Below are 115,343 nucleotides of genomic sequence, written 5' to 3'. Positions count from 1 at the left end.
ATGGAACATGCCGATGGCGTTGGAACCGCCGCCCACGCAGGCCACCACGGCGTCCGGCAGCCTGCCGTTTTTTTCCAGCATCTGGGCGCGGGTTTCCCGGCCGATGACGCTCTGCAGCTTGCGCACCAGGGTGGGGAAGGGATGCGGCCCGGCGGCGGTGCCGAAACAGTAATGGGTGGTCCGCTGGCTGGCGATCCAGGCCCGCAGCGCCTCGTTGATGGCGTCCTTGAGGGTGCGGGTGCCGCTCTGCACGGCATGCACCTCGGCGCCCAGCAGCTTCATCCGCCGGACGTTGGCGGACTGGCGCTCCACATCCTCGCCGCCCATGTAAATGATGCAGTCCATGCCCAGACGCGCGGCGGCCGCCGCTGTGGCCACGCCGTGCTGGCCCGCGCCGGTTTCCGCCACCAGGGCCGTTTTGCCCATATGTTTGGCCAGCAGGGCCTGGCCCAGCGTGTTGTTGACCTTGTGCGCGCCGGTGTGCAGCAGGTCTTCGCGCTTGAGCCAGAGGTTGAAGCCCAGCTCTTCCGAAAGCGTGGGGCAATGGGTCAGCGGCGTGGCCCGCCCGGCGTAGTTGCGCAGCAGATCGTCCAGTTCCGCCTGAAATCCGGGCGTGGGCATGATTTCGCGCATGGCCGCTTCCACTTCCAGCAGCGGCGGCATGAGCAGCTCGGGCACGAAGCAGCCCCCGAATTCACCGAAATAACTGTCTTTCATCTTACTTCCCCGTTGCCTTTGGTTGTGCCGCGGCTGTCACGGCCGCCGCCATTTTTTGCGAATTTTTCCGTCCCGGCGCGTCTTCAATGCCGGAGTTGAAATCCACGCCGTCAGGCGCGCACTGGGCCAGCGCCCGCCGCACATTGTCCGTATTCAGGCCCCCGGCCAGCAGCCAGGGGTGCGGCGCCCTGAGCCCGTACAGATCCTGCCATTCCAGACGCTTGCCGCTGCCGCCGCCGGCCAAGCCCGCGTCCAGCAGATACCAGGCGCAGGCCTCAGCATGCTTTTGCAGTTCGCTGTGCAACTGCGCCCGGTGCATGTAGCGGTCCGGCCAGATGACCCGGATGACCCGTTCCGCGCCCACGGCCCGCGCACAGGCCACGCTCTGTCCGCCGTGCAGCTGGGCCAGATCAAGGCGTGCCTCGCGCATGACGCGCAGGATTTCATCGGCGCTCTGCTCCACAAAAACGCCCACCCGCTGCATGGAGCCGCTTTCCAGGCGCGCGGCCTGTTCCGGGGCGAGACAGCGCGGGCTCTTGGGGTGAAAAATAAAGCCGCAGAAACGCGCGCCCAGGCGCGCGGCCTCGTCCACATCCGCCTGACGGGTCAGACCGCAGATTTTAATCAGCATGATTATTCTCTCCCTTAAGGACGTTGCTGTCCACCCCGTCCAATACACGGCGAACCGAGTCATTGCCCAACAGGGCCGCCAGAGCCGCGCCGGGCCGGACGTGCTCCATCAGGGCCGTACCCACCAGGGCCGCCCTGTAGCCCGCCGACGCGGCCAGGACCAGATGCTCGGGTTCGCTGATGCCGCTGGCCGCCACCCAGATTTCGTGGTTTTCCGGCGGGCAGGCCTCGGCCAGAGCCAGACAGGCCGCGCGGTCCACGGCAAAGGTCTGCAAATCCCTGGCGTTGACCTGGATGATGCGCGCCCCGCTCTCCCGGGCCAGACGCAAATCCGCCGCATCGAAAACTTCCACCACCGCGTGCATGCCGAAGGACTCGGCCTCCTCCCGCAGCCGCCGCAGCACGGTGGCCTCGGGCGTGAGCCGCACGATCAGCAGCAGGGCCGAGGCCGGTGTGGCCGCCGTGGCCCGCACCTGCAGGGGATCAAAAATGAAATCCTTGCGCAGCAGGGGCAAAGGCGTTGCGGGATAGAGGCCGGGGGCGGCGGCGCGGCTCAGAAAATCCGGTCTGCCGTGGAAATACGTTTCCTCCGTGAGGATGGACAGGGCGCTCGCTCCGGCCGCCGCATACTGGCGGACCACCTCTTCCACGTCCAGATCTTCGCGGATGACGCCGCGTGAGGGCGAGGCCCGCTTGTATTCCGCCACCACGGCCAGGGGCGCGCGCCTTGCGGGTGTACGCAGGGCCGCCGCGAAATCCGGGCGGGGAGCCGTCAGGAGCGCAGGAAGGCTCCCCCGCTCCGCCGCCAGCCGCAAGGCCGCCACTTCGGCCTGTTTGGCCTGGTGAAAACGCTCAAGCCGCATGCAGCACCTTCCTGCCCAGACCGGCGCTGACCGCCTCGCGGGCGCGAGCCATACACAGGGCCATATTCATGTTTTCCTCCAGCAGATAGACGGACAGGCCCACATTGAGCGCCACCATGTCCAGCATGGGGCGTGAGCCGTTGCCTTCCAGCAGTTCCTTGAGCACGTCCACGGCCTCATCCTTGCTGTGCACGGCCAGATCCTCGGGCGTGCAGGGCCGGATGCCGAAATCCGCCGGATTCAGGGGCAGGGGTTTGACCGTGCCGTTGTGCAGCAGGGCGATTTCCGCCGGACCTATGGGCGTCAGTTCATCGTAGCCGCCCGCGCCGCAGACCACGGCGGCCCGGTAGAGCGGCGACTGCAAGAGGGTTTCCGCCACCAGCGGCACCAGCTCGGGCCGGGCCACGCCCATGAGCAGATGGCTGGGCCGGGCCGGGTTGATCATGGGGCCCAGAATATTGAAGAGCGTGCGCACGCCCAGTTCCTTGCGCAGCGGGCCGATGTTCTTGAAGGCCGGATGGAAGTGCGGCGCGAAAAGAAAGGCGAAGTTGCGCCGCCGCACCATCTCGGCCACCGAGGCCGGATTCTTGTCCAGAGCGATGCCCAAGGCCTCCAGGGCGTCGGCGCTGCCGCACTTGGAGGACACGGCCCGGTTGCCGTGCTTGACCACCTTGTAGCCCATGCCCGCCAGCACCAGCGACGTAGCCGTTGAGCAGTTGAAAGAATTACGGCCGTCGCCGCCCGTGCCCACCACGTCGATGCTGGTGCCGGAAACGCCGTCCACACGCACGGCGCGGGCCAGAGCCGCGCGCGTGGCGTGTGCCAGTTCCAGGGCGCTTTCGCCCTTCATGCGCAGGCCCATGAGAAAGCTGCCCGCCTGGGCCGGGGTCATCTTGCCGTCCATGAGCGAGGCGAAACCGGCGGCGGCCATTTCCGCCGTAAGGTCTTCCTTGCGGGCCAGACGCTCCAGAATGGCGGTCAGGCTGGCGGCCTCGTTATCCTTGCTCATGACGGCCTGCGGGAAATTGCCCAGCAGGCGCAGCCCCTCGGGCGTGAGCACGGATTCGGGATGAAACTGCACGCCCACCCAGGGCCGGTCATTGTAGCGCAGGGCCATGACCTCGCCTTCCGGAGCGCGGGCGGTCACAGTAAAGCGGGGATTGGCCGCATCCTCGTCGGCGCGTACCACCAGGGAATGGTAGCGCCCCACCTTCATGGGATTGGGCAGGCCGCTGAACAGGCCCGTGCCGTCATGCACGATTTCCGACTGTTTGCCGTGCATGATGCAGGGCCCCACTTCCACTCTCGCCCCGGCGTGCAGCCCCAGAAGCTGATGCCCCAGGCAGACGCCCAGCACGGGGACGCGCGGGTCAAGGCGGTTCAGGAATTCCGGACAGAGCCCGGCATTGGCCGGATGGCCGGGACCGGGCGAGATGCAGACCATGCTCAGGTCCGGGCCTGTCGCCGCCTCCAGCACGGCGGGATCGTCGTTGCGCAGGACGCGCGGCGTATGCCCCAGGGCGTAAAAAGCCTGCACCAGATTATAGGTGAAGGAATCGTAATTATCGATGAGCAGAAACATATTCTTCGTCCTCCGCCCGCAAGACCAAGCGCATGATGGCTGATTTGTTGCACACTTCCTTCCATTCCAGTTCCGGGTCGGAGTCATGGACAATGCCGCCGCCCGCCTGCCAGAAGAGTTTGCCGTCCCGCACCCACATGCTGCGGATGGTGATGCCCGTGTCCAGATTGACGCTCCCCCGGTCCAGCCCCAGCCAGCCGATGCAGCCCGCGTACGGGCCGCGCGCGCGGCCTTCCAGCTCACGGATGATCTCCATGGCCCGCACCTTGGGCGCGCCGGAAACCGTGCCCGCCGGGAAGGCGGCGGCCAGCACGTCCAGGGCGTCCAGACCGTCGGCCAGGCGCGCCGTGACCCGGCTGGTCAGGTGCATGACGTGGGAATAGCGTTCCACTTCCATGTAGCGCTCCAGATTGACGCTGCCCGGCCGTGCCACGCGGCCCAGGTCGTTACGGCCGAGATCAACCAGCATGACGTGCTCGGCCCGCTCCTTGGGGTCGTCGCGCAGTTCGGCGGCCAGGCGGGCGTCTTCCAGATCGTCACAGCCCCGCCGCCGCGTGCCCGCGATGGGCGAAAGCTGCAAACGCCCTTCCTCGCAACGGACCATGACCTCCGGCGAGGAACCGAACAGGGTCAGCTCCGGGAAGCGCATGTAAAACATGTAGGGCGAGGCGTTGAAGCGGCGCATGCGCCGGTAAAGTTCAAAGGGATTGCCCGCAAAGGGCGTGGAGAAACGCACCGACGGCACCACCTGGATGGCCTCGCCCCGGCGCAGCATTTCCTTGATCCGCTCCACGTAGGCCTTGTAACCCGCCTCGCCGGGTTCGGCGACGATATTTTCCGGATCCGCGGCTGCGGTTGCGTTGCCCCCGTTGGCGGCGGGGTCCACCGCTTCATGGGCGCTGCGCAAGGTGCGGTGCTCGCCCAGGCTGATCTGGCAGAGGCGGTTGTAAAGATGGTCGAAAACCAGCACCGTGCCGGGCAGGGCCAGCAGGCAGTCCGCCTCGTCGGGCGGCATGATCGCGGCCAGTTTGGCGTTGAACAGACCGGCCATGCCGAAACCCAGATAACCGTACAGGGCGCGGGTGATGGGCGGCAGGCCGGAGATGTTTTCCGGCGGCGTGATCTCCAGGCGCGCCATGAGTTCGCGCAGCCCTTCCACAAAGGGACGGCCTTCCAGCTCGGCCAGCGGCGCGAAACGCTGATCTTCCACGCGCAGGGCCAGTTTGCCGTCACGGCAGGAGATGAACAGGGCCATGTCGCAGGCCAGAATGCTGTAGCGGCCCCAGCGGCCGTCCACCTCGGCGCTTTCGAGCAAAATGCCGTTGCCCGCACCCACCATGCCCATAAACAGGCTGATGGGCGTGTCCATGTCCGCCGGGAGCCAGCGGGCGGATTGCCGCACTGTCAGCGGCGTTTGCGCAGTACCCTTGTTTTTCATCTTCGTTGTCCTCGTGTGTGGTGGAAACAAAAAAAGCGTCGTCTCACGGGGAGACGGCGCTTACAATAGCTGACCGGAACGAACGGAATCCTATGCCCGCACGTCTCCCCCCCGCATGTTGATGCGCCACCACCAGCCCTGGAAGCTGTCAGCAAAGAAGGTGGTCGGGAAAGCGTGCATTGCAAAATCCTTAGTCTATTTTCAAAATCATTTCTGTTTTCAGCCTTTATACAAAGAGCCGGAGCTTGTCAAGCCTATACAGTTTTCCATCCCATAAAAGATTCCCTCCAGGAATGGAATAGGCCATAGTTGTTCTGCTCCCGTTTCAGGCGGCATGCCCGAAAGTCAACACCGGGCGCATTCGGTGAAGCCGTGAAGCAAACAGACATTTTTTCCCTGCAACCGTGCGATTCCGGCTCCTCGCTGCTCATGGCCGGAGGCAGGTGCACGAATCTCCGTATTCCGGGCCTTGATCTGTTGCGCCAATATGCAACAGGAAATATATACCTTTTGGTAACAGACTATGACTGCCCGTTTGAAGAAGCTGTGAATTTCATTACTATTAATAAGGAATGTTCAAAAATACTCTGCAGAAAATGCCTTGGCGGTATGGGTATTACGCCGGTTCCTCCATCATATTGCCTTTCGAATCTGGTCTGGAGGGACGATTTTCATTTTTATGCCATAATAAACGAAAAGTATCGCTATGATTTTACTATCCGTCGACGTTACTTCCCCTATCTGCTGCCCCAGTTAAAAATCAGATGCAGGGGCTGGATCAATGGAGATTCAAGCAGACGAGGGAAATTTCCGGAGTAGAAGTGCAAATACAACGGCCGCCGGTCCCAAACAGGATCGGCGGCCGTTGTATTCCAGCTGGCATTCCGTCCGCTATTTTCCGAACAGAATTTCCTGATAGTTGGGCAAAGCCCACAGATCGTCGGCCACGCGGGTTTCCAGCAGGTCGGCGTAACGGCGCGTCTCCCGCATCAGGGGCAGCACTTCCTCACAGTAGCGCCGGGCGGCGTCCAGGCCTTCGCCCAGTTGCCCCACATCGGCCAGCACATCCTCCAGCCGGGCCGTGGCCGTCTGCAAACCGCGCAGGTGCGCCGTCACCTCGTCCAAGGTCATGGTTTTATAATCCTTGCCGATGGACTGCATCCGGGCGGCGGTACCGGCCAGTTCGCCCTGGTAGCGCATGCCCGCCGGGAAGATGATGGTGCGGGCCATGCGGATGGCCAGGTTGGCCTCGGTGCGCACGGTCTTGCAGTACTGCTCCAGGTAGATGTCCTGCCGGGCCTTGAGCTCGGCCCGGTTGAGAATGCCCTGGCTTTCGTACAGCGCGATGACCTCGGGCCGGGTGAGTTCCGGCAGGGCTTCGGGCGTATTGCGCAGATCCGGCAGGCCGCGCCGCCGGGCCTCGTTGTGCCAGACCTCCGAGTAGCCGTCGCCGTTGAAGATCACGGCGCTGTGTTCCTCAATGACATGGCTGATGAAGGACTCCACGGCGGCGTTAAAGGCTTTGCCGTCCCTGATTTCCCGTTCCAGCCAGTCGGCGGCGAAGCCCAGGGAGTCGGCCATCATGGCGTTGAGCGCGGTGATGGAACCGGCGGCGGACTGGCTGGAGCCCACGGCGCGGAATTCAAAACGGTTGCCGGTAAAGGCCACGGGGCTAGTGCGGTTGCGGTCGCCGGGGTCCGTGGGCAGGGGCGGCAGGGTGTCCACCCCCAGGTTCAGGGCGCGGCCGCCTTTGCCGCTGGCCGCGTCCTCGGCGCGCCCGGCCCGGAAGGCTTCGAAAACTTCGGTGAGCTGGTCGCCCAGGAAAATGGACATGATGGCGGGCGGGGCCTCGTGCGCGCCCAGGCGGTGATCGTTGCTGGCGCTGGCCACAGTGGCCCGCAGCAGGCCGCCGAACTTGTGCACCGCGCGGATCATGGCCGCGCAGAAAACCAGAAACTTGGCATTGGCGTGCGGCGTCTCGCCGGGGTCAAAGAGCGTGCCCAGTTCCGCGTTGCCCAGGGAATAGTTGACGTGCTTGCCCGAGCCGTTGATGCCGCTGAAGGGCTTTTCGTGCAGGAGGCACTTCAGGCCGTAGCGTTTGGCCACATTGCGCAATGTGGCCATAATGATGTGGTTGTGGTCCACGGCCAGGTTGCTGGGCTCGTAGAGCGGCGCGATCTCGTACTGGCTGGGCGCCGCCTCGTTGTGGCGGGTGCGCACGGGCACGCCCAGTTTGTAGAGTTCACGTTCCACTTCCATCATGCAGGAAAGCACGCGCTGCGGGATGACCCCGAAATACTGGTCGCTGAATTCCTGGCCCTTGGCCGGGCGCGCGCCGAACAGCGAACGTCCGGCGATCTGCAGGTCGGGCCGGGCGAAATTGAAGTTGTGGTCGATGAGAAAGTATTCCTGCTCCAGACCGGCGTAGGAAATCACCGGCAGATCCGTGTGGATGTTGAACAGGGCCAGCACCCGCTGGGCCTCGCGATTCAGGGCCTGGCCGGAGCGCAGCAGCGGCGTTTTCTTGTCCAGGGCCACGCCCGTCCAGGACAGGAACATGGTGGGGATGCACAGAAAGGTGCCGTTGGGGTTTTCCATGATATAGGCCGGGCTGGTCACGTCCCAGGCCGTGTAGCCGCGCGCCTCGAAGGTGGAGCGCAGCCCCCCGGAGGGGAAAGAGGAAGCGTCGGGCTCGCCCCGGATCAGCATGGAGCCGGAAAACTCGGCAATGACCCCGCCCGAGCCGTCGGGCATCAGAAAGCTGTCGTGCTTTTCGGCGGTCTGGCCGGTGAGCGGGTAAAAGACGTGGGTGAAATGGGTGGCCCCTTTTTCAATGGCCCAGTCCTTCATCACCGCAGCCACGGTATCGGCGATGGACGGGTCCATACGTTCGCCGAAGGCAATGGTCTTGTGCAGGGACTTGTAGACATCCTTGGGCAGACGCTCGCGCATGACCCGGTCATTGAAGACATTGCAGCCGAAAATGTCCGTGGGCCTGGTGTCCGCGAAATTGAGCGGAGCCACGTCCGGCTTGTAGGTGGTGATGGCCTGGATGGCGCTGTGACGGGCGGTATTACTGCTCATGCATGCTCCTTCAATCCGCGCGGGATCGTCCGCATTCTCACGGACCCCTCCGCGGCAAGGCGAAAAGGCTATTTTACCTCGACGATCTCGATTTCAAAGGTCAGTTCCTTGCCGGCCAGCGGATGGTTGGCGTCCAGCGTGACTTCATCCGCGCCCACGTCGGTGATGGTCACATCCATCTGGCCCTGCTCGTTGGAGAGTTGCAAGGGCACGCCCACTTCCAGGGGAATATGCGAGGGCACCTGGGCGCGGGCCACGGTGAAGACCAGTTCCGGGTCGGCATCGCCGTAAGCCTGGTCCGGGGGAATGGTCACGGTGACGGTTTCACCGGCTTCATGCCCTTCCACCGCCGACTCGAAGCCGGGGATCAGCATGCCCTTGCCCAAGGTGAACTCCAGGGGGTCGCGCTCTCTGGAGGAATCGAAAACCGTGCCGTCAGCCAGCGTTCCAGTGTAGTGCGCGCGTACCGTATCGCCTTTTTTGATGGGCATGAAAAACTCCGTTAACGCCCGCGCGGCGGGCTTTTTTGTTGAATTGTGGTTGCAGCTTTGCCCGCTCCGGCGCCGGGCCGGAGGAGGAGAAAGCCTGCCGCATAAAGGCGAAACAAAACACGGCGCGAGCCTGATGTCAATGCGCGGCTGACGGGCGCGAAGCTTGCCCGAAACTGCTCGTGGTTAGCGGCGGGAACGCGCCCGATTTTCCGGGGTGGTTTCCGCGCGGGTCGGGTCGCTTGGAACCGCTCTGAAGGATATGCGCAAAGCCCATGCCCGCGATCTTTACATCCGGGCATGCCTAAGGGAGGATCGCGAAGGTTCGCCGGGACGGGGACGGCCCCCATGGCGTATGGGCGTATGGCCCGCAACCGCCTCGCCTGACGTCAGAAAGCCCGAGCCCATCAACAGGACGGAGGCCATGGTCTGCCCCTTTTTTCCGCATTTCACTGTGTAACGGTGCATGCAGTCCCCGGCTCCCCCACAGCGACCGTTTTCCGCCGTGCCGGATGGCTTTGCCCGCCGAACATACCCTGGCTGAAATATAGCCGGTTGTGCAAATTTTATACTGGCCTGGAGCCTGCCTGCATAAAAAATATACATCTTCGTTCCGGGCTTACATTCAAAATTCTATTTAATTATAGTATATTAGCCATATCATCCAAGTTTGGCACGCGCATTGCTATATTAGAAACAACTGCGTCCGGAACATCGGGCAGCAAATAAAAAAATCCGCCGACAGGCGGTCAATATATACGGGAAAAACAGAACAAATTTCCGCGCCGCCCCAGCCCCCATCAGGAGCGGCGCGGACCCACCCCAAAACCTCCTCCGTTGAATAGAACCCTCTAACCATCGGAACATCCTCCTTCTCTGCGGCCGCCGGAAACAACCGGCGGCCGCCCCTCTTTTTCAGAGCAGACTGCACCCGAGATTTTCGCTTTACGGCGGCGCGCACCCGGAGTTGGCTATAGCATACGCTATTACTCGTAGGGACTAAACAAGTTAGGAACGGTTTCTAAATTATTCCCCACTGCCCGCGTCAGGCCCGCTCCGTGCCAGGGTCGAATATGCTTGAATATACTCCCTCAGCCCGGAATTCGTCTTCTCGGGCAGAGAACAAAAATCCTAATTGGGAAACAGCGCCTCATGCATGCCGGATAGGCCGGACGGTTTGTCCAGACCCCACTTTCTGCCGTTCCGCCATACTACCGGGCTTTCTCATGAGGGCCCGGTCCTCTTTCCGCGGCACGTCGGCATGCCTTTTCCGCATTTCATACCGAGACTATGGCCGCCCCGCTTTTCCGCATTTCACTGTTTAACGGCGCACGCAGCCCCCGGCTCCCCCACAGCGTCCCGCTTTCCGGGACGCGGGCGGGGACTTTGCCCGTCGAAGGCCCCTGCGTGAAATATAAGCATCTGTGCAAATTTTATACTGGCCTGGAGCCTGCCTGCATAAAAAATATACATCTTTGTTCCGGGCTTACATTCAAAATTCTATTTAATTATAGTATATTAGCAATATTATTCAAGTTTGGCACGCGCATTGCTATGTTTAGAGGCAACAGCGTCCGGAACACCGGGCAGCAAATAAAAAAAATCCGCCGACAGGCGGTCAATATATACGGGAAAACAGAACAAATTTCCGCGCCGCCCCAGCCCCCATCAGGGCGGCGCGGACCCACCCCCCAAAAACCTCCTCCTTTGATAGAACCATCTAACCATCGGAACATCCCTCTTCTCTGCGGCCGCCGGAAGCAACCGGCGGCCGCCCCTCTTTTTCAGAGCGGCCTGCGCTTGAGATCCCGCGTTGCGGCGGCCGACGCCCAGTCGACGGCACGCGCCCGGGGCGCGCCCAGCTTGACAGCGTCGGCTTTGCCAAGGATAATTAAAAGCTGTTCCCGTAATTAAGGGACATAAGCAATCCAGCCAACGGGCCGCCGCCCGTCATCACGGCGCTTCCATGCAACCATCGGCCTTTGCGCGGCAAAGGCCGCGGCAATCCTATTCAGAGGTGTATATGTCCGATATCCGTTCCGCTTATACCGACAGCCTCAACTTTTACGGCAAGCACAGCCCGCGCGAGCTGGCCGAGACCTACGGCACGCCGCTCTATGTCTATAATGAAAATGTCCTGCGCCGGCGCTGCCGCGACCTGATGGCCCTTTCCAGCCAGCCCGGCTTCGGGGTCAATTATTCGGTGAAAGCCAACGCCAATCCCGTGCTGCTGAAAATCATCCGCGAGGAAGGCCTGGTGGTGGACGCCATGAGCCCCGGCGAACTGTTCATGGACGATCTCGCCGGGTTCAAGCCGCATGAAATCCTGTACATTTCCAACAACAATTCCGACACGGAACTGCAGAACGCGTTGATCCACGGCCTGCTGGTCAGCGTGGATTCCCTTTCCCAACTGGACACCCTGGGCCGCCTCAATCACGGCGGCAAGGTCATGGTGCGCTTCAACCCCGGCATCGGGGCCGGTCACCACGCCAAGGTGGTCACGGCGGGCAAGGAAACCAAGTTCGGCGTCACGCCGGACAAAATGGGCGAGGTCTTCGCTCTGCTGGCCAAGCACGAGCTGACCCTGGCCGGCATCAACCAGCACATCGGTTCACTGTTCATGGAGCCCGACGGCTATCTCAACGCGGCCCAGGTGCTGCTGGATCTGGCCGAAACCCTGTCGGCCGGGGCGCTGGACAAGCTGGAAATCATCGACTTCGGCGGCGGCTTCGGCATTCCCTACCGCAAGTACGAGGGGGAAGCCCGTCTGGACATGAATGAACTGGGCCGCCGCCTGCACGCCATGATCAGCGCCTGGGCCGCCCAAAACGCCTACAAGGGGCGCTTCCTGGTGGAGCCGGGCCGCTATGTGGCCGCCGAATGCGGCGTGCTGCTGGGCCGGGTGCATGCCGTGAAGAACAACGGCGACAAGCGCTATGTGGGTACAAATCTGGGCTTCAACGTGCTGGTGCGCCCGGCCATGTACGATTCCTTCCACGATGTGGAAATCTACCGTGGCCAAAGCGGCGCGGCGGAAGACGAGCCCATGCTCCAGACCATTGTGGGCAATATCTGCGAGAGCGGCGATATTCTCGCCAAAAACCGCCTGCTGCCGGTCATGCGCGAAGGGGATGTATTGGGCATGCTCGACGCCGGAGCCTACGGCTTTACCATGGCCTCCAATTACAATCAGCGCCGCCGCCCCGCCGAAGTGCTGATCCAGAGCGACGGCGCGGCCCGCCTGATCCGCCGCCGTGAAACCCTGGAAGATCTGGCCCGCTGCTTTGACGACCTGCTGTAGCCCGAAATACGCGGCAATGTGGCGTATGGGCGGTTTGCATGCCCACGCCTGACCTGAGCACCTCTCCGCGTGCGGTCTGGCGGCTGACCTGGCCCCAGATGCTCATGATGTACCTTGTGTTCTTTATGGGCTTCATCACGGTCTGGGTCGCCGGGCAGATCAGCGCTGAAGTGCAGGCCGCCCTGGGCATGGTGACCCAGTGCGCCATTTTTCTGATGGTGGTGATCATGGCCGTGTCCAGCGGGGCCACGGCTGCGGTCAGCCAGTCGCTGGGCGCGCTCAAGATGCGCCGCGCCCAGCGCTACGTGGGCACCACCGTGCTGGGCAGCCTGGGCCTGGGCCTGCTGGTGGCCGTAGGCGGCTGGTTTTTCGGCGACGGCATTCTGCGTCTGCTCATGGTGCCGGAAAGCATTTTGCCCATCGCCCGTGAACTCTGGCAGGTCACCATGCTGGCCCTGCCCGCCCAGTATATCTATTCCGCCACCGGGGTCATGTTCCGCGCCACGCGGCAGGTGCTGCCGCCGCTCTGGGTGGCCGCCCTGGTCTGCGTGGTCAACCTGCTGGCCTGTCTGGGGTTCGGCCTGGGCTGGTTCGGTCTGCCCGCTTTCGGCTACATGGGCCTGGTCTGGGCCAATCTGGGCGCGCAATGCCTGGGGGCTGTCTGCAACTGCCTGCTGCTGGCCCATTCCGGTTATCTGCAACGCCGCTCCCTGCCCAGCCCGCGCTGGCTCAAGGCGGGCCTGCCCTATCTGCTGCGGGTGGCCCTGCCTGCGGGCGCGGCCCAAATCGTCTGGCAGTCCGGCTACCTCACCCTGTTCGTGCTGGTGGCCTCGCTGCCCCTGGACAGCGTCAACGCCCTGGCCGGGCTCACCGCCGGACTCAGGGTGGAAGCCCTGCTCTTCCTGCCGGGCATGGCCTTCAACATGACCGTGGCCGTGCTGGTGGGCAACAGCCTCGGCGCGGGCAAACCGCAGGAAGCCAAGCGCGTGGCTCTGAACATGGTGGGGCTGGCCGCCCTGGCCATGAGCCTGGTGGCAGCCCTGCTCTGGCCGTTCCGCCAGGAAATCGCGGAACTGCTCTCCCAGGAGCCGGGTACCCAGGCCCAGATTGTCAGCTATCTGACCTACAATCTGCTTTCCACGCCCTTTTCCATCGCCAGTACGGTCATGGGCGGCATCATGGTGGGAGCCGGGGCCACCCAGTACAATCTGATGGTCTACGGCGGCACCTTCTGGCTGGTGCGCCTGCCTCTGGGCTGGCTGCTCGGGCATATTCTCTGGGGCACGGCCTCGGGCGTCTTCGCGGCCATGCTCTTCTCACAATGTCTGCAAACCTGCATCATGCTCTATGTGGTGCTCTGCCGCGACTGGGCGCGTTTCGCCATGAAGCGCCGGGGGCGGCATCACGCGGAGCGCAAGCCCGCCTGACGGGCCGGGTCCGCCCTGGTCCGCGCTTGCGGCCACGGTCCCGAAAAGGAGAAAACGCTTCATGGACAAGAACTTTACGCCGGTAAGCCTGGACGGCAGCCGCGATTTCTACGACCTCTGGCAGCGCACGCCGCGCCGCTCTCTGGACTATACCCTGCCCAACCTCTGGGGCTGGCAGGATTATTACGGCCTGGAATGGTGTTTTGACGACAACCTCTGCTGGATCCGCCAGACCCGCCCCCGTCTGGTCTGCTGGGCGCCGGTGGGCGACTGGAACGCCGTGGACTGGAGCCGCGTGCTGCCGGATTCCTTCAGCGAAGCCGCGCACGACTTTGTCCGCGTGCCCAAGGAACTGCTGCATGTCTGGCAACGGGCTCTGCCCGGTCTGGTGGACGCCGAGGAAGATCGCGGACAGTGGGAATACCTTTACACACAAGAGGACCTGGCCACCCTGCCCGGCAAACGCTTCCACAAAAAGAAGAATCATTTCAACAGCTATGTCAAAACCTACGGCGAGCCGGACTACCGTTCTCTGGACGACGCCATGGTGGAGGACGTGCTGGCCGTGCAGGACGACTGGTGCCAATGGCACGAATGCGAGGATTCCCCGTCGCTACGGGCGGAAAACGAGGCCATCAACCGAGTGCTTTCGCACTGGGACAGGTTCAGCGGCCTTGACGGCGGTTCGCTCTATGTGGACGGGCAGATGGTGGCCTTCAGCGTGGGTGAAAAGCTGGACGACCTGAGCCTGGGCGTGCACTACGAGAAAGGCCTCAACGGTTTCCGCGGCGTGTACCAGACCATCAACCGCGAATTCGCGCGGCACGCCGGCGAGGGCTTCACGTATATCAACCGTGCGCAGGATCTGGACGAGGAAGGCCTGCGCCAGGCCAAGATGACCTATCTGCCCGCGGACTTTCTGCGCAAATACAAAGCGCGCGTGCGCAAGGCCTGACAAGGCCGGGCGTGTGCCGTCCTCATCCCCTTACGCACAAAGCCCCGCGCCAGATGACGCGGGGCTTTGGAATTCTGGCGTCACCAACGGGATAAAATATATCACATAATATATTGAAATTATTTATATTTTATTCTTTTCTTTCTGTTATACCTATAAAAATACCCAAAAAATTAAAGCTTCTTAAAATTCTTTTTGAGGCGTAGTTGGACAGCTATCTGTTTGTTTCATTTTTTCCGTCAGTTAACGCCTTTACGGCTTTATCAAAATCGCTTTCTTTTTTCCCGGCCTCAAGCTGATGATGATGAAACTTGTCATATTCCTGTTCCGCATGGGCAAGGGCCAGCTCGTGGGAAATGCTCCCGGCGTGCGTGAGGATGTTGCCTTCGTTGAGCGTGAGAAAGGCGTCCAGCTTGGCAATCCAGTCGGTCATGTGCATAGGTTTACGTAAACGAGCCTGTCTTTCGGCAAAGAGCAGATATTGCTCCACCAGATTGTTAAGTGCCAAGAGTTCTTTTTCATTCAGGTAGTTTTTGGCAATCCCCACATCTTGTTTCCGAACCTTTGCTCCACGCCATGTGGTCAGTCCCATATATGGTTTGGCGCTGTCGGCCCGACTGTGGATGAGTTCCGCCGCCGTCATGCCGGTTACAGCCCAATGCAGCTTATTTTGAACTGTTTTGAAAAAAGTAATGCTTTCTTCGGTGGTGGGATCGTAATCAATACTAGTGGCGTAAATGTCTGTGATTTTTTGGTAAAAACGGCGTTCTGAGGTTCGGATATCCTGAATGCGCCGGAGTAGCTCTTCAAAATAGTCAAAAGGCTGATCGGGGTTTTTCAAGCGCTCGTCGTCCAGCACAAAACCTTTGACGATGAACTCCCGAAGTTGCTGCGTGGCCCATATGCGGAAGCGGGTGGCAATATGGCTTTTGACCCGGTAACCCACAGAGATAATCATGTCGAGATTGTAGTATTCCAGCTTACGTTGGACGCTCCGCTCACCCTCCTGGCGAACCTGTAAATATTCCTTACGAGTTGCCTCTGGCTGAAGTTCGCCTTCTTCATAAATATTGTTAATATGGATAGTTATGTTTGGTCTGCTGGTCTGGAACAAGTCAGCCATCATCTGTTGCGTGAGCCAGACGGATTCGTCCTCGAAGCGGACATCGATTTTTACCCGACCGTCTTCGGTTTGGTAAATCAGAAATTGGCTTTGTTGGGAGAGGTGGGGCACGTTTTTGTCCTGTTCTACCATTTGGGCGAAGGCTTCTCACCAAGGCCACAAACGGGTCAAAATAAACTTATACTTTCGTAAAGGCAGATAAGCTGTTCGCCACCATAGAGTGGCATAACCCCTATTCAGCATCCTTAATCAACGCACCTCTGTTTTCCAGCCGCTGACGGAAAAGCATCATTTCTTTGGGGTACGCCGCAAGTGACAGGCGTATCAGATCATTCAGTTCTGTGGGGGGCTCGGTTGTCGTGGTGATGATGTATTGGAAAGGTGCATTATCTTTGCCGCCATTCTCTTTGGTTAGTGCCGCCATCTCGGTAAAAAGGCTATGATAGGGGCCAATATCAAGGTCAGCTTCACGCGGGCTGTCATGCACCAAAAAGCCGGGGTGATAGCCGATTCCCTTTGAAGCTGCCAGCATGGATGCAATATCCATTATAATGAAGCTCAAACTTTCCACAGCTGCTCCAGCAATAGCACTGCCCTGCCGTATTTGCGGCGTGAAATCTTCTGCGGATGTTATAATCGAACCGGAATAATCAGCCTTGAGAATCCGGCGCACAAGTTCATCAAAAAGCTTTTGTAGCCCTTGGTCTTTTTTCGCGGATTGATCCCTGTAAAAATCCAACTGGTTCTTCGCGTGATGAATTTCCGAATCAATTTTTTCCAGGCTTTCCATGATCTCCTGGATTTTTGTACCCCGCATGCCTCCCGCGCCGAGACGTTCAGCATGTTGAAATGCCTGTAAGGCTCGATCCAGCCGATCCATTTCTTTTTCAAGAGCGGAGAGTTCCTTTAGAACCTTTTTGCGCTCATCGTCATAGCTCTTCGCTTGTCGCACGGCCTCATCCAGGGCATCTTGGACGACTGTTTGTTGGTTTATTATAGCCTGAATTTTTTCGCGTTGTTCCGCGTCCATTTCCGCAATAGCCCGTTTCTGACGCTCCGCCGACAAACTGAGGACGGGTTTGAAATTTTTCAAATCTTCCATATGCGCCATAACATAACTACATTGTGTCAAGGGCATCTGATTGGCCAATAAACATTCACAGCCACCATCTACCTGAGCGGCAATCTTCGCCAATTCTTTCTGCTTTTGTTCGTACTCGGTCGGCGACTTTGCTTGTAGCGGCTGCGCTGTGGGCGGAGTCGCCGTACTTAGGGCGTCAAGCTGTCTTTTTCTATCCAGCGCGTTATCAACATAGCGTTGCCAATTGCGGAATTGGCTGTCTGCTTCCTCAAATTGTTTTTCCAGTTTTTCGTACTCTTCGCGGAATTTGAGCTTACGAGTTTCCGCTTGCATGACCGGGCCATCCAGGCGTGGCGCGGAATCTACTCTGGTGTCCGGAAAATCTCCCACGAACTCGGCAAGCCGTCTGCTTGCATCGCGATAAAAATGGTCGGCATCCTGTGACGCGCTATGCTGTTCTTCCTTCAAGTTTGATTGTCGTTTTGCAAGCTCCGACAAGGTGTGACTCCATTCGGATTCTTCCGGGACCAGTAGATCGAGCATTCCACGGACCAGATGTACCGGGAATTCTTTTGGCCTGCGAAACCCCGGCACATCGGAGCCGCTCTCGGCATCCCGCCAGACTTCAAATTTTCTGAGTCGGCACTCCTGATCCCGTGTCATCCATGACAAAAGGTGTTCCCATTTATAAGTAAGTTGCGGATGATGGACCCCAGGAGGCAACAACTTGTCCAGTTCCTGGCGGAACTCAAAATAGCCGGAACCCTTTTGGGGCGCGGCAGCCAATTCTTCAATGGAAGTATCCTGTCCGGCGGCAGATGGAGCTTTTTGTGCGCCCAAGGGGCGAAGAACAGCCCAAGGAGTTCCCTCTATTTCCAGTTCCGCGCCAACCCACGAATACGGAAGGCTTGCCCGAAGGCGCTGTTCCCCACTTTCCGTGGAAAAATGCTGTTCGCCAAGGCAGTAGCGTAGGAGGCGGCAAAAGGTTGTCTTGCCAACGGAATGCCCGGACATAGCCATTGGATTGTTCACCAGAGCCGGATCACGGGAGGACTTGCCCACAATGATATTCAGGCCCCGATGTAGGCCAATTTCGCGTATCACCTCAATGGGGTTTAGCGCCTTGAAAAGGACAATTCGCTTGAACCACAGCTTTGGCCTGGAAGAAGAATCAACTTGCAAGTTCACCTCCTCATCATGCGGCTATGGCTTCTTGGGCTTCCGCAAGCATGGTAAAACAGGCTTGTAGTTTTGGGCTAGCCTTCTGGAAGCGCTCTTGTGCCAAAAGCTGGTCAACGCCTTGATCGTAATTATCTCCTGCTTCCAGAATGAAGGGGATTACGGCTTCTATTCCCTGAATGGGGTACCGAATATCGCCGGAGAAAAAACACTCTGTGTTGGCAGTTATAGAAATTCCCAAGTTATTTTGCCATGACTTCCAAAGATTTTTTACGCGAACCGGGTCATCTTGAGCGAAAGGCCATTGCCCCAATTCCGACTGGGCAAAGGCCTTATTAAAAGCCGAGGCCTTGTCCGCAAGCAAGGTGGCGCAAGCATCGGGAAAGGTAGCCAGCCATGCCCGTTGGAAGGCTTTATCTTGTGCCATACCGGGTTGTGCTTGAAGAATGTAGGGCAGCAACTGACGAATTGCCGCTTCGCGTCCTGGGTGGGGGAATATTTGCGGATGTGATTTTGGTCTGGTGGCGACAACATCTTCCGGTGTAGCCGTTGCGGCTTGCCCCACGAACGAAAGCGCAGGCAGCCCTCGCACAATCTTCATCGTCTCCAGACTCACCGTCACAATGCTTAACAACAAGTCCAGAATGTACCTCGGCTTGCCGTGTTCAGCCGCCCAATCGTTGGGGTCGTTGGTGATGCCACTGGCCTTGTCGGTTTTGATCTGGTAGCGCTCCATAATCCATTCAATGGCGGAACGTCCGTTGACCACATAGTCGTAGGCGTCCAGCGGGATGTTGGAGAGTTTTATCCATGCGTTGTATTCAATGACCGATTTGTCCGTTTTGTCGGGGAAGCGCATCTTCTCCACCCGGAATTTACCGCTTGCCGCGCCTTGCACCTGAACATCCGGGCATGGCGGCTGTTCTTCATAGTTCAGATGCAATTCCGCCAGCGCGCGTCCGGCTTTGCTGAAGGCCCAGAAATCGGTCGGCTTTTCCACCAGCGGCAGGCGCGGCAGCATCTTTTTCAAGTCAGCCGCAAAGGCTTTCTGGTAGTCTGGTGAATGCAGCAGACCGTAGACGTAGTAAAAAATGTCTTCCTTGGTCACCTTGGGGCCATAGCTTTCCCGGCAACGCTCCAAAATGAAATTGGTAATGCCGTCCTTGCGAGTGTATTGCGCGGTATTATCCCCGTCAAACAGCGTTGGCTGATAGACTGAGCGTTTTTCGTAATAGTAGAGCGGGAAGCATTGCGCGCCATCCCCATGAATATGTAAATCTGGAAGTTCATTAACAATAATCGGTGTAAAATCTGTCCAGCGCCCACCTACTCCCGGAAAGCAAATAACAATATTTTTATGTTCATTCGTCGGGAAAATCGACGGCATTTTATAGACCATCTCATTAATTGATGGATGAAAATAGCAGTTGATTTTCATAAATGGTCTATATATTGCCGTATAAATAGAGCTTTGATGAAATGCTTTTTCACGTTCTCTTGCCAGATCATTTTGAAAAGCCCGTGTCATGCTGATGTCTTTTCCAGATATAGACGGCAAAGGACGCTTTTCTTTTTGAGACAGCACAAGGCTGTTATAAAACGCAATAGTATGTTTGACGTTCTCGGTCAGCTTTACCTTTGAAGTGTTGTAGCACCAAGCGTCTCTATTTGTCACAATACCCATTGAAAATTTTGGCACAAAAAAAGTCTGTTTATTTTCCTTGTTATACTTATCTCCCAAAGGAATAAAGCTACCGAACATATCATTCCGCTGATTCAGCCAGTCACCATGTACGTTGGGATGGAGCTGCTGCCAATCCATGTCGGAACTGAGTACGCTGCGTTTTTTTGCGATAATGGCGAGCTTCTCTTCCCGACTTAGGTAGTCGCCAATATCGTGATAGTGAATAAACGCCTTGCCCGTATAGGCAGGATTTTTCACCAGAATAGTGATAGCAACACCGGTCATAATGTTGAAAACATTTTTGCCTTCTCTCTTGGCGGTCTCCCCTATTTTCCCGCGTATTGCGCCACGCAAGTTGAAGACGTAGGCCGCGCTGAATTCCTTTTCCAGACATTTGCGGAAGCCGTCCATAGCATTGGAATCCAACCAATAGCCGTTGGAAATAAAGGCAATGATGCCGCTTTGATGCTTGGGCAATCTGTCTGAGGCCCAGCGAAATGCCTTGATATAGGAATCATAGACGCTTTTACTTTGTGTCGCATTTGAAAATTTGACATAGGTTTGGGCAATGCGTTGTTCTAATTTCGGATAGGACTGATTCGGCGCGTTATCATTGGCGGATTTTTGTCCCACGGAGTACGGCGGGTTGCCGATAATGACCTGAATAGGGACTTTCTGCTGCGCCTGCACACGCTCGGAGTTTTGCGGCAACATTGGGGAATACAGCCAGGTTACGTCATCAGTTTCGCCAAGCTGGAAGGTATCTGTCAGGCAGATGCCGTTGAAAGGTTCATAGGCCGTGTTGTCTCCCATCGTGTCATGGTAGACATTTTCAATGTTGATAGACGCGATGTAATAAGCCAACAGCACAATTTCATTGGCGTGCAGTTCCTGACGGTATTTGCGCGGTAGGGCGTCCCGTTCAATAAGCCCGCTCTGCACCATACGGGCGATGAACGTTCCCGTACCGGTGAAAGGGTCCAGGATATGCACATTCTCATCAGAAAGGGAGCGTCCAAAATTGGCTTCCAGCACATCGGCCACGGAATGGTTGATGAAATCCACAAGTTCCACGGGCGTATAGACGATGCCCAGTCTTTCCACCGTCAGCGGAAAGGCCGTGCGGAAAAATTTGTCATACAGCTCAACCATGATGCGCTGCCGTCCCTCGGCATTGTCGATCCCGGAAACGCGCAGCTTTACGGACTCATAGAAGCGCGACAGCACCACCGTGTCTTTCTCAAGGGCCTGTTCTTCCAGCAGGTCAACCATACCCTGCAACGCTTGGGAAACGGGGTTGTTCCGCACGAACGAGTAATTTTCAAACAGGGCTTCAAAAACCGGCTTGGTGATCATGTGCTGCGCCAGCATTTCCACCACTTCACCGGGCGTGACGGAGGGATTGATATTCTTGCGCAGGCCGGACAGAAACTCGTCAAAAGCGGCCTTGTGCGGTCCGGGCACGGCAATCAGGCGGCTGATGCGCTCAATGTAGCCCTGAGCAATTTTGGCCACATCCGCCGCCCATTGCTCCCAATAGCGCTTATTGCCGACTTTTTGCACCATGCGGGCGTAAATGACGTTTTGCAGTTCCTGTATCTGGGGCAGCGGAAGCTGAACCGGCTTCGCCTTGCCGTCCCCCCGCGCCTCTGTGCTATCTGCATCCTCTCCAGAGCCATCGGCAATGCCGCCGACCAGTACAGAGCCGCCGCCCGCAGGCTTGTGGCGGTTGAGATCAATTTTGTTGACGGTGGCGCTGAACCGGTCGTCATGCGCCCGCAAGGCGTTCAGTACCGTCCAGACCACGGCGAAGCGTTTGTTGTCGTCCAGCGCTTCCTCTGGGGAAACATTGGAGGGAATCAACACAGGAATGATGATATAGCCGAATTTTTTCCCCGGTGCGATGCGCATGACGCGGCCCACGGACTGGACCACGTCGATCTGCGAATTGCGGGCCGAAAGAAACATAACCGCGTCCAGTGAAGGCACGTCCACACCTTCGGACAGACAGCGCACATTGGTCAGAATGCGGCATTCGTTGCCATCGGCGGAAGCGGCATTGAGCCACGCCAGTTTTTCGTCGCGTGTGGTGGCGGTCATGGATCCGTCAACGTGCTGTGCGGCAACGCCCACCATTTCCGCCCGTTCTTCCTGCGTCAGACTGTCGTAATAGGTGTCCTTGAACCCATTGAAAACCGCAGTGATTTTTTTGGAAACCTTGATGCTCTGGCAAAAGGCGACACCTTTGTGCATGGGCGAGGGATCGGAGGCTTTCAACAGTCCCTCATCCACAAGCATCCGCTTGGAGAGCGCGTTGATGCAGCCAATGAGCTTGCTGGCATCGTCCGTGTCAATCTCTTTGCTCTTGTCCGCCACGGCAGTCTGGAGTGCAGCGGGAATCTGATTCTCGCTCAAGGTCAACACCAGCACCTTGTAATCCGCCAGCAGGCTTTTATCCACCGCCTCGCCAAAACCGATGCGGAAAACTTCAGGGCCATACAGGGCCACGTCATCCATGGAACAAAGATAGGCGTCGGCCTCCTTGGCTTTCTTCTTGTTCTCCTCAGCATACAGGCGCGGCGTGGCAGTCATATATAAGCGTTTTTTTGCCTGAATAAAGGTATTGTCATGCACCTTCACAAAGGCGGAATCTTCCTCGTCCTTCAAGGTGACGCCTGTTGTGCGGTGCGCCTCATCACAGATGATCAGGGCAAATTCCCGCTTAAATTCCTTCTGGGAACGCGCTATAACTGCAATGGACTGGTATGTGGAAAACACGACCACCAAGCCATCATGATGAAATTTTTCGGCCAGTCCGAATTGACGAACAATATCCTCCACCCGTGTTGACGCGGGAAAGGCCAAATCCGTGACGCTGTAGCCGTCCGTGTCCTCATCGTTTTTTTTCTTGCTTTTGCTGACTTCAGGATCGGAACAGATGCAGATGGGGAAAATCGGCACGGAACTTTCCGCTGTCCATTCCCGCAGCGTCTGCCCCACAAGCGCGATGGACGGAGCCAGAAACAGCACCAATCCCTTGCCGCCGGTCTCGTTCTCCGCGATTTTCAGCGAGGTGAATGTTTTGCCCGTGCCACAGGCCATGATCAGCTTGCCGCGATCTCCGGTCTGGAAATGCTCATGAAAGGCCGCCATGGCCTTTTCCTGATGCGGGCGGGGGCTTTTTCTGCCTTGTCTGGCTTGTGCCCCACTGATGCCCTTTTCCAGCGCATCCCAGTCCACGGGGGCAGATTCAAGGTCCACAAGGCTTATGCGCTGTACTGGTGGTTCTTGATGCCGGATTGCGTTTTCCGCCTCAGTTCCCCATTTGTTGGTGGTGGAAATCCACAACCGCAGGGCAAACGAAGTCGTCTGGTGCTGGTCGTTGATGAACTGCTTGCTTGAAGTGGCCAGAAAACTGTCCACGGCGGGCTTGTCGATTCTGGCTTTCTCGTCATAGCATTTGCACTGAATGGCCCAGAAATCGCCTTCCACCGTCTGGGCAACAAGATCGATCCCCGTATCCTTGCCGCCGAGATTTTGCTTGTACGGGAACTCGCGCCAGAGCCAGACATGCCGGAACTTGCCCTCGTACCACGGAACAGTTTGCAAAAAAGCCTGCATCAGGCGCTCAAAACGGTCGCCCTTATCACGTTCGGAAAAAGAAAAAGTGCGATATTTGGCAAGGATGTCGTGGAACTGGTTCATGACGGGTACTCACTCAATAGTATTTTTGTCTTGTCTATCGTAAAGTTTCATAAATCGGAAGACGCCTCCAAGCCTTAAAAAGTGTACAGTGCCCAAAAAAAAATTGCCGGTCTTGTCTACAAAAACTCCCTGTCGGTGACAATGAAATTTGCACTGTCTCTGTCCTTTTGGCTGTGACGGATAGGTGTGTGCGGCAGTACGGTGTCTGCGGCCTGGGGCGGCGGGGGGTGTCTCTCTTCTTTTCCTTTTGGCGTCTAACCTCGCTCAAATATTTGGCAAGGGTCGGTGCCTTCACCTCAATGCCTTTTTCGTGCAGGCGTTTGACAAGCTCCTGTACATCGAAACCACGCTTCTTCATCCGTTCCAAAGTCGGGGCCAGTGCGAAGACGGCCTCCTTCACGGTCAGGCTGCGGTTGCCGTCGAGAGTGACTTTGACGGGCTTGAGCTTGGCAAGCTCCAATCTGATTTTCTTGACCTGGCTGGCGGTGATGGTCATAATCTGTTCTCCTGTCTTCTGCCGGGACGTTGCCCCGGCTTGACGTTTTGTCTTTCCGGTCGAGCGGGACGGTCGCCCACGCTTCACAAAGTGAAGCATAGTGGGCTATATCTTCGGCCTGTGCGAAGATTTCCACCCGACGCCTTACCTCATTCTCATGCCACGGGCGGAACGCGCCTGCTGACGCTCCCTGCCCCGCGCTTCCTGCTCCTGTCGCTGCCTTTCCTCTTCCTGACGGCGCTGAAGCTGTTCAGCCCGCTTGCGCTCCACGAACTCGATATGCAGCGGCCGGATTTCCGGCAGAAGCAGAAATTCCCGATAGCCTGCCATAAGCCTTTTTATCTTCTTCAACTGGTTTTCCAGCTCCTCTTTTTCCTCATGGCTCTGTTTCCTGTGGGCCGTGTATTCCGTTTCAAGCCGCGTCTGTTTTTGGTGTAACGACTCCACTTCCCGTTGCAGAATTTCCTTCTCTGTCTGGACAAGGTGTTTGACGGCAAGCGCCTTTTTCAGTTCTTCAATGAGGGAAGAGGCTTTCTCAAGCACGGACGGGTAATTGAAAAGAGAGGCCTTCGGTAGAAAGGAATCTTCCTGAAGAACCTTTTCCGCTTCCCCGGCCTGTCGCTCATACTTTTCAATGCGCTTTTTCAGTTCTTCCTCATGCCGCTCCAATGCGCTGAGAAGTTGCCGTGAATTTTGGGAAGCCGCTTCGGACTCCTGAATCAGTTTCTCCAATGCCTCCTGTTGTTGCTTGAACTCGCGGGTATCCAGATGCTTTTTCGCGGAACCGGGCGTTTGCTCCACACCGCGTTCAATGGCGAAGCCCTGGCTTTGCAGATGGGTGGGAAGCTCGGATTGCAGCTTTCGCAGACTCTGACGGGTATAGATTTTGTTGGCGTTGAGCCGCCCATCCGGCGTCACCGGCACATGAAGGAAGTGCATGTGCGGCGTCTTTTCATCCATGTGAACCGTTGCGGAAATGACATTCTCCGCGCCCACAAAATCCGTGAGAAAGGCTTTGCTCTCTTCAAAGAAGCGTCTGGTGTCCTCCGGGGAAAGTTTCTGAAAAAATGTGCTGTCCGATGTGACGATAAGCCCGCACATGCGCACGGCATCCTTTCTCACGGCTTTGACCAGCAGGAGGTCGTCAATGCGATTCTGAATGGCTTGTGCGTAGTTGTCTGAGGCGGATTCGTGCAGCTCGTAGTTCGCCGTGCTTCTGCCGTAGTCAATATCGGGATTGCTGTGGCTTTCGCGTTCGCGCCGATTGTGCGATTGAATGCCGCGAATGGCATCTTTTTTGAATTTGTCCATGTGTAAGACGAGATAGGACATAGCCTTTCTCCTATGATGTTTTTCTATGGAGACAGCGGCGACAATGGCGACAAGCCATGAGTGACAACACAATCCACGTCGCCGGTCGCAATTTGCACAATGGCGACAGCGGCAAAGCGGCGACATGACTCTGTGTCTCCGATCCGTCGCCGGTATCCGTGTTGCCGTTTTTATATTGGCGACAGGAAATGCCTTGGCATTATTGACTTGTCGCCACTGTCGCCATTGTCGCCGGTCATGCGAGACAGGCAAAAAACTGCTATTCCTGCCCGTCATCTTCAGGCAAAACCACAATGTATGCCCGAACCTTGCCCAGATCAGGCAATCTTCTTTCACACTTGAGCCGCCCCACCTGTGACAGCTTCAGCCATCCGGCCTCGGCCAGCACGCGGGCGGCACGCCGTTCGGAAAATCCCTTGCAGACCTCGACGCGAAAGGATTCCGGCAGAATAATGAACTCCGTGCAGCCGCCTTCACCTTTTCGCCGAAAACCTACGCGATTGACGCAGGTGGACATTTGGGTGTCCAAGTCCTGAAAGCGGCTTGCCCCGTGCTGCTCAATGAACAGGCGTACAGCGGCCAGAATGGCGGCGTCTTCGGAAGCGCCGATTCCGCCACGAGCGGCCAGCCAGTCATGAAAACAGCGTTCGGCACAGCCCGGAGCGTCAAAGTCGGCGGGCAGAATTTCCATCTGCATGGCCAGTCCTCCGGCCAGACCGCAGAGAGCGAAGCGTTGGGCCACGCGCCGCACCTGTCCATCCGCTCCGGCAGGCACAAGACGATTGACCGTATTGGCAAGAGCCAATTGCAGCTCGGACAGAACTGTTTTCAGTGTGTCGGATTCGGTCAATTTATGCAGGAAGGCGCGGCCCGCGTGGCCGTAATGAATGGAGGTCAACTCTTTGAGGCGGTTGACCACGGCTCCGGCATGAGGAAAACCGTGCAGCTCGGTGAGCATGGACGTGTCCACGGGCAGGCCCACGAACCGCACCTCCTGACCACCTCTCGACTTGAGACCGTTTTCGGCCAGCTTGTCGGCAAGGCCGAGTTCTCCGCTGGAGAGAAAGAGCAGACGCCAGGAATGGGATTTGCGGAGATTGCCTTCGCGGCTGGAACGACCCTTGCCCTGACCGTTGGCCAGCATGTAGGCGCATTCGGCCAGAATCTTGCCGTTGACCTGCCCGACTTCATCCAGAATCAGCACATTGTCGTTGTGCAGGACTGCAATATTCTCAAGGCCATTGTCTGTGGCGCGCCAGCTTCGGACGTGTTCCGGCCCGCCCCAGACAGACGCGGCAATCTGAAGGGCCGTTGTCTTGCCGGATGATGATCCGCCTTCAAAACTGAAACCACCGCCTTCCAGACCGGCCAGACGCAGCAACGGCCCGGCGAAGGCCGCGCACAGGGCAAAGCTCAGGCGCGAATTGCCGATGGAGAGTGCCGCGATTTCCCGCCAGCCGTCCAGAGTTCCGGCGATGCGGTACAGATCGCTATGATGCGCGGATTGCAGAACTACATTTTCGCCGGAGGTGCTGCCGTACACGGCATCCGGCAGGATGTAGGCGATATTGTCCCAACCGGTGCGGGGCACACAGCGGATGCGTCGGGCAGGTCTGACGGCGGCCAGAAAGTCCACAAGCTTTTTTCTGGCGACGGGATTGCCGAACCAGCCGCCGGAAGCCAGGGCGCTGTACCAGTCCGCGCCCTGTCGAAAGAGCAGTTCAATGGGCATGGGCCAGGTGTGCTTCTTGCCGTCCGGATCAGCCCATTCCAGCATGAGGCCCCATTCGTTGCCCTCGCTGTCGCGGGTCATGCCTTTCACAGCGAGCGGAGGGCCGATGCGGATTTCGTTCATCTCCCCGTCAGGCTTGGTTTCCAGCTTGTACAGTCCGGCGCGTTTGCCTTCCGGCACAAGAAAGAACCCCTCCGGCATGGGGCAGTCCGCATCCTGCTTTCGTGCCGCTTCCACAACGGCCCGGACGGCCTCAAGGGAACGCAGCCGGTGCAGCTCGTTGAAATCCGTCGCCTTGCCTTCATGGGCCGGGCAGACGGCCAGTTTGCCGCCTACAGCCTGCGCCGCTCTGGAAGCCGTTTCCTTGCCGGGATTCCACGGCATGTCGTCGGGTTTAACGGTTTCGCAGTCGTTGTCCGCGCAAAGAATGATTTCCCGATCCGGATACCGGGAACGGGCTGTGTGGGCTACGGCTTCCAGGTTTCCGGCGTTGAAGGCAATCAGCACGGCGTATCCGGTGGCCAGATGCAGACTTGTCCCTGTGGCGTACCCTTCGGCAATGAGCAACGGGCCGTCCCTGGTTCCGCTCTTTGCCGGAAGCGAAAAAAAGCCGCCTGCCGTTTTGCCGCCCTTGAGAAAAAACTTATCCGTACCTTCGTTAGGCTTTTCCGGCAGGATGAATTGCAGGCTCTGTATTTGGCTGGATTGATTCAAGACGGGAACAATGAGCCGCCCGTCATCAGTCTGCCGCAAGCCGATGGTCGGTACTTCCTTTCGTTTCAGATAGGGATGGTCGTCCTCAGCGGGTTTGGCATGGTTCCAGATGCTGGTTGCCAGCTTTGCGGCGGCTTTCCAGCGGCGCCCCTGTTCAGCTCTGGTGTCGGCTTTGGCGGCGATAAGGCGTTCCCGCAGAGCCTTGCGCTGGGCGGCGCAGAGTTCCTTTTCCGGCTTGGCCGTCCACGTTCCCTCATCGCCGGTGCGCCAGTTCTTCCACCAGATGGAGGCCGGAGCGTCCAGAAACGCCTTGTATGCGCCGTCCCTGCGGTGGGGCCTGTCCGCTGTGCCGCAACGGTGCAGGAGGCCGTCGGCCAGAACGGCCTCGACCTCCAGCCCCGCTGAACGCAGACACTCGGCAAAGCTGTGCAGAATGTCAGCGCTCATGACACGCTCCGTGCAGTGGCAGGCAATCCGGGCCACATTTCACAGGCACGGGCAGAGGAACGCCGACGTTCACCTGTGAAAGCGCAGAACGTCCGTAGCCCTCTGATATGAGGTACGGCACGGAAATAGCAGCATGTCCGGCATGTTTCACGGCGGGAGACAAGGAAAAACTCAGGGGTTGTGCGTTGGCTATCGGGCATCGTCCTGCTCCCTGCCGACGTTTTCAATAAACGCCCTGATGTCCTCGGCGCGCCAGACGGTCGTGCGCGGGCCGATTTTTATAGGCTTGGGATAGCGTTCGGTTGCGCAGCCTTTCCACCATGCGCTCTTGCTGATGGGAAAAAGCTCCAGAACTTGCGGAAGACGAAGAAAACCAGTGGAAGGAATATCAGTCGCCATAGCGATAACTCCGTATGAAGTTGATGATTACGGAGTGCTATAGCATAGCTATTCAATAAATCCACGTTGTTTGAAGAAGTAGAATAGAGACTTACAGAGTACGATACAGTACGATAGCGATGGATACTGATGTGCATCGAAAGCATTTTTTCAGGAAAAATTTTTCTTTTATGCGAAAAATTTATTTTAACATATTAAAATAAAATATTTTTTTATAAATCACCATAATGAACGATACAAAAAAACGGCACGGACAGTACGGTTCGTTACTCCGTACAATCCGTGCCGCCAAAAGGCTTAGCGTACGTTTTTCAGCTGTACCACGCCCGGATCATGTCCATGTTATCATAACCGGCCTGCCGCATGTGCTCCTTTTCCTCCTCACTCCAGCCGGTATCATTGGTTGTTATTTGGGATTCTTCTTCAATTTTTCCAATGGAGACATAAATATCACGGTCGATTATGGTGTCTTTGTTCATGCTTCCTCCTTTACATTGCTTTTTTCTGATTGGCTGTATCGCGTAATCTTGTCAGATAGTCAGCCCATTCCTGCATCATTCTTCGGCGCTCCGGAAGATACTCAGCATAATTGTATGTCGCACGCACTTCATTTTGTTCACCGTGGGCAAGCTGGCGCTCTATCCAGTCCCGGTTATAGCCGAGTTCATTGAGCAGTGTGGAAGCGATGGAACGGAAACCATGTACGCTCATCTCGTGTTTCTGATAGCCCATACGCCGGAGCGCATTGAGCATGGTCGCATCGGAAATGGACCGTGCTTCTGTGCGGATAGAAGGGAAGAGGTATTTCCCTTCCCCGGAGCATTTCTGAAGTTCCCGAAGAATGGACATCGCCTGCCGGGACAGGGGGACAAGATGCTGACGGCGCATTTTCATGCGTTCCGCAGGGATGCGCCATTCCCCGGCCTCAAGGTCGAATTCTTTCCATTGAGCGGCCCGCAATTCCGTGGGACGGGTGAAGACCAGCGGAGCCAGCTTCAAGGCACAGACCAGAGGGAAATAGCCTTCATAGGCGTCGATATCCCGCAGAAGCTGACCGACTTTCTCCGGTTCTAGCACTGCCGCCCGGTGAACAGTTTTTCGCGGTCGCAAGGCTCCCCGCAGATCGGCTGCGACATTGTGTTTCGCCCGGCCCGTGATGACCGCATAGCGGAACACCTGACTGATGATTTGCAATACTCTCCGGGAAGTCTCGTAGTTTCCCCTCTGTTCCAGAGGCTTGACGACCTCTATAACGTCCCGTGTCTCAAGTTTGGCGATATGCGTCTTGCCGATGGCCGGAAAAATGTAGGTCTCCAGCCGGTACATGACAGTTCCCTGATGCTTTTCGGAAAACTCTGCCATACGGGTTTCATGCCATTCTCTGGCGATATTCTGGAAGCTGTCGCGTTCCGCGATGGCTCTGGCCTGCCGTAACTGCCGTTTATGGTCTGAGGGATCGATTCCCTTGGACAACATGCGTTTCGCCTCTTCGCGGCGTTCTCTGGCGTCCTTGAGCGATATGGTGGGATATTCCCCGAAACTGAGCAGCTTGCTCTTGCCGTCAAAACGGTAGGCCATCCTCCAGAGCTTGCTTCCGTTGGCGGGAACGAAAAGAAACAGACCGCCGCCATCGAAATATTTACGAGGCTTCACGTCGGGTTTCAGACTGCGGATGTGGGTATCGGTAAGAGGCATGGGCACTCCTTGGCTGTCGTTGGACGAAGAGATACCCACATGGATAAAAATATTTTGATTCCGTGCGGTTATTCATGTAGGTATCGGAAATGTCGTACCACATTTCTACCTACGGATATACCCATAAAATGATTGGATGCAAGCGGACGAGGCTGGACTTCGGGAAACCATACCGGAAAGAAAAAACAAAGAATGCCAAGGCCTTTTGGACCTTGGCATTCTTCTTTGTACCTAAATTTGGCGTCACCAACGGGATTTGAACCCGTCTTAGCGGCTTGAGAGGCCGCCGTCCTAACCGGATAGACGATGGTGACAGCGCGTTTGTAATAGTGGGAACAGGGCGCTTTGTCAAGCGTCCGCGCAAGATATCCTCGCCGAAAACAGGCCGTTGCCGGAACAGTGCCGCTGATGCTATGTATTTCTCCGGCCCGGACAGCGGTCCCGCCATTGTTTTCAGCGCGACGCGGCGTGTTTTTCCGCCAGAGAAGGAAAATAGCCATGAAATCATGCCTTCGCCTCTTCCTGCCTGTCTTCTGTCTGCTGTTGCTCACGGCCTGCGGCGGCAAACAGGTGCCTACCCGCGAGGGAGATCTGCCGCCCTGGATGGGCACCGTGGCGGATCTGCGCCATTTTCCGCAGGATCTGAACGTCTACGCCGCCGAGGTCGGCTCGGACAAGCCTCTGCTCGACGCCGCGGAACAGGCCGCCCAGGACGCGCGCTTCAACCGGATTTTCTTCGGCCCCTGGGAGATGGGCAAAACCTCCATGCGCAAACGCGACGTGGCGGCCATCTTCCGCAAGGCGCGCGGCTTTAGATACGGCGATGCGCGCTGGAGCCAGGACGAATGGGACGCCATAAGCCGCAACGCCCGTCTGCGCGCCTTCCCTTCGCGCGCGCAGGCCGCCGTCATCGTGCGCAATACGGATCTGCGCGAAATGCCCACGCATGAAACCCGTTTTTCCGAACCCACGCCCGATCCCAGAGCCAACCCGTTTGATTATTTCCAGTATTCCCTGCTGCCGCCGGGCACGCCGGTGCTTGTCGCCCACACCAGCCTGGACGGGCGCTGGCATTTCGTGGAATGCCCGGTGGCCGGCGGCTGGGTAGATGCCGAGGATGTGGCCCTGGTGGACGAAAATTTCAAAAGCGTCTGGCGCAACAGCCGGTACGCGGCACTGCTGCGCGACAAGGTTATTTTGCCCGGAACCGGACGCAACGGCGGCGACAGCCGGGCCAATATCGGCACGGTCCTGCCTCTGGCGGGCGAAGATCCGGACGGCGGCCTGCGCGTGCTGACGCCCATCAAGGGAGCGGACGGCATGGCCCGCAGCGCCGAAATCACGTTGCGCGGGGGCGACGCCGCGCCCAAGCCGCTGCCGCTGACCCCCGGCAATGTGGCCAGGGTCGGCAATGTGATGATGGGCCAGCGCTACGGCTGGGGCGGCATGTTCGGCGACCGGGACTGCTCCGCCCTGACCCGTGAGCTGTTCACGCCCTTCGGCCTCTGGCTGCCGCGCAACTCCGGCGCACAGGCGCGCGTCGGCGTGGTGCAGCCCCTGGAAGGCCTGAGCGCCAAGGAAAAGGAAGCCCTGATCCTGGCCGACGGCGTGCCCTTTTTGAGCCTGGTGGGCATGCGCGGGCACATCACCCTCTATGTGGGCAAATACAAGGGCAGGGCCGCCATTTTCCACAATGTCTGGGGCGTGCGCGTTATTGAAAACGGCGACGACGACGCGCGCTTCATCCTCGGCCGGGCCGTGGTCACCTCCATCACCCCCGGCGCGGAACTGAAAAACCTTTACCGGACCATGACCTTCGCCGACCGGCTGCGCACCCTGTCCACTCCGGCGGAAGCACGCCCGTGAACCGCATTGAACTGCTGATCACGACGGAAAACGCCGGGCAGCGCCTGGACCGGGCGTTGCGGGACGCCGCGCCGGACCTTTCGCGCGCGGCCCTGCAAAAAGCCGTTCTGGCCGGGCACTGTCTGGTGGACGGCCTGCCCGCGTCGCGGCCCGACGCCAAAACGCGTCCGGGCCAGCGCGTGGTCCTACAACTGCCGCGTGCGGAAAGCGCGCTCACCGCCGAGGAAGGGCATCTCGAACTGCTCTGGCGGGACGCCGACCTGGTGGTCTGCAACAAACCCGCCGGGCTCACCGTGCATCCCTGCCCTTCCTGTCCGGAGCATACGCTGGTGCAGCGCCTGCTGGGGCGCTTTCCGCAACTGGCGCAACTGGACGGTCTGCGCCCCGGCATTGTCCACCGCTTGGACAAGGACACCAGCGGCCTTTTGCTGGTGGCCCTGACCGAGCCCTCGCGCCTGGCCCTCAGCGCAGCTTTCGCCCGGCGCGAGGTGCGCAAGGAATATCTGGCCCTGGTCAGCGGCCTGCCGCCGGAGCGGGGGGAATGCCGCGAAGCGCTGGGCCGCCATCCCACGGCCAAGATCAAAATGGCCGTGCTGCCCGAGGCGCGCGGCGGCAAGCCCGCCCACACCGCCTGGACGCGGCTCTGGCATACGCCGGACAAGCGGGTTTCACTGCTGGCGGTGCGCATCCATACCGGGCGCACCCATCAGATTCGCGTACACCTGGCCCATCTGGGCCACCCCCTGTTGGGCGACAGGCTTTACGCGCCCGCGCCGGTGCGCGATCTGGCCCCGCGCCAGATGCTGCACGCCTGGCGTCTGGCCTTTACCCATCCGGGCAGCGGCGAGGAAATGCGCTTTGCCTGCCCGCCCCCCGAGGATATGCCGCTGGCGGCCCTGGCGGCCTGCCGCCGCATGCGGCGGCTTGTGATCACCGGCAATCCGGGCAGCGGCAAATCCGCGCTCACCGGACGGCTGGCGGTCCAGGGCCTGCCGACGGTCAGCGCCGATGCCCTGGTGGCCGACCTGTACGCGCCGGGCGGGGAGGCCGCCGCCTGGCTGGAGCGGCGTTGCGGCGGGAAAGTCTTGGCAAAGGACGGCGGCGTGGACAAGACGGTCCTGTTGGCGGCCATGCGCGCGGACCCGCTTTTGCGCCGCGACGTGGAAGAGACGGTCCACGCCCTGGTGCGCATAGCCATCGAAAACTTCTGGCGCGAACAGGAAGCCGCGGGCGCGCCTCTGGCCGTGGCCGAAGTGCCGCTGTATTTTGAATGCGGCTGGCAAAACATTTTCAGCCCGAAACCGCTGAGCGTGGGCGTGCATTGCCCTCTCCCGCGACGCCTGCGGCGGATCATGGACAGCAGGGGCTGGAGCGAGGAAAAAGCCGCCGCCCTGGAGGCCTGGCAATGGCCGGAAGCCCGCAAGGAAGCGGCCTGCGATCTGCTGGTGGACAACAGCGGCCCGCCGGAAGCCCTGGAAAACGCGGCCCGCGCGCTGTCGGCCGAGCTGGAGCGCATCGGCCGGGATGAGGAAGCGGCGCAGCGGCGGCGACTGGAAGAACTCTGGCGTTGAAAACCCCATTCTCTCAGAGGGTTAGGCAAACGGCAAGTCGCTTGACACGACTCCATGCATCCTACTATACTTCATATCCCGATACTAGGAATCGCACGTAACATCTTGTGGTGAATGTATGCCGACCAACCCGCAGTCCCCGGAGGAGCGTTTTTCCAATCCGCTGGCCTTGGCTTTGGAAATATCCAGCTCCGCTCTTCTGAATGACCGCAAAGATCCCTTTCTCCGGACTGCCTTGGCCAGTATCGGCCAATCTTTACACTGCGGCCAGGTCTGCCTTTTTGAGTATGAGGCCGAGACCTGGCGGGAACCGATGAGCTGGTTCAATCCCCTGCTTGGAAAAGCCGACGACGATTTCCCCCTGATTGACAAAAACGCGCTGGCGCCGGTTCTCGAGTTGCTGGCCCGCCGCAAAAATTTCTGCGTTACGGATGTCGGCCTGTTCGACGGCCCGCAACGGGATCTGTTGCTGCGACTCCGGATCAAATCCATTTTCTGCATACCCATCCTGCATGACGGCCGCCTGTTCGGCTGCGTCTGCCTTGTGCACCGCATCACGCCGCGCCAGTGGACCCCGGAGGACGCGGGCATCTGCCATTTGCTGGGCAACATGCTGGCCATCACCCTGAGCCATTTCCGGCTCTTCGAGCGTTTGCGGCGCAAACACGACCAGCTGCGCGACATTCTCGACGCCTTCGTGGACCCGGTCTATATCATAGACATGGACACCTATGAGCTGCTCTTCCTGAACAAAAGTGTGGCGGCCAGCTTTCCCGAACCTCCCGGCCCGCTGGGAAACGTCTGCTACAAGCGCCTGCAGGGACGCGACCGCCCCTGCCCGTTCTGCACCAACGCCATCATCGCCGCAAGGGATGAGCCCTATCAGTGGACGTACGAAAATGAGCTTACCAAGCGGACCTACACGGTGGTGGACAAAATCATCCACTGGGATACCGGCCGCCCCGTGCGCCTGTCCATAGCCACCGACGTCACCGATCTGCTGCAAAGCCAGCACGAAAAGCAGGCCGCGCTGATCGCCTCCCAGGCAAAAAGCGAATTCCTGGCGCATATGAGCCACGAAATCCGCACCCCCATGAACGGCATCATCGGCCTCACCCATCTGGCCCTGCAAAGCGATCCCGCGCCGGAACAGAAAGAATACCTGCACAAAATCCGCTCGTCGGCCACCAATCTGCTGGCTATCATCAACGACATCCTGGATCTTTCCAAGATCGAAGCCAACAAGATGATTCTGGAAAACGTCAATTACAGTATGGAAGAAGTCCTGGATTTCGTCCATACGTCCATCCGTTTTCCATTGGAGCAGAAGGGCCTGGAATATTTCTGCGAAGTGGCCGACGATGTTCCCGGCGAGCTCTGGGGCGACGGTTTGCGTCTCAAGCAGGTGCTGCTCAATCTTCTGAGCAACGCGGTCAAATTCACTCCCAAGGGCAGCATCCGGCTGAGCATCCGGCGTGAAAACCGCGACGGAGAAGATATGCTGCACTTCATGGTTTCGGATACGGGCCTGGGCATCAGCCGGGAATACCAGAAGCATCTCTTTGAGCCCTACAGTCAGGCCAATTCCAGCATTACCCGCCGTTTTGGCGGCACGGGCCTGGGGCTGACCATCTGCAAGCGCATCGCGGGCCTGATGCACGGCAGCTTATGGTGCGAAAGCGATCTGAACAAGGGCAGCACCTTTCACCTGAGCATTCCCTGCATTCTTTCCCACACGGCGGCCGACGACAGCGCCTCCCCCGCCGCCTCGCTGCCGCTGCCCGGCGAAGCCAAGATACTTCTGGTGGAAGACAATGAAATCAACCAGGAGATCGCCCGCGCCATGCTGCACCAGCTGGGCCTCAGCTGCGACCTGGCCCGGAACGGCAAAGAAGCCGTCAGCATGGTCCTGGCAAAGGACTATGACCTTCTGCTCATGGACGTGCACATGCCGACCATGGACGGGCTCACAGCCACCCGCCTGATCCGCCGCCAACTGGCCGCCGACGAAAAGTGCGGCACACTGCCCATCGTGGCCATGACCGCCGGTACGCTGCCCGACAATATTGACGAAATCCTGGCCGCAGGTATGGACGACCATATCCCCAAGCCCTTTGACGCAGCCGTGCTGCGCAACAAACTTGCCTACTGGCTCAATCACCGCTGACCCCGCCGCCTCCATGCCGTCCGCCGTCAAAATACCCAAAACCAATGCCGCCCGCCTCCTGGAAGGCCTGCACATCCCGTTCAGCCTGCACCGCGCCGACGTGGACGAAGATGATCTTTCCGCCGTGAGCATGGCCCGCAAACTGGGGGCCGAGCCGGAACGCGTGTTCAAAACCCTGGTGGCCAGAGGCGACAAGAGCGGCGTGCTGATGGCCTGCATTCCGGCGGCGGCGGAACTGGACCTCAAGGCACTGGCCGCGGCTTCAGGCAACAAGCATGCGGAAATGGTGCCGCTTAAGGAGGTCCGCCCGCTCACGGGTTATATCCGGGGCGGCTGTTCTCCGCTTGCGGGCAAAAAGGTCTATCCCGTCTTCATTGACCAAAGCGCCGCGGCGCACGACCACATCTATGTGAGCGCCGGACTGCGCGGCGTGCAGTTGCAACTCCGGCCCGGCGACCTGCTGCGCGCCGCGCACGGCACGTATGCGCCCCTGATCCGTTCCGCGGACTGAAAGCGGTTTCACCGCAAGCGCAACCAAAAGAGTCCTGACGGCCGTAATACCGTCAGGACTCTTTTGGCCAAACTCAGGTTCCGCGAAGTCGCAGCGTCCTGCGGGCTGTTTTCAAATTGAGGATTTGACGTTCCGGCAGGGCAAACGGCAGCCGGAAGTCAAACGAGCCCGTTTACCTCCCTTCCTTCAGGGAGCGGATGATGCTCTGCAACTGACCGGCAAGCCGCTTCAGCTCCTGCATGCCTTCGTCCGCCGCTGTCATGGCCTGGGCCACGTCCTTGGCGATATGGCTCACGGCTTCGGTATTTTTGTTCACCTCTTCGGAGCTGGCCGACTGCTCTTCGCTGGCCGCGGCGATGGCGCGCACCTGGTCCGCCGTGTCCATGACCATATGCTCAATGCTTTCCAGCGCCTCCCCGGCCTTTCCGGCCAGTTCGCGGGAAATGCCCACCTGCTCCGCCGACTGGCGGATAAAAGCCCCGTTGGCCTGCGCGCCTTCCTGAATATTATTGATGGCGGTTCCCACGCTCTTGGTGGCCTGCATGGTCTTTTCCGCCAGCTTGCGGACCTCGTCGGCCACCACCGCGAAGCCGCGCCCGGCTTCACCGGCCCGCGCGGCCTCAATGGCCGCGTTGAGCGCCAGCAGATTGGTCTGATCCGCGATGTCTGTGATGATGTTCATCACCTGGCCGATGTCGGTGGCCTGCTGGAGCAACTGCTCCATGCTTTCGTTGATTTTCTCGGTAAAACTGGCCACCTGATTGATGCTCTGCACCACGTCCTGCACTTTTTCCCTGCCGGCCATGGATTCCTGGCGGGCGTTCTCCGCGATGCCCGACGCCTCGGAAGCGTTGCGCGCGACCTCGGCCACAGCGCCGTTCATCTGGTCCATGGCGTCCGCGGTTTCCATGGTGCGCGCCAGTTGGGTGTCCACGGCTCCGGCAATGGAACTGGTCTGCTCGCTCAGGCGCGACGAGGTGGAATCCAGCGCGTCCACCACGCCAGCCAGCTGTTCGGCGGTCTGCAGCACGCCCTCACGCCGGGCGTTTTCCGCCGCCTTGCGCGCCTGCTCGGCTTCCGCCAGGGCGGCCTCGCCCTGTTTCAGCGCCTCCTCGGCCTGAGCCGTCTTGCTCTGCGCCGTGCCGATCAGATCACGCAACTGCTCCACCATGCGCAGCATGTCGGCATGCAGGCTTTTCAATTCCCCGCTGAATCGGGCATCGCGCGGAATCGCGTCAAAATCCCCGTCGGCCACGCCCCGCGCCGCCGCGCCCAGCTTGCGCAACGGCGAAACGATGCTGCGCGAGATCAGCAGTCCCAGCAGGGCCACCGCCGCCGCCAGCCCCAGGCCGGTGAAGACCATGCTCCAGACGGCCTCCATGGCGTTGCTCAGCAGTTCGGCGCGGTCCACCAGGGCGATGAGATGCCAGCCGCCCCGCGTCACCTGGCTCACGGCCACGTAGGTCGCGCCGCCATAGCTCACTTCGCTGCTGCCCGTGCCCTGCGCAAAGGCCGCCGCGAGGCCGGGCTCGTCAATCGCCCGGATATTTTTCAGCACGCGGTCGGGCCGGGTGGGATTGTACAGAATCAGGCCTGTATCCTCGGTAAGCAGCAGGCGCGCGGTATTGCCCAGTTTCAGGGTATCAAGAAAGGTGGTCAGGGCCTGGAGGTTGATGTCGATGCCCACCACACCCAGAAGCCTGCCGTCCCGGCGCACGCTCTTGGCCACTGTGGTGACCAGGTTGCCGTTGTCGGACTGGTAAAATTCGGTCAGGGCCACGGCGTCGGTTTTCAGGGCCGCTTCGTACCAGGGACGCTTGCGCGGATCAAAGCCCGCCCCCAGCGTATCGTCCGGCGCCTGCACAAAGCCGCCGTCCCTGGTGCCGAAGTAGATCAGCTCAAACTGCGGGTAAACCTTGATGAAGGTGCTGAATTCGTCGAACAGCGTGCGCTCCGGGCCGCTGAGTTCCTTTCCAAGCGGTTTGACGGGCTCCGTGCCGGACGCATAAGAGGTTACCCGCCCGTCGGCCGCCGCCACGGACGGCAGTTGAGCGATGATATCCACAATGCCCTTGGAATTGTCGATCATCTGAGTCAGATATTGCCCGGCCAGACGCAGACGCCCGCCGGCGCTGGCGCTGAAATCTTCCACCGCAGCCTTCCGGCTTTGCCAGAAGGCCAACAGGGCGCAACCGACAACAGCCACGCAGACGGAAAAGATAATGGATATCAGAATTTTGTTACGAATTGTCATATATCACCTGCTATTATCAATAACTCCAAATGGCTTATCGGCATATAGTCATTTTTTCAAAAGGGCAAGAAGAGAAAAAGGCTTTTTCCTGCATGGGCACAAAAAAGAGACCCCCCGGCCTAGCCGGGGGTTCTTCATATGCGCCTGCAAGGCTTTCTTACCAGCCGCGCCCTTCCAGGCGCATGTGCGATCTGACATTCGCATTTCTGCTACTTGCGGCCCGTAAACGGGCTTCCTGGGTAGGGAAGGCTCAGTTGCGCACCAAGTTTGTCCTGTTCCAACTGATGCTTTATGTAATCCTGTATTTTCGCTTTGTTTTTACCTACCGTATCCACGTAAAAACCACGGCACCAAAATTCGCGACTGCGATATTTGAACTTGAGATCACCAAATTGCTCGTAGATCATCAAACTGCTCTTGCCCTTCAAATACCCCATAAAACTCGACACACTCATTTTGGGTGGGATTTCAAGCAGCATGTGAATGTGGTCCGGGCAACATTCAGCTTCCACAATGTTCACATCCTTCCACTCACACAATTTACGCAGTATTTCTCCGATGGCTCTTTTCTTCTCTCCGTAAAACACCTGCCGGCGATATTTGGGCGCAAATACCACGTGATATTTGCAGTTCCACCGTGTGTGGGCTAGACTTTTGACGTCACCCATGTGACCTCCTTTTGATTTGTTGACTCGCAGTTGCCAGACCGCGAGACCTTTTAACAAATCAAAAGGAGTTTTGCTGTCATACTCATAGCTTTAAGCTTTTGGGAACCCCCCGCCTAGCGGGGGGTTTTCTTCATACAAAAAAACTTCCGGCCCCAAGGGACCGGAAGTCATCAGTCATATCCAGGCGGGAATAAAGCCTTATGTCTCGTCGCTCAGGCGGCGGAAACTCTTTTTGGCGGCTCCGCAAACCGGGCAGCGCCAGTCATCGGGAAGATCCTCAAACCTGGTGCCGGCGGGAATCTTATGCCGCTTGTCGCCCCGGTCGGGATCATACATATAACCGCAATTGACCATCTGGCAACGCCAGATATCCTTTGGATCAGCCATATGAACCTCAGTGTCAGGCGTCGGCGCCGGTACCGGTTACAAAGCCCTTGGACGGCCCCGTATCGGAAGGCGTGCCGGCGATCTTCGCCAGATAGGTGTCTCCCAGGGTCTTAATGTGCCCGGCGGTGTTTTCATAGTAGTTCAGGTGGGCCTGCTCTTCGTCGATGATCCGCTCGAACAGGCGGGCGGTGACGTTGTCGCCTTCTTCCTCACAGACCTTGATGAACTGGTTGTAGCACTCGATGGTATTGTCTTCGAGGTCCACATCGCCTTCATAGATGGCGGGCACGGTCTGGCCGGTTTTCACACTGCCGTCTTTCTGGGCCGTGGGTTCGCCGCCCAGTTGCTTGATTCGCTCGGCGAAATTCTCGGCGTGGCGCATTTCGTCAATGGCGATCAGCTTCATATTGGCGGCCAGCTCGCCGTAATCCTGGTCATCCAGGCTGTAATGCTGGTTCATATACTGATGGATGGCGAACAGCTCCATGCTGCGGGCCTTGTTAAGCACTTCAATGACTTTCTCTTTGCGGGATTTTTTATTGGCTGCCATGATATTTACTCCTTGGCGGGTTGAATATGCAAAATCTATATGCTGAATCTGTTTACACAAAATACAAGCCGCCGCCAAGCCCCCGGAAAAAAATTTTCCCGGCAGGAAAAACGCGGCTCGTTCCGAAAACGGCTACTGCACTTCGTTCTGGCGGCCCGCGCACTCATCGCAGATGCCGTCAAATTCGATGCGCGATCCCACGATGGAGGAAAAGCCCTCCACTTCGATGCCCTCCACAGGGGGAGTGGCCAGGGGCTGCATCACGTCGCCGATGCGCCCGCAACGCAGGCAGCGCACATGCTGATGCCAGGAAATATCCCCGTCAAAGCGTTTGGTGGAACCGGCCGCTTCCAGGCGGCGAATCTCGCCGCTGTCAGCCAGGAAGTCAAGATTACGGTAAACGGTACCCAAACTGATGCGCGGCAGGCGTTCCCGTACAATACTGTAGAGCTCATCGGCCGTGGGGTGGCTCTTCGTTTTGCGTAATTCTTCTAAAATCACGGCACGTTGCCGTGTCATTCTTGTCTGGATTTGAGCCATAACAGCCTCCATAATTTAGTAAAAATTACTGTTATCGGAGAGGGCTGTCAAGCCCCGGTTACCATGTTCTACAAATTGATTCCGCGGTGCGGCGGAGCAGACCCGTTCAGGGCCGCTCCACCAGAAGTACGGCCAGATCCATGACATTGGTACGGGTGGGTCCGGTCACCAGCAGATCGCCGCTCAGCGCCAGCGCCGCGTTGCTGTCGTTCTCGGCCAGCAGGGCGCGGGCGGCCTCCCGCCCTCCCATCCTGGCCACGCTGTCGCTGAAGGCAAAGCCGCCCGCCGCGTCCGTGGGGCCGTCCGTGCCGTCCGTCCCCGCGAAAAGAGCGCAAACGCGCGGCTGATCCTCCAGTTCCAGAGCTGCGGCCAGAGCCATTTCCTGGTTGCGGCCTCCCCTGCCCCTGCCCCGGATGGTCACTGTGGTTTCCCCGCCGGCCAGCAGGCAGAGGCCCTTGCCGTCCGGCCCCAGGCTCCCGGCGCGGCGGAGGGCCTCACCCGTCAATTCCACGGCTTTTTGCCGGGCCTCCCCCGTCATCTGGTCAGTCAGCACGCAGGGAATATAGCCGCAGGCTTCAGCGGCGACCGCGGCGGCATCCAGGGCCTGACGGTTGGTGGCCGCCAGAATGTTCTGCACTCGGCCGAAAAGCGGATCGCCCGGCTTGGGGGTTTCCGGCACGCGCCCGGCCAGACCGGCCCGCAGATATTCCCGCACGACCGCAGGCAGCTTGTCCTCAAGACCGAAACGGCCGAGTATTTCACGGCAGTCGGCAAAGCTGGAGGCGTCCGGCGCGGTGGGGCCGGACGCGATGACATCCAGGGGATCGCCGACCACGTCGGACACGATGACGCTGAGCACGGAGGCTCCACCGGCGGCGCGGGCCAACTGCCCGCCGCTGAAGGCCGACAGATGCTTGCGCACGGCGTTGATCTCATGAATGGCCGCCCCGCAGTCCAGCAGAAGCTGCGTGGTCCGCTGAAGGTCCGCAAGGCTCAGGCCCGGAGCGGGGGCCGGCGTCAGGGCGCTAGCCCCGCCCGTGAGCAGACAGATCAGCAAATCCTGTTCCGTGCAGGTCCGGGCCATGTCCAGCATGTGTTGGGTGGCCCGCACGCCGGACGCGTCCGGCACGGGATGCCCGGCCTCGGCCTGCCGGATGCGCTTCAGGGGCAGGCCATGGTCGTACTTGACTACAATGAAGCCCTCATCAATGCGCTGACCCAGCATGTCCTCCAGGGCCAACGCCATGGGCGCGACTCCCTTGCCCGCACCCAGCACCCGCACCCGGCGGCCCGCCAGATCCCGGCGGCGGCCGTCGGCCACAAGCCCGGCCCGGCCCGGCCCATCAAGGCGCAAATGGCGTAAAAGCGCGCCATCCGGGGCTACCGCCTCCAGGGCCGCGCCCAAAATACGCTGCAGTATTGTACGCTGTCGCTCCATATATGTCCCGACCGGACAAAATCAAGATACACAATTTTTACGCTTACATGTAAAAATTGAACCACCTCATCGTGATATGACTGAAGGTCGTAAATTAAGAGAAATTCTCACAAGCGTCAAGACGGCTCGGACGGAACCGGATTTCCGCCGAGGCCGCGGTTGGCGGCGCTTTTGCGTTGGCGCCATTTCAAAAGCGGCGCGCGTCAGAGAGAATCTCCGGGCGGTCAGCGCCCGAACGTGCATTTGGGGAAATCACAGCTCTTACATTCCAGGCAGAGGCCGCCGTGCCCCAGCGAGGCAAGGTCGGCCCGGCTCATGGCGATATTGACGAGCAGGCGCGGCAGCATCAGATCCAGAGCCGTGGTTTTGTAGAACAGCGCGCAGGCGGGAACGCCCAGCACCTGAGCGCCGCCGAGGCGGCCCAGCAGGGTCATGGCGCCGGGCAACACGGGCAGGCCGAAGAGCATATCCGTCAGACCGGCGTCCAGCAGTGCCTTTCGGGTCACGTCATCAGGGTCCACGGACAATCCGGCGGTGGTGACGATCAGATCCGCGCCCAGATCCAGCAACTGCGCGAGGGCCGCGCCGATGGCCGGGGCGTCATCCGGCGCCACGCGCTCGCCCACCACGGTGCAGCCCAGATTTTCGGCCTTCTGGCGGATAATGGGGGCGAAACGGTCCTGAATCAGGCCCTGGAACACCTCCGTGCCCGTGACCAGCGTGCCGACCCTGGCCTTGCGCATGGGTCGCACCCGGAATAACGGGCCGTCATCCAGCAGATTCATGGCCTTGAGGAAAACCGGACGCGGCAGGAACAGAGGAATGGCCCGGCTGCCCGCCAGGCGCGCGCCTTTGCGGACCACGCTCATGCTGTGGCGCGTGGCGCACATCACATCGGGCAGCAGGTTGAAGGCCGTAAGGCGCTCCCGGTCCACCTCGAAAAGCCCGTCGAGATCGGCGCAAAAATTGATCTTGCCCTCGCGCGGCTCGCCCTGCGGCACGACGCCCTCGCCAGGCATGAGCCCGGCAAAGGCCCTGGCCGCCGCGTCCTCATGCACAAAGTCCGGATTGTCCCCGGCGGCCTCCTCGGTATAGACCCGAAAGCGCCCCATCTGCTGCAAACGACAGATATCGCCCGCATCGAGGTTTTGCCCGGCTGTGAAAGCCGCGCCCTTGGACTGCTGCGGCACGATCCTGGTCATGTCGTGCAGAGCGTGCTGCCCCACAGCCTGCTCCACGGGCACCGCCGTCAATTGCGGCTCGTGAAAGGCCAGGCCGGGTCCCTGTTCATAAGGGCTGTCGCCCTGGCAGGAGCGGCAGATCCTGCCGAAAGCCGCCGGATACCATTCCCCGCAGAGGGGACAGCGCGCGATGGCCCCCTTGCCTTTGCGCCGCAGCAGTTCGGGCCTGATCCTGATATGGCTCAGGCTGAGCATGTCCATGGCCGCTTCGGCCATTTCCGCGCGCAACAGTTCCGGTTCCTGCTCGGATTTGGGTTTTTCCTTGAGCAGCCAGATACGGGTATGCGGCCAGCAGTCCAGCTTGTCCACGTCCAGGCGCACCCGCACGCCTTCGCCCGTATACTTGTCATACAGCGAAAGCGCGTAGATGCCGAAATTGAAAATACGCAGCCAGCCGTTGCCCACGGTGCAGGGCGTGAGCATCTGCACGGCGTCGGGCAGGCATTGCACGGTTTCGGAAACGGCATCGAAAAGAATGCCTTCCGGCAGGGCGCGGCGGGCCTTCTCCACCATATAGCCGCCGATGATCACGCCGGGAGCCGCGTGTCCGTGGAACTTGAGCACTTCCGCCATAAACTCCGCATGCGACCACTGCCCGATACCCATACCGCGTTCCTTTTTATAAGAGGTCGACCGGCGGCACACGCGCCGGTTGAAAAGAAAAGCTATGATCCGATCCCGCCGCCTCCCGGCTTGTGCCGTACAGCGGCGCGCCATTGCCAGCGCAACGCGCCGCCGCGCCCGGCGCAGGCCTTAAGGCAATCGCCGCACATTGTGCAATCCCGCCGGGACGGGCCGTCAAGCTGGCGCGGATTGAGAGCCAGCGAACAGGCCGCGCGGCAGGGTTTTTCCTCCTTGCAGGTGCAGTCTATCGCCCTCCAGCGCACGCGCAGGCCCGGCAACCGGGCGGGCAGACAGCGCGCGGCCAGCCCCAGCAGCACGGACTGAGGACAGATATACCGGCACCAGAAGCGTTTGCCGCTGAAGGCCTCCACCGCCAGCAACGCTCCCGGCAGAGCGAGGATCCCAAACAGCAGAATCGGCAGGGCCGCCGCAGTCGCGCGGCCCGCTTCCTGCCAGACGACCAAAGGAGCCAGTGAAAGCTCGCCGGGCATGGATATCTGGCTCAGCAGGGGAAAGCCCAGAGCAACCGCGCCCGCAAGGCCCAGCAGCACGATGCCGGCCTTGAGCAGAAAAGCCCTGTCCCGCCATACAGGGCCGCTTTCCGCCCTTGTACCGGCCGCGCGTCGCCGTAGGCCGTAAATCAACTCTGAAAACAGGCCGTAGGGGCATATCCAGCTACAGAACACCCGGCCCAGCGACAACGCCAGCGCCAGCGACAGCGCGGCCCCCGCCAAAAGGCGGCCCGCGGGCGCGAAACCTCCGGCGGCTACCTGCAGGACGGCCACGGGATCGGCGAAAGGCACGCCCTTGAGGTCCAGGGCGAACAGGCTGCCGCTGATCCACTGAACGCCCAGGGCGTTAAGCCAGGGTAACAGGCAGAATACTAACCCGGTCAGGACCTGGACGCAACGCCGCAAAGACACATACAGGCTAAAAACGGGCATCATGCGCCGTCTCCGGGAGCTTTGAGCGTCGGCGCCGCCGTGGGCGGCGTCCAACACACGGGCGCGGGCAACACTTCCACGGCCTGAACCGGGCAGACATATTCGCAAACGCCGCAGCCCACGCAGGCCGTGGTGACCGCCGGGGTGACGCCCCCGGAGAGGACCACCGCGCTGCCGCGCAGGGGGCAGCGGTCATAGCAGGTCATGCAGATGGTGCCGTCCGTGTAATTGTGGCAGCGGTCTTTGAGAATATAGGCCCGCCCCATGCCCGCGCGGCGCATGTCCGTCACCGACGGGTCCAGCGCGCCCGAGGGGCAGACCGGCGGGCATTTCATGCACAATCGGCACGGTTCCCTGCGCGGATTCACACGCGGCGTGCGCCGCTGGCGCCCGAAGCCGCCCATCAGCTCCAGGCTCTGATGCGGGCAGACCTCCACGCACCGGCCGCAACGCACGCACAAACGTGTAAAATCCTCTTCCGATGCCGCGCCCGGAGGGCGCAACGGCGGCTGGAACAGGCTCACAAAGCCCCCCTCCCCGGCGCGCCGCCGCAACGGCGGGGCCTGTGCCCGCCATCCGGCGGACAGTCCATATGGCCCCGGCCGTCCAGGTCTTCCTCATAATTGACGTAAGCCACATCCAGTTGCAGCACGTGATCCAGGCCGTTCAGAGCTTCCAGGTCCTCCTGCAGACGCCGGGACGGGCTTTCCAGCACCGCCGCCAGCTTGCAGCCGTCTTCCAGAGCCCGCACGTCCACGATGCCGTGAAAGGCCCGCAGGGCCTCGCGCGTTTCCGGCAGGCGTCCTTCCGTCACACTGAGCACAATACCCGCGATAGCCATGGCAGCCTCCTCAGGCTTTCCGGATGCGCGCCGCGCAGATCTTGTACTCCGGCTCGCGCGAAGCCGGGTCCGTGGCGTCCAGGAAAAATTTGTTGACCAGCTTCTTGGGATCAAAAAAAGGCACGGCGATCAGGCCCGGACGGCAGACATCGCTGACCCTGGCCGGAAGCTCCATGGACGCGCGCCGGGTTTCCACCACCACCGTGTCGTCCTGCCTGATGCCGGCCGCGGCCGCGTCCTCGGCGTTGATTTCCACATAGGCCGCCGGGTTGGCCTTTTGCAGTTCCGGCACCTTGCCGGTCATGGTGGCGGTGTGCCAGTGATCAATGACCCGCATGGAGGTCAGGTAAAGCGGATATTCCGCATCCGGTTCTTCCGCCGCGCCCTTGTAGGGCCGCATCCAGATCACGGCCTTGCCGTCGGGCTTGCCGTAAAAGAAGAAACGGTCGGGATGATCCGCGGGCACGTTGGGATCCTGCCCGCGCACGTAGCGCAGGCTTGTGCCCGGATGGTCCTCGCCGGGGCAGGGCCAGATCAGGCCCGACTCCTTGCGCAGCCGGTCACGGGTCATACCCCAGAAGTCATAGGTGGTGCCCTTGGACACCATGCGCCATTCGTTCCAGACGTCCTCGGCGTTCCTGAAGTTCACCAGCTTGGGGTCCACGCCCGCGCGCTTGGCGAATTCCACCAGGGTGTTGACCGTGGGGCGGCACTGGGCCGGCGGTTCCACGGCCTTTTCGGTCAGGGCGTAGCGCCGCTCGCCGCAGCCGTAGACGCCGTCGCGCTCGCACCAGAAGGCCGGGGCCAGCACCAGGTCGGCGTATTGCAGGGTTACGGCGTCCGGAAAAGCCTCAATGCAGACGATAAAGGATTCCGGATTGGACATGGCCTTGTGGAATTTGTTCAGGTTCGGCAGGGTCTGCGCCGGGTTGGTTTCGCAGATCAGCATGCATTTCACGTCGCCCTTGCCCAAGGCTTCGAACAGGGCCACCGTGTGGTAGCCGGGCTTGGGCGCGATGCGGCCTTCCGGCAGACCCCAGAGCTTTTCCATCTCGGCCCGGTGCTTGGGATTGGCCACCATGCGCCCGGCGGGCAGCAGATGGGAAAGCGCGCCGCCGTCGCGCACGCCGCCGCAGGCGTTGGGCTGGCCCGTGAGCGAGAAGGGCGTGGCCCCCGGACGGCAGATCTGGCCGGTGAGCAGATGGAGGTTGTGAATCAGGTTGTTGGCCGCCACACCCTGCACCCGCTGGTTGATGCCCATGCACCAGAGGCTCATGGTCGCCGGGGATTCGGCAAAGGCGCGGGCCGCCGCATAGATCTGCTCCACCGGGATGCGGCAGATCTCCGCCGCCTTTTCCGGCCGGAAATCCTCCAGAAAGGCCTTGTAGCCTTCAAAATCCGAAGGCTTGCCGTCCAGTCCCATAAAGTTGACGTAACGCTGCCAGAAACGGGGATTGTCCAGCTCTTCATTGATGATGACCCAGGCCATGCTGTGCATGAGGGCCAGGTCCGTGCCGGGACGGAAGGCGATATGCAGATCCGCGATGCGCGAGGTGTTGGTGCGGCGCGGGTCGGCCACGATGATTTTGACCCCCGGCTCCATCTGCTTGCGGCGGGCGATGCGCCGGAAAAGCACGGGATGGGCCTCGGAGGTGTTGGAGCCGATGATGAAAAAACAGGTGGCGTGGTCAATGTCGGCATAGGTGCCCATGGGCTCGTCCTTGCCGAAACTGGTCAGGTAGCCGCCCACGGCAGAGGCCATGCACAGGCGGGGGTTGCCGTCCACGTTGTTGGTGCCGAAGCCGCCCTTGAAAATCTTGTTGGCCACGTAGGTTTCTTCGGTCAGGCACTGGCCCGAACCGTACCAGGCCACGGAGTCCGGCCCGTAGGCGTCGATGCTGGCGCGGAACTTTCGGGCCATCAGGTCCAGGGCTTCGTCCCAGCTCACAGGTTCCAGCTCGCCGCCCTTGCGGCGGCGCAGCATGGGCTGGGTCACGCGCTCCCTGGAATTGAGCACCGGAATGAGCATGGAGCCCTTGAGGCAGAGCAGCCCGGCGTTGTGGTTGTTGGGATCGCCCTGAATGGCCACGGCCTTGCCGTTTTTGACGCCGACCATGACGCCGCAGCCCGTGCCGCAATAGCGGCAGACGCCCTTGACCCATTTGTCCGGCCGGTTGTCGTCCGCGGCCTGGGCCAGGGTGGCGAACCCTGTGCCCGAAGCCGCGGCCACGGCGGCGGACATGGCAAAACAGCGTAAAAATTCGCGACGGGAAGCATTCATATGTTCAACCTCGTTGTTGCCGGAATGTCTGGTATGCCGATCCGTAGTACGGTCCGCTTGTTTTACAACTCCGTCTTGGCGCTGGGCTGGCGGTACTGATAGGCGCCGCCGTGCATGGCGCTCTGGTGGTATGGATGACAGCTGCTGCAATCGTTGCGCTTGCCGAACTTGGCCTCCATGCGGCTGATGGACAGGGAGTGGCAGCGCGCGCAAACTTCCACGCCCGGCGTGCGGGTGAAAGGCAGCGAGCCCTTGCCGTCTGGCATGCCGTGGCAGGTCTGGCAGCGCACCAGGGTGACGCCGTGCTTGCTCTCATACCATTCCTGCGCCACGCGCGGCGTGGCTTTGACGTGGCAGGCATAACAGTCTCCCGCCATCTGCGGCGAGTCCAGGTGCTTGGCCGCCTCGCAGCGCACGGCCGGAAAGGCCCAGGCCATGTACAGAAAATAGCCGCCCACCAGCACAATCACCGCGAGCAGGGAAAAGAGCAGTATTTTGCAGTACTTCATGAACGGCTCTCCTTGAGTTTCTGTGCGAACTTCCGGTTATGGGGAATGCGCTCGTCAAAAACGGGCAGATGGGCGAGATTTTGATGGCAGCCCACGCAACCGCTGCGCGCCTGGCCGTTCTTGCCTTCGTAATTGTCGTGAGCCAGCTTGCCTTCCTTGGAAACGGGACCGTCGTTTTTGGCGTTTTTGCTCAGGTCCTGATGGCAGGCGCGGCAGTTGGCGTCGTCGGTGAAGCGGCGGGCCACGGGCTGCATGGCGGCCCGGTCCAGGTCCGTCCCGCCGTCAATGTTGTGCATCCAGAGGTCCTTCAGACCCAGCCAGGCCTTGGCCCCCAGCATGCGCGCCAGATTGCCCGAGGGGATGTGGCATTGGGAACAGGAAATCTCTTTGCCCTGGGCATCCTTGGCATGGGACGAGAGCTTGAGCTCATCCTGGTAAACGCGCATTTCATGACATGACAGACAGAATTCCGTGCCGGAAGTGTAGGACACCCCCGCACCCGCCAAGACGACGCACGCCACAAGGATTATGCCGCCCATAATCCAGACGCGTTTTCGAGGATACGGCATGGGCTTTTCTCCTGGCTGATGGTACGGCCGCCCGCGCGGCCGGGAACAGAAAAAAGCGCTCTCCCAACCCGGTAACGCCGCATATGCCGCTGTCGGCGCTTTCGGCCAAAAGCGTTCACCAAGTCTGCGGCGCCTCTGCCGTCCGCCTCCCCCATGGAGACGCGCGGCCGGGGTTGAAAGTTTTTTCCAATGAAACGGGATTGCTGGAACAAATTAAGCAATTGGCATGCCAGCAACACGCTTTTAAAAATAATTGTGATTTCAAGGGATAAGAGAAAAAGAGCACAAGCTGAACGGATGCGCTTTTCAGAAAAAAATGACAATTGTCATGCAAACATGACAAAGCGGGAGAAAAAGCGGACCGCCTCATGGAAAAGGCTCCGCGCGTTTTTATGCGCTGAAAACAGCGAAACATGAAAAAACGCCGTGCGGGCACGGCGTTTCAGCGTCGCGGCGAATGCCGCGAAAAGGCATCCGCCCGGAAGCTTGGATTGAAACCGCCCCCTACTCCTCCAGGTCCGGATGATAGATGACGAAGCGGTCGCGGCCTCGCCGCTTGGCCTCGTAGAGCGCCAGGTCGGCTTTTCTGTAGAGTTCGTCAAAATTCGCGCCGTCCAGGGGAAAACGGGCAAGCCCCAGGCTGCCGGTAATGCTCAGACCGCCGCCGTAATCCTTGGCCGTGGCGCCGCGCAGCGCTTCCAGGCGTTTTTCCAGTTCCCGGCCTGCGGGGATATGCGGCAGAAAAACCACAAATTCGTCGCCGCCGAGACGACCGCAGAGATCGTGCCGCCGCAGCACGTCACGCAGGGAGTCCGCCACGCTCTTGAGCACCTCGTCGCCGAACTGGTGGCCCCGGCTGTCGTTCAGCAGTTTGAAGTTGTCCAGATCCAGCATGATCAGGGCGTGCTCCATGCCGGACGCGCTCCGGCGCAGCATTTCCGTGACCCGCTCGACCACGGTGGCGCGGTTCAGCAGGCCGGTCAAGGCGTCCAGCTCCAGAAGGCAGCGCAACTCAAGATCTTTTTTCTTCTGAGCGTCAATATCCTTAATCAGGATGAAGGCCTTGACGTCATTGGTCAGAGGGTCAGGGACGAGCTGGATGCCGGCTGACGCCCAGTAAAGGCTGCCGTCAGCGTTGAAGCGCCTGTGCTCGAAGTGTATCTCGCGCTGACCGCTGTAGAATTTTCCCAACAGTTTTTCCCGATCAAAAATACTCTGATAGGCGGGCAAATCCTCTTCATAAATATAGTGGCTGAAAATATACTCCATCGTTTCTGAAAAAGATTTCACATCTTCCGGAAGCGAACCGGAGTTGCGGCGCTCGTTGCCTTCATAAATATTTTTCGTCAGATTGAATTCATAATAGCCGATACTGTTTTCCTGCTGCGTTTTGAAGAATTGAATCCATTTCTGGTAGGCCAGTTCCTTCTCGCGCTGTTCAGTGACGTTTTCATAGGAGATGATTGAGCGTCGGGGATTGCCCTCGGTATCGAATATCAGCGTGTACCTGCCGCTGAACCATTCAAAATGGTCCGCAATTTTCAGCTTCACATTGGTCTCGCCGCTGGGAATGCCGCGCTGCATGGAATGGTAAAAGCGCAGAAAACTTTCGACGCTTTCCTCCGCCACAATGCCGTTGGTCACGAAACTTTCAGGCACACCGGGCATCGCGGGCGGCACGCCCAGCACGGCGGCGTCCTCCTCCGACTGGAAAAGGATGTGGCCGACAGGATCGTACACGGCCATGACCTTGCCGGTGTGCCGGAAAGCGATACGGCTTTTTTCCTCGCTGAGACGGAGATCCTCTTCCATCCGCTTGCGCGAGGTGATATCGAAAAGCACGCAGGTCAGATAGCCGGGTTCCTCGGGGTCCAGCCGGCAACGGATCAAAGCCCAGAGCACTTTTCCCGCGCTGTCGAAAAAGCGGTGTTCCAACTCGAAAAATGTCCGGCCCTGCGCGATGTTTTCCCGTATCGTGCTCCGGACCATCTTCATATCGCGCGGATGGATGAAGGCCTCAACGCTGTGCAGATGCCGTTCCGCCGCCTTGCCGGGCGTATAGTTGAGCATGGAGTAAAAGTAATTGTTGGCATAGATAATGCTAAGGCTGTCATCGGCGGTGACCCGGCAGATGCCGCAGGGCAGCGCGTCCATCAAATCCTGCAACTGTCGGCCGCGCTGTTTCAGCCGCTCGCGCAACGCCACTTCCCTGCCCAGATCCCGGCAGACGCTGACGGTAATAAGGCATCCGTCCCCGGCAAGAAGTGCCCTGCCCGCTTCGCGCAACCAGACGGCGCCGCCGTCCTTTTTCATCACCCGGTATTCCGCGCTGAAGGCGCGCCCTTCCGGCGCGGCCTCGTCCACAATGGCCCGCGCGCGCTCCCTGTCCTCCGGATGAATGACAGCGGCGTAATAACCGCCGGTTTTTTCAAAAAATTCCGTGCGGCTGTACCCTACACAGGCCAGAAAGGCCTCATTGACGTAGATGAGCGGATAATCCTTCTCCGCCCCGCAGACCACCAGGGCGCAGCTCAGGTCGTCGCCGCCGATCCTGAAAGGCGTGGCGGGCATGCCCTGGAGGGGAGTAAATTCGATGTCCTGTTCAGCAGCCATAATTCTTCCATTGCCGCCTTCCGTCGCCGGGCTTTGCCCCGGATTTCCCGGGACAGCATGGGAAAAGGCATTCCGGTTCCGGCTGACCAGGGCCTCGCCGGAGACCTTCGCCGAAAACGGGGGATATCGCCCGGACACGGCGGCCTGCGCGGGGATCGGGCTTGCGGCGGATATGCTTTCTCTCTTCAGCCGGACTTCGGGATGGGGCAGGCAGCCCTGTTTCGAAGCCCGCGCTCAATGCGCCTCGCGGCGCAGTAATTCCAGGCCGGCCTGGGCCGCCCCCCACAATCCGCTGTTTTTGTTCTCAATCAGATAAACGGGCACGGAGCGGACCAGGGCGGCGAAATGCGGGGTGGTATACAGCTCTTCCAGAAAATAGTCGCTTGTAACGCTAAGCGGATTGCGGCTGGCGATGCCGCCCGCGATCCACAAACCGCGGCGGCACAAGGTGGTCAGAATCCAGTTGCGGCAGGCCCTGGCGTAAAAACGCGAATACCAACGCAGGGTCGGAGTATCCCGACTGAGGGCGCGCGCGCCCACTTCGCGGGCCTCCAGGTCTTCGCCGCTGAGGTAGCGGTGCAGGAGGGAAAGCCCTTTGCCGGTGAGGACGTCGTCGCCGCGCGCGAAGGGATAGCCCAATTCCCTGCAAAGAAAGTTGTGAAAGTCGTTTTCCTCGTCGCCCGCAAAGGGAAAGGAGACGTGACCGCCTTCAGCCGGCACCGGCAGCCAGCCGCCGCGCCCGTCATGCACCAGGGAAGCCGTGCCGAGCCCCGTGCCCGCGCCCAGCACGCCCCGACCGGCCGTGGCCGGTATTTCGGCCTGTTCGGCGGGGCTGACCACACAACGCGCCTGCTCCCCGATTTCCGTCAGGCAGCCATAGGCCTCGGCGATAAAATCATTGATGACCCGGTAGCGGGCGACGCCGTAACGGCGCTCCAGGCCGGTGAAATCCACCCGCAAAGCGCCGTTGGTCAGTTTGCCGCGCAAACCGCCTTGTACCGGCCCGGCCAGAGCCAGTACAAGGGCGTCCGCCGCGCGCAGAGGAGTTTCCAGCTCACGCTCCAGAGCGGTCAGCACCATGTCCGTGTCCAGCAGACCGGCGGATTTGATCCAGACCACCCGTTCGAGGTTGAGACAGCCTTCAACCAGACTGAACGAGGCGAAACGGCAATTGGTTCCGCCGATATCGGCGGCAAAAATGCGCTGCATACGGCCTCCTGCGGCCAGAGTCTGGAGAGCGGCCGGACCAGACGGACCCTGCTCAGGCCTTCTCCGCGCCCATCCGGCGTACCAGATTGGTGGTGCTGCACCCGTCCACCAGATGGGCCAGATGCACGCGTCCGCCGTATTCCCGCACCAGATCCGCACCCACCACGGTTTCCACGGTATAGTCGCTGCCCTTGACCAATACATCGGGCCGCACTTGGCGGATCAGCTCCAGGGGCGTGTCCTCGTCAAAAAGAATCACCGCGTCCACGCCCTGCAGCGCGGCCAGCAGCAGCGCGCGGCTTTGCTCATTCTGGACCGGGCGGCCGGGCCCCTTGAGACGGCGCACCGAGGCGTCGCTGTTCAGCCCCACCACCAAGCGGTCGCCCAGGGCCACGCACTGGCGGATCAGGGAAATATGACCGGGATGGAGCAGGTCGAAGCAGCCGTTGGTGAAAACAATGCTTTCATTTCTGCACCGCCACTCCTCCAGCTTTTCCAGCAGCGCGGAACCGCCGTAGAGTTTGGGATTGTCGGCGTTTTCCCGCAGGGCCTGGTTCAGTTCAGCCAGGGACACAGGCGCGGTGCCCATTTTGCCCACGGCCACACCGGCCGCGGTATTGGCCACGCGGGCGCTTTCCTTCCAGTCCAGGCCCTTGGCCACGCAGGCCGCCAAGGTGGCGATGACCGTGTCGCCCGCGCCGGAAACATCGGCCACTTCACGCACGGCGGCCCGGATATAGCACGGCGGCTCGCCTCCGGCGAACAGGGCCATGCCTTTGGCCCCGCGCGTGAGCAGAATCCGTTCCAGACCATAGCTTTCGCGCAGGCGACCAGCCAGTGTTTCGCGTTCCCGCTGATCCGGCGCGTCACCGGACTCCAGGCCGCAGGCCAGGGCGAACTCGACGCTGTTGGGCGTCACGCACTGCGCCCCGGCATAGCGCCGCCACTGCCCGCCCTTGGGGTCCACCAGCACGGGAATGCCGCGTTCGCGGGCCGCTGTTATGACCGGCGCGCACAGGCCGCCGTTTTCAGCGTCGTCCAGCAGGACGCCCTTGCCGTAATCGGACAGCACCACCGCGCCGCAGGCGGGAAGGAATTCCAGAATTTTTCCGCGCAGGGCCGCGCTTTCTTCCGGACGCGGCGGCGCGATCACTTCTTCATCCAGACGGAGCAGTTGCTGGCCCTGGGCAATAATCCTGGTTTTACGCGTGGTGCTCCGGGCAGCGGAATACACCAGACCGTCGTCGATGCCCTCAGCGGCCAGCTCCCTGCGCAGAGACTCACCGGCCTCATCCCGGCCAGCCAAGCCGGTCAGAGCGACCTGAAGGCCCAGACGGGCCAAATTGCGGGCCACATTGGCCGCGCCGCCAGGAGCGGTCCAACGCTTGCGCACGCAAGCCACGGGCACCGGCGCTTCCGGAGAAATACGCCTGACTTGGCCGGCGATGTAATGGTCAAGCATCACATCGCCCACCACCAGCACGCGTACTCCCGTAAAGTCCATGGATATTTCCTTCCCGTGGCTCGCTGAAAACCGGGCAGGTCCGGTCAGGCTGTGCGAATGGCCCGGCTGAAGAGCGCGCCCAACCGGCTTTCGTTTTCCTGCTCATCCAGTAGAGCGTGGATGCGCGTTCGGGCCGCATTGCCCAGCCGGGCGCGTTCTCCGGGCTGCGCGGCGAGACGCTCCAGAGCTTGGGCCAGGGCCGCCGCGTCGTTTTGGGGCGTCACCAGACCGCTTTTCCCGTCCTCCACGGCTTCCGTCAGGCCCGGCAGGTCGCTGACCACCACGGCCAAGCCGAAAGCCATGGCTTCCGCCAGAGCCGAGGGCAGGCCGTCCGCATCGCCCTGACCGGTCCTGCGGCCCGGCGACACGAAGATGTCGGCTTTTTTATAGAAATCAGCCATGTTCTCGTGAGGCGTCTGACCGGCAAAATCCACAACCTTACGCAGGCCGAGACGCCAGGCAAGCCAGCGCAGACGCAGGCGTTCCGGCCCCTGGCCCACGATCTTCAGACGGAAATCCAGACCCCTGGCGCGCAACTGCGCGCAGGCCCGCAGCAACAGATCATAGCCCTTGCGGGCGCTGATGGTGCCCACGGCCAGAATCTGCAAAGGCTGCGCGCCCTGCTGGACGCCGGACGGCAAGGGCATGTCCGCGTCGTCCTCGGGCGGGGTCAGGGTCAGGGGATCGCGCAGCAGAACCAGTCTGTCCTCCGGCAATTCCGGCAGCAACTCCCGCAGGGCCTGCAGGGTGGCCCCGGTATCGCAACGCACAAAGACCGCCTGCGCCGCCTTGACGGCCCAGTCGTTGCCGGGGCGCGCCAGATCCTGGGCGCGCACGGAAAAGGCGAAAGGCAATCCCAGCAGGCGCGCGGCCACCCAACTGGCCGTGGCCTCGCTGTGAGCGCCGGTGGCGTACATAAATTCGATTTTTTCCTCCAGGCCCCAGCGGGCCAGCAATGCCCCGCAACCAAAGGCCCAGAGGTGCCCCGGCAAGCCCCGGCCCCAGCGGGAACGTACGGGCAAGTCACGCCAGAGCCCCCACAGAGAATGGGACGAGCCCCGCAATTGGCGGAACAGGGCCGCGCAGACGGAGAAAAAATGCCACGAGCCGATGCGGCGCACCGCCAGGGGCAGGGCATAGCCCTCCGGATTGCCCAGCAGGCCGCTGCCCCGGATGGCGTAAATGCGCGAAAGCAGGCCCGCGGCGTGCAGGCGGTGGGCCTCTTCCATCAGGTTCCGGCCCGACGCCTCGGGAAAGCGCTCGGCCACCAGCGCGCCGCGCACCACGGGCGGCGGCGGCTGCAACAGCGTCTGCGCCTCATGCTCCGGAAGCGGCGGCAGTTCGCGGCGGCGGCAGTGTAGGACGCCGTCCTCCAGAGTATAGATGCTGTCGCAGTATTCGGCCATTTTGGGGTCATGGGTGACCAAGACCATGGACACGCCGCCGGTATGGCAGAGCGTGCGGAAATTTTCCATGATCAGACGGCTGGTGCGGGCGTCCAGCGCGCCGGTGGGTTCGTCGGCCAGCAGAATGCGCGGATTGTTCACCATGGCCCTGGCGATGGCCACGCGCTGCTGCTCGCCGCCGGACAGGCGGTTGCTGCGGTAATGCACCCTGGCGGAAAGACGCACCAGTTCCAGGGCCCGGATCACCCTCTCCCAGCGTTCCTGCGGCGGTATTCCTTCATAAATCAAAGGGAATTCAACGTTTTCAAACACCGTGGAGTGCTCGAAAAGGTTGCTGGACTGCATCACAAAGCCCATGTTCCCGCGCCGGAAGGCCGCCGTCTGCTCACGGTTGAACGCGAGGACATCCGTGCCGAGGATTTCCAAAGAACCGGCGTCGGGCGCGTGCAGCATGCCCAGAATGTGCAGCATGGTGGACTTGCCGCACCCCGAGGGACCCATGATGGCCACAAGCTCACCGGCCTGCACCTCGATGTTCACGCCGCGCAGCACCGGCGCGAATCCGGCGTAACATTTATATAAATCTTTGGCGACGATAACCGGAGCCATGCTTCACCTTTTATTCAAAACGCAGGGCGGAGACCACGTCCATGCGGCTGGCCTGAAGGGCCGGATACAGACCTCCGGCCACACCGATAAGGGCGGAAAAGACAATGCTGCCCGAGCTGCTGGCGATCAACAGAGGGTAGGAGATGCCCGTGCCCAACGACCACGCGCCCACCTCCACCAGGACAACGCCCACGACAATGCCCAATATGCCGCCGGCCACGGATTTGCACAGGGCTTCCGCCAGGAACTGGGCCAGAATATCCGTATCGGAACCGCCCATGGCCTTTTTGAGGCCCACCTCTCGGGTGCGGGCGCGCACCGCGGCGAACGTGCCGTACCAGATGCCGAAGCCGCCCAGCATCAGCGACGCGGCGATGCCCAGCCAGAGCAGGGCTTCCACCCACATGAAGGTGGTCTTGATGCGCTCAAGCTGTTCCTCCTGGGTGCGGACGACCAGATAGGGCGCGCTCTGATGCTCGCGCACCACTTCCGGGATCAGCCGGACCAGGGGCGGCACGTCTTCCCAGCCAATGGCCCGGATAAACAGCCGCGTCACCTTGCCGCCGGCCCAGTTGCGGTCCATCATGGTGGTATAGGGCAAAAAGCCTCCCTGCCCCCAGCTGCCCAGCATCACGCCGCTGACCACGCCCACCACTTCAAAGACGTCTTTTTCCAGAAACAGCAATTTGCCCAGCGCGTCGGCAGGATCCCCGTACAGGTTGCGCGCCGCTTCACGCCCCAGCATACAGACGCGGCGGTGGCGCTCCATGTCATCCGCGTTAAAAAGCCGACCGGCCACCAGGGTCAGGGAGTAGACCTCGGCGAAGTACTGATCCACGCCGATGAAATCCACGTTCATGGAGCGCTCGCCTTCGCCGCGCAACGTGAACATCCTGCCGCCGCGCAGATTGCGGCTGACCATGCCCACGCCCGGCAGGGCGCGCAGGGCCTCCACGGTTTCAGGATAAAATTCGCGCTGGGGCTGGCCGGGATACTGCTGGTCGTCCATGTAGATCTGGATAACGTTGACCCCGCCCATGAGCACCATATCCTGGCCCACTTTATACCGGATTTCGCGGCCCAGCACGGAAAGCGCGATAAAGGCGGTAATACCCAGGGCGATGGACAGTATCACCCCGAAACCGCGCTGGCGCACAACCTGCCGGAGGCTGACGCGAAAAAGATCGGACATGGCGATCATAACGCAACTACCATATGAAAAAGACGTGAAAAAGCCGCGCCGCACGGCCGGGGCTCCGCCCCGCCGCCGACTGGCATCAGTTTATCCGCTATGTTCTTACTCCGGGCCGGGATAAGTGTCAAAACGCGTTTCTCCACCGCGACAGCCTCAACGCCGCCGCACATTGAGCACGGTTCCGCCCTGTCCCACCGTGTAGACCCTGTCGCGCCAGACAATCGCCTTGGCGGGAATGCTGCGCAGATACACCAGGACGAACATGCCCGCCGCGCAGACAAAAGCCCATATCCAGCGCCCCAGCGGCACAGGCCGGGGCAGAAAATCCCGCCAGGGTCCCAGCGTACCGGCCAGGGCCGCCAGCCAGAGCAGGCCCAGCAGCGAGGCCGCCCCGCTGCCCAGGCCCAGCAGGCCGCCGAGCAGCGCAAGGCCGGCGCAGACGGGCGGCAGGGCCATCAACGCGGCCAGCACGCCGAGCAGCAACCACTGGCCAGGCATGCAGAACTTGAGAAAAAGCACCTGGCGCTCCATCCAGGCTCGCCAGACCGGCAGGCTGTGATCCGCGGCTTCAGTGCTCAGCAGCGCGGCGGCGCACAGACGCACATGCACGCCTCGACCTTGCAGCAGGGCTCCCAGAGAACAGTCGTCCACCACGTTATGCGCCCAGAGTTCAGCCACGCCGTAGCGCTCAAAAGCGTCCCGGCTCATGGCCATGGCCCCGCCCCAGGGCTGGGTGAAGGCCGAAAGAGCCTGCAGAAAACGCATCAGCAGCACACTGAGCGCATAGGCCAGGGTGACCGGGCGCCGGTCACGCGGCTCCACGGTATGATAGCCGGTGCTGAAGGCTGCTTCGCCCCTGGCCACCGGCCCCCCAAGGCAACGCGCGAAGTCCGGCCGGGCCAGATGGGTGCTGTCGCAGAAAATATAGACGTCGGCCGCGTCGCCCACGGCGGCCACGCCTTGCAGGCTGTTATGGTTTTTCTGGCCGCAGCCGTCGGCCGGACCGGCCACCACGTGCCGCACTGCGGGAAAATCCTCGCGCAGACGGCGGACCAGTTCCGCCGCGGGTTCTTCCGCCGTGGCCGTCACCAGCACCGGCATCAGGTCGGGATAATCCTGGTTGAGCAAACTTTGCAAGGCATCGGCCATGCGCGGGTGCGTGCCCGCCACCGGAACAATCATGGCGGCCCTGGGCCAGCCGCCCGGCGGCGCAAAACGCCCGCCCGCCCGCTCTTCCTCCGCCTTGCGGATCAGAGCGCGCCCGCAACGGGCCAGAAGATACAGCAGGCCGCACTGGGCCAGGCCCACGCAAAACCAGAACGCCAGCATTGGATACTCCTGAGCGCTATTCCGGCAGGGGAGCGCAATCTTCAGGCGCAAGCGGCACATCCTGGATGCGCTTGCCCTCAAGCTTGATCTTCATGCCGTTCTTGAGGTTGATTGTGCCTTCCACCTTGTCCGGCGCGCTCAGACGTCCCCTGAAAGTATGCCCGGAAGAATGGGAGGCTTCGATGGCATTGTCTTTTACAGTGCCGGTAAAGTGGTAAACATCCACCTGGCCGTTGGCAAGACGCAGGTGCAGGACGCCCCGCACCGCGCCCTGGGCGGAAACGCACATCCCCACCCGGAAGGAGGACGTATACAGAGAACCTGTCCAGAGCTCCCTCACTTCCACAGGAGCCTCCACCGGGGGCGGGGAAGCCGGGGGCGGAACGTCTTTTTCTTCCGCCGCGGCATCAGTGGCGGCGGGCGGCGCGACTACGGACGGGGGATCGGCCAGCGCCGGGGCGCTCCGGATGAACCCTGACGACAGCGCCGTGAGGAGCGCGACCAGCAGCGCGCGGGAAAAAGCGGACAGCGCGCTCATGCCGTCTGCTCCCCGCTCCGTCCGGCTGACGCCTGTTCCCGCCCGGCTTCCCGCCAGAGCCGCTCGAACAGGGCCTGATGCGCCTCCACCATGGCCGTGAAGGAAAAATCCCGCTCCACCCGGCCGCGCCCGGCCCGTCCCAGAGCATCTCCGGCCTGCGGATCGTCCAGCACGCGCAGACAGTTGCGGGCCAGGGCTTCGGCGTCTCCGGCCTGGGACAGAAAGCCGTTGACCTTTTCCTCCACCAGGCGGGGGATGCCGCCCACCGCCGTGGCGCAGACCGGCAGTCCGCAGCTCATGGCCTCCAGAATGACGTTGGGCTGGCCCTCGCGCACGGAAGCCAGCGCGAACATCCGGGCCGCGGCGTAATGCTCCCGCATGTCCATGCCGCCGGGGAAGAAATCCACGCGCGCCCCCGCCGCACGGCCTTGCGCCCAGCGCTTCAGGGCCGCCTCCTCCGGGCCGTCGCCCACAATACGCAGGCGCGCCTCAGGGCGGCTTTGCAGAATCAGCTCAAAGGCCCGCAGCAGGGTCAGGTGATCCTTGTCGCGCGCCAGGCGCGCCACGCACAGAATCACCGGCTCCCGCGCGGACGGATCCGTGTCTCCGGGCCGGAAAAAATCCACATCCACCCCGTTGGGGATATAGCTCAGATGCGCTTCTGGCACGCCCATGCTTTGAAGCGTGCGGAACAAGGCCTCGGAATTGCAGACCATGTGCCGGGTCAAGCGCCAGAGCCAGCGCTCATGCTGGCGTTTGGGCCCGCCGCCGCCCCGGCAGGTGCCCACTATCACGGGCACGCGCAACGCGCGTCCCCAGATCCGGCCCCAGATGTTGGGCAGGGCCGTGCAGGGCACCAGAATGTCCGGGGCCGCCCGCCGCAGGGCGGCGGCCAGGCGCAGAAAAAACAGGGGGGCCGCGCGGCGTGACGCGCCCAGATGCGTCAGGCGGATGCCCGCCTCGCGGGCCGCCTCATCCAGATCAGTGGCTCCGGTAAGTGTGAGCATGGCCGGAGAGAAGCGCTTCCGGTCCAGACGGCGGGCCAGTTCCAGAGTCTGGCGCTGGGTGCCGCCGAAGCAGAGATCTTCCATAAGAAAAAGGACATTCAAGGGTCGCGTCATGTGGCTCCTGTGCGAAAGCGCGCTCCGCTACGGATTTCGCGGCCGCGCTTGCCAGCATACTATGCATTCCGCACGCTTTTGCAAGTCCCGCCCGGCATTGCCTTACGGAGCGGGCGGGCATACTATGGAGCGATGAGCACTAACGCCCCTGAAACGGACGCGCGGCCCGGCGCGCCCGTCCTGCGTGTTGTCGTCAGTCTGGATGTGGAAGAGGAAGGGCTGTTTTCCGGCCGCTACGCCGCGTCGGGCTGCGGGGTGCGCAATGTCACACTGCTGCCCCGCCTGGCCCCGCTGACGCGGGAACTGGGTTTTCCCCTGACGCTCTTCTGCGCCCATACGGTTTTTTCCAGCCCCGAGGCCCGGCCCGCTCTGGCCTGGATGCGCGACCACTGCGGCGCGGAGATCGGCGCGCATCTGCACCACTGGAGCACCCCGCCCCTCACGGATACCAGCGCTGACGGCACAGGCGGCGCTGACGGGCCGCCCACGCGCACCGACCGCCTGCCGCGCGAACTCCTGCGCCAACGCCTGCGCACCCTGCTGGACGCCGGACGGGACTTTCAGTCCGCGCCGCTGACCAGCTTCCGCATGGGCCGCTGGGATCTTAAAGACGTGGTGCGCCCCCTGCTGGCCGAGGAAGGCATCACTCTGGACAGTTCCGTCTGCCCGTTGCGCGCCTTCAGGGACGGCCCGGATCATTTTCTGGCCCCGGCCGATCCCTACTGGGTCGAAGGGGCGGGTCGCCTGCTGGAAGCGCCCATTACCCAGATTCCCCTCTGGCGCCCGCTGGCGCGGCTCTGGCGCGGGCTGACCGGCGGCAGGCCCGGCCCGCTGGATTCCTTTCATTTCTGGGGCGCGCTGAGCGCCAACCCGGTCTGGCACAGTCCGCGCGTCATGCGTCTGGCCAGCCGTCTGCACGCGCAACGCGGCGGCAAGGTGCTCAGCCTGTTCTGGCACTCCTCGGAAATGCTGCCCGGCGCGTCGCCCAATGTGCCGGATCAGGCCGCCGCCGACGCGCTGCTGCAAAAAATTTACGATTACCTGCGCTGGCTGAGGCGGAACTTCAACGTCCGGGGCATCACCGCCGCCCGGCTCCGCGCGGAAGCGCCGGATCTGGATTTCCCGCAACGCCCGGCGGGCCGGGGGGACTGGTGATGGGCCGCCTAGTTTTTGTGCTTCTGGACGGCCTGGGCGCGGCCACGGCCCGGCGCTGCATGAGCTATCTGCGCGCCCTCACCGAAACGGAGCAGGCCCGCTACACGGAGCTGGACGCCGAACTGCCCCCGCTGTCCCGCCCGCTTTATGCCACCTTGCTTTGCGGCCTGAGTCCGGTCCAAAGCGGCATCCTGCGCAATGACGACGCCCGCCTCTGCCCCGCGCCGACCGTTTTCCAGCGGGCGCGGGACGCGGGCCTGAGCACGGCCGCCGCCGCCTATTGCTGGGTCAGCGAACTCTGCAACCGCGCGCCCTTTGCGCCGGAACGGGACCGCCTGGTCGACGATCCCTCCCTGCCTGTCGGCCACGGTCTGTTCTACAGCCAGGACGCCTATCCCGACGACGAGCTGTTCCGCGACGCCGAGGCCCTGCGCCTGCGCCATACGCCGGACCTGCTGCTGGTCCATTCCATGGGCGTGGATTTCGCCGGGCACACGGCCGGGGCGGATGCCGCGGCCTACCGCGAGGCCGCGCGCGCGGCGGACGGCCTGCTGGCCCGCTATCTGCCGAACTGGCTGGACGCGGGCTATGCCGCGCTGATCACCAGCGACCACGGCATGGATGCGGACCGCGTCCATTACGACAGTACGGAGCAGACCCGCCGGGTGCCGCTCTGGCTGATGGGCCGGGCCTGGAGAAATCTGCCCCTGCCCGCGCGCCAGACTCAGGTGGCGGGCCTGATGCTCGCGGCTCTGGGCCTCGCGGCGGTGGAGGATGCCCCCCACGCGGGGCCGGAGGAATCCCATGCGGCCCGCTGACCGCCTGAACGGCTATGTCTGGATTTTGCTGGCGGCCTTTTTCTGGTCGCTGATCGGCGTGATTTCCAAAATCTGCATGAACGCGGGGGTCAGCCCGCTGGAAACCGCATTCTGGCGCGCCGCTTTCGGCGGCATACTGTTTCTGCTCCACGCCGCCGCACACAAGGGCCTGTTCATCCGCGCCCGCGACGCCGGTATTTTTCTGCTTTTCGGAGTCTGGGGCGTGGGCGTTTTTTTCGGAGCCACCCAATACGCCATCAAACTCAGCGGCGCGGCCATGGCCGTGGTGCTGCTGTACACCGCGCCGGTCTGGGTGGCTGTTTTCTCTCGCCTGCTCTTCCGGGAGCGGATTTCCCCGCGCAAACTGAGCGCCATCGGCGTGGCCCTGACCGGCACCACCCTGGTCTGCTTTTCCGGCGGCAGCCTGCCGGGACAGACCTCCGTGCCGGGCATTGCCTGCGGCCTGCTGACCGGCATCTGCTATGCCTCGCACTATCCTTTTTACCGCTGGTGGCAGAGCCACTACGCCACGGCCACCATCTACGGCTTCATGCTGGCCGGAGGCGTACTCGCACTCTGGTTCTGCGTGCCCGTGAGCCTCGACCATGAGCCGCGCGTCTGGTTCTGGCTCGCCGCGCTGGGCGTGACCACCACCTTTTTCGCCTACGCCTGCTACGGTCAGGGACTCAAGCGCATCAGCCTGGTGCGCGCGGCGGTCACCTGCCACCTGGAACCCGTACTGAGCACCCTCTGGGTCTGGCTGTTCTGGCAGGAAAATTTCAGCCTCGCCGGCTGGCTCGGCAGCGGCCTGGTGCTTGCCGCCGTCCTGCTGCTGACCACGGACAAAAGCCGCGACTGAGGGACTGCCGTCCATAACGCGGGCCGGACGCCGTTTCGACGTCCGGCCTTCTTTTTTTTACGTCACGCGGTTCAGGGGCGCGGCCGTCAAACAGCAAAACATTCCCCATCATTCCCGCGTGAAATTATTGCCGAATGTAGCGACCGCCTCTCCATTCTGAGGAAATTTTCCCGGCGTTACGGTAAGCCGGGAAGATGGAATATCGACAATGTTCTTGTGGGTCTGTATCCACGGATCACAGGGTTGCAGCGTGCTCAGCACTGTGTTCACGCCATGGGCAAGATAGTGAATGGGAATGGTCAGGCCGGGTTTATACGCCTGCATGATAGCATCAGCCTGGGAATAGCTCAAAATATGTTCACTTTCATCAACAGGGAGAAACAACACATCAATGGGATTCATCCGTAGATAGCCATCTACAAATTCATCCGGATCCGGCCTGTTGTCGCCCCAGTGCGCCAATGTGACTCCGCCTGTTTCCACAACGTAGATGATATTGTCCATATGAAGGTTGTTGCCCGGAGGCGCGAAATTTTCTCCCGTATCTTTCTGAATGTCCGTCCAGCGTGTTTTGCCGACAGAAGCGGACATGTGCTTGTCCGCCAAGCCGGTAATCCTGATATCCCCCAGTGCATATGTCCCCACCATGCGTTCCATGGTGATCAGCGCTTTTGGAATATGCAACGCATCGTGATCGAAGTGCGCATGCGTGGAAATGGCGATGTCAACCTCAACTTCCGGAAAATCCTCCGGAAACCACCAGCCCCAGTCGGGGTCATTGCGCCACGGATCAATCAAAATGGACAGTCCCAAAGGAGAAACAATCCGTATACAGGAATGCCCGAAATAATCCACCTGAACCGCCCCTGACGGTTGCAGTGCGCCTTTCTGAATTTTCCGCAACTTTTCATTATTGATATCAAAAGATTGAGCTCGTGAACCTTCCATGAGATATCTCCTTCGCATATTATTATAAGGAGGGTGTGACAGTATAAATAAAGCGGTTCATATCGAGATTGTCAACCACTTCCACAAAAGATTGCAGGATAATCGGATAAACAATGTGAGTACGTAAGATACTATTGCGCCAGATTATCCATTTCTACGAAGATAGCACTCCAAATCATGACGCCATCAGATTGTTTTTTCAGCCGCCGCTGCAAAACAATGTGCGGAAATGCTTGTTCGAATGGACGGTACGCAGCCTTCAAAAGGCATTGTCACACAGCGGAAGAGGTACTGCCGTGGAGGGGAAATATGTGAAGAGAGGGAAACAGGGCGGAAGCGGGCTGTATCAAGACCGGCATCAAATGATTTTAGGAAATCTCCCGGGCGCCGCTTCGCGCGCGCAACAGTGCGACCCGCGCCGTCTTGTCCATGCCCGCCCTTGGTGCTGATGATCCGAGCGGCTTCAAAAGACAAAGGCGGCTACGTTTCCGTAACCGCCTGAAATACCCTGGTACCGGGAGCGAGACTTGAACTCGCAAGAGGTTACCCTCGGCGGATTTTGAGTCCGCTGCGTCTACCAATTCCACCATCCCGGCGCACAATCATCGGGCGCGGGACTGAAAGCTCCGTCGCCACAATGACGTGAGCGGTTTTTATCCCAAGGATATGGCTTCCGTCAAGGGCTTCAGTTCATCCGCTTATCCGGACGTTCACAAATGGCGGGTCAAAGCCGTCACGCGCGATCACGCGAGCCTTTCCTCCCGCCGCCCGCCATGACAAAAGCCAGGCGAAGCCGGAGCAAGAACGGATGGCCCCAGGCCCCTTGAAGCGCGCCGGGCGCGCATTTCCGGGCCGGGCAAAATTTTGTGAAAAAAAAACATTGAATTTTATCGGTCAGGTCAAGTAAGTTTTAGCCAAGCGAATTCCGGGCGGCATAGAGGCGGCATGGGGGCATGCCCGCCGCCGCGCCCATAACGGATGTGCCGACCCCGTCCGTGACGGCGGCAGAGGCGCAGGGCTGTGGAGTGACGCGCGCCCGCCGCGTGGCGTACAAGGCCGCCGACGGTCGGCGCGGCATATGTGCAGGACAACAGGTAAGCTTCCAAACCAACAGGAGGATCTTTGATGAAACGCATTATTGCGCTGTTCGTGGCCTTGGGCCTCATCTGCGGCATGGCATTGGGCATGGCCCCGTCCGCCGACGCCAAAACCGTGATCAAAATCGCGGGCATGAAGCCGGAAGGCGAGCCGGAAACCATCGGCATGCACCAGTTCGGCAAATACCTGACCGAACTTTCCAACGGCAAATACGAAGTGCAGGTCTTCCCCAACAGCCAGCTCGGCAAGGAAGACGCCTATATCGCCGCTACCCGCAAGGGCATCATCCAGATGTGCGCCACCGGCACCCAGACCTCGGCCCTGCATCCGGCCATGGCCATGCTGGAAACGCCCATGCTCTACGACGATCTGGACCATGCCCGCCGCGCCATGGAAGGCAAGACCTTTGAGTTGATCAACCAGGGCTTTACCGAAAAATCCGGCCTGCGCACCCTGAACGCCTTTCCTCTTGGTTTCCGCCACTTCTACACCAAGAAGCCGGTGAAAACCATTGATGACCTCAAGGGCCTGCGCATGCGCGTGCCGAATATTCCGCTGTACACCAATTTCGCCAAGGAATGCGGCATCAGCGGCCAGCCCATGCCCTTCGCCGAAGTGCCCGGCGCGCTTGACCAGGGCGTCATCGACGGCGGCGACAGCCCTCTGGCCGACATCGTAAGCCTGAAGATGTATGAGATCACTCCCGAGATCACCCTCACCGGGCATATCCTGGTGATCCACTCCCTGTACATCAACGAAAAATTCTACCAGTCCCTGCCCGAGCAGGACCGTAAGTGGATTGACGAAGCCGCCAGGCGTTCCGCCGACGACGTCTGGAAAATGGTGGCCGAAGGCGATGAAAAGGCCAAGCAGACCATTATCAACGGCAAGGGGCACATCACCACGCCCAGCAAGGAATTCCACGACTATATGGCGGAAGCGGGCAAGCGCAGCTGGAAGCTCTTTTACGACACGGTGCCCAACGCCCAGGCGATTCTGGACAGCGCCGCCAGTTACCGTCAGGCGAAGTAGCAAGATCAGCACAGTGTAACACGGGCCGGGGGCGCAATGCCTCCGGCCCGTTGCGCAACACGCTCGGCGGGAAGGCCCCGCAACACGAAAATTTTCCGCTCAGTTCATTTTCTGTCCGGGCATTGTTCCCGCAGAGGTCAGTATGCACGACGAGACACAGCACAACCTGCCGCCGACGTCCGGAACGGGCGTCGGCAAGCCGTGTGATCCACATGCGGATCACGGCGAAGCGAAGCCCGAAACCCTTGGCCAGCTGCTTTTCGAGATTTTTTGCGCCGTCATCTTCCTCGGCATGATCGGTCTGGTCTTTTACAACGCTTTTCTGCGCTACGTCTTTTCCTCCAGCTATCCCCCCAGCGAGGAATGGGCGCGCTTTCTTTTCATCTACATCACCTTCTTCGGGGCCATTGAGGCGTTTTACCGCAAAAAGCACATTGCCGTGGACATGTTCGTGGATCTGCTGCACGGCGCGGCGCGCAAATACGTGGACATCGCGGCCACGCTCATGGGCATGACCGCCATGGGGCTGTTGCTGTACGGCGGCGTGATCAACGTACTCCAGACCCTGGACACCTATTCCGTGGCCACCAACGTGAACATGGCCCTGATCAACGGCACCCTGCCCATCATGGCCGCCGCGGCCCTGCTCATGCAGATACGCGACCTCGTGGCCCTTGTCCGTCGGCCCGCATCTTCATTCACCAAGGCATAGGGGACGGAACGTGGAACTTTTCATCTTTCTCGGCACCCTGTTCTTCTTCCTGGCCTTCGGCATTCCCATCTGCCTCGTGCTGGTGCTCTGCGCCATGGTGCTCATGTGGCAATCCGGCATGTGGGACGCCATGATCATTCCCGGCAGCATGCTGGACGGAGCCAACAACTACCCGTTGATGGCCATCCCCTTCTTCGTCTTCGCCGGTGAGATCATGGCCGCGGGCGGGCTTTCCCAGCGCGTGGTGCAACTGGCCCAGTTGATGATCGGCCGGGTGCGCGGCGGCCTCGGCTACGCGGCCGTGGTTTCCAGCGTTATTTTCGCGGGCCTCATGGGCAGTTCCGTGGGCGAAGCCGCCGCTTTGGGCGGCCTGTTGCTGCCCATGATGAAGGAAGTGGGCTACAAGCCGGGCCGCGCCGGAGCCGTCATCGCCTCGGGCGCGATTCTGGGCCCCATCATCCCGCCCAGCACCAACTTCATTCTGCTCGGCGCCACCATCAGCGGCCTCTCCATCACCAAGCTGTTCATGATCGGCCTGTTCCCGGGCATCTTCATCGGTCTGGCGCTGATGGTGGTCTGGTTCTTCGTAGTGCGCAAGGACGGCTACAACGAAACCATCACGTTCACGCGCGAAGAAAAGTGGAAGATCCTGATCGACTCCACGCCCGCCTTCCTCATGCCCGTGCTCCTGCTGGGCGGCATCCGCTTCGGCATATTCACGCCCACGGAGGGCGGCGCGTTCGCGGCCATTTACGCCATCATCGTCTGCATGCTGTACTACCGCGAGCTTTCCTTCCGCGAACTGCTGCGCGTCAGCGCCAGGGCGGCCCGCACCACCTCGGTGGTCATGCTCATCGTGGCCACGGCCACGGCGGTGGGCTGGTTCATCACCATCGCCCAGATTCCCAACCAGATGACGGCTCTCTTTTCGCCGCTCATCGACAGCCCCATTCTGCTGCTGTTGTGCATCAACGTCTTCCTGTTCCTCATCGGCATGGTCATGGACCTCACGCCGAACATCCTGATCTTCGCGCCGGTGTTCTATCCGCTCATCACACAGGCCGGCATTGATCCCTACTACTTCGGCCTGCTCTTTGTCCTGAACCTGGGCATCGGCGTCATCACGCCGCCCGTGGGCACGGTGCTCTATGTGGTCTGCGGCATCGGCAACATCAAGATCACCCAGCTGATCCGCAACCTGGTTCCCTTCATTGTGGTGGAAGTGGTCATGCTTTTCCTGCTGCTCTTCTTCCCCAAACTCTCGCTCATCCCGCTCAACTGGCTCATGGGCGGCAATTAAGCCGCCGGAAACCGACGCGGAAAAGGCCGCCCCCATGGAGGGGGCGGCCTTTCTGTTTTTCAAGATCCGGAAAGCCGGTTCGGAGAAGGGCTACCGCCAATCCCTCTGCGCCTGCCCGAGATCTTCCAGCACCAGGGCGGGTTGGCGCTCCTCCTTGCGCAGGTCTTCACGCGCGGCTTCGCCGCTGAGCACCAGAATGAAATCAATGCCCGCGTTTTCGGCCAGCTTCTTGTCCGTGCTCAGGCGGTCCCCCACCATGACCATTTCCTCTTTGGCGTAGCGCGCCAGCAGGGGGGCCAGCACCGCCGGGTCGGGCTTGCCGAAAATATACTGCGGACGGCGGCCCGTGGCCGTGGCGTACAGCTCGATCATACTGCCCACGTCAGGCAGGGGGCCTTCCGGCGAGGGGCAGACCAGATCGGGATGGGTGGCCAGAAAAAGCGTTTCGGGCTTTTGCAGCAGCAGGGCCGAGCGCGCCAGCTTGTGGTAGGTCAGCTCCGTGTCATAGGCCAGGATCACCGCCTGCGCGCCCTCCTCCGCCTGTTCCAGTTCCGGCATGCGCCGGTGCAGATCCCGCTGAAAATCATCGTTGCCCACGGGATAGGCCCGGCTGATGCCGCGCGCCCGCAAAAAATCCACCAACGGCGTTACGGGCGAGAGCAGCAGCTCCCCGCGCGCCGGGATGCCCATGCCGTTGAGCTTGTCCACATAGGTCTGCGGCGATTTGGAGGTGTTGTTGCTGAGAAAGAAAAAATCCAGATCCCGCCAGTGATCCTGAATGAAACGGACAGCGCCCGCAATGGGGATGTGCCCGAGATACACTGTGCCGTCCATGTCCAGAACCACACAGCGTTTTTGCGACCAGTCCATACGTTTCCTTTTTTCCAACCAGATAGCCGCCTTTGCCCGGCTTGGCAAGAACGGCGGAAGCGTTCCTGCGGGTGGGAATGCCGACGGAAAAAGGCTTGCCGATGGGCAGTTGCCCCTTGACGAACAACGGCAAAAGAATGAAAATTTTTATTTCGATTTGTGCATCCCGCAGTGAAATCTTCGCCGGAAACGCGTCGCGCCACCGGCGAACGCGGCCCGGACGGAGCGAACATCTCAGCGATATATCAGGAGGCCCCATGCTGGAGACCACGGTTGTCGTCATCGGCGGCGGCGCTACCGGCATGGGCACGTTGCGCGATCTGTGCATGCGCGGCGTGCCCGCCATTCTGCTGGAACAGGGCGGTCTTGCCCACGGCACCAGCTCGCGTTTTCACGGTCTGCTTCACAGCGGGGGCCGCTATGCGGTCAACGACAATGAATCCGCGCGCGAATGCATTGAAGAAAACATGATCGTCCGGCGCATCGGCAGGCAGTGCGTGGAGGAAACCGAAGGATTTTTCGCGCTGACGCCCGGTGACGATCCGGCCTATGTGGAACCCTGGGCCGAAGCCTGCCGCAAAGCGGGCATTGATGCGCGTGAGCTGGACGTGGCCGAGGCTCTGCGCCTGGAACCGAATCTTTCCCCGGACATCCGCCGCGTCTTCCGCGTGCCCGATTCCTGCGTGGACGGTTTCCGTCTGGTGCTGCACAACGCCATGTCCGCCAAGCGCCACGGCGGCCGGGTAATGACCTATCATGAGGTCACGGCCATCCATCAGCGCAACGGCAAGGTTTGCGGCGTGACGGCCCTCAACCGCCTCAGCGGCGAAAGCCTGGAAATCGCCTGTCAATGCGTGGTCAACGCCGCCGGTTCCTGGTCGGGCCGCATTGCCGGACTGGCCGGTCTGGACGTGGCCGTGTCGCCGGACAGGGGCACGCTGATCGTCTTCAACCACCGCTTCACCTCGCGCGTGGTCAACCGCCTGCACCCCGGCGCGGACGGCGATATCTTCGTGCCGCACGGTTCCATCACCATTCTTGGCACCACCTCCACGCCCACGGAGCGCCCCGACGACACCACGCCCACCTATGCGGAAGTGCTGCGCCTGCTGGATCTGGGCGAGCCGCTGTTTCCGGCGGTGCGCCAATACCGCATCCTGCGCGCCTTTGCGGGCACGCGGCCCCTCTATACGCCGGGCAATGCCGCCGGGCGCAAGGCCAGCCGCAACTTTCATGTGGTGGACCACGCGGAGCAGGGTCTGGAGGGTATGGTATCCATCTTCGGCGGCAAGCTGACCACCTACCGCCTGATGGCCGAACGCGTCAGCGACAACGTCTGTGCCCGGCTCGGCGTTCATACGCCCTGCCGCACCGCTGACGAGGCCCTGGTGCCCGATCCCGACCAGGCCATGCTGCGCCGCGCGGCCCGCTATTTTCCCGTGCAGGGGCTCCAGCTCATGGCTGACCGCCTCGGCGACGATCTGCCCGATGTGCTGCAACAGGTGGAACTGGCGGGACTGGCGACCCAGGCGGACCGCGCCGGAGAAAGCGACGGCAACCCCCTGCTCTGCGAATGCGAAATGGTCAGTCTGGCTGAAATCGAACGCGTGGCGCGCGATCCCTCCACCCATTCCCTGACGGACATCCGGTTGCGCACGCGGCTGGGCATGGGCACCTGCCAGGGTACCTTCTGCTCCCTGCGGACCATCGGCGCGCTGGTGGAGCACGGCGTGCCCCTGGAACTCTCGCCCACGGACAATGTGCGGCGCTTCCTGCAGGAGCGCTGGCGCGGCCTGCGCCCGGCCCTCTGGGGCACGCAGGCGCGCGAAATGGAACTGGGACGGGCAGTGTACGCCGGAACCCTCAACCTGGACGGAGCCGCGGATGAGCAGGACAATTGACGTACTGGTGGTCGGCTCCGGTCTGGCCGGACTTATGGCCGCGCTGACCGCCGCCCGCGAGGGCCGCAGCGTGCGGATGGTGACCGACGGCATGGGTTCGCTGGCTATCAGCGGCGGCTGCGTGGACCTGCTGGGGTACGTCGGCGGTCAACGCCTCGACGACCCTTGGAGCGGCATGGATCTTCTGCCGCCGAAGCACCCCTACCGCCTGCTCGGCGCGAGCCTTGTCCGCACGGCTCTGGACATGCTGCGCCAATGCGCGGCGGACCAGGGCTGGCCCCTGCACACGGCCGCAACATCCCAGGGCGCTCCGTGCAATACCCTGCTGCCCACCATCATGGGCACGCTCAAGCCGAGCTATCTTCTGCCCGGCGGCCTGGACCCCGCGGCCCTGACCGGGGCCAGGCGCATCCTGGTGGCGGGCGTACACGGCCTGCGCGACTGTCGGCCCGCGCTGATCGTCAGCCAGTTACGCCGGTACCGGGCCTGGGCGGACAAGGATTTTGTCCCGCGCATGCTGCCCTCGCCTCTGGGTGCGACCCACCGCAGCCTGAGCGCCCTGGATCTGGCCCGGCTGGTGGATAAGCCGCAGGGCCGGGACTGGCTGATCCAAAGCCTCAGGGAACACGCCGGGCAGTGCGACGCCGTGCTGTTGCCGCCCATCTGCGGCAGCAAGGCCGATGCCTCGGTCTGGCATGAACTCAATCAGGCCGTGGCCTGTCCACTGGTGGAGATGCTTTCCATCCCGCCGGGCGTGGGCGGCCTGCGCCTGCGGGACGCCTTGCTGCGCGAGCTGCGCCGCCATGATTTCGAACTGGTGGAAAACGCCCGCATCGTCCGCGCCGCAACCGACGGAAAGCGTTGCGCCTCCCTGACGGCGCTGGCCGCCGGACAGGAACGCCGTCACACTGCCCGCGCCTTTGTGCTGGCCACGGGCGGCATCCTGGGCGGCGGCGTCGAGCTTGCGCCGGGCAGCGTCCGCGAAAGCGTGTTCAAACTGGATATTCCCGTACCGCCGGACGTGACCCGGTGGTCCGAACCGGAAATTTTCGGCAGCCATGTCTTTTCCCGCTTGGGCGTCCGGGTGGACGGCGAAATGCGCCCGCGGGACGACGCCGGTCAGACCTGCTGGGACAATGTCTTTTTCGCCGGGCGCAGCGTCGGCGGCTATGACTTCGCAACCGAGAAAAGCGGCCACGGCGTCGCCCTGGCCACCGGCTGGCAGGCGGGCCGCATGGCCGCCGCCACTGCCGGAAAATCCGGTGAACCGGCGTCCGGAGAGCAGCTATGAGCGTACGCATCAATCCCGATAAATGCATCGCCTGCACCACCTGCGTGGTGCATTGCCCGGTGGCCGAGGCCACGCCCAAATTCCTGGGACCGCGCATGATCGGCCCCGCCTATGAGCGCTTCCGCCTGCTGGGACTGGCGGAAGACCCGTCCCTGCACTACTGCGCCAACTGCAAGAACTGCGACATTTCCTGCCCGCACGACGTGCCCGTGTCCAGCATCAACATGCTGGCCCGCGCCGAGCAGTGCAAAAAGCGGCGCCCCGGCCTGCGCGACTGGGTGCTGGCCCACGGCGAGCTTCAGGCGCGCTGGCTGCGGCTGATCCCGGCCGGGCTCAAGAATTTCGGCATGCTCAATCCCGTGACCCGCGCGTTGCTGGACGCCCTGGGCATCGACAGGCGCGCCCCCCTGCCCCGCTTCGCCAGCCAGACGTTCCGGCAGCAGGCGCGCGGCTTCAGGCAGCCGCCCCAAACCCGCAAAGTGGTCTTTTTTCCGGGCTGCTATGTGGACGTGTATGATCCCCGGACAGGTCTGGATATGCTCTGGGCGCTGAACCGGGCCGGGTATGAGGTCATTGTGCCGGACGAATTCGCCTGCTGCGGCCTGCCCATGGTCGCCAACGGCTTCTGGCAGGACGCCCGCGCCAATGCGGAGCGCAATCTCGCGGCGCTGGCCCGCTGGCGGGAGCGGGGCATTCCGGTCATTACCGGCTGCCCCAGTTGCGCCCTCATGTTCCGGACGGAACTGCCGGAATTTTTCCCGGATCTGGCCGAAAAGCACGGCCTGAGCCGGCTGGAGGACGCCCAGGAATTTCTGCTGGACTGCGCGGAACGCGGCGAGTTGCGGCTGGAGTCCGGAAACGGCGGCGCAAGCCTGCCGGAACTGCGCGTCATCTACCACGCGCCCTGCCATTTGCGCGCCCAGGGCAACGGCCTGCCCGGCCTGGAGCTGTTGCGTCGCCTGCCCGGCGTTACATCCCGGAACGCCGACGCGGGCTGCTGCGGCATCTCGGGCAGCTACGGCTTCAAAAAAGAAAAATACGCCATCGCCCAGGACATCGGCGCGGCACTGTTCAAAACCGTGCGCGAAAGCGGGGCCCATGTGGCCGCCTCCGAATGCGGCACCTGCCGCGTACAGATTCTGCACGGCAGCGGCCTGCCCTGCCTGCACCCCGTGAGCATCGTCCGGCAACGCCTGGAGGCCCTGCGCCCCGCATAACTTCTTTGTAACAAAAAATTCGGCGCCTACAATCAAGCGGCCCGCGTTTCCCATGCAGGAAAACATGCGGGCCGCTTGATTTCATCGAATATGTTACCCATCACGAGAAAAGGAAAACATGGCTTGAGATAGGCTTGCGGAACAGAAAAAATGAGGGAAATATTCCATATTTCTATTCTCGCGACATTGATAGCGCCTTCCATCAATTGATAAATGCTTTGCCGGGGCGAATCAATTTTATATATCTATATAAAATTGCATGTTATTTGCATTCAAACGGCATATGGGTTAAACTCTCTGTCTCCTCACAGGAGCCCCGCGGACCTGAGTTTTGAACGCTTCGGCACGCGGGCTTCCGTCCCTGACCGGAAAAGCCGCGCCTTGCTTATTTTCCGGCAACAATCGTTTTTGGAAGCAGCCCCCAAGGATCAATAAGGTATCTCCGCCATGGCAGCCATGAACAGAACCGGCTTTCCCCTGCTTCCACCACTGGCGGCGCTCCTGCTGGCGGCGCTCTGTCTGCTGTCGCCGCGTCCGGTGACGGCCCTGGCGGTTTCCAAAAGCCTGCCGCTCTACGCGCGGGATATGGAATTTTATTATCAGGACAAACGCCCGGAAGTGCTGCCCGGCATTTTGCGCGCTTTTGACGCCCAAGGCGTGCTGGCGCAGGGAGAAAAGCGGCTGATGGTGGCCGCCTTTCTGGCCGAGGCGCTACGGCGCGATCCGTCCGCGCGCCCACGCCTTCTGCCGCCGCCGGACTCGCTGAGCCGCGACGGCAGGCTCACCCTGGCCTGGATGGTCCATCTGGCCGGACTGCCCGACGAAGACAGTCTGCTGGCAGGGCTGCTCACCCCGGAAGACGCCCCCCTGCCGACCCAGATCCGCAACAGCCCCACGCCGCTGCTCCGCTGGGACATCTATGCGGAAAAGTCCGTCTTGCAGATGTACTGGGCGGCCTTTCTGGCCTCGGGCGACACGGACTATCTGGACAGCATCATCAATGCCGCCCTGCGCTACGCCCGGCTTAACGCACGCGGCCGCCAGCAGGACGCGGTTTTCCCGGTCTGCGCGGCGGCGGCCGCCTCACTCTATGAACTGGCGCCGCGCCACGCCGCGGTGCGCGCCCGCGTCGAACAGGCCCTTGAAGGCCGGTCCGGTCCGGAGGCCGACACCCTGCGGATCATTCTGCGCCGGGAGCGGCCCGGCGCTTCCTGAGCCAGCCGACAAAAATCACGCCTCAAAGCGCTTGGGACAGGCCAGACAGCAGGCGTCCGGCGCATTGTTCGCCAGGGCGGCGCGGAATTCCCTAAACGTCTCGCCGTTCCACAGTTCCCAGGGGTCGCCGTCACGCGCGTTGCCGAAAACCCGGCGGCGCGGCCCGTCTTCCCCGGCGGGCACATTGAGGTAGACGCAGGGCGAAAGCGCGCCGTCGGCGTCCACATACAGGCTGCGGGTCACGTTTTCACGGCAGCCGCCCGCGTCCGCCACCGCCCGAGGACCGGGCAGGGCATAATAAATTTCCCGTCCGCCCGTTGCCGCTTCGGCGGCGGCCCGCTCCAGCACGGCGCGGGCGCGGGCGATCTTGTCCGTCTCTTCCGGCGCGAAGGCCAGGACCGCCTGTGAGGGCGCGGCGATGTAATCCAGTGTGCTGACTACCGCCATGCGCACATCCAGTTCTTCCATGAGCCGGGGCAGACCGGCCGCCGCCTCAATCCTGTCGGCCAGCATCAGATAGGCCAGATGGACCTCCGGGAAGTTCTCTCCGGACACGGCGCGCCCTGAACGGCCGCGTTGGGCGGCCCGGACCATGCGGATGGCCTCGCAAACCCGCTCAAAGGACACTCCGGCCCGCGCCGCGTTGGAAGCCGCGTCCGTGCCCACTAGGGAAAAAGCCAGCATGTCCATGCCGCTCTCCACAAGGCGTGCGGCCAGGTCCGCGTCCATGTGCAGGCCGCAGGACGTGCTGGACACCCGACAGCCCGCCTTACGGGCCAGAGCCGCGAAGTCGAAAAAACGGGGATGCAGCAGGGGTTCCCCCCAGCCCTGGAGATGCGCCCGGCCCGAGCGGCGCAACAGAGGCCAGAGCGCCGCGAAAACCTCATCGGGCATATGGCGCGAGCGCCAGCTTCCGGTCTGGGTGGTATGCGGGCAGTAGACGCAGCGCCCGGCGCAACACGAGGTCACTTCCACCTGCACGCAGTCCAGGGGACGCTTCTCGCCCAGAAACAGCTCCCGCAGGCGCTCGCCCAGGCCGGGCGCGCGGAAGGCGGGATTTTGCAACAAATCATTTTCGGGCACGGCAATCTCCACAGGCCGGGCCAACCGCTCACCGCCCCAGCAGGCGCGTCAGCCAGCCCTTCTTTTGCAGGGTCCAGGAAGTTTCCACGCAGGGCAGGAAGGCGCTTGCGCCCCATTTTTTCTTGAAAAAGGCCACGCCCGGATGAATGCCCAGCCCCAGATTGAGCAGGCCGTGGCCGCGCTCCGCGCCTTCGGCGGCCAGAGCGGCCAGCAGCGCGTCCGCCGTACCCGGCGGCGCGTCGGGACGGCGGAAGGCGAACATATAGAACGCCGTGGAAAAGGAACTGTAATCGCCGATGGCGCACCCGACCAGAACGCCGTCAGCGCGGCGGGCGGAAAACAGGCGGGCCTGCGGCGCGGCGGCCAGATAGGCGGCCAAGTGCCGGAAAATATGGACGCTGCCCGGCTCCAGCGCGTTGGCGCGGGCGCGGCAAAAATCCTCCACCAGAGCCGCGTGCTCCGCTGTCCAGGAGTCCGCGCCGCCCTGCTCTATCACAATATCCCGCGCGGCCCGGCGCAGCATGTTCCGCAATTTCTGTCCGGCGGGCGGCAAGGGCAGGGGCAGGGACCAGAAGGCGTCCTCACCGCTTGGGGCGTCGGAGGGCGCGGCATGGGGCCGGGCGGCGGCCAGCACGGTAATCCGGGTCAGGCCGGGCAAGGCCAAAGCTTCGTCCACGGCCGCGTCCACAGCCCGCGCGTCGCGCGGGTCGCGCGGCGGATAGCCGACAAGCACCACCTCGCCTTCGCCCAGATGCCCCACGCACTCCCCGAACAGACGGGGACGCAGGCCGGACACGGCCCCCACATAGGGCAAGAGCTGCTCCGGCACCACGGCCTGGGCCGTGATCCGCGCCAGCCCGGCGGTCAGACTGGCGGCCGGACTGGCGGACAGACCGGCGGGGCCGCCCGTCAGAGGACCTCCCCCGCTTCCGGAAGTGCCGCGCGGCGTCACCAGCGCACCTCCCGGTCCCGGCGCCAGAGGGCGCGCAGCTTGTGCGAGAGGCCGGGCAGGCAACGCCGCACCCTGAAACCGTCCTCGGCCAGCATATGGCGCAGATTGACCATATGGGCCGCGCCCACGAAAACCGCGCAACGCCCTTCTTCCAGATACGGGCGCATCCGCTCCCGGAAACGCTGGTCGCGGACATTGACCACATAGCCCGTGCGGGTGGGAAATTCCGCGCTGGACCCCATCATCCGTTCGAGATCCCCGGCCAGATAGGCGCGCATGTTCCGACGGGACAGCGTCTTCCAGTCATTGCAGGCGCGCAGGTAGCGCAGCACCCGCTCCACGGGCACCGAATCCAGCGAGGCCAGTTGCTCTTCCAGATTTTCCATGCCGATCACATTCTTGCCCATCTCGTGCGCCACGCGCCAGGCCTCCATATCCACGGAGCCGCGCCAGCCCCGGCGTTCCAGAAAGGCCGTCCAGAGGGTGAAGAAAGCGCACCAAGGCCGCGCGTGGCACAAAAGCCAGCGCACGTCCGCCTTGCGCGCGCCCTCCATGCCCAGCCAGCGGACCAGCGGCCCTTCCGGCCCGCGCACCACCCGCTCCAGACGACGGATTTCCTCTTCCTCAAGCATCTCCAGCAAGGGCTTGTGGTCCGGCGGCGGCGTTTTGCCGTGCCGGTCCACGGCGGCCAGAAAATCCTCGTCCAGCGGACCTTCGAACAGGACGTTGTCCACCTTGCGGAACAGGCGGATAAAGGAGGTTTCAAAGGAATAGCAGAAAAAATGGGCCGTGCCGCCGATCCAGGACAGCCTGCTGTTCTTCTCCACTTCCCAGAGCATGGCGAAGGGACGCTGGGAAGGCCGCGTCTCCTCCAGAGAGGGCGGCGGCGCGGCGGCGGCCCGCAGCAGGGCCAGGGTCAGGGCGCGGGCCGTGTCCTCGCGCGCGCCTCGCGGCGCTTCCTCCCAAGCGGCCATAACGTAGGGCAGGTAGGGACGGCCGCCCCATTTGCGCTTGAAGTGCAAAATGCCCTCGTTGACGCCCAGCCCCAGATGCACATAGCGTTTGCCCGCCTTGCGGGCGTTTTCCAGCATGGCCGCAAAAAGCAGGTCCGCCGCGTGGGGCGCGTAGTGCGCGCGGGAATGCGCGCCGAGCACGTAGGAAGTGAATTTTTCCGGCGCGTAATCCAGCAGCAGACAGGCGGCCAGACGGCCTTCCCGGTCCCAGGCATTGAGCAGGCGCAGATGACCGTCCGCCTCCGCCAGAGTTTCGGGCGTGCGGGCATACAGCTCCCGCACGTGCGGGGCTAGGGGTCTGCCTTCCTTCCGGTCCGCGCGGCCCATGAATTCCGCCCAGAGCCGCCGGTGGTCCGGGGTGAATTCGCCGCTTTCCTCCACCCGCAGGGCCGTCGCCGCGCGGCGCAGCGGCCCGCGCAGCCGGGCCGGAGGCTCGGTCCCGGCCGGAAGCAGGTAAAAGCGGTCCCGGTCCACGATATGGGCATGCAGACGCGGCGGCAGGTCCGGCCCCACGGCCCAGCAGCTCACGGCTCCGCTTTTTTCCAGCGCTTCGGTGAGAGCCGTCTCAAAGGCCGCGTGGCTGTATTTGCCGCGCAGGGGATAGGCCACGGCCATGAGCCAATCCCCGGCGGCCAGAAAAAGATACGGTCCCACGCAAAAAGGCGCGCCCTGGGACATGGCCCGCATCAGCGGCAGGGAATGCTCCGGCACGCGGGCCAGAGCGTTGATGCGGGTGAGAAAATCAATTTCCATACAATTACAAAAAATGTTTTCCAAAAGGCTGTTTCAAGTTTTGCTTCTCCCAAGATGCATTTTGTCTTTTGACGCAGTCCAAGGGGCAAAAGACGCTTGGGAGAGGCAAAACCTAGTGGGCGGTGCCCCAGTCATGCCCCGTCCCCCAATCCACCACCAGCGGCACGGAAAGCGCCTCGCCGCCGGGGGTCACCGCGCCCATCAGGGCGGCCACCCGCGCGCCGGCCTCGGGCCCGGCGTCTTCCGGCGCTTCCAGCAAAAGTTCGTCGTGCACCTGCAACAGCAGGCGGGCGTCCATGCGCCGCAGTTCCTCGTCACGGGCCACGGCCAGCATGGCCAGCTTGATGATGTCCGCCGCCGAGCCCTGGATGACCGTGTTGATGGCCTGCCGCCGGGCCAGGGCGAAGGCCTGGCCGTTGGCCGAGAGAATGTCAGGCAGCAGACGGCGGCGGCCGCCCAGGGTGGTCACGTAGCCTTGGCGCTTGGCCGTGGCCTCCACCTCTTCATAGAAATTTTTAAGGCCCGTGAGCCGCTCGAAATAACGGGCGATGAATTCCTTGGCCTCGGCGCTGCTGATCTTGAGCTCCTGGCCCAGCTTCTGCGCGCCCATGCCGTAGATCAGGCCGAAGTTGATGGTCTTGGCGTTACGGCGCTGGTCCGGGCTGACCGCATCGGCGGGCAGATCATACACCAGGGCCGCGGTGCGGGCGTGGATGTCCTCGCCCCGGCGGAAGGCGTCCAGCAGAGCCGCGTCCTGGGACATATGGGCCAGCACGCGCAGCTCCACCTGAGAGTAGTCGGCGGAAACCAGGGTACGGCCCGGCCCGGCGATGAAGCAGGCCCGCATGCGCTTGCCCAGCGGGCCGCGCACCGGGATGTTCTGCAGATTGGGATTGCTGGAGGAGAGTCGCCCGGTGGCCGTGGCCTTCTGGTTGAAGGTGGTGTGGATGCGGCCTTGCCCGTCCACCAGGCGCGGCAGCGGATCCAGATAGGTGGAGCGCATTTTCTCCAGTTTGCGGAATTGCAATATGCTGTCCACCACGCTGTGGCGTCCGGCCAGTTTTTCCAAGGTCTGCTGGCTGGTGGAAGCCTGTCCGCCCTTGGTCTTGCGCGGCGAGGGCAGATTCAGGGTGTTGAACAGCACATCGCCCAGTTGCTGGGCCGAGCGGATGTTGAAGGTCGTGCCCGCCGCCGCGTACACCTCTGCGGTGAGGCGGTCCAGCTCATGCTGCACGTCGGACAGAAAAGCCTGAAACGCGGCGGCGTCAATGGCCACACCGCGCCCCTCCATCTCGGCCAGCACCGGCGTGAGCGGGAGTTCCAGGGCATTGTACAAGTCGCGCAGGTCGTCGCGGGCCAGGCGGTTTTCCAGCGCTTCGGCCATGGCCAGCGCCAGCCGGGCCGGGCCGCCGCCCTCCGGTTTCAGGGAGGCTCCCCAGCGCGCGGCCAGCCGGGGCCAGCCGTAGTCGCTTTCCTCGGGATTGAGCAGATAGGCGGCCAGGCCCAGATCGAAACAGCGCGGCGGCGTTTCGCCCAAAGGCAAATCGCGCCAGCAGGGCGCGGCGGTGAGCAGGGCCTTGAGGTCGGCCACCACCAGCCGCCGGGCCGGTTGCAACCAGACGCAGAGAGCATCCATGCGTCCGGTCCAGCAGTATTCCGCCACGTCCGCAGCCCCGGACAAGGAATCGCCCACGGCCAGATGCGGCGGCTGCTTGGGGCCCTGCGGCCAGATCAGGGCCACCGGGCGGCCCGCGCAGTCCGGCAGGGAGGCCGCGTCGGACAGTTCGGGCGCCAGGGGTTCCTCCACCGCTTCCAGCAGGCTCATCTGCGCGCCCGCGCGGATCTGAGGACGCGCCGCGCCGCCGGGCTGCGCGGACGCGGCTGAAGCCGTTTGTACCCCGTTCTTCCGCGTGGCGGCCGCGTCGGCGGCCTCAGCAAGAGGCGCGGCAGTGCCGGCCTGCTCCACCGGACGCGACGCAGCCGTCTCATCCTCGCTCAAGCGGCGCAGCAGCGCGGCCATTTCCCGGCGCAGGGCGAAAAGTTCGAATTCCTCGGCCAGGGAGCGGCATTCAGGCACGTCCAGCGGCTGCACGGCCAGATCGTTCAGATGCAGATCCGTGCAGACCTGGAGCGAGAGCGTGGTCAGTTCGCGCCAAGTGAACATGTCCTCCAGATGGCCGCGCATCTTGTCCTGGATTTTGGGCGGCAGCAGGGCGAAATGATCCCGGATGTCCTCCAGACTGGGGCAGATCTCGAAAATCTGGCGCGCGGTCTTGGGGCCGATGCCCGGCACGCCGGGGATATTGTCGCTGGCGTCGCCCACCAGGGCCTGCACGTCGGGCCACTGGGCCGGGCTGACCCCGCTTTCGGCCCGGAATTCGGCCTCGCTGAGCAGTTTTTCCTCGCGCGCCGCCGGATCCCACATATAGACGTTGGGGCCCAGACACTGCTTCAGATCCTTGTCGCCGCTGACGATGACCACCGGATGCTCGGCGGAAAAACGGGCCGCCAGGGAGGCTATGCAGTCGTCGGCCTCGCAGCCCTCGGAAATTTCCAGCTTGAGGCCCAGCGCCCGCACCATGCGCAAGATGGGGTCGATCTGGCGCGCCAGATCCTCGGGCATGGCGTCACGGTTGGCCTTGTAGAGCGGAAAAATCTCGTGCCGGAAATTCTTGCCCTTGCCGTCCTTGACGAAAGCGAAATACCTGGGCCGCTCCTCGCGCAGGATGCGCAAGAGCACGCGGGTCACCACCACCAGGGCGTTGGTGGGAAAACCGTCGGAGCGCTGCATATTTTTATTGGCAAAAAATCCCCGGTAAATAAAGGCGGAACCGTCCATCAAAAAAATGGGATCAGCGGCAAGGCCCAGGCGTTCTTTCAGTGACATGGCGGCAGTGGGGTTGAGGTTTGCGCGGTGCGGCCGGCGCCGCTGCTTGCGGAGAACAGATGCTGCGGGTATAGTATAGGGATGGAAACAAGTCCGCAAGTGACAGCTTCGGCCAGGGGGCCGCTCTGGCTCGTAAACGTGGGCGGCCGCTGGAATATGGAAGAGCCCTGGCCCGAAGAGGCCGACGCGGCTCTGACCGGCCTTGCGGACCAACGTGTGCGCGAACTGCGCCTGGAGGCTACGGATCTGGGCCAGTGGGACACCAGCCTGCTGGTCTTTCTGGTCCAGTTGGTCAAGGCCGCGCGCGCCCGCGAGCTCTCCGTGGAGCTGGATTTGCCGGAAGGCCTGAAACGCCTGCTGCACATGGCCTTCGCCGTGCCCGCCCAGGAAGGCGCGGCCCGCAAAAAAGCCGACACGTCCTTTTTATACCGGATGGGGGACAGCGTCGTCTCCCTGCCGCCCAAGGCGGCGGACTTTCTCAATTTCTGCGGCGAAGTCACGCTCTCGCTCTGGCGGCTTTTCCTGGGCCGCGCCAAGATGCGCCCGCAGGATTTCGTGGCGGCCATGCACGAATGCGGCGTGCAGGCCCTGCCGATCATTTCCCTCACCAGCCTGCTCTTCGGCCTGATCCTGGCCTTTGTGGGCGCGGTGCAGCTGACCCAGTTCGGCGCGCAGATCTATGTGGCGGGCCTGGTGGGCATCGGCATGCTGCGGGTCATGGGCGCGATCATGGTGGGCGTGGTCATGTCGGGCCGGGTGGGCGCGGCTTACGCGGCCCTCATCGGCACCATGCAGGTCAACGAAGAAGTGGACGCCCTGTCCACCCTGGGCATTTCGCCCGTGGACTTTCTGGTGCTGCCGCGCGTGCTGGCACTCACGGCCATGGTGCCCCTGCTGACCCTCTACGCCGACCTCATGGGCGTGCTGGGCGGCTATCTGGTGGGCGTTATGATGCTGGGCCTCAACCCCATGGAATATTTCAACGCCACCACCCAGATGGTGCCCTTCAAGCATGTGATCATCGGCCTGGTCTACGGCACGGTGTTCGGGGTCATCATCGCCGTGGCAGGCTGCTATCAGGGCATGCGCTGCGGGCGCAGCGCCCAGGCCGTGGGTCAGGCCACCACCACGGCGGTGGTCCATTCCATTGTGGGCATCATCGTGGCCACGGCCGTCATCACCGTCATCTGCAACGTGCTGGGCGTCTGACATGACCAGGGAAACGGACGCGAAAAATACGCCGACGGCGGAACCCGCCGGAACGGACGGACGCGAGATCCGGGTCAGCGTGCGTGACCTCCAGGTAGGCTACGGCTCTTTTGTGCTCATGCGCGACGTGAATTTCGACGTGCGCGCCGGAGATGTCTTTTTCATCATGGGCGGTTCGGGCTGCGGCAAAAGCACTCTGCTGCGGGTGCTCATGGGCCTCAAGTCCCCCCAGGCCGGACAGGTGCTCTACGACGGCACGGACTTCTGGGGCGGCGGCGAGGACGCGCGCCGCCGGATCATGCGCCACGCGGGCGTGCTCTTCCAGGGCGGAGCGCTGTGGAGTTCCATGACCCTGGCCGAAAATGTGGGCCTGCCCCTCCAGCAGTACACGGACCTGGACGACGAGGAAATCCGCGAGCAGGCCTCACTCAAGCTGGCCCTGGCCGGACTGGCCGGCTTTGAGGATTACTACCCTTCGGAGATCAGCGGCGGCATGCGCAAGCGCGCCGGTCTGGCCCGCGCCCTGGCCCTGGACCCCCGGATCCTCTTTCTGGACGAGCCCTCCGCCGGTCTGGACCCGGTCAGCTCACGTCTGCTGGACGATCTGATTCTGGAACTGCGGGACACCCTGGGCACCACTTTCGTCATTGTCTCCCACGAACTGGCCAGCATTTTTTCCATTGCCAGCAACAGCATCTTTCTGGACGCCAAGACCCGCTCGGTCACGGCCAGGGGCAATCCCAACGAACTGGTCCGCGACCCCCATACCGAAAAACGCGCTCTGCTCTTCCTGACCAGAGGCGGCGGACGCGAAGCCCCCGCCGCCGGCCTCGCCGGTGACGCCGGGACAGCCCCGCCGGACAAGGATATCTCAGCATGACCTCACAAGCATACAAAACAACGGTGGGCGCTTTTGTGCTGGGCGGCATCGCCCTCTTCGCCCTGGGCGTGATCCTGCTGGGCGGGGGACGCCTGTTCAGCAGCGACGTCGAATACGTGCTGTATTTCGACGGTTCGGTGAGTGGCCTTTCCATCGGCGCGCCCGTGGTCTTTCGCGGCGTGCCCATGGGCAGCGTCACCCAGATCAGCCTGGTGGCCAATTCGCGCGACTCCAACGTGACCATCCCGGTGCTCATCCGCATTGACGAAAAAAGCTTCGTGCGCTCCAGCGGCACAGGCGTTTCCGAGTCCTTCCAGCAGGAGATCATCCGACGCATGGTCCAGCGCGGCCTGCGCGCCCGTCTGCAGTTGCAGAGCCTGATCACCGGCCAGTATCGCGTGGAGCTGGATTTTTATCCGGACACCCCGGCCAATTTCCGCTCCTCCACGCCGGACCTGGAAATTCCCACCGTGCCCTCGCCCATTGACACGCTCCAGCGCACCCTGGCCAAACTGCCCCTGGAGCAGATGGTCCATTCGCTGGATTCCATTCTGGAGAACCTGTCCCAGGCCCTGGCCGACGGCAAGCTCAAGGAGGGCATCGCCGCTTTTGCGGGCACCTTCGCCGAGGCGCAGCAGATACTCAAAGACAGCCCCCTGCGCAACGCGGCGGACAGCGCCCTGCAGCAGATCGACGGCGCGGCCAAGGCCGTGCGCCAGGAACTGCCCGGCGCGCTGGCGGCCTTCCGCGACGCCATGACCAATATGGCCCAGGCCGCCGAACAGTTGCGCAGGGCCACGGGATCGGCCGAGAGCGTGCTGGGGCGCGATTCACCGACCATGAACGACCTGCGCCGCCTGCTCAAGGAAGCCATCGCCGCGGCCCGTTCGCTGCGCGATCTCACGGATATGCTTGAACGCAACCCGGAAGCTCTGCTCAAGGGCAAAAAAGGAAAACGCTGATGTCACGCCGCCTTGTATTGCTGGCCGCGCTGCTGACGCTGCTGACCGCCTGCGGCCGCAGCACGCCCACAAATTATTATCTGCTGGAAAGTTCATTGGGACCGGTGCAGGCCGACGGCCTGCCCGCCAAAAGCCTGCGCGTGGCCCAGGTCAACGTGCCGGAATATCTGGACCGCAACGGCATCGTCAGCCGCGTGGACGGCCGGACCCGTCTGATCATAGCCGAGTTCCACGCCTGGGCCGAACCGCTGGGGCACGGCGTGCGCCGCGTCGTCCAGGAAACGCTGACCCCGCCGCTGCTGGCCGGGGGCGTCAATGTGCTGCCCTCCGGCGACGAGAGCAGCGGCGACTTCACCCTGCTGCTGGACGTGCAGCGCCTGGACGGAAATTTTGACGACAAGGCCGTGCTGGAGGCGCGCTGGTCGCTGCGGAACAGGGACGACGCCATTCTGGGCCGGGGCATCTATGCCGCCGAGGAAATGGTGGGGGGCAAAACCTATGACGTGCTGGTGAGCGCGGAAAGCCGCCTGGTACGCCGTATGGCGGAGTACCTGTCCGAAAAGCTGCCGCCGCTGATGGCCGGGAAAAAGTCGTGAGCCTCGCCGCCCCCTCCATTGCCAGCCGCGTGCTGATCGTGGACGATGCGCCGGAAAACCTGCGCATTCTGAGCGAAAGCCTGCGCGGGGACTATACCATCATGTTCGCCAAAAACGGCCAAGACGCCCTGCGCCTGGCCGCAGGCGACCCCACGCCGGACCTCATCCTGCTGGACGTGATCATGCCCGGCATGAACGGCTATGACGTCTGCCGCCGACTCAAGGAGTCGCAGCGCACCCGCGACATTCCGGTCATGTTCATCACGGCCCAGAACGAGGAAGTCGATGAGGCCGAGGGTCTTTCCCTGGGCGCGCAGGACTACATCAAAAAACCCTTTCAGGCCTCGCTGGTGCGCAGCCGTGTGGCCAACCAGCTGGAATTCAAACGCTACCGCGACCACCTTAAGGAACTGGTGGACGAGCGCACCCGCCAACTGGCCCTGACCCAGGAAGCCACCATTCACGCCATGGCCAGTCTGGCTGAATGGCGCGACCCGGAGACAGGAGCGCACATCAAGCGCACCCAGAATTACGTGCGGGCCCTGGCCGAACACATGGCGTCGCTGCCCAAGTACGCGGAACAGCTTAACGCGGACACCATCTCCTGGCTGTACCTGTCCGCGCCCCTGCACGACGTGGGCAAGGTGGCCATTGCCGACGCCGTGCTGCAGAAGCCGGGGCCGCTGACCGACGAGGAATACGAGGCCATGAAGGAACACACCGTGCGCGGGCGCGCGGTGCTGGCCTCGGCCGAGCAGGTGCTGGGCGGCAATTCCTTTTTGCGCGTCGCCAGCGACATCGCCTATTGCCACCACGAACGCTGGGACGGCATGGGCTATCCGCGCGGACTCAAGGGTGAGGAAATTCCCCTCTCGGCCCGGTTGATGAGCGTGGCCGACGTTTACGACGCCCTGCGCAGCCAGCGCGTCTACAAGCCGCCCATGAGCCACGACATGGCCGCAAAAATCATCCTGGCCGGACGCGGCACGCAGTTCGACCCGGATGTGGTGGACGCTTTCGCGGCCATTCAGGACCAGTTCCGGAACATTGCGGAGCACTATTCCGACCAAGATGAGGCCGACAGTCCGGCCGGAGCGCACGCCCGATAAGCGAAACCCCGCCGGGACGACCCGGCGGGGAAACAGTCGCGGACGCAAGGCGCGCCTTTTGGACGGCTCCGCCTACTGGTTGATCATCACCTTGGCCGGGCGCAGCAAGCGGTCGCCCAGCTTGTAGCCCCGCTGGAGCACGCGGGCCACCACGCCGGGGGCGAGATCCGGCCTGGCCTCAAAGCCCACGGCCTCGTGCACTTCCGGGCTGAATTCCTCGCCCTCTTCGCCCAGCGGCGTCAGGCCGTGTTTGGTCACGGCTTCCAGCAGCAGTTTGCGGGTCATGGCCACGCCCTGCAACATGTCCTTGCAGGCCTCGTGCTTGCTTCCGTATTGCAGGGCCAGATCCAGATTGTCCAGCGTGGGCAGCAGATCGCTGAGCACCTTTTCGGCGGCATAGCGCATCTGTTCCTGATGCTCGCGGTTGAGACGCTTTTTGAAATTGTCCATTTCCGCGGCCGAGCGCAGGCGCAGCTCTTCTACCTCGGCCTTGATGCGCGCCTCGACCTGCGACTGTTCCGCCGCGGCCTCCGCGTCTTCCGCCGCCAGGGCTTCTTCGCCGTCCGGGTTCAGGCCCTCCTGATCCGGCCGGGATTCGCCGTTTTCATCTTGCAATTCCTCGCCGGCCTGAGCCGCCCGCATATATGACTGCATCGTATGACGCCGCATGCTTCCTCCTGAAACGCGCCCCGACAACGTCATCCGGCGGATGCACACTAGGGCGGTGTATATCTGTATTGAGTAAGGTCGCCGCGCCCCGCTGTCAAGATGCGGCCGCGCCGGTGAAGTTCATTGCCGCCGCGCGCCTCGACATTTTTGCGTCCCTCCTGTATATTAGTCCGATTGCTGAGAGGACTAGCTTATGACATGCCGTATTTTGACCCTACAGACTGATCAGGAATGGCCCAAAGCCGCCCAATGGCTGAAGGGCCGCAGCAACCCCGGCGACGGGGTTGAAAACGCGGTGCGGGACATGCTCACCGCCGTGCGGGAGAAGGGCGACGACGCTCTTGTTGATTTCACCCGCCGTTTCGACTGTCCGGATTTCGCGCCGCCCCTGCGCGTGAGCGAACAGGAAATCGCCCGCGCCGCCGCCTCGGTTTCCGTGGAAAGCCGGGAGCAGATCAGCGGAGCCGCAGCCAATATCCGCGCCTTCCACGAAGCCCAGTTGGAGAAATCCTGGTTTCTGACCCGCCCGGACGGCAGCATTCTGGGCCAGCGGGTTCTGCCTGTGGACGCCGTGGGTCTGTACGTGCCCGGCGGCCAGGGCGGCAACACGCCTCTGGTTTCCAGCCTGCTGATGAACGCCATTCCCGCCCAGGTGGCGGGCGTGCCGCGCCTGGCGGTCTGCACTCCGCCCCGCAAGGACGGCAGCGTCAATCCGCATATTCTGGCCGCCGCCCATCTGCTGGACATCGACGAAGTCTACCGCGTGGGCGGAGCCTGGAGCATCGCGGCCCTGGCCTACGGCACGCCGAGCCTGCCGCCCGTGGACGTCATCGCCGGGCCGGGCAATATTTATGTCACCACGGCCAAGCGCCTGGTTCAGGGCACGGTGGGCATCGACATGATCGCCGGGCCCAGCGAAGTCCTGGTGCTGGCCGATTCATCGGCCAATCCCGCCTGGATCGCGGCGGACATGCTCTCCCAGGCCGAGCACGATCCCCTGGCCTCGGCCATCTGCATTACGGACGACCCCCGGCTGGCCGAAAGCATCCAGCAGGAGCTGGACAGCCAGTGCGCGAGCCTGCCCAGAGCGCAGACCGCCGGGCGCTCGCTGCTGGACTGGGGGGCCATCGTGGTGGTGCCCAACCTCAGCGTGGCCGTGGCCGTGGCCAATCGCGTGGCCCCGGAGCATCTGGAAATCTGCACCCGCGACCCCTGGGCCGTGCTGCCGCACATCCGTCACGCGGGCGCGGTCTTCATGGGCCAGCACAGCCCCGAGGCTGTGGGCGACTACTACGCCGGGCCCAACCATGTGTTGCCCACCCTGGGCACAGCGCGCTTTTCCTCGGCCCTTTCCGTGCAGACCTTCTGCAAAAAAACCAGCATCGTGGCCGCGTCCTCGGCCTTTCTGCTGCAAAACGCCCCGGCCATTGCCGCGCTGGCCCGTCTGGAAGGACTGGAAGCCCACGCCCGCTCGGTGGAAGCCCGCCGGCACAAATAGCGCACAACAGGAGCCCCCATGAAAGTCGTCGTCAAAACGGACATCACCGCCTATCCCCTGCTTTCGCGCGGCAAAGTGCGCGACATCTACAACGTGGACGAAAAAACCCTGCTCATCGTCACCACGGACCGCATGTCGGCCTTTGACGTGATCATGAGCGAGCCCATTCCCTACAAGGGCGTGATCCTGAACAAGATCACCCTGTTCTGGATGGAAAAATTCAGGGACATCATTCCCAACCATCTGCTAGAAAGCGACGTGAGCCGCTTCCCCTCCGCCCTGGATCCCTGGAAGGACGAGTTGGAAGGCCGCGCCGTGCTGGTGCGCAAGGCCAAGCCCCTGCCGGTGGAATGCATCGTGCGCGGCTATATCACGGGTTCCGGCTGGAAGGACTATCAGGCCACCGGCCAGGTCTGCGGCTACACCCTGCCCGAGGGTCTGCGCGAATCGGACAAACTGGAACCCGCCCTGTTCACGCCCTCCACCAAGGCGGAACTGGGCCGGCACGATGAAAACATCAGCGTGGCCGAGGCCGCCCGCCTGCTGGGCGAGGACACGGCCCGCCTGGCGGAAAAGACCTCCCTGGCCATTTACGAGGCCGGGCGCGCCTTTGCCGCCGGACGCGGCATCATCGTGGCGGACACCAAATTTGAATTCGGCTTTATCGACGGCCGTCTGCACCTCATCGACGAAGTGCTCACGCCCGATTCCTCGCGCTTCTGGCCCGCTGACCAGTACAAGGCCGGTCAGGGCCAGCCCAGTTTCGACAAGCAGTATCTGCGCGACTGGCTCAAGAAGCAGCCCTGGAACATGCAGCCGCCCCCGCCGCATCTGCCCGAGGAAGTCATCCGGGCCACGGCGGACCGCTACAAGGAAGCCTACGAAATTCTGACCCGGGAAATATAACGGGCATCGCCCTTTGCATAAACACCAACCAAAGGCCGGCGCGCCGGCTTGTTTTCAAGGAGAAGCCATGCTGCTGCAAGGTAAAAAAGCCCTGATCATGGGGCTCGCCAACAATAGAAGCATTGCCTACGGCATAGCCTCATGTCTTAAAGCCCAGGGGGCCCGGCTGGCCTTCAACTACGTGGGCGACGCCATCAAAAAACGTGTGGAACCCCTGAGCGAGGAACTCGGCGGGGAGTTCACCTTCCAGTGCGACGTCTGCGACGACGCCCAGATTCAGGCCGCCGCCGACCTGGTCAAGGAAAAATGGGGCGATCTGGACATTCTCGTGCATTCCGTGGCCTTCGCCAACCGCGAGGATCTGGCGGGCCGCTTCGTGGATACCTCGCGCGACGGCTTCAAGCTGGCCCTGGAGGTTTCCGCCTACTCGCTCACCGGGCTCTGCCGGGCCTTCGAGCCCCTGCTCCACGACGGCAGCTCGGTGATCACCATGACCTACCACGGCTCCACCAAGATCATTCCCGGCTACAACGTCATGGGCGTGGCCAAGGCCGCCCTGGAAGCCTCGGTGCGTTACCTGGCCTATGACCTGGGCCCCAAGGGCGTGCGCGTCAACGCCCTCAGCGCCGGGCCCATCAAGACCCTGGCCGCCTCGGCGGTGTCCAGTCTCAAGGACATTTTCAACCATGTGGAAACCCATGCCCCCCTGCGTCGCAACGTCAGCACCACGGATGTGGGAGGCGCGGCGGTCTTTCTGGCTTCGGAGCTCTCCCACGCTATCACCGGCGAAGTGATCTACGTGGACAGCGGCTTCAACCAGATCGGCATTTCGGCCTGACGGCGGCCCCGCCATGGACTATCTGACCCTCAACGCTCTGGGCATTACCCTGCTGGCCGCCTTCGGCCTCTGGGCCTTTCAGCGCGGAGCGCGGGGCGGCAAAAAACGTCCGCCGCGCTCCGGTGAGGACAAGAAGACGAAAGACAAATCCTGAACCGGCCGACGGCACGGGAAAAAACATGTTCTGGAGCATTCTGGCCATTGTGATTGTACTGGCCTTGGCCTGGCTTTTCAAAAAAGGCTGCGAAGGCACCCCCTTCGCCAATCACAGCCCGTGAGCGCCGTATATTGAGCACCTCCGGTGGAGGGAAAAAAGCGATACGCCCCCCGGCGGCAAGCCGCCGGACAATTTATGGTGATGCGGGCCGCACTTTTTGCTTGCGACTGACACGGTTTTAGCATATACAGATTCGGCTTTATGGACGAGCGTCAACGCTGGTCCATTTATGGAGAGGTGTCCGAGCTGGTCTAAGGAGCACGATTGGAAATCGTGTGTGCGTTAACAGCGCACCGGGAGTTCGAATCTCCCCCTCTCCGCCAGACATTACGGGGTTACCGCATTGCGGTAACCCTTTTTTATTGGCGGAACTTTCGCAATTGGTGATCGTCTGAAAAATCTCCGCCGCCTTCCTGTCACTTCAAGATCATGCGAATAGATCCTCCTGGTCTTGGGTTCTTCTTGTGCCCATTGCGGCTCTCTGAAGTTCGCGGCCGGGAGATGCCCCAAAGGTATGTGCACCGGAGTGCACGGTCCACTTGACGTCGCTTTTGGCGCGGTATTCCCAACTGCCATTGTAATCATCTGTCGTTACCTGGCCGCATGGAGCTCTGGATATTTCCCGCAGACATTTTTCCATGCGGTATCCTCCTCAGGCCCGACGACCCATTGCATAGGCTTCTTTCATAACCGGCATGGATTGAACAGCTCCGGCTTCATATACGCCTTTTCCGTAAATGACGCCACGCTCAACGGAACCCTTGAGGCATTTGGCAAAGCCGCGAAAACATTCGAGCGTACAGTCCATGACCGTGTCACTATTCTCTGCTGCTGTCATAATGTGGTAAAACTCCTTGTTTTTGATGGTCAGCCATTGCGCCACAGTGCGATCAATGAGGGGCTTCATCCGGGCATCAATGGCATAGAAATAGACGGGACTGGCCATGACGATCACATCGGCGTCATTCATCTTGTCGAGGATATCCGCCATATCATCCTTGATGGCACAGACGCCGCCGCTGTTCTTGCAGTGGTAACAGGCCAGACAATAGCCGATTTTCTTGTCACGCAAGAAAATCGTTTCCACATGATGCCCGCTTTCCTCCGCGCCGCGCGTGAATTCACGGCACAAGGCGGCGGAGTTGCCGTTTTTGCGCTGGCTGCTCGCCGGAACAAGAAACTGTTTGCTCATGGTTTTCTCCTTTATCTTTTGAAGCCGAGTTTCTTCAGCCATTCCGCCACGCCGGATTCCGCCTGCTCCATGCGGTTCCGGGAAATGGTAAAGTCTTCTCTTACGACATGGGCTTTCGGCTGGAGTCCGGCAATGGTCTCAATGGCGTCGGAAAAGCCGCTGCCGCCATGCGTGGCGAACGGGATGACGGTCTTGCCGGATGAAACAGCGGAATCCGCAGTGGAGTTTTTATGGTTTGCCGTTGCCTGGTACGCCGGACACGGCATCAAAGTGGAGCGCGTCCTGACGGATAACGGCTCTTGCTCCACGTCGTGGAAGCTCCGAAAAGCTTGTTGCGAGCTGGGCATAAAGCATAAGCGCACACGGCCTTATCATCTCAACCTGGTGGTAAGGCGGAACGGTTCATCAGGACGACCTTAAAAGAGTGGGCATACGCAAGAACGTATACTCATTCGTGAAAACGAACAGCGTATCTGCCGATCTGGACGCAATGTTACAATTTCCTGCGTCCCCACACAGCTCTTGGCAGAAAACCTCCAGCCTCAAAACTCTCTGCGGGGTGAACAACGTGTTGACACTCTACATCTACCGCCGTCAGATTGCCGCCCGGCGCAAACTCCGGCCTCTTCCCCATGTGGACAGCACCCGGACGCGGCGGATGCCGCCGGATTTGTACAAGGCCAGAAGCTTCGAGTGGCACTCCCTACGGCGCGCAAGAGTTTTTTCTGAACCAGGATGAACGCCTGCCCGTTGACGTCGTGCATGCCGAGCATGTCTGGTGGTTTCCGGAAGAGGAAGGACCGGACTTCGGCTGCTTCAGAAGCAACGCCAACTTGCTCTTCGGGCATGAACATTTTGATCCGGACAGCGGCGCGGAACCGCTTAAGTGCCTGCTCTGCAGGGTGGAAGTCTGCGCCCCGCCCCCTGAAAAAAGCAAGGAACATGGCGAACGGAAATTCGTCATGTTCCTCACATCCGTTTCCGCGTCCCGGCCGTGCCCGGCGTTCACGGCCCCTTTGCTCTGTGCTGTCGTTCCTTGCCGCATTGGGGGAGCTTTGCGCCTGATGCTCTCGCTGATGGTCTGTACAGCGACGCCAACGCGCAGCAATATATCCGCATTGCGGGAATCTCCAGCCTGCCGCAAACCTGCCGCATTCCCCTACCCGGCGCGCGATAGCCCACGCGCCCCCTTCTCCGGCACCCGCCAGAAACTATACGCTCGGACAGTTGTCCGGAATCCGCTGCATCGGCGTCGCAGCAAGCTTAACACATTATTGAAGCCCGATGCCCGCGGCACAACACGCGCCGCATTGCGCCTTCGAGCTTCCCCGTCCACATTGCGGAGTATTTTCCCCTTCCCACGGGAGAGGCAATGAGGCCGCTGAGTCACCGACGGAATCGGTTCAGCCGCCCCCACAGGCTGGACAGCTAGGTAAATTTCTGCCATTAAATTAATAAGATATGAGGACCGCCCCGGTCAGGAAGGAAAGTGCATGGTTCAAAGCATGAATTTGAGGATGAAGCTGTTTCTCCTGATAACCCTGATAGTTACCATTACATTCAGCGTTGTAGGCCTTGTCGTCTCCTACCGGAGCATGGAGATGTCCAGAGAAGACGCTTTATCGTTGGCAGATCAAATGGCGGCCAAATACAGCTACGAAATAAAATCGGAACTTCAGGCAGCCCGTGTTTCATCAGAATCCCTGATGACGGTCTTCAAAACATTGATAGATCGCGGTGAAGCCGACAGGGACACCCTGAATGCGATTCTGCAGAATTCATTAAAACAAAAAAAATACATTATTTCATTCTGCGTGGCTTTCGAACCGAACAAACTGGACGGCAAAGACGCTGAATACGCCGGGCAATACCCGTTTTACGACAAGTCCGGCCGCTATGCGCCGTATTGGAGCATGCAGAATGGGGAAATAAGCGTAGAGCCTCTGTCGGATTTTGATGGAGACGCCTGGTATGCCGGGGCCAGAAATTCAGGAAAAGAATATATTACTGACCCTTTTTTCTATGACGTACAGGGAACGCCGGTATTGATGACAAGTCTGGTCTTTCCCATACTGATAAATGACGAATTTATTGGAATCGTTTCTTCCGATATGGCTTTGGAAAGCCTGCAGGATATGGTTTCACATGTCAATACCAGCGGCCTGAATGAATACACTGAAATCTACTCAAACGCTGGCATTATCGTCGCGCACCCTGAAGATCAGTACTTCAATAAAAATATTTATGCCACATCCGTATATAATATGCTGATATCAGATCCTTCCAAAGCCGGAGAAGCTTTGGAAATCGCAAACAATTATGTAAAAAATATGTCCCCGCAAGGCATGGGCGATAAAACGGCGGCCAACGAATACCATAACGCAGTCGCTTTTGTTGAAAACCTTGCCGCATATGCCGTGAAATCCGACGCTGCGAAACTGGATTTAGCCCTGCTTCCCAACATTCTGGCCAAGGAACTTCTGCAATTGGACGCGAAACGAGCCGCCGTTGCTGAAGAAGCGACCTCTTCAATTAAAAAAGGGAAAATGTTTTCCGTTACGGAAGATGGCTATTACAAAATATATATGCCCATTCAGTTCAGCGAAGACACAAACCCATGGTCTGTAGCCGTGAATGTACCCATGTCGGCAGTGCTGAAACGGTCCGATGAAATCAGAAATTATGTCATATTCGTGTCCGCTGCGGGAATAGCTCTCATTGCCATATTATTATACTTCATAACAAGAAATATAACAAAGCCGATTTTGGATTTGGCTTATTCCGCAAAACAGGTTGGCGAAGGAAGATTTAACGTAAATATACCGGAGTCAAAAAATAGAGATGAAGTAGGAATGCTTTCCACGGCGTTCAGAACCATGGTGGAGCAAATAAACAGCCTTATCAGCAGGTTGACCAGTTCTTCGGTAGAACTGAAAAAAAAGAATGAAGACCTGAAAGAACTCAACGAGGCCTTGATTGAAGCCAGAGATCAAGCCGAGTCATCAAACAGGGCAAAGTCAATATTTCTTTCCAATATGAGCCATGAAATGCGAACCCCGCTGAATGCCATCGTGGGGATGACCGCCATAGGCCAAAAAGCGAAAGAAGAGGAAAGGAAAAATGACGCTTTTCATAAAATCAAGGAAGCGTCTGCGCACCTTCTTTCGCTTATCAACGATGTTCTGGATATGTCTAAAATGGAAGCAAACAAGCTGGAGCTCTCATCTGCCAAATTCAACTTCCATAAAGTTATTGATGACTCCCTAAAGCTGGTAGATATTCAACTCCGAGCGAAACAACATAGATTGCAAATTGAAATTGACAAAGATATTCCGGAAATATTTATTGGTGATGATTTCAGGCTGTCCCAGGTCATCGTCAACCTGCTTTCCAATGCAATAAAATTCACTGAAAATCGGGGAAAACTCGGCCTCAGAGTGTTTGTCAGAGAAAGCGTAAATAATATCTATACGCTACAGTTCGAGGTTTCCGATACGGGAATCGGCATACGCCCGGAGCAGGCGGCAAAGCTGTTTCGCATGTTCGAGCAGGCCGACAGCAGCACTTCGCGCAATTTTGGCGGAACCGGTCTGGGTCTGGCGCTGTCCAAACGTATCGTTGAAATCATGGGAGGGGAAATCCGGGTTGAATCCGAAGCGGATAAGGGGTCTACGTTCTTCTTTACCGTCAAGCTGGAACGAAGCGCTGACAGCGGCGAACACGCCGGCCTGAATCCGGCGCATGCGGGCAGCGATACCCCGGAGCGGCAGGCAGATGACGGCGCGCAATCCGCGGGCGTTGAAAATCAACCCGATTTCAGCGGCAAAAGAATACTTCTCGCTGAAGATATTGAGATCAATCGCGAAGTTGTCATTGCCATGCTTGAGGCGACAAATATTCAAATCGACTGCGCCGTGAACGGCAAAGAAGCGTATGAGATGTTTGCCGCCAATCCCGATAACTACGATGCCATTCTCATGGATATTCAAATGCCCGTTCTGGACGGCGTTGAAGCCGCAAAGCTTATCCGGGCGCTTGATAAAGACGTGCCGATCATCGCTCTGACGGCGAATGTATTCAAGGAAGATGTGGAAAAATATTTTGAAATAGGAATGAGCGACCATATCGGCAAACCTCTGGATTTTGACCTGACGATCAAACTTCTGAGTAAATATCTGCACAGAACATAACCGCTCGCTACCCCAGCAAAATCGTTTTATAATCCTAAAAAATTCTTATATATCACTATATTAATGAATAGTTGCATGAAAATTCAAATTCGTCGGTAATTGTTTGTAATTGAAGCTGTGGGCCGTTGCAAACTGAAGCATCCTTCCTTCTCGCTCCTGTCTGCGAAAAATTACGATAGTCAAGATTGTTCAGAACGCCTTGACCGTCTTTGCTTGCAGACCACTCCGGTTTCATATCGCGTCAGTTCCGTAAAATCATGCGGCATACTCCGCAAAAGCCCTCTGGTATAAACGTGCAAATCAATATAAGCTAGCTGGAGTTTTTGCTTTTTCTCCTGCCGCGTCCCCGGCGGAAAGAAAACGGGCTGACGGTTTTTCCTAAAGCGCTTCGGCCCCGGAACCGGCTACGGACCGTTGCTCTTGCCTGTTGCTCGCATGCTCACGGCAAAACAAGCGCATGGCGCATGGCTTTTTCCGCCTGGAAGGACGAGGAATGAAAAAATCGTTTTGGCTTCTGCTGCTTGCCGTCTGCATGACAGCCCTGGCCGCCGCGCCGGGCCGAGCGGAGGGAGTTCATGGCGGCTGTTTTCCTTCGGACACGGCCGGGACTGAAAACGCGGCCCGACCCGGAACGGCGTCGTCCGCCGGTCCGGAGTTAAGCCAACCTGACGATCAGTACGACAGCCTGTATGACGACGCCGGAGTCATTACGCCTGCCTTTAAACGCCTGGAGGCCCTTTACAAGACCGGCGACATCCGTGAGGCCTACGCCGGGTGGCTGCAACTGGCCCGGCAGGGAGACATGTTTGCCATGGCCACCCTGGCGGCGGTCAGCCGCGCGCACGCCGGGCAGGTCTGGCCGGTGCCGCCGGAATTTTGGGAAAACTGGATCCTGGCTCTGCTGGGTGAGGGTGAAGGCGGCTATGTGCTGGGCGTGCAGTATGCCATGCTGAACGGGCAACGCGAACCGGCCGTTAAAAGCGGAGAATTTTTCCTGCAAAGCGCCCGGACCGGGCATTGGGCCGGTATGTACGGAGCCTTCGTCACCGTCCGGGAGCGGGAGAACGCGTCTTTTACGCTCCCGGCCACGCCTCCGGTCGCGCCCATTCCGACCCGTTTCATAGATGACCGCAATGACGAGGCGCGCTACTGGCTGACCAAGGCGGCGGACACGGGCTATTGGAAGGCCGCCGGACTTCTGGCGGCATACTGCGTCAATCCCAGGAAGGGGACTGCGGATTACGCCCGGGCGGAGCATTACGCCGTCATTGCCGCTGAAAACGGCTCTGTGGAAAGCGCGCTGGCTCTGGGCACGGGCTACGCGGAAGGTATTTTTCAAAACCGCGCCCGCTGCGACGGCTATTTCACGTATATGCTTCTGGCGGACAGGCTCAGATACCACAGTGATCCAAGCATCGGGCGCATCAGCAGCCTGATCCGGCATATAAAATCCAATCCCGAATGTCAGGAAGCGGATACGGTTGCCGCCGCGCTGGCTGAAAGCAAACGCCTCTACGAAATATGGAAAAGCCGCCGCGCCGGGCAGCAGCGGGAGAAAGCCGCGCTGTACGCCAGGGCCGCAAAGCGGCTGCCCGAAGTCGTCGCCGCGTATGAGAAAGCCCTTGAAAACGGCTCTGTGGAAAGCGCGCTGGCTCTGGGCACGGGCTACGCGGAAGGTATTTTTCAAAACCGCGCCCGCTGCGACGGCTATTTCACGTATATGCTTCTGGCGGACAGGCTCAGATACCACAGTGATCCAAGCATCGGGCGCATCAGCAGCCTGATCCGGCATATAAAATCCAATCCCGAATGTCAGGAAGCGGATACGGTTGCCGCCGCGCTGGCTGAAAGCAAACGCCTCTACGAAATATGGAAAAGCCGCCGCGCCGGGCAGCAGCGGGAGAAAGCCGCGCTGTACGCCAGGGCCGCAAAGCGGCTGCCCGAAGTCGTCGCCGCGTATGAGAAAGCCCTGCATGAGGGCGCCGTGCGGCATTGATCCCGCCGCGACGCCGGAAGCCGGTCTTGTTTTTTACGGCATAAGCGGGCAAGCTGCCTGAAATACGCTGGAAGGATTTCATGCAGCTTCGCGACCTGATCATGGTGTTCGCCTCCTTCGCTTCCATGGCCGCCGGGGTCTTTCTGCCCGAACTGGCCGGTTCGCTGGAGGCCATGCCCCGCCTGATGCTGATAGTCATGCTCTACCTCAGCTTTCTGGCAGTGGGCGCGGGCGCCCTCTGGGGCGAGCTGCGCGTCATGTCCGGCGTCGTCTGTCGGCTCACGCTCCTGCGTCTGATCGTGCTGCCGGTCCTTACTTTTGCCGTCTTCCGCCTGATCATGCCCGAATTTTCCCTGGGCGCGCTGCTGCTGGGCGCGGCGCCGGTGGGGGTCATGGCCGCCGTGTTTTCGCTCATGCTCGGGGCCAATACCGCCCTGATCCTGGTGGGCAACATCGTCACCTCTCTGCTGCTGCCGCTCAGCCTGCCGCTGCTGCTTTCCTGCACGGACGGCGCGTTGCGCGCCATGGGCGCGGGCGGCCTGGACCTGCCGGAAAACTTCTCTCTGGGCGGCATGACCATCTCGCTCTGCATCACCATTCTGCTGCCCTTTGCGGCGGCCATGCTCACCCGGGGCCTGCCCCGGCTGACCGCGGGCATCCTGCGCCGCCAGTTTCCCCTGCTCACTACGGCCATCGTCATTTCCAATCTTGGCATCTTCAGCAATTACGCCGGGGTGCTGCGCCAGTCGCCCTCCCTGATCCTGCACGCCCTGCTGGCGGCCTGCCTGCTCTGCGTGGTGATGACCATCGCTGCCCTGCCCGCCACGCGCGGGATGTCCCGCCAGGTGCGGCTGGCCTTTCTGATTTCATTCGGCGTCATCAACAACATCCTGCTGATGATCGTCAGCAACGAATTCTTTAGCGTCAACGAAGCCCTGATGGGCGCGGCCTATCTTGCGCCGCTCTACATCCTGCTGTTTTATTACCGCTATTGCAGCCGGTCGCCCGCCCCGGCCCGCTGAGGCCGCGCATGCGCCGGGAGGAGATATGGAAGTGATACTGCTTTCCGCAGCCGGGCTGGTTGTCCTGCTGCTGGCCCTGTTCGGCGCTTTCTGCTGCGTCCGCCGGATTTTTTTCCGCAAGCGGCCGCTTTCGTTGCGGCCAGCTGAAACCGAAGGGCAGATGGCCAGAAAGGACAAGCCTGAAAGCGCCGCGTTAATTCCCGGCGATGCGGCCCCCGCCGCCCGGCCGGACGCCGCCGACGGGGAGAATGCGCGCCCCCCGTCGGGATTGCGCCAACGCCCGATAAGCGCCGAATCCCTCCCGCCGGGGTCGCCTTTGTCCCGTTTCGCCATTGTGGCGGCCATCGCCCTGGCCTTGCTCATTCCCCTGCTGCTGGTCCAGAATCTTGTGGACGAACGGGCCTCCCTGTACCGCAACGTGGTCCAGGACATCAGCCGGACCTGGGGCGGCCAGCAGCAGTTGACCGGCCCCATGCTGCTCATTCCCTACACGGAACGCCAGATCACCCGCCGACGCGGCCCCGGAAAAGAGGCCACAGGCGGCGGAAATCAGGGAGATGAAACTATTACCGAAAGCCATTGGGCTCTGGGCCACTTCGTGCTGCTGCCCACGCGGGTTGACTTCAGCGGCGGCATGGTCCCGCAGGAACGTCGGCGCGGCATCTACCGCTCCCTGGTCTACACGGCTGACCTGCATCTCGCGGGGCGGTTCACCCTGCCCCCGGACGACGCCCTGAAACGGGCCGCCCCGGCCCTGGAAAGCGTCAACTACGCCGGAGCCTATGTGGTCATGGGGCTTTCCTACCCCAACGCCCTGCGCACCGTGGGGCCGCTGGTCTGGAACAAGGCCGAACTCAACGCCGAACCGGGCATTCAGCCCTTTTCAAAGCTGAAAAACGGCTTTCGCATTCCGGTACGGCTTTCGCCGGAGATCAGGGAATACACGTTTTCGCAACATCTGGTCTTCAACGGCAGCAGCGGCATCCGTTTCACGCCCGTGGGCGGCGTGACCAAAATCACCCTGGATTCGCCCTGGCCGCATCCCAGCTTTCAGGGCGACATTCTGCCGGTATCACGCGAAGTTACGGACCAAGGCTTCAAGGCCGCCTGGGAGATCCCGTCCCTGGCCCGCTCCTATCCCAATCTCGGCACGCTGAAAAGCTGGCCGGAGAATTTTACCGCCTTTGCCGCGGGCGTGGAGCTTTACGAAGCGGCCACGCATTACCACCTCATCGAGCGTTCGGTGAAGTACGGCATCCTGTTCATCGGCCTCACCTTCCTGGCCTTCATCATCTTCGAACTGGGCCTGCGCGCCCGTTTGCATCCCGTGCAATACGGCCTGGTGGGGCTGGCCATGGTGGTCTTTTATCTGGTGCTGCTTTCGCTTTCCGAGCACTTCTCTTTTCTGCCCTCCTACGCGGCGGCCTCGGCCTGCACCGTTCTGATGATCGCGCTCTATGTCGGCGCGGCCCTGCGCAACGTCAGGGAAGGCGTGGGCGTGGGCGTTCTGCTCACGGCTTTGTACACCCTGCTGTACGCCATTCTGCAGATGGAGGACTACGCCCTGCTCATGGGCACGGCGCTGGTGCTGGTGATGCTCGGCGCGCTGATGATGGTTTCGCGCAATCTCGCCTTTGAGCGGATGTGAAAAAGCACGGTCCGTTCTCCGAAAGGGAGGGCGGACCGCGCTCTGGCGATATGGGAACAGCGGTTCAGGCCTTAATCCGGATTCATGGGCAGGCCGAAGAGATAGCGCCGCAACAGATCCAAGGCATGGCCGGCGGCCCGGTTGCGGGTCCAGTCCCGGCCAAGATAGCGGCCCTGCGGGCGCATGACGCGCAGCCAGACGCCGTCCGCGGCGCTGAGGGCGATGTAGACCAGACCCACGGGCTTTCCGGGCGTGCCGCCGTCCGGCCCGGCAATGCCCGTAATGCCCAGGCCGAAGTCGCCGTTGTAGCGCGTGCGCGCATTTTCGGCCATGCAGCGGGCCACCTCCGGGCTCACGGCTCCGTGCGCGCGCAGCATATCCTCGGGCACGCCCAGCAAACGCATTTTGGCTTCATTGGCATAGGTCACCAGGCCCGTGCCGAAAACCGCCGACGCGCCGGGCTGGTCCGTGATTTTCTTGGCCAGCAGGCCGCCGGTGCAGGATTCCGCCGTGACCAGAGTCTGCCCACGGCGGATCAGTTCCGGCAGAACCACGCTTTCCAGACTGGAAACATTCACGCCGTAGACCACGTCGCCCAAACGTTCGCGCACGGCTTCCACCAGGGGAGCGGCCAAGGCTTCGGCAGCGGCGGCGTCTGCGGCCTTGGCCGTGACCCGCACGAACATTTCACCCTCGGTGGCGTAGGTGGCGGCCGTAGGGTTGGCGCCGCCGGTCAGGTCCTTGATGCGCAGCTCCGCCGCGCCTTCGCCGATGCCGAAGGTGTGCACCATGAAGGAAGCGATGGCCCCGTGGGCATAGCGCTGCAAAAAGGGCGTTACGTGCTCCCGCAGCATGGGCAGCAGCTCCGAGGGCGGGCCGGGCAGCAGGATCACGAACTTGCCGTCCCCGGCGGGCACGGCGCAGCCCGGCGCGGTGCCCACGGCATTGGGGAAGGCCACGGACCCGCGCGGCAGAAAAGCCTGCTTGCGCTGGTTGGCGCTCATGGGGCGGCTGCCGAAATATTCCCTGAGCTGTTCCAGGCTGGCCGCGTGTTCCTCCAGCGGAGCGCCGGTCACGCGGGCCACTGTTTCCTTGGTCAGATCGTCGTCCGTGGGACCCAGGCCGCCGGTAGTGATGACCAGGTCGCTGCGCGTCAGGGCTTCACGCAGCGCGTCCTCCAGACGTCCCGCATTGTCGCCCACCACATGGGCGTGCAGCAGGTCCACGCCCAGCGCCGAAAGTTCGCGCGCCACATGGGCCGCGTCGGTGTTGATGGTATGACCAAGCAAAAGCTCGGTGCCCACGGAGATGATTTCCGCCTTCATATGGCCTCGCTTGCTGTTGTCCGATGTTGGCCGGGCCGCTGCCCGGCGGCAATCAGCTTACGCTTCAGGCTTGCGGGCCGCAACGCCCGCACGGCATGCCCGACGCGCTTTTTTCTTGACAGCGCGCCGTGTTCCGGGTCAGAATAATTCATATTGATTTACTATGAATATGGTTATTCGCGGCCCTTCCCAACCACAGCCCAGCCCGGAGCCAGCCCATGAGCGCTACCCGCCCCCTGCATTTTGAAACCCTGCAAGTCCACGCCGGTCAGGAACGGGCCGATCCGGCCAGCGGCGCCAGGGCCGTGCCCATTTACCAGACCACGTCCTATGTCTTTGACGATTGCGATCACGCCGAGGCCCGCTTCAATCTGAGCGAACCCGGCAATATCTACAGCCGACTGACCAATCCCACCCAGGAGGCCTTTGAACGGCGCGTGGCCGCCCTGGAAGGCGGGGTCGCGGCCCTGGCCACGGCCAGCGGCGCGGCGGCGGTCAGTTACGCCCTGCTCAACCTGACCGGCACTGGCCGACACATCGTGGCGGAAAAGACCCTCTACGGCGGCACCTACAACCTGCTGGCCCATACCCTGAAAAACTGGGGCATTGAAACCAGCTTCGCGGATCCGGACGAGCCCGGCTCCTTCGCCAAGGCCATCCGGCCCGAAACCAGGGCCGTTTACATCGAAAGCCTGGGCAATCCCCACAGCAATATCGTGGATATCGAGGCCCTGGCCGGGCTGGCCCACAGCCACGGCATCCCCCTGGTCATCGACAATACCTTCGCCACGCCCTGGCTGCTGCGGCCGCTGGAACACGGCGCGGACATCGTGGTGCACTCGGCCACCAAATTCATGGGCGGACACGGCGCGGCCTTGGGCGGCGTGATCGTGGACGGCGGACGCTTCGACTGGGCGGCTTCGGGCAAATTCCCCCAGTTCAGCGAGCCGGACCCCAGCTACCACGGCCTGAGCTTTACGCAAGCCGCCGGACCGGCGGCCTTTGCCGCGCGGGCGCGGGCCATCCTGCTGCGAGATATGGGCGCGACCCTGGCCCCGCTGCACGCCTTTCTCTTTTTGCAGGGCCTGGAAACCCTCTCCCTGCGGGTGGAACGTCATGTGCGTAACGCGCTGGCCGTGGTGGATTTTCTGCGCGGCCACCCGCGCGTGGAGCGCGTCAATCATCCCTGCCTGCCGGAAAGCCCCAGCCACGCCCTGTACAAAAAATACTTTCCCCACGGCGGCGGCTCCATTTTCAGCTTTGAGGTCAAGGGCGGCGCGGCCGAGGCCAGGTCCTGCATCGACCGGCTGCGCATCTTTTCCCTGCTGGCCAACGTAGCGGACGTCAAATCGCTGGTCATCCATCCGGCGTCCACCACCCACGCCCAACTCAGCCCGGCGGAACTGGCCGAGACCGGCATCCGGCCCAATACCGTGCGCCTGTCCATCGGCATTGAGCATATTGACGACATCCTGGCCGACCTGGAGCAGGCGCTCGGAGAAGGATAGACGCATTCTGTTTGGAGCGGGCAGAAAGGGGAAAGCGCTGTCGGCCTCCGGCGTTCGGAGGATAAACCCTTGCCGCCCGCGCGGCCGGAGCGTAATTTAGTGAGGCGGATCGTCTCGTGGTCCGCTGAGTTTGCTCATCCCGGGAGCTGTTTCCGGACGCCGCGTGCCGTCTCCGTCCGGCCCGCAAGTCCGCCGCCTCAAGCAACGACCATTCGGAAACAGCTCTCAGACAAGGAGTTCGCCATGTTTACCTCGCTGGGGCCCCTGCCCTTTGCTTTGCCCGCGCCCGCCTTTCTCATCGGCAGTTATGACCGTGACGGCCGCCCCAATATCATGACCGCCGCCTGGGCGGGCATCTGTTGCTCGCGTCCGCCCTGCGTAGGCGTGGGCATCGCCCATGAGCGCTGGAGCCATGATTCCATTCTGGAGCGTCAGGCCTTCACCATCAGCATCCCCTCGGCCGACATGGCCGCCAGAGCCGACGCCGCCGGAATGCGCTCGGGCCGGGATACGGACAAATTCGAATTGCTGGACTTTACGCCCGTCAAGGGCAGTCTGGCGGACGCGCCCTATGCGGCCGAATGCCCGGCCGTGCTGGAACTGCGCCTGCGCGAGCACCATGATCTGGGCACGCACACCTTCTTCATCGGCGAAGTCCTGGACGTGAAAATCCGCGAGGACTGCCTGGACGCCAAGGGCAAACCGGACCCGGCCCTGATCAATCCGCTGCTCTTCGCGCCCGTAAGCAGAACTTACTGGAACCTGGGCGCGCCGCTGGGCAAGGGCTTCGCTCTGGGCAAGGAGGCCGCCGGTCTCGGGCGGCATTGAGCGGAGCGGTCTTTCCGGCCGGTCCCCAAGGGTTCACTTGTCTTTTCAACAGGCATTGGATAGAACGGCAACAGGCCCGGCGTCCGGGGCCTTGGCGGCGGACGATATGTTTTGCCGGCCGCCGCGCAGCATTGACTGCCAGCCTTGTACGCAGGCGCATCACTCGCAGGAGAAACGTTCATGTTGAAAAAATTTGCGGCTTTTGTGTTCATTATGCTGCTGGCCCTGCCCGCCATGGCCGAGGAGTTGAGCACCAAATATTTTACGGTCAATATGCCTGACGACTGGAAGGTTATCATGCCGCCCACGGAAAACCAGGGCATCACCAGCGCCGTCTTCGCCAAAAACACGAGCGGCGTTTCCGTCACCATGGTGGTGGGCCCCAGCAGCGGCGCCGACGCCAAAACCATTGCCGGGATGTTCGCCACCCAGTTCAAGGCGGAAAAGCCCCCGGTGGAAAAGAACGGCCAGTACACCTTCAACTTCACTCAGCAGGAAGTGCCCTGTCAGGCCTGGGTGGCCGTTCAGGGCGACGTGTTCATGGTCAGCTCCCTGGCCGGAAACCAGAAGGAAGCGCTGAATTTCATCAAGAAGAACGTCAAGAGCGCCGATTACGCCAAGCTGCTCCCGCAATAATAAAAAACGCGATAACTTACTGAAAAACGCCCCGTTCGGGGCGTTTTTCATACCGTCTCCTCGGCCAGCCAGCGCCGGAAAAAGGCCTGACCGGCCCGGCGCGCCGCCGCGCCCAGGCGCAGGGCGTCTTCCCGGATGCGCCGGGGGTCCAGACCGGCCTGGGCCAGTTCACAGCAATGTCCGATGAGCCAGGTTTCCATGCGCGTCGCGTCCGCCTCGGGGTGGAATTGCAGGGCCAGTTGCCCGCGTCCGGCGCGGAAGGCCTGATGCGGCGTCATGGCGCTGGAGGCCAGCAGTTCCGTTCCGGCGGGCAGATCAAAGGTGTCGCCGTGCCAGTGCAGCACCGGGGCGTCCTCCAGTTCGGCCAGCGGCCCGCGTTGCCCGGCCGGGGTCAGCTCCAGCGCGCCCCAGCCGATTTCCTTGCCGCGCCCGGCGTAAACCCGCGCGCCGAGCGCCGCGGCCATCAGCTGCGCGCCCAGGCAGACGCCCAGCAAGGGGCGGCCCGAAGCCAGACGGGCTTTGGTTAAATCCAGTTCCAAGCGCAAAAAGGGGTAAACGTCCACCTGATCCACGCCGATGGGACCGCCCAGGATCACGGCCAGCTCGGCGTCCAGCCATTCCCGCTTGTCCAGGGGCGCAAGCCCGGCCTGGACATAGCTGACCGTATAGCCCGCCTCTTCCAGCGGTCCGGCAAAAACGCCCAGAGATTCAAAAGCCACATGTTGTAAGACAAGGCAACGCATTCTTTCCACCTCCCGCGGATATTTTTAGTCGCCCCGCCCCGGCAAGGCAATGTCCGGCGCGTATGCGAATACGGCACGACCGGGATTGCCGCAATTATTTATTGCTACTTTTTAAAAATTTGTGCTACTATAACTTCGCATATGCAAGCAAGGGCGGAATCCGTGTCGGAAACCGCCGCCATTCCAAGCCAAAAAGGACGAGATTATGTGGAAAATCTGCTGCGCAAGCCTGGCCCTGTTGTTCTGTGTCGCCACGCAGGCCGAGGCGCATTTCGGCATGGTCATTCCCTCCACCGCCACGGTGACGGAAAAAAAAGACGCTGATCTGAAACTGGATATTTCGTTCTCCCACCCCATGGAAATGCAGGGCATGGACATGGCCGCGCCCAAAGCCTTCACCGTCACCCTGGACGGCAAAACCGAGGATCTCAAGGCCAGCCTCAAGCCCACCGCGATCATGGGGCACAAGGCCTGGCAGGCCGCCTTCAAGATCAAAAAGCCCGGCGTCTACCAGTTCGCCGTGGAACCCGAACCCTACTTCGAACCCGCCGAGGACTGCTACATCGTCCACTATGCCAAAACCGCCGTGGCCGCCTTCGGCGGCGAGGAAGGCTGGGACGAAGCCCTGGGCCTGAAGACGGAAATCGTACCCCTGACCCGGCCTTTCGGCAATTATGCGGGCAACGTCTTTCAGGGCCGCGTGCTGCTGGACGGCAAACCCGTGCCCGGCGCGGAAGTGGAAGTGGAATCCTACAACAGGACCAAGGGACATGTGCCGCCCAATGAATATTTTGTCACCCAGGTGGTCAAGGCCGACGAAAACGGCGTGTTTTCCTACGGCGTGCCCTGGGCTGGCTGGTGGGGCTTCGCGGCCCTGAACACGGCCAAGGAAAAGATGGATTACAAGGGCGAAGCCAAGTCCGTGGAACTGGGCGCGGTGCTCTGGCTGGAATTTGCGGCTCCCAAAACCAAGTAAAAGCGACCGCTCTTCCGCGCCGGACCGGCGGGGGACGCTCCCCGGCCCGGCGCGAAACTGCCGCAAGGAAACAGCATGCATATCGCGGAAGGCGTCCTTTCCCCGGCCGTGCTCGGCGCGGGCGCGGTTCTGGCGGCGGCGGGCACGGCCATCGGCCTGCGTAAACTGGATTATGACCGGCTGATGACCGTGGGCATTCTTTCGGCGGCCTTTTTCGTGGGTTCGCTGATCCATGTCCCCGTCGGCTTTTCCAGCGTTCACCTGATCCTCAACGGCCTGGTGGGCGTACTGCTGGGCTGGGCGGCTTTTCCCGCCATTCTGACGGCGCTGCTGCTGCAGGCTCTGCTCTTTCAGTTCGGCGGTCTCACCGTACTGGGCGTGAACACCTTCACCATGGGTTTTTCCAGCGTGCTGGCCTGGTACTGTTACCGGGGCGTCATTCATATCTGGCCCGGCCCGGCGGGCATCCGCGCGGCTGCCTTCTGCGGCGGCGTGCTGGGCGTGGCCCTGGCCGCCGTGCTCACCGCCCTGGCCCTGGCTTTCACCAGCGAGGGCTTCCGGGCCGCCGCGCAATTGCTGCTTCTGGCCCATCTGCCCGTCATGCTGGCGGAAGGCCTGATCACCATGTTCACCGTGGTCTTTATTCATCGCGTGCGTCCCGAAATGTTCCAAACCGCGCGCGCCTGAACGCCCTTGCCGTTGTTAAAGGAATCCGCCATGAACAACATCCTTTCGTTTTTCCCGCGCCGCCCGGCGGCCGCCCTTGTGCCGCTGTTGCTGCTGGCCGCGCTGCTGCTTCCGGCTCCGGCCCAGGCCCACAGGGTCAATATCTTCGCCTGGCTGGAGGGCGACAGCGTCATGGTGGAATGCGGCTTCAACCGCAGTTCGCCGGTCAAGAACGGTCTGGTCACGGTTTTTGACGTCACGGACGGCAAGGAACTGCTGCGGGGCCACACCGACGACAACGGGCGTTTCAGCTTTCCCGTGCCTGCGGCGGCGCGCGCCGGTCATGGCCTGCGCATGCAGATTGCCGCGGGCGAAGGCCATCAGAACGACTGGACCATGGATGCCTCCGAATTTTCCGGCGCGGCCGCACCCACGGCAAGCCCCCTGGAAAAGGTGGACGGGGCGGACAGACCCCAAGGCGCGGCGGATTCTGCCACAGCCGCCGCGCCTTCCGCCCCGGCGGCCCCGGCGCTGACGCGAACCGGCCCCTCCGCCACGCCGGACGAGGTGCGCGCCATCGTCAACGCGGCTCTGGACGCCAAGCTGGGGCCCATCCGGCGTGATCTGGCGGCCCAGGTCAATGCCGGTCCCAGCCTGCGCGACATCATCGGCGGCATCGGCTGGATTCTGGGTCTGGCGGGCATAGGCCTTTACTTCAAGGGGCGGCGCGGGTAATGACAAGGCCGGACCGGCCCTGCCGCCCGCTTTCGGAACGCGCGGCAGAGCGCTTTTTTCTCTGAAACCGGAATAAAAAAATTACCTTGTGTTCGACCAGCCCTTTGTCCGTCCTTCGCCTTTTCAGGCCATTGACCCGCGCGTGCGCCTGGCGCTCGCCGCTCTGACCGCCGTCTGTCTGGCATTGCTGAAGGACCTGACGGCCTGCTGGCTGGGTCTGGCTCTGGGCGCGGCGCTGCTGGCGATTTCGCGCCCGCCGCTATCGCCTCTGTTGCGTCGGCTGGCGGCGGTGAACATTTTCATTCTCTTTCTCTGGTGCGTGACGCCCTGGACCACGCCGGGCACGGTTCTGGCCCAATGGGGCGTGTTCGCCATCAGCGCCGAGGGCGTGCGCCTGTCCCTGCTGGTGAGCATCAAATCCAACGCCATTGTCTGCGTCTTTCTGGCCCTGGTGGCCGGCATGGATTCGCCCACCGTGGGCCACGCCCTGGAGCGGCTGCGTTGTCCCCGCAAGCTCGTGTTTCTCTTTCTGTTTACGGGCCGCTACGTGCACGTGCTCGCCTCGGAATGGCAGACGCTCAACGTGGCCGCGCGCCTGCGCGGTTTCAGGCCGCGCACCGATCTGCACACCTACCGCACCCTGGCCTCCCTGCTGGGCCTGCTCCTGGTGCGCGCGTACGAACGCTCGCTACGCGTGCGCGAAGCCATGCTGCTGCGCGGCTTTGAGGGCCGCTTCCGCTCCGTGACCGTCTTCCGCGCCCGACCCGTGGACGCGCTGTTTGCCCTGGGCCTGCTGCTCTGCCTGGCGGGCATCGCCTGGACGGAGTGGAAAGGAGGGCCGCATGTCTGAACCCGTTGCTTCCCACGTTGACGGGGAAGCCATCTTCAGTCTGGAGCACGTCGACTTCGCCTATGCGCGTGACGGGAAGCCGAGAACAGTGCTGCGCGATGTGAATTTCGCTCTTTTTCCGGCGCAAAAGGTCGGTCTGTACGGTCCCAACGGCAGCGGCAAAACCACATTTTTCCGCTGTATCACAGGGCTGGCCCGGCCACAGCGGGGTATGGTCCGCTTTCACGGGCAGATCCTCAGCCGTGAAAAAGATTTCCGCGAACTGCGCTGCAAGGTGGGATTCGTGCTCCAGCACGCCGAGGACCAGCTTTTTTTCCCCACCGTGCTGGAAGATGTGGCCTTCGGCCCGCTCAATCTGGGGCTCACGCCCGGCAAAGCCCGTCAACGCGCTCTGGAAACCTTGGAGGATCTCGGGCTTGCGGGTTTTGAACAACGCCTCACCCACCGCCTGTCCGGCGGCGAAAAAAAACTGATCTCCCTGGCCACCGTGCTGGCCATGCGGCCCGAAGCCCTGCTGCTGGACGAACCCACCAACGGTCTGGACAACGACGCGCGCCAACGGATCATTGATATCCTGCGCGGCCTTTCCACAGCCCGGATCACCATTTCCCACGACTGGGACTTTCTGGCCCAAACCTCCACGGAATATCTGACCATTCTGGACGGCCGCCTCACCTCTTGCGCCCCGTCCTTCGCCCACGCCCACATGCACGCCCATCCTCTGGGCAACGAGCCGCACGAACACGAGATATAGCGCTTCGCGAGGCTGCCCGTCGCCCTCTTCAGCCGCTCCGCCGTTATGTTGGATTTGCCAGTGCACCGGACAAAAAACCGACAGCCTGTGCTTGAGCGGAAGGATAATGGCGGACCCGTCTGCCATTCTTGACTGGACTTGGCCGCCGCCACAGCATAGCATGAGATTTAAGTCTCCTGCCGGGCGCCTGCCGGTTATCCGGAAAAGGCCGCCATCCAAGGCTTGCCCGGAATTAATGTTTACGGTATGAGGGCTACCTTTTCCCCCAAAGCAACCCTAAAGACGTAACACAGGTTCTGGTTATGGCACACGACGCGCGTGGTTCCATCGGATATCAGATACAGCTCGACACATCCGATCCCCTGTGGGAATGGCATATTCCCACGGATATGCTTTTTCTGAGCGAGGGAGCCCGCCTCAAGTTACGCCTTGAAAATGATGTCCCGGCCACCATGGCGGCTTTCGCCGCCCACATTCCGCCCGACTGCCTGCCTGCGCTGCATGAACTGCTGGAAGGCGTTCTGAGCGGGGCCAACGGCCCCATGCTGGAGATGGTCTTTCCTTTTGATGATCTGATGGTCCGCGCCAGCCTGCTGGTGGTGGAACGGAATTCCGAGGGCCGCGCCGTGCGCGCCGTCGGCCAGTACAGCGTGTCCGGGACGCTGGCCTACCGCCCGCCCGTGACGTCCGCCAGCGCGGGCGCGCCGGATACGGGCTACTGGCAGTGTTCCCTGCCCAAACGAACCATACGCATGGACGGCCGCTGTGCGGCCCTGCTCGGCTACGCCGACGCCCGGCCGATGGTCATCACTCCGGAGCAGTGGCGGCAACGCCTGCATCCGGAGGAGGGAGGCGCCTCCACCTGCCGCTATCAGCTTCCACTGGAACAATCCCAGTGGGGCGACGGCATTGAAGACCTCTTGCGCATCCGCCTTGAAAACGGCGAATACGCGCGTTTCGCCCTGCACGGCGCGGTGCTGGAACGCGACGCCGACGGGCGCGCCACGGAGCTGGCGGGCAGCCTGCAACGCATCGACGCCACCAGCGCTTCCGCGCGGGACAGCTCCCAGGACGCGGGCCGCCTGCTGCTGGCCATCAACGCCGCCGGCGACGGCCTCTGGGATTGGGACGCCGCCACCGACGAGGTCTACTACAGCCCCCGCTACCTCTCCATGCTGGGCTATACCGCGGAACAATTCTCCGGAGATCTTGAAACCTGGAAAAAGAAAATCCACCCGGATGATATCCACAAAATCGTGCCCCCGCAGGCGGCCCTGGTGGAATCGCCCCGCTACGGTGACTCCTTTGAGTGCACTTACCGCCTGATGCGCGCGGACGGCACCTGGGCCTGGATACTGGGGCGCGGCTACGTGACTCACCGCGACGCCAACGGCAGGGCCACGCGCCTGGTGGGCCTGCACACGGATATCACGGCCACCCAGGGGGACCGGGCCAAGCTGGAGGACCTGGTCAGAAACGACGCGCTCACCGGCCTGCGCAGCCGCACTTTTTTCAACAAGGAAGTGGAGCGCATCGAACAGAATCGCATCCGCCCGGTGAGCGTCATCTCCTGCGACGTCAACGGCCTCAAACTGATCAACGACTACCTGGGACATTCCACCGGCGACACGCTGCTGATCAACGCGGCCCTGCTGCTGCGGCGCTCCCTGCGGGCCACGGACTGCATCGCCCGCATGGGCGGCGATGAATACACGATTCTGCTTCCCGGCTGTCCCGAAAGAGCCGCCCAAAAGATTCTGTTCCAGATGCAGCGCAGCTTTGAGGAACACAACAGCGATCCCGCCGCCATGCCCCTGCTGCTGGCCTTCGGCTGCGCCAGCGCCGAAAATGTGGACATGCCGCTTTCCCGGACCCTGGTGGAAGCGGACAGGGAAATGCTGCGCCACAAGCACGCCCACCGCCGCGCGTCCCATGAAAAAATCAAGGACTGGATCGAGCGCAACAAAAACGTGACCATCAGCCTTGAGGATTGCCGCTACGCCTGAAGCGGCGCGCCCTCTTGACGGCGGGCGCGCCTTTGGGCCACAATCCGGCCATGCCATCGGACGATATTCCTTCAGATCCCGACCCCGCGCCTGACCATCAGGGCATCCCTGTGGTGGGCGAGGCGGAAAGCGGCCAGAAAATACTTCAGTTCCTGCAACGGCGGCTCAATCTGCCGCCCACATTGCTGCACCGCTGGATACGCACCGGCCAGGTGCGGCTCAATGGCGGCCGCTGCAAGCCCTTTGCGCGCGTGCAAACGGGCGACATGGTCCGCCTGCCGCCCTTTGCCCTGAAAATGGCTGCCCAGAGCGGGGCCGCGCCGATCGGAACGGCGAACCCGGCCTCCACCCCGCCCGAACCGGATCAGAACGCCGCCGTTCCCCTGCCGCCCGTGGTGGGGACGGAAGGCCCCATCTGGGCTTTGTTCAAGCCCGCCGGTCTGCCGACCCATCCGGGCACCGGGCACAGCGACAGCCTGGCCACCCGCCTTGCCGCCCGCTACGCCCAGGCCGCCTTCAAGCCCACGCCCGCCCACCGGCTGGACAAGGATACTTCCGGCATCCTGCTGGTGGCCGCCAGCTTCGAGGCCCTGCGCCGGCTTCAGGAGGCCATCCGCGAGCGCGCCCTGATCAAAGAATATGTGGTCTGGGTGCATGGACGCTGGTCTTGGGCCGAAACCCGGCTGCTGCGCCACCATCTGTGCAAGGAACCGGAGCACGGCTATGAAAAAATGCGCAGCGTGGGCGTCGGTACGAAAGAACAGGCCCGTGAGGCCCTCTGCCTGGTCCGGCCCCTGCGCGTGCGCGGGCACGAAAGTCTACTGCTGGTCCGCCTGTTCACCGGCCGGACTCATCAGATCAGGGTACAACTGGCAAGTCTGGGCCATCCCGTGCTGGGCGACGCCAAATACGGTCCGCCGGAGCGCCGCGCCCAAACTGGCCCCATGCGCCTGCACGCCTTACGCGTGATCCTGCCCGGCGGCCGCGTGTTCGCCTGCCTGCCGGACTGGACCGGAGAGCATGCCGTGGGCGTGCTGCCGGAAATCATGACCGTCCCGGCGGACCTCCGCCCGGAAGTTCCCGGGGCCGGAAGCTTTCCTTTGGCCGGAAATGAAGATATATAAGTTCCTTTACACCGAAAAATATTCCGGCGGCCATCAGCCCGCCGCTCTACCAAGGGAACGCCGTGTCCGACTCTCTTCCGTACATCGTCCTGGTGGGCCGCCCCAATGTGGGCAAGTCCACCCTGTTCAACCGCCTGATTCGCAGCAACCGGGCCATCACCCACGACAGGCCCGGCGTCACGCGCGACCGCATGGAAGGCTTGGTGCGCCGCAAGGGCCTGCCCTCCTTCGGCATTGTGGATACCGGCGGCATCACTCTGGACGCGCATGCCGCCGTGACCGAGGGCCCCGCGGGCATCCGGGGCTTTGAGCGGGACATCCTGGCCCAGGCCGAGGCCGCTCTGGCCGGAGCCGCCGCCGTGGCCTTTGTGGTGGACGGGCGCGACGGCCTTCTGCCCCTGGACGAATATCTGGCCGCGCATGTGCGGCGCATGGGCCTGCCCACTCTCTGCGTGGTCAACAAGGTGGACGGCATGGAACGCGAGGACGAGCAGATGGCCGAATTCCACCGGCTGGGCTTTCCCCTGCTGCCTGTTTCCGCCGAGCACGGCTACAACATCACTGCCCTGTGCGAGGATCTGGCCGCCCTGCTGCCCGAAGGAGCCGCCGTCGAGCCCCCGGCCCCGCCGACCCTGCGCCTGGCCATGCTGGGCCGCCCCAACGCGGGCAAGTCATCCTTGATCAATGCCCTGGCCGGTGAGGAACGGATGATCGTTTCCGATGTGGCCGGCACCACTCGCGACAGCGTGGACGTGCGCTTTCGCCGCGACGGGCGGGACTACGTCTTTGTGGACACCGCCGGGGTTCGCCGCCGTACCCGGATTACCGACAGCGTGGAAAAATTTTCCGTCAACGCATCCATCAAATCCAGCACCAAGGTCGACGTGACCCTGCTCACCCTGGACGCCACCGAAGGCGTAAGCCAGCAGGACAAGCGGCTTATGGACATGCTGGACACGCGCAAAACTCCTTTTATGGTCCTGATCAACAAATGCGATCTGGTGCCGCGCGAGGCCCTGGCCACGCTCAAGAAAAATGTGGCCGAAACCCTGGCTTTCTGCGGGCATGTGCCCATCCTGGCGGTTTCGGCCCTGGCCGGAACGGGACTCAAAAAAATTCTGCCCCTGGCCCAAAAAATCCATGAAGAATGCCAGGTGCGTATCTCCACCGGCCAGCTCAACCGGGCCATGGAGGAAGTGCTCGCCAAGCATCAGCCGCCAGTGGTCAAACGGGTGCGGGCCAAGTTTTTCTACCTTACGCAGGCCGAAACAGCGCCGCCGACCTTTGTCTTTTTCGTCAGCGACGCCGAACGCGTGCCGGAAAGCTACACCCGCTACCTGGAACGCGCCTTGCGCAAGATCTTCGGCATCAGCCACGCGCCCATGCGCATCCATCTGCGTTCCAGCCATAAAAAGAAAAGCGAACGCAACTCCTGACCTGAAAAAAGCCGCGCGGCAGAAATGGGCCGCGCGGCTTTTTTCAGGTTTCAACATTCACGGCATCGTTGCACGCGTCCACAGCCGGCATCATCAGACAAACCAGAATCAGCAGAAACAGTTCTCCCTAACAACCTTGGTTGTAAATGTCGCCCGGAGCAGATTCACTTGCTCCACAGAAGTAGTCCCCTTCAGCGTTGAGCGCGTCACGAACAGATGACAAAACGGCGACGCCGCGCCCGGAACGGCGGCCGCATTGACAGCATCCGCGCAATAATGCAATAGAAAGGCCCTATCCATTCGCGGAGCGCGCTCCGCATGCACATTTTTTCGGAGGAGGAGCAGATGAAAAAAGGCATGACCTGGCTTGCGGCAATGGCTTTCTGCGTGGCGCTGACCGCGCCCGCTCTGGCTGCGGACCCCGTTAAAATCGGTGTGCAGGGCGCTCATTCCGGCGACCTTGCCTCCTATGGCGTCCCCAGCCTGAACGCCACCAAGATCGTCGTGGACGAAGCCAACGCCAAGGGCGGCGTGCTCGGCCAGAAGGTGGAGGTCATCTCCCAGGACGACCAGTGCAAGCCCGAAATGGCTACCAACGCGGCCACCAAGCTGATTTCCGACAAGGTCGGCGTGGTCATCGGCCCCATCTGCTCCGGCCCCACCAAGGCCGCTCTGCCCCTGTTCCAGGAAGCCAATCTCATCGCCGTCTCTCCCACGGCCACCACGCCCGGCCTGACCGAGGACGGCAAAAATCCGCTCTTTTTCCGCACCGTGGCCAACGACAACGCGCAGGCCAGGCTGACCAGCGACTTCATGCTCAACAAGCTGAAGGCCAAAAAAATCGCCTACCTGCATGACAACGGCGACTACGGCAAGGGCTTTGCCGACAACAACCGCGTGTTCATGGAAAAGGGCGGCGCGGAAACCGTGCTTTTTGAAGCCGTCACCCCGGACGCCGTGGACTTTTCCGCCGTGGTGCGCAAGCTGCGCCGCGCCAAGCCCGACATCGTGGTCTTCGGCGGCTACCAGCCCGTGGCTTCCAAGCTGATCCAGCAGATGCGCCGCGACCGCCTGACGACCCCGTTCATCGGCCCCGACGGCGTGAAGGACGAAACCTTCCTTAAAATGACCGGCAAGGACAGCGAAGGCGTCTACGCCTC

Annotated in this window: 90 protein-coding genes and 3 tRNA genes (2 of these 93 cut by a window edge); 43 read left to right on the top strand and 50 right to left on the bottom strand. The window is 61.6% G+C overall.

Translation table 11 applies throughout. The features are described 5' to 3' along the window. The 7 genes from trpB to FYJ44_RS07750 all read right to left on the bottom strand — a co-directional run. Positions 1-717, bottom strand: partial view of a tryptophan synthase subunit beta gene (gene trpB / locus FYJ44_RS07780; protein ID WP_154510885.1) — the 5' portion only. It extends 462 nt beyond the left edge of the window; the window shows 717 of its 1,179 coding nt (coding positions 1-717); it begins with the start codon at positions 715-717; its stop codon lies beyond the left edge, outside the window. Between the two features lies 1 nt (position 718). Next, on the bottom strand, positions 719-1,348 hold the full coding sequence (locus tag FYJ44_RS07775; protein WP_154510883.1) for a phosphoribosylanthranilate isomerase: 630 nt from the start codon (positions 1,346-1,348) through the stop codon (positions 719-721). Continuing rightward, positions 1,338-2,210 (bottom strand): indole-3-glycerol phosphate synthase TrpC, encoded by an 873-nt coding sequence (locus tag FYJ44_RS07770; protein WP_154510881.1) that lies wholly within the window; start codon positions 2,208-2,210, stop codon positions 1,338-1,340. Before FYJ44_RS07770 ends, FYJ44_RS07775 begins: the two co-directional genes overlap by 11 nt. Next, positions 2,200-3,792 (bottom strand): anthranilate phosphoribosyltransferase, encoded by a 1,593-nt coding sequence (gene trpD / locus FYJ44_RS07765; protein ID WP_154510879.1) that lies wholly within the window; start codon positions 3,790-3,792, stop codon positions 2,200-2,202. Before trpD ends, FYJ44_RS07770 begins: the two co-directional genes overlap by 11 nt. Beyond that, on the bottom strand, positions 3,773-5,230 hold the full coding sequence (locus FYJ44_RS07760; protein ID WP_154510877.1) for an anthranilate synthase component I family protein: 1,458 nt from the start codon (positions 5,228-5,230) through the stop codon (positions 3,773-3,775). The genes trpD and FYJ44_RS07760 overlap by 20 nt, the downstream gene beginning before the upstream one ends. A gap of 891 nt (positions 5,231-6,121) precedes the next feature. After that, complete coding sequence (locus FYJ44_RS07755) at positions 6,122-8,314, bottom strand: glutamine synthetase III family protein (RefSeq protein ID WP_154510875.1); 2,193 nt, start codon at positions 8,312-8,314, stop codon at positions 6,122-6,124. A 68-nt stretch (positions 8,315-8,382) separates the two neighbouring features. Further along, positions 8,383-8,805: an FKBP-type peptidyl-prolyl cis-trans isomerase gene (locus FYJ44_RS07750; RefSeq protein ID WP_154510873.1), complete on the bottom strand. Its 423-nt coding sequence runs from the start codon at positions 8,803-8,805 to the stop codon at positions 8,383-8,385. 2,020 nt (positions 8,806-10,825) lie between these two features. Here FYJ44_RS07750 and lysA point away from each other — a divergent pair. The 3 genes from lysA to FYJ44_RS07735 all read left to right on the top strand — a co-directional run bounded on the left by lysA (position 10,826) and on the right by FYJ44_RS07735 (position 14,488). Then, a complete protein-coding gene (lysA, locus tag FYJ44_RS07745; protein WP_154510871.1) occupies positions 10,826-12,106 on the top strand; it encodes a diaminopimelate decarboxylase in 1,281 nt (426 codons plus the stop codon). A 38-nt stretch (positions 12,107-12,144) separates the two neighbouring features. Next, a complete protein-coding gene (locus tag FYJ44_RS07740; protein WP_154510869.1) occupies positions 12,145-13,533 on the top strand; it encodes an MATE family efflux transporter in 1,389 nt (462 codons plus the stop codon). 61 nt (positions 13,534-13,594) lie between these two features. Then, positions 13,595-14,488 carry a DUF2156 domain-containing protein gene (locus tag FYJ44_RS07735; protein WP_154510867.1) on the top strand — a complete coding sequence of 298 codons (894 nt, stop codon included), beginning with the start codon at positions 13,595-13,597 and terminating at the stop codon, positions 14,486-14,488. 214 nt (positions 14,489-14,702) lie between these two features. On the opposite strand, the gene FYJ44_RS07730 is transcribed toward FYJ44_RS07735, so the two are convergent. From FYJ44_RS07730 to FYJ44_RS07690, 10 genes are all read right to left on the bottom strand, one after another. Further along, entirely contained in the window at positions 14,703-15,743 is a 1,041-nt protein-coding gene (locus FYJ44_RS07730) for a virulence RhuM family protein (RefSeq protein ID WP_154510865.1), read from the bottom strand. A 100-nt stretch (positions 15,744-15,843) separates the two neighbouring features. Further along, entirely contained in the window at positions 15,844-17,874 is a 2,031-nt protein-coding gene (locus FYJ44_RS07725; RefSeq protein WP_154510863.1) for a hypothetical protein, read from the bottom strand. Between the two features lie 13 nt (positions 17,875-17,887). After that, a complete protein-coding gene (locus FYJ44_RS07720; RefSeq protein ID WP_154510861.1) occupies positions 17,888-23,260 on the bottom strand; it encodes a DEAD/DEAH box helicase in 5,373 nt (1,790 codons plus the stop codon). 34 nt (positions 23,261-23,294) lie between these two features. Further along, positions 23,295-23,756 (bottom strand): protein MobC, encoded by a 462-nt coding sequence (locus FYJ44_RS14665; protein ID WP_229772591.1) that lies wholly within the window; start codon positions 23,754-23,756, stop codon positions 23,295-23,297. 144 nt (positions 23,757-23,900) lie between these two features. Then, on the bottom strand, positions 23,901-25,424 hold the full coding sequence (gene mobV / locus FYJ44_RS07710; RefSeq protein ID WP_326833675.1) for a MobV family relaxase: 1,524 nt from the start codon (positions 25,422-25,424) through the stop codon (positions 23,901-23,903). Continuing rightward, a complete protein-coding gene (locus tag FYJ44_RS07705) occupies positions 25,348-27,981 on the bottom strand; it encodes a DUF927 domain-containing protein (RefSeq protein WP_154510859.1) in 2,634 nt (877 codons plus the stop codon). Before FYJ44_RS07705 ends, mobV begins: the two co-directional genes overlap by 77 nt. A gap of 189 nt (positions 27,982-28,170) precedes the next feature. Beyond that, positions 28,171-28,380 carry a helix-turn-helix transcriptional regulator gene (locus FYJ44_RS07700; protein WP_154510857.1) on the bottom strand — a complete coding sequence of 70 codons (210 nt, stop codon included), beginning with the start codon at positions 28,378-28,380 and terminating at the stop codon, positions 28,171-28,173. 311 nt (positions 28,381-28,691) lie between these two features. Next, positions 28,692-28,859 (bottom strand): hypothetical protein, encoded by a 168-nt coding sequence (locus tag FYJ44_RS14450; RefSeq protein WP_195840974.1) that lies wholly within the window; start codon positions 28,857-28,859, stop codon positions 28,692-28,694. Between the two features lie 10 nt (positions 28,860-28,869). Beyond that, complete coding sequence (locus FYJ44_RS07695) at positions 28,870-30,075, bottom strand: tyrosine-type recombinase/integrase (RefSeq protein WP_154510855.1); 1,206 nt, start codon at positions 30,073-30,075, stop codon at positions 28,870-28,872. Between the two features lie 238 nt (positions 30,076-30,313). Beyond that, a tRNA-Glu gene (locus FYJ44_RS07690) sits at positions 30,314-30,389 on the bottom strand. A gap of 184 nt (positions 30,390-30,573) precedes the next feature. On the opposite strand from FYJ44_RS07690, the gene FYJ44_RS07685 reads away from it, so the two are divergent. From FYJ44_RS07685 to ybaK, 4 genes are all read left to right on the top strand, one after another. Then, positions 30,574-31,941, top strand: coding sequence for an NlpC/P60 family N-terminal domain-containing protein (locus FYJ44_RS07685; protein WP_154510853.1), 1,368 nt, complete (start codon positions 30,574-30,576; stop codon positions 31,939-31,941). Further along, a complete protein-coding gene (locus tag FYJ44_RS07680; RefSeq protein ID WP_288230792.1) occupies positions 31,938-33,512 on the top strand; it encodes a dephospho-CoA kinase in 1,575 nt (524 codons plus the stop codon). The genes FYJ44_RS07685 and FYJ44_RS07680 overlap by 4 nt, the downstream gene beginning before the upstream one ends. Positions 33,513-33,630: 118 nt before the next feature. Next, positions 33,631-35,679, top strand: a complete 2,049-nt coding sequence (locus FYJ44_RS07675) for an ATP-binding protein (RefSeq protein WP_154510851.1) — start codon at positions 33,631-33,633, stop codon at positions 35,677-35,679. Further along, entirely contained in the window at positions 35,654-36,190 is a 537-nt protein-coding gene (gene ybaK / locus FYJ44_RS07670; protein WP_229772590.1) for a Cys-tRNA(Pro) deacylase, read from the top strand. The genes FYJ44_RS07675 and ybaK overlap by 26 nt, the downstream gene beginning before the upstream one ends. A gap of 172 nt (positions 36,191-36,362) precedes the next feature. Here the strand turns inward: ybaK and FYJ44_RS07665 are convergent, their stop codons facing one another. The 21 genes from FYJ44_RS07665 to FYJ44_RS07565 all read right to left on the bottom strand — a co-directional run bounded on the left by FYJ44_RS07665 (position 36,363) and on the right by FYJ44_RS07565 (position 60,560). Then, positions 36,363-38,444, bottom strand: a complete 2,082-nt coding sequence (locus tag FYJ44_RS07665; RefSeq protein ID WP_154510849.1) for a methyl-accepting chemotaxis protein — start codon at positions 38,442-38,444, stop codon at positions 36,363-36,365. Positions 38,445-38,653: 209 nt separating this feature from the next. Then, positions 38,654-39,112: an IS200/IS605 family transposase gene (tnpA, locus tag FYJ44_RS07660; protein ID WP_154509910.1), complete on the bottom strand. Its 459-nt coding sequence runs from the start codon at positions 39,110-39,112 to the stop codon at positions 38,654-38,656. Positions 39,113-39,310: 198 nt separating this feature from the next. Next, on the bottom strand, positions 39,311-39,499 hold the full coding sequence (locus FYJ44_RS07655; protein WP_154510847.1) for a rubredoxin: 189 nt from the start codon (positions 39,497-39,499) through the stop codon (positions 39,311-39,313). Positions 39,500-39,512: 13 nt separating this feature from the next. Beyond that, positions 39,513-40,049: a bacterioferritin gene (locus FYJ44_RS07650; RefSeq protein WP_154510845.1), complete on the bottom strand. Its 537-nt coding sequence runs from the start codon at positions 40,047-40,049 to the stop codon at positions 39,513-39,515. 132 nt (positions 40,050-40,181) lie between these two features. Then, a complete protein-coding gene (locus tag FYJ44_RS07645; RefSeq protein ID WP_154510843.1) occupies positions 40,182-40,589 on the bottom strand; it encodes a Fur family transcriptional regulator in 408 nt (135 codons plus the stop codon). A 106-nt stretch (positions 40,590-40,695) separates the two neighbouring features. Next, on the bottom strand, positions 40,696-42,027 hold the full coding sequence (locus tag FYJ44_RS07640) for a glycerate kinase type-2 family protein (RefSeq protein ID WP_154510841.1): 1,332 nt from the start codon (positions 42,025-42,027) through the stop codon (positions 40,696-40,698). A gap of 224 nt (positions 42,028-42,251) precedes the next feature. After that, positions 42,252-43,874 (bottom strand): FmdE family protein, encoded by a 1,623-nt coding sequence (locus tag FYJ44_RS07635; protein WP_154510839.1) that lies wholly within the window; start codon positions 43,872-43,874, stop codon positions 42,252-42,254. Positions 43,875-43,933: 59 nt separating this feature from the next. Further along, positions 43,934-44,839, bottom strand: a complete 906-nt coding sequence (locus FYJ44_RS07630) for a 4Fe-4S binding protein (protein WP_154510837.1) — start codon at positions 44,837-44,839, stop codon at positions 43,934-43,936. Continuing rightward, positions 44,836-45,360, bottom strand: coding sequence for a 4Fe-4S dicluster domain-containing protein (locus FYJ44_RS07625; RefSeq protein WP_288229937.1), 525 nt, complete (start codon positions 45,358-45,360; stop codon positions 44,836-44,838). The genes FYJ44_RS07630 and FYJ44_RS07625 overlap by 4 nt, the downstream gene beginning before the upstream one ends. Further along, on the bottom strand, positions 45,357-45,677 hold the full coding sequence (locus tag FYJ44_RS07620) for a chaperone NapD (RefSeq protein ID WP_154510833.1): 321 nt from the start codon (positions 45,675-45,677) through the stop codon (positions 45,357-45,359). The genes FYJ44_RS07625 and FYJ44_RS07620 overlap by 4 nt, the downstream gene beginning before the upstream one ends. Positions 45,678-45,687: 10 nt before the next feature. Continuing rightward, positions 45,688-47,958: a nitrate reductase gene (locus FYJ44_RS07615; protein WP_154510831.1), complete on the bottom strand. Its 2,271-nt coding sequence runs from the start codon at positions 47,956-47,958 to the stop codon at positions 45,688-45,690. A 62-nt stretch (positions 47,959-48,020) separates the two neighbouring features. Then, positions 48,021-48,467 carry a hypothetical protein gene (locus FYJ44_RS07610; protein WP_154510829.1) on the bottom strand — a complete coding sequence of 149 codons (447 nt, stop codon included), beginning with the start codon at positions 48,465-48,467 and terminating at the stop codon, positions 48,021-48,023. Next, complete coding sequence (locus FYJ44_RS07605; RefSeq protein ID WP_154510827.1) at positions 48,464-49,036, bottom strand: cytochrome c3 family protein; 573 nt, start codon at positions 49,034-49,036, stop codon at positions 48,464-48,466. The genes FYJ44_RS07610 and FYJ44_RS07605 overlap by 4 nt, the downstream gene beginning before the upstream one ends. A 504-nt stretch (positions 49,037-49,540) precedes the next feature. Then, positions 49,541-51,649, bottom strand: coding sequence for a diguanylate cyclase domain-containing protein (locus FYJ44_RS07600; RefSeq protein WP_154510825.1), 2,109 nt, complete (start codon positions 51,647-51,649; stop codon positions 49,541-49,543). Positions 51,650-51,883: 234 nt separating this feature from the next. Then, the gene (locus tag FYJ44_RS07595) at positions 51,884-52,858 is read right to left on the bottom strand and encodes a glucokinase (RefSeq protein WP_154510823.1); all 975 of its coding nucleotides are present in this window, start codon (positions 52,856-52,858) and stop codon (positions 51,884-51,886) included. Positions 52,859-52,910: 52 nt separating this feature from the next. Continuing rightward, positions 52,911-54,362: a D-glycero-beta-D-manno-heptose-7-phosphate kinase gene (gene rfaE1, locus FYJ44_RS07590; protein WP_154510821.1), complete on the bottom strand. Its 1,452-nt coding sequence runs from the start codon at positions 54,360-54,362 to the stop codon at positions 52,911-52,913. Between the two features lie 44 nt (positions 54,363-54,406). Then, the gene (locus tag FYJ44_RS07585; protein WP_154510819.1) at positions 54,407-56,377 is read right to left on the bottom strand and encodes a glycosyltransferase; all 1,971 of its coding nucleotides are present in this window, start codon (positions 56,375-56,377) and stop codon (positions 54,407-54,409) included. A 10-nt stretch (positions 56,378-56,387) separates the two neighbouring features. Continuing rightward, positions 56,388-57,569: an ABC transporter permease gene (locus FYJ44_RS07580; protein ID WP_229772589.1), complete on the bottom strand. Its 1,182-nt coding sequence runs from the start codon at positions 57,567-57,569 to the stop codon at positions 56,388-56,390. 156 nt (positions 57,570-57,725) lie between these two features. Continuing rightward, the gene (locus FYJ44_RS07575; RefSeq protein ID WP_154510816.1) at positions 57,726-58,901 is read right to left on the bottom strand and encodes a glycosyltransferase; all 1,176 of its coding nucleotides are present in this window, start codon (positions 58,899-58,901) and stop codon (positions 57,726-57,728) included. A gap of 16 nt (positions 58,902-58,917) precedes the next feature. Beyond that, positions 58,918-59,439 (bottom strand): hypothetical protein, encoded by a 522-nt coding sequence (locus tag FYJ44_RS07570; protein WP_154510814.1) that lies wholly within the window; start codon positions 59,437-59,439, stop codon positions 58,918-58,920. Further along, the gene (locus FYJ44_RS07565; RefSeq protein WP_154510812.1) at positions 59,436-60,560 is read right to left on the bottom strand and encodes a glycosyltransferase; all 1,125 of its coding nucleotides are present in this window, start codon (positions 60,558-60,560) and stop codon (positions 59,436-59,438) included. Before FYJ44_RS07565 ends, FYJ44_RS07570 begins: the two co-directional genes overlap by 4 nt. 132 nt (positions 60,561-60,692) lie before the next feature. On the opposite strand from FYJ44_RS07565, the gene FYJ44_RS07560 reads away from it, so the two are divergent. The 3 genes from FYJ44_RS07560 to FYJ44_RS07550 are packed head-to-tail and all read left to right on the top strand — an operon-like array spanning position 60,693 to position 63,392. Continuing rightward, positions 60,693-61,715, top strand: coding sequence for a polysaccharide deacetylase family protein (locus FYJ44_RS07560; protein WP_154510810.1), 1,023 nt, complete (start codon positions 60,693-60,695; stop codon positions 61,713-61,715). Then, complete coding sequence (locus FYJ44_RS07555) at positions 61,715-62,533, top strand: alkaline phosphatase family protein (protein ID WP_154510808.1); 819 nt, start codon at positions 61,715-61,717, stop codon at positions 62,531-62,533. The genes FYJ44_RS07560 and FYJ44_RS07555 overlap by 1 nt, the downstream gene beginning before the upstream one ends. Continuing rightward, positions 62,520-63,392 (top strand): DMT family transporter, encoded by an 873-nt coding sequence (locus FYJ44_RS07550; RefSeq protein ID WP_154510806.1) that lies wholly within the window; start codon positions 62,520-62,522, stop codon positions 63,390-63,392. The genes FYJ44_RS07555 and FYJ44_RS07550 overlap by 14 nt, the downstream gene beginning before the upstream one ends. Before the next feature lie 108 nt (positions 63,393-63,500). Here FYJ44_RS07550 and FYJ44_RS07545 read toward each other — a convergent pair whose 3' ends face one another. Next, a complete protein-coding gene (locus FYJ44_RS07545) occupies positions 63,501-64,340 on the bottom strand; it encodes an MBL fold metallo-hydrolase (RefSeq protein WP_195840973.1) in 840 nt (279 codons plus the stop codon). 509 nt (positions 64,341-64,849) lie between these two features. Further along, positions 64,850-64,936: transfer RNA gene (locus FYJ44_RS07540), tRNA-Leu, on the bottom strand. A 529-nt stretch (positions 64,937-65,465) separates the two neighbouring features. Here FYJ44_RS07540 and FYJ44_RS07535 point away from each other — a divergent pair. From FYJ44_RS07535 to FYJ44_RS07525, 3 genes are all read left to right on the top strand, one after another. Then, complete coding sequence (locus FYJ44_RS07535; protein ID WP_154510802.1) at positions 65,466-66,470, top strand: TRAP transporter substrate-binding protein; 1,005 nt, start codon at positions 65,466-65,468, stop codon at positions 66,468-66,470. Positions 66,471-66,612: 142 nt separating this feature from the next. Then, complete coding sequence (locus FYJ44_RS07530) at positions 66,613-67,182, top strand: TRAP transporter small permease (RefSeq protein WP_154510801.1); 570 nt, start codon at positions 66,613-66,615, stop codon at positions 67,180-67,182. Between the two features lie 10 nt (positions 67,183-67,192). Beyond that, positions 67,193-68,482: a TRAP transporter large permease gene (locus FYJ44_RS07525; protein ID WP_288229933.1), complete on the top strand. Its 1,290-nt coding sequence runs from the start codon at positions 67,193-67,195 to the stop codon at positions 68,480-68,482. A gap of 90 nt (positions 68,483-68,572) precedes the next feature. On the opposite strand, the gene FYJ44_RS07520 is transcribed toward FYJ44_RS07525, so the two are convergent. Continuing rightward, complete coding sequence (locus FYJ44_RS07520; RefSeq protein ID WP_154510797.1) at positions 68,573-69,352, bottom strand: HAD-IIA family hydrolase; 780 nt, start codon at positions 69,350-69,352, stop codon at positions 68,573-68,575. Between the two features lie 257 nt (positions 69,353-69,609). Between FYJ44_RS07520 and glpA the strand changes: the two genes are divergently transcribed. From glpA to FYJ44_RS07500, 4 genes are all read left to right on the top strand, one after another. Continuing rightward, positions 69,610-71,253: an anaerobic glycerol-3-phosphate dehydrogenase subunit GlpA gene (gene glpA / locus FYJ44_RS07515; protein ID WP_154510795.1), complete on the top strand. Its 1,644-nt coding sequence runs from the start codon at positions 69,610-69,612 to the stop codon at positions 71,251-71,253. Next, complete coding sequence (gene glpB / locus FYJ44_RS07510) at positions 71,237-72,544, top strand: anaerobic glycerol-3-phosphate dehydrogenase subunit GlpB (protein WP_154510793.1); 1,308 nt, start codon at positions 71,237-71,239, stop codon at positions 72,542-72,544. The genes glpA and glpB overlap by 17 nt, the downstream gene beginning before the upstream one ends. After that, entirely contained in the window at positions 72,541-73,761 is a 1,221-nt protein-coding gene (locus FYJ44_RS07505; protein ID WP_154510791.1) for an anaerobic glycerol-3-phosphate dehydrogenase subunit C, read from the top strand. The genes glpB and FYJ44_RS07505 overlap by 4 nt, the downstream gene beginning before the upstream one ends. Before the next feature lie 447 nt (positions 73,762-74,208). Further along, positions 74,209-74,976, top strand: a complete 768-nt coding sequence (locus FYJ44_RS07500; RefSeq protein ID WP_154510789.1) for a translation initiation factor 2 — start codon at positions 74,209-74,211, stop codon at positions 74,974-74,976. 15 nt (positions 74,977-74,991) lie between these two features. On the opposite strand, the gene FYJ44_RS07495 is transcribed toward FYJ44_RS07500, so the two are convergent. From FYJ44_RS07495 to FYJ44_RS07480, 4 genes are all read right to left on the bottom strand, one after another. Next, positions 74,992-76,059 carry a radical SAM protein gene (locus tag FYJ44_RS07495; RefSeq protein ID WP_288229932.1) on the bottom strand — a complete coding sequence of 356 codons (1,068 nt, stop codon included), beginning with the start codon at positions 76,057-76,059 and terminating at the stop codon, positions 74,992-74,994. Positions 76,060-76,087: 28 nt separating this feature from the next. Continuing rightward, positions 76,088-77,011 (bottom strand): GNAT family N-acetyltransferase, encoded by a 924-nt coding sequence (locus FYJ44_RS07490; protein ID WP_288229931.1) that lies wholly within the window; start codon positions 77,009-77,011, stop codon positions 76,088-76,090. Then, positions 77,008-78,777, bottom strand: a complete 1,770-nt coding sequence (locus FYJ44_RS07485) for a TraB/GumN family protein (protein WP_154510785.1) — start codon at positions 78,775-78,777, stop codon at positions 77,008-77,010. Before FYJ44_RS07485 ends, FYJ44_RS07490 begins: the two co-directional genes overlap by 4 nt. A 112-nt stretch (positions 78,778-78,889) precedes the next feature. Beyond that, positions 78,890-81,664, bottom strand: coding sequence for a DNA polymerase I (locus FYJ44_RS07480; protein WP_154510783.1), 2,775 nt, complete (start codon positions 81,662-81,664; stop codon positions 78,890-78,892). An 81-nt stretch (positions 81,665-81,745) separates the two neighbouring features. On the opposite strand from FYJ44_RS07480, the gene FYJ44_RS07475 reads away from it, so the two are divergent. The 5 genes from FYJ44_RS07475 to FYJ44_RS07455 are packed head-to-tail and all read left to right on the top strand — an operon-like array spanning position 81,746 to position 86,420. After that, complete coding sequence (locus FYJ44_RS07475; protein ID WP_154510781.1) at positions 81,746-82,873, top strand: MlaE family ABC transporter permease; 1,128 nt, start codon at positions 81,746-81,748, stop codon at positions 82,871-82,873. A 1-nt stretch (position 82,874) separates the two neighbouring features. Further along, the gene (locus tag FYJ44_RS07470; RefSeq protein ID WP_154510779.1) at positions 82,875-83,753 is read left to right on the top strand and encodes an ABC transporter ATP-binding protein; all 879 of its coding nucleotides are present in this window, start codon (positions 82,875-82,877) and stop codon (positions 83,751-83,753) included. Continuing rightward, entirely contained in the window at positions 83,750-84,715 is a 966-nt protein-coding gene (locus FYJ44_RS07465; RefSeq protein ID WP_154510777.1) for an MlaD family protein, read from the top strand. Before FYJ44_RS07470 ends, FYJ44_RS07465 begins: the two co-directional genes overlap by 4 nt. After that, positions 84,715-85,311 (top strand): PqiC family protein, encoded by a 597-nt coding sequence (locus tag FYJ44_RS07460; protein WP_154510775.1) that lies wholly within the window; start codon positions 84,715-84,717, stop codon positions 85,309-85,311. The genes FYJ44_RS07465 and FYJ44_RS07460 overlap by 1 nt, the downstream gene beginning before the upstream one ends. Continuing rightward, on the top strand, positions 85,308-86,420 hold the full coding sequence (locus FYJ44_RS07455; protein WP_288229926.1) for an HD-GYP domain-containing protein: 1,113 nt from the start codon (positions 85,308-85,310) through the stop codon (positions 86,418-86,420). The genes FYJ44_RS07460 and FYJ44_RS07455 overlap by 4 nt, the downstream gene beginning before the upstream one ends. A 72-nt stretch (positions 86,421-86,492) precedes the next feature. On the opposite strand, the gene grpE is transcribed toward FYJ44_RS07455, so the two are convergent. Next, positions 86,493-87,089 carry a nucleotide exchange factor GrpE gene (grpE, locus tag FYJ44_RS07450; RefSeq protein ID WP_154510773.1) on the bottom strand — a complete coding sequence of 199 codons (597 nt, stop codon included), beginning with the start codon at positions 87,087-87,089 and terminating at the stop codon, positions 86,493-86,495. A gap of 193 nt (positions 87,090-87,282) precedes the next feature. On the opposite strand from grpE, the gene hisD reads away from it, so the two are divergent. From hisD to FYJ44_RS07425, 5 genes are all read left to right on the top strand, one after another. Beyond that, positions 87,283-88,587: a histidinol dehydrogenase gene (gene hisD, locus FYJ44_RS07445; RefSeq protein ID WP_154510771.1), complete on the top strand. Its 1,305-nt coding sequence runs from the start codon at positions 87,283-87,285 to the stop codon at positions 88,585-88,587. An 18-nt stretch (positions 88,588-88,605) separates the two neighbouring features. Then, positions 88,606-89,493: a phosphoribosylaminoimidazolesuccinocarboxamide synthase gene (locus FYJ44_RS07440; protein ID WP_154510769.1), complete on the top strand. Its 888-nt coding sequence runs from the start codon at positions 88,606-88,608 to the stop codon at positions 89,491-89,493. A gap of 67 nt (positions 89,494-89,560) precedes the next feature. Next, positions 89,561-90,331 carry an enoyl-ACP reductase FabI gene (locus FYJ44_RS07435; protein WP_154510767.1) on the top strand — a complete coding sequence of 257 codons (771 nt, stop codon included), beginning with the start codon at positions 89,561-89,563 and terminating at the stop codon, positions 90,329-90,331. 13 nt (positions 90,332-90,344) lie between these two features. After that, positions 90,345-90,485, top strand: a complete 141-nt coding sequence (locus FYJ44_RS07430; RefSeq protein ID WP_154510765.1) for a hypothetical protein — start codon at positions 90,345-90,347, stop codon at positions 90,483-90,485. A gap of 294 nt (positions 90,486-90,779) precedes the next feature. Next, positions 90,780-90,871, top strand: a tRNA-Ser gene (locus tag FYJ44_RS07425). A 329-nt stretch (positions 90,872-91,200) separates the two neighbouring features. On the opposite strand, the gene FYJ44_RS07420 is transcribed toward FYJ44_RS07425, so the two are convergent. Next, complete coding sequence (locus tag FYJ44_RS07420) at positions 91,201-91,740, bottom strand: flavodoxin family protein (protein ID WP_154510763.1); 540 nt, start codon at positions 91,738-91,740, stop codon at positions 91,201-91,203. A gap of 11 nt (positions 91,741-91,751) precedes the next feature. Next, positions 91,752-92,087 carry an NADPH-dependent FMN reductase family protein gene (locus tag FYJ44_RS14660; RefSeq protein ID WP_154510761.1) on the bottom strand — a complete coding sequence of 112 codons (336 nt, stop codon included), beginning with the start codon at positions 92,085-92,087 and terminating at the stop codon, positions 91,752-91,754. Positions 92,088-93,233: 1,146 nt separating this feature from the next. Here FYJ44_RS14660 and FYJ44_RS07410 point away from each other — a divergent pair. From FYJ44_RS07410 to creD, 4 genes are all read left to right on the top strand, one after another. Then, positions 93,234-95,930 carry an ATP-binding protein gene (locus FYJ44_RS07410; protein WP_154510759.1) on the top strand — a complete coding sequence of 899 codons (2,697 nt, stop codon included), beginning with the start codon at positions 93,234-93,236 and terminating at the stop codon, positions 95,928-95,930. Positions 95,931-96,423: 493 nt separating this feature from the next. Then, a complete protein-coding gene (locus FYJ44_RS07405; RefSeq protein WP_229772588.1) occupies positions 96,424-97,926 on the top strand; it encodes an SEL1-like repeat protein in 1,503 nt (500 codons plus the stop codon). An 80-nt stretch (positions 97,927-98,006) separates the two neighbouring features. Further along, entirely contained in the window at positions 98,007-98,948 is a 942-nt protein-coding gene (locus tag FYJ44_RS07400) for a symporter (protein ID WP_154510757.1), read from the top strand. Between the two features lie 25 nt (positions 98,949-98,973). After that, complete coding sequence (creD, locus tag FYJ44_RS07395; protein WP_154510755.1) at positions 98,974-100,596, top strand: cell envelope integrity protein CreD; 1,623 nt, start codon at positions 98,974-98,976, stop codon at positions 100,594-100,596. A 71-nt stretch (positions 100,597-100,667) separates the two neighbouring features. Here creD and FYJ44_RS07390 read toward each other — a convergent pair whose 3' ends face one another. Beyond that, the gene (locus FYJ44_RS07390; protein WP_154510753.1) at positions 100,668-101,921 is read right to left on the bottom strand and encodes a competence/damage-inducible protein A; all 1,254 of its coding nucleotides are present in this window, start codon (positions 101,919-101,921) and stop codon (positions 100,668-100,670) included. A 218-nt stretch (positions 101,922-102,139) separates the two neighbouring features. Here FYJ44_RS07390 and FYJ44_RS07385 point away from each other — a divergent pair, with 218 nt between their 5' ends. The 3 genes from FYJ44_RS07385 to FYJ44_RS07375 all read left to right on the top strand — a co-directional run bounded on the left by FYJ44_RS07385 (position 102,140) and on the right by FYJ44_RS07375 (position 104,893). After that, positions 102,140-103,429 (top strand): O-acetylhomoserine aminocarboxypropyltransferase/cysteine synthase family protein, encoded by a 1,290-nt coding sequence (locus tag FYJ44_RS07385; protein ID WP_154510751.1) that lies wholly within the window; start codon positions 102,140-102,142, stop codon positions 103,427-103,429. A gap of 243 nt (positions 103,430-103,672) precedes the next feature. After that, positions 103,673-104,257: a flavin reductase family protein gene (locus FYJ44_RS07380; RefSeq protein ID WP_154510749.1), complete on the top strand. Its 585-nt coding sequence runs from the start codon at positions 103,673-103,675 to the stop codon at positions 104,255-104,257. A gap of 180 nt (positions 104,258-104,437) precedes the next feature. Further along, entirely contained in the window at positions 104,438-104,893 is a 456-nt protein-coding gene (locus FYJ44_RS07375; protein ID WP_154510747.1) for a hypothetical protein, read from the top strand. Positions 104,894-104,940: 47 nt separating this feature from the next. Here FYJ44_RS07375 and FYJ44_RS07370 read toward each other — a convergent pair whose 3' ends face one another. Then, positions 104,941-105,636: a glutamine amidotransferase gene (locus tag FYJ44_RS07370; RefSeq protein ID WP_154510745.1), complete on the bottom strand. Its 696-nt coding sequence runs from the start codon at positions 105,634-105,636 to the stop codon at positions 104,941-104,943. Positions 105,637-105,841: 205 nt separating this feature from the next. On the opposite strand from FYJ44_RS07370, the gene FYJ44_RS07365 reads away from it, so the two are divergent. The 9 genes from FYJ44_RS07365 to FYJ44_RS07325 all read left to right on the top strand — a co-directional run. Next, positions 105,842-106,612, top strand: coding sequence for a DUF4198 domain-containing protein (locus tag FYJ44_RS07365; RefSeq protein WP_154510743.1), 771 nt, complete (start codon positions 105,842-105,844; stop codon positions 106,610-106,612). Between the two features lie 75 nt (positions 106,613-106,687). Further along, entirely contained in the window at positions 106,688-107,299 is a 612-nt protein-coding gene (cbiM, locus tag FYJ44_RS07360) for a cobalt transporter CbiM (RefSeq protein ID WP_154510741.1), read from the top strand. Between the two features lie 30 nt (positions 107,300-107,329). Further along, on the top strand, positions 107,330-108,013 hold the full coding sequence (locus FYJ44_RS07355) for a NikL family nickel/cobalt ECF transporter subunit (protein ID WP_195840971.1): 684 nt from the start codon (positions 107,330-107,332) through the stop codon (positions 108,011-108,013). 88 nt (positions 108,014-108,101) lie between these two features. Beyond that, entirely contained in the window at positions 108,102-108,863 is a 762-nt protein-coding gene (gene cbiQ / locus FYJ44_RS07350; RefSeq protein ID WP_288229918.1) for a cobalt ECF transporter T component CbiQ, read from the top strand. Then, entirely contained in the window at positions 108,856-109,617 is a 762-nt protein-coding gene (locus FYJ44_RS07345; RefSeq protein WP_154510739.1) for an energy-coupling factor ABC transporter ATP-binding protein, read from the top strand. Before cbiQ ends, FYJ44_RS07345 begins: the two co-directional genes overlap by 8 nt. A gap of 302 nt (positions 109,618-109,919) precedes the next feature. Beyond that, positions 109,920-111,623, top strand: coding sequence for a sensor domain-containing diguanylate cyclase (locus FYJ44_RS07340; RefSeq protein WP_154510737.1), 1,704 nt, complete (start codon positions 109,920-109,922; stop codon positions 111,621-111,623). Between the two features lie 50 nt (positions 111,624-111,673). Then, positions 111,674-112,747, top strand: a complete 1,074-nt coding sequence (locus FYJ44_RS07335; RefSeq protein ID WP_154510735.1) for an RluA family pseudouridine synthase — start codon at positions 111,674-111,676, stop codon at positions 112,745-112,747. 62 nt (positions 112,748-112,809) lie between these two features. Continuing rightward, on the top strand, positions 112,810-114,183 hold the full coding sequence (der, locus tag FYJ44_RS07330; protein ID WP_288229915.1) for a ribosome biogenesis GTPase Der: 1,374 nt from the start codon (positions 112,810-112,812) through the stop codon (positions 114,181-114,183). 345 nt (positions 114,184-114,528) lie between these two features. Next, positions 114,529-115,343, top strand: partial view of a branched-chain amino acid ABC transporter substrate-binding protein gene (locus tag FYJ44_RS07325; protein ID WP_154510733.1) — the 5' portion only. It continues 316 nt past the right edge of the window; the window shows 815 of its 1,131 coding nt (coding positions 1-815); it begins with the start codon at positions 114,529-114,531; the stop codon falls past the right edge of the window.

Source organism: Desulfovibrio porci (assembly GCF_009696265.1).
GTDB classification, from domain to species: Bacteria; Desulfobacterota; Desulfovibrionia; order Desulfovibrionales; family Desulfovibrionaceae; genus Desulfovibrio; species Desulfovibrio porci.
This window is presented reverse-complemented; position numbering and strand designations above follow the sequence as displayed.

Coding starts and splice junctions, on each gene's coding strand:
- FYJ44_RS07570 (WP_154510814.1), bottom strand. CDS start 59,439: ATGAGCGCGCTGTCCGCTTTTTCCCGCGCGCTGCTGGTCGCGCTCCTC.
- FYJ44_RS07475 (WP_154510781.1), top strand. CDS start 81,746: ATGGAAACAAGTCCGCAAGTGACAGCTTCGGCCAGGGGGCCGCTCTGG.
- FYJ44_RS07375 (WP_154510747.1), top strand. CDS start 104,438: ATGTTGAAAAAATTTGCGGCTTTTGTGTTCATTATGCTGCTGGCCCTG.
- FYJ44_RS07480 (WP_154510783.1), bottom strand. CDS start 81,664: ATGTCACTGAAAGAACGCCTGGGCCTTGCCGCTGATCCCATTTTTTTG.
- FYJ44_RS07505 (WP_154510791.1), top strand. CDS start 72,541: ATGAGCGTACGCATCAATCCCGATAAATGCATCGCCTGCACCACCTGC.
- FYJ44_RS07535 (WP_154510802.1), top strand. CDS start 65,466: ATGAAACGCATTATTGCGCTGTTCGTGGCCTTGGGCCTCATCTGCGGC.
- trpD (WP_154510879.1), bottom strand. CDS start 3,792: ATGTTTCTGCTCATCGATAATTACGATTCCTTCACCTATAATCTGGTG.
- FYJ44_RS07560 (WP_154510810.1), top strand. CDS start 60,693: ATGAGCACTAACGCCCCTGAAACGGACGCGCGGCCCGGCGCGCCCGTC.
- FYJ44_RS07630 (WP_154510837.1), bottom strand. CDS start 44,839: ATGATGCCCGTTTTTAGCCTGTATGTGTCTTTGCGGCGTTGCGTCCAG.
- FYJ44_RS07585 (WP_154510819.1), bottom strand. CDS start 56,377: ATGGCTCCGGTTATCGTCGCCAAAGATTTATATAAATGTTACGCCGGA.
- FYJ44_RS07460 (WP_154510775.1), top strand. CDS start 84,715: ATGTCACGCCGCCTTGTATTGCTGGCCGCGCTGCTGACGCTGCTGACC.
- FYJ44_RS07755 (WP_154510875.1), bottom strand. CDS start 8,314: ATGAGCAGTAATACCGCCCGTCACAGCGCCATCCAGGCCATCACCACC.
- FYJ44_RS07385 (WP_154510751.1), top strand. CDS start 102,140: ATGAGCGCTACCCGCCCCCTGCATTTTGAAACCCTGCAAGTCCACGCC.
- FYJ44_RS07645 (WP_154510843.1), bottom strand. CDS start 40,589: ATGGCTCAAATCCAGACAAGAATGACACGGCAACGTGCCGTGATTTTA.
- FYJ44_RS07485 (WP_154510785.1), bottom strand. CDS start 78,777: ATGGAAATTGATTTTCTCACCCGCATCAACGCTCTGGCCCGCGTGCCG.
- FYJ44_RS07605 (WP_154510827.1), bottom strand. CDS start 49,036: ATGCCGTATCCTCGAAAACGCGTCTGGATTATGGGCGGCATAATCCTT.
- FYJ44_RS07435 (WP_154510767.1), top strand. CDS start 89,561: ATGCTGCTGCAAGGTAAAAAAGCCCTGATCATGGGGCTCGCCAACAAT.
- FYJ44_RS07465 (WP_154510777.1), top strand. CDS start 83,750: ATGACCTCACAAGCATACAAAACAACGGTGGGCGCTTTTGTGCTGGGC.
- FYJ44_RS07545 (WP_195840973.1), bottom strand. CDS start 64,340: ATGGAAGGTTCACGAGCTCAATCTTTTGATATCAATAATGAAAAGTTG.
- glpA (WP_154510795.1), top strand. CDS start 69,610: ATGCTGGAGACCACGGTTGTCGTCATCGGCGGCGGCGCTACCGGCATG.
- glpB (WP_154510793.1), top strand. CDS start 71,237: ATGAGCAGGACAATTGACGTACTGGTGGTCGGCTCCGGTCTGGCCGGA.
- FYJ44_RS07615 (WP_154510831.1), bottom strand. CDS start 47,958: ATGAATGCTTCCCGTCGCGAATTTTTACGCTGTTTTGCCATGTCCGCC.
- FYJ44_RS07520 (WP_154510797.1), bottom strand. CDS start 69,352: ATGGACTGGTCGCAAAAACGCTGTGTGGTTCTGGACATGGACGGCACA.
- FYJ44_RS07760 (WP_154510877.1), bottom strand. CDS start 5,230: ATGAAAAACAAGGGTACTGCGCAAACGCCGCTGACAGTGCGGCAATCC.
- FYJ44_RS07705 (WP_154510859.1), bottom strand. CDS start 27,981: ATGAGCGCTGACATTCTGCACAGCTTTGCCGAGTGTCTGCGTTCAGCG.
- FYJ44_RS07335 (WP_154510735.1), top strand. CDS start 111,674: ATGCCATCGGACGATATTCCTTCAGATCCCGACCCCGCGCCTGACCAT.
- FYJ44_RS07405 (WP_229772588.1), top strand. CDS start 96,424: ATGAAAAAATCGTTTTGGCTTCTGCTGCTTGCCGTCTGCATGACAGCC.
- FYJ44_RS07675 (WP_154510851.1), top strand. CDS start 33,631: ATGCCGACCAACCCGCAGTCCCCGGAGGAGCGTTTTTCCAATCCGCTG.
- FYJ44_RS07655 (WP_154510847.1), bottom strand. CDS start 39,499: ATGGCTGATCCAAAGGATATCTGGCGTTGCCAGATGGTCAATTGCGGT.
- hisD (WP_154510771.1), top strand. CDS start 87,283: ATGACATGCCGTATTTTGACCCTACAGACTGATCAGGAATGGCCCAAA.
- FYJ44_RS07400 (WP_154510757.1), top strand. CDS start 98,007: ATGCAGCTTCGCGACCTGATCATGGTGTTCGCCTCCTTCGCTTCCATG.
- FYJ44_RS07565 (WP_154510812.1), bottom strand. CDS start 60,560: ATGACGCGACCCTTGAATGTCCTTTTTCTTATGGAAGATCTCTGCTTC.
- FYJ44_RS07500 (WP_154510789.1), top strand. CDS start 74,209: ATGGCAGCCATGAACAGAACCGGCTTTCCCCTGCTTCCACCACTGGCG.
- FYJ44_RS07530 (WP_154510801.1), top strand. CDS start 66,613: ATGCACGACGAGACACAGCACAACCTGCCGCCGACGTCCGGAACGGGC.
- FYJ44_RS07340 (WP_154510737.1), top strand. CDS start 109,920: ATGGCACACGACGCGCGTGGTTCCATCGGATATCAGATACAGCTCGAC.
- FYJ44_RS07740 (WP_154510869.1), top strand. CDS start 12,145: ATGCCCACGCCTGACCTGAGCACCTCTCCGCGTGCGGTCTGGCGGCTG.
- lysA (WP_154510871.1), top strand. CDS start 10,826: ATGTCCGATATCCGTTCCGCTTATACCGACAGCCTCAACTTTTACGGC.
- FYJ44_RS14450 (WP_195840974.1), bottom strand. CDS start 28,859: ATGAACAAAGACACCATAATCGACCGTGATATTTATGTCTCCATTGGA.
- FYJ44_RS07600 (WP_154510825.1), bottom strand. CDS start 51,649: ATGGCTGCTGAACAGGACATCGAATTTACTCCCCTCCAGGGCATGCCC.
- FYJ44_RS07720 (WP_154510861.1), bottom strand. CDS start 23,260: ATGAACCAGTTCCACGACATCCTTGCCAAATATCGCACTTTTTCTTTT.
- FYJ44_RS07775 (WP_154510883.1), bottom strand. CDS start 1,348: ATGCTGATTAAAATCTGCGGTCTGACCCGTCAGGCGGATGTGGACGAG.
- FYJ44_RS07700 (WP_154510857.1), bottom strand. CDS start 28,380: ATGGCGACTGATATTCCTTCCACTGGTTTTCTTCGTCTTCCGCAAGTT.
- grpE (WP_154510773.1), bottom strand. CDS start 87,089: ATGCGGCGTCATACGATGCAGTCATATATGCGGGCGGCTCAGGCCGGC.
- FYJ44_RS07345 (WP_154510739.1), top strand. CDS start 108,856: ATGTCTGAACCCGTTGCTTCCCACGTTGACGGGGAAGCCATCTTCAGT.
- FYJ44_RS07470 (WP_154510779.1), top strand. CDS start 82,875: ATGACCAGGGAAACGGACGCGAAAAATACGCCGACGGCGGAACCCGCC.
- FYJ44_RS07620 (WP_154510833.1), bottom strand. CDS start 45,677: ATGGCTATCGCGGGTATTGTGCTCAGTGTGACGGAAGGACGCCTGCCG.
- FYJ44_RS07730 (WP_154510865.1), bottom strand. CDS start 15,743: ATGGTAGAACAGGACAAAAACGTGCCCCACCTCTCCCAACAAAGCCAA.
- FYJ44_RS07370 (WP_154510745.1), bottom strand. CDS start 105,636: ATGCGTTGCCTTGTCTTACAACATGTGGCTTTTGAATCTCTGGGCGTT.
- FYJ44_RS07580 (WP_229772589.1), bottom strand. CDS start 57,569: ATGTCCGATCTTTTTCGCGTCAGCCTCCGGCAGGTTGTGCGCCAGCGC.
- FYJ44_RS07650 (WP_154510845.1), bottom strand. CDS start 40,049: ATGGCAGCCAATAAAAAATCCCGCAAAGAGAAAGTCATTGAAGTGCTT.
- FYJ44_RS07595 (WP_154510823.1), bottom strand. CDS start 52,858: ATGCAGCGCATTTTTGCCGCCGATATCGGCGGAACCAATTGCCGTTTC.
- FYJ44_RS07555 (WP_154510808.1), top strand. CDS start 61,715: ATGGGCCGCCTAGTTTTTGTGCTTCTGGACGGCCTGGGCGCGGCCACG.
- FYJ44_RS07635 (WP_154510839.1), bottom strand. CDS start 43,874: ATGGGTATCGGGCAGTGGTCGCATGCGGAGTTTATGGCGGAAGTGCTC.
- FYJ44_RS07355 (WP_195840971.1), top strand. CDS start 107,330: ATGAACAACATCCTTTCGTTTTTCCCGCGCCGCCCGGCGGCCGCCCTT.
- FYJ44_RS07420 (WP_154510763.1), bottom strand. CDS start 91,740: ATGAGCAAACAGTTTCTTGTTCCGGCGAGCAGCCAGCGCAAAAACGGC.
- cbiM (WP_154510741.1), top strand. CDS start 106,688: ATGCATATCGCGGAAGGCGTCCTTTCCCCGGCCGTGCTCGGCGCGGGC.
- FYJ44_RS07575 (WP_154510816.1), bottom strand. CDS start 58,901: ATGCTGGCGTTCTGGTTTTGCGTGGGCCTGGCCCAGTGCGGCCTGCTG.
- FYJ44_RS07685 (WP_154510853.1), top strand. CDS start 30,574: ATGAAATCATGCCTTCGCCTCTTCCTGCCTGTCTTCTGTCTGCTGTTG.
- rfaE1 (WP_154510821.1), bottom strand. CDS start 54,362: ATGGACTTTACGGGAGTACGCGTGCTGGTGGTGGGCGATGTGATGCTT.
- FYJ44_RS07430 (WP_154510765.1), top strand. CDS start 90,345: ATGGACTATCTGACCCTCAACGCTCTGGGCATTACCCTGCTGGCCGCC.
- FYJ44_RS07640 (WP_154510841.1), bottom strand. CDS start 42,027: ATGGAGCGACAGCGTACAATACTGCAGCGTATTTTGGGCGCGGCCCTG.
- FYJ44_RS07610 (WP_154510829.1), bottom strand. CDS start 48,467: ATGAAGTACTGCAAAATACTGCTCTTTTCCCTGCTCGCGGTGATTGTG.
- creD (WP_154510755.1), top strand. CDS start 98,974: ATGGAAGTGATACTGCTTTCCGCAGCCGGGCTGGTTGTCCTGCTGCTG.
- FYJ44_RS07735 (WP_154510867.1), top strand. CDS start 13,595: ATGGACAAGAACTTTACGCCGGTAAGCCTGGACGGCAGCCGCGATTTC.
- FYJ44_RS07410 (WP_154510759.1), top strand. CDS start 93,234: ATGGTTCAAAGCATGAATTTGAGGATGAAGCTGTTTCTCCTGATAACC.
- FYJ44_RS14660 (WP_154510761.1), bottom strand. CDS start 92,087: ATGCCCAGCTCGCAACAAGCTTTTCGGAGCTTCCACGACGTGGAGCAA.
- FYJ44_RS07390 (WP_154510753.1), bottom strand. CDS start 101,921: ATGAAGGCGGAAATCATCTCCGTGGGCACCGAGCTTTTGCTTGGTCAT.
- FYJ44_RS07695 (WP_154510855.1), bottom strand. CDS start 30,075: ATGCCTCTTACCGATACCCACATCCGCAGTCTGAAACCCGACGTGAAG.
- FYJ44_RS07750 (WP_154510873.1), bottom strand. CDS start 8,805: ATGCCCATCAAAAAAGGCGATACGGTACGCGCGCACTACACTGGAACG.
- FYJ44_RS14665 (WP_229772591.1), bottom strand. CDS start 23,756: ATGACCATCACCGCCAGCCAGGTCAAGAAAATCAGATTGGAGCTTGCC.
- tnpA (WP_154509910.1), bottom strand. CDS start 39,112: ATGGGTGACGTCAAAAGTCTAGCCCACACACGGTGGAACTGCAAATAT.
- FYJ44_RS07770 (WP_154510881.1), bottom strand. CDS start 2,210: ATGCGGCTTGAGCGTTTTCACCAGGCCAAACAGGCCGAAGTGGCGGCC.
- FYJ44_RS07440 (WP_154510769.1), top strand. CDS start 88,606: ATGAAAGTCGTCGTCAAAACGGACATCACCGCCTATCCCCTGCTTTCG.
- FYJ44_RS07380 (WP_154510749.1), top strand. CDS start 103,673: ATGTTTACCTCGCTGGGGCCCCTGCCCTTTGCTTTGCCCGCGCCCGCC.
- FYJ44_RS07550 (WP_154510806.1), top strand. CDS start 62,520: ATGCGGCCCGCTGACCGCCTGAACGGCTATGTCTGGATTTTGCTGGCG.
- FYJ44_RS07365 (WP_154510743.1), top strand. CDS start 105,842: ATGTGGAAAATCTGCTGCGCAAGCCTGGCCCTGTTGTTCTGTGTCGCC.
- FYJ44_RS07665 (WP_154510849.1), bottom strand. CDS start 38,444: ATGACAATTCGTAACAAAATTCTGATATCCATTATCTTTTCCGTCTGC.